We start from the raw sequence: 115,343 nt of genomic DNA on the forward strand, positions 1-115,343 counted from the left end.
TGGGCGCTCGCCCAGCCGGGACCCTCGAAGCCGTAGACGAAGCTGTTGCCCGTGCTGAGGTGGCACTGGATACCACCGCTGTGCCGGCCACACAGGTCCGCCTTCCCGTCACCGTTGACGTCCGGGAAGCGGATGGTGGAGTAGTGCTCCTGGGCCCCCCATCCCGATGCGTCCGTGTACGCCGGCCCGCTGAAGGCATACACGAAGCTGGTACCCGTGCTGCGCCAGCACTCGATGCCGCCACTGTGCCGGCCACAGATGTCCGCCTTCCCGTCGCCGTCGATGTCCGGATACTGGATGGTGGAGTTGTACTGGGGAGCCCACCAGCCGTGGGCGCTCGCCCAACGGGGACCCTCGAAGCCGTAGGTGAAGCCGGTGCCCGTGCCGAAGTGGCACTGGATGCCGCCGCTGTGCCGGCCACACAGGTCCGCCTTCCCGTCGCCGTTGATGTCCGGGTACTGGAGCGTGGAGTAGTGCTCCTGGACACCCCATCCCGAGGCATCCGAGTAGGCCGGGCCCTCGAATCCATACTGGAAGGCCACGGAACCGCCCGAGTAGCCGAAGCCGGTGGCCGGCAGGGCCGTGCCTCCCGTGATGGTGCCCGCCCCGTCGATGACCACGTCCCGGCCGTACTGCCGGACGCCCGTGAGCAGCGAGCGCCCGGTGCTCCCCGTCGCATACGTCAGCGCATGGGCCCGGATGGGAACCCCACCAGCGGCCGTGACGAGGATGCTCTTGAGCCGGTAGCGGGTAGCGCCCAGCGTGCTGGAGCCATTGGCGAAGGTGACCGGATCCGGCCTCGGCTCCCGGTACAGGCGCACCCCCGTGCCGTTGTAGCTGACGCTGTCCGGGTAGCAGTCCAGCGCCGGGCTGCCGTCACACCACCAACCGTAGCTGACGGTGTTGCCCGAGGTGTCCGTCACACTGCTCAGGCCCCAGCGGTACGTGCCCAGCCAGGCGCCTCCCTGCCAGGCCTCGAAGATGGGCGCGTAGTTCCTGCGCGTCCCCTCCTTGCTCCACGTCGTCCAGGTGTTGGCCGCGGCGTCGTACTTGATGCGCTGATAGTTCTCGATGCGCGCCGAGTGGGTGCCTCCCGTCGTGCAGCTCGGGCTGGTGCTCCCTCCGGCGCAGGGGACCAGCTCCTGCCCATCCAACAGGAAGAGATCCGCTCCGTCATAGCGGGGAGACCCCTTGCCGGGGCTGGCCCGGCCCACGGCGGAGAAGCCCTCCAGGCCCCAGCCGATGCCCGCGGCTCCACCTCCACCCGCCGAGCTGTAGGCGAGCCGCAGCGTCGGCTCCAACCCCCGGAAGGAGGGCACCGCGATGGGCTCCTCGGCGGAGAAGGCTCCGTAATAGGTATCCACCGTGGATGCGGAGCCCGCGAAGGCCTGTGACACCGACAGGCCTCCCATGAGCCACACGCCCAGCGCGAATGCGCCCTGGCTCCATACTCTTGGAAAACGATTCTTCATGACTTCTCCCACTATGAGTGAAGAGAAGCCTAGAATACTTTTCCCGGAGTGAACCAGGGGGGAGGACCCTGGAGGTGAGCCCCCCTCCAGGCTCGAGTGCGCCACCGGGCGGAGCCGGTCTACCGCCTCAGTAGTGCTCGAACCACCGGGCCTGGAACCGCTCCACCGCTTCACCTTCCGTGGGAATGGGCACCTGCAGGCTCCACAAGAAGCGGGCGAGCAGGGCGCGGACGGGTAAGCCCTCCACCGTTCCCCACAACTCCCGCACCGCACCGGAGAGGCCCGCGAGCCGCATCCCCGCTCCCCTTGGTGGTGGAGCCTCGGCGGAGTGAGCGTCCAGGTGGTCGCGGAGGGCGAGGAGCGCTTCCGGCAGGGTGCTCCGGGCATCGAAGCGGCGCGCATGCTCCAGCCCCCGCCGGGCCTTGTCCTCGCGCGGGGCCTCGTCACCGAGCGCCTCAAGCACCGCACGGGTGAAGCCCTCGACGTCCGGTGCCTTCTGGTGCCCCTGGCGAAGTGTCGGGACGAGGAAGCCACACGCGGAGGTGACGGCCTCCCGGAAGCCGTCGTAATCGGCGACGACGGGGGGCGTGCCGCAAGCCATGGCCTCGATGGGAGAGCGGCCGAAGGTCTCGAAGGTGCTCACCGCGGCCGTCACGAAGAGATCCGCGGCGTTGTAGTAGCGGCAGAGGATGCCGGGCGGAGGGTTGTGCACGAGCCGCACGTTGCCCATCCGCCGTGCACGTTCCTCGCACCGCCGGGCATACGCGGAATCATCATTCGCATGGCAGAGGACGAGCTCGACACGCCGGACCTGGCTCACGGCCTCGACGACGTCCAGGAGCTCCCAGACGCTCTTGTCGCGCGCGAGCCGCCCCGTGAAGAGCAGCGTCGCCGCTTCCGCCTCCAACCCGAGGGACGCCTTGAGCCGGGCCCGCGTCCCCGGCAGCTTCCGGAAGAGGCGCAGGTCCACGCCCATGGGGTAGGTGGGGAGGCACGTGTCCCCGAACCAGGAGCAGGGCCCGGCCGCCACCTGGGAGCCCGCGAAGAGCAGGTCTCCCGGAAGGCGGAACTGGGAGGACAACAGCATCGCGAAGGACGTCCCCACCCGGAAGTGATTGAAGTGGGGAATGAGCGCGAAGGGCTCCTCCCGCCCGGCCAGGCGGAAGACGGCGCGCCAGAGGAATCCACCCGTGGACTGCGCCAGGACGACGTCGTGGCCCTTCGGAGCGGCCTCCGCCATCCGCAGACAGTCCTCCAGCACCACGCCCGGCGACTCCGCGAGCAACAGGTGCTTCGCATCGGGAATGGGAAGGACGTCGACCGAGGCGTGCAGCCGCAAGCGCTGGAGCTCGCTGGACGTCTCCGCCCCGAGTTGGTGCGGGAGGAGGAGGATGCGCAACCGCTCCGTGGCGCCCGCCCTCCGCTTCCGAGTGCCCGCGACTTCCCCGGTGGCCGGAGGCGCGGAGGGCGCATACCTCTCACGAAGGAGCCCGCGCTGGCCGGGGGGCAGCCGCTCCAGATGCTGACGAAGGTGCTGGAGCAGCGAGGGACATGTCCCGCCAGCGGCCAACGGCTCGTGCAGCGACTGCTCGAAGCGAGGACCCACGCCGTGCACCTCGACGAAGAGGACGGACGGCGAGGGCCACGGCTCGAGCCCCAGCACCTCCCGCATCGCCGCGAGCAGGGGGTGCACGGCCACGCTCTCCCGACCCTCCAGCCAGAGGTCCGCCAGCTCACGCAAGGCGGCGGCGGTCTCCTCCTCCGAGAGCGCATGCTCCGAGGACTGTCCCTCCCCTGCCCCGGCCGTGAGCGGCTCGAGGTGCCAGCCGAGCCCCGCGCGCTCGAAGAACCGGTACAGCTTGCGCAGGTGGGGCCGCGTCTGGCGCGTCAGCCCGGCCACGCACTCGAAGGCGATGCCCTCGCGCGACAGGCGATCCATGTTCGCCAGGGTGATCTTCTGGGACTGTGCGCCCGAGCCGTCCACGCCCGGCCCGCCGAAGAGCTCGACGGAGACCCGGACCTCATCGAAGCCATGACGCAGCACCTCCAGCCGGGGCTCGTCGAGGACGGTGAGCGGAGTCCGGAGGATGTTGTGGCGCTCGCCCGCGCCGCCCAGCAGCGTGTGCTGATCCTCCAGCGTCCTCCAGTAGAACTCCGGCTCCAGCAGGAGCGGCTCCGCGCCGTCCCAGACGAGCTCGAGCCGCACGGGCTCTGGGGAGCGGGCGCACCACCCGGCCAGGGCGGCATAGACGCGCCGCAGCTCCTCCCGGGACATCGTTCGGCACCGCAGGTGACAGCGCAGCGAGCGCGGGGCTGGGCTCATGGAGGTGGACGAGGACTCAGTAGACCTCGCTCTGCTGCCGGCCCTCGCGCATGCCCAACCGCCGGGCCTGTTCCGCGCCGACGGCCAGACGCCCGGACTCGTCGACCAGACCCGCCTCGCGGATGCGCCGCTCGATGTGCCCGAAGAGCGACTTCTCCAACACACACACGCGGATGCCCTCCGGGGACACCTCGCGGCAATTCGAGTGGTCCTCGGCGATGGGGTAGCCGTCGCAGCTCCCGAAATACTTGCAGCGTGTGCAGTTGTAGGCCAGGCGTGCTTCCAGGGCGCGAATGGACTTCTCCGCGTTCTCACTGGTGAGGATGTCCCCCAGCGGGGTGGTGAAGATGTTCCCGAGACACCACGCGGGCTGTCCGTACGGGTCCCCGTAGTTGTAGCAGTCCCCGTTGGTGTTCACGAGCAGGGTGGGGGTCCACTCCCGCTTGTTGAAATACCTGGGCGGCGTGTTCTGGGCGAGGTAACCGAGGACGACCTGGATGTGATCCGAGATGGGGTTGGCGCCGACGAAGCCGTCGCTCTGCATCCACAGGTCCACGGCCGTCTGATAGGCCTCCAGGATTTCCTGGGTGGAGACATCATAGGCCTCGTGCTGGTCATCGAAGGCGCCGTCGAAGAGGGGCAGCAGCCGGAAGCCGAGGCCGGACTTCTCGTAGAAGCGGAAGATCTCCTTCACGCGGGACAGGTTCTTCTTCGTCAGCACGGTGATGCAGGCGAAGCGGACCCCGGCCTGGCGCAGCACCTCCATGTTCTCGAGAACCTTGGGCTGTGATTCCCTGCCACCGATGTTGACGCGCAGCCCACCGAAGAGGTCCACGGACACGCCCACCTGGCTGAATCCCTCCTTCAACAGGCGGATCCGCTCCTCGTCGAGCACCGTGAGGTTGGTCTGGACGATGTTGGCCAGACCCAGGCGATCTCCGAAGAGCTCCCGCTGGTCCTGGAAGGTCTGCCAATAGAAGGCGGGCTCGAGGAGCAGGGGCTCGCCGCCGTGCCAGATGAAACGGATTTCCGTGCGCTGCCCCTGCTCGCGATCCTTCTCCACGTAATAGTCGTGGATGTGCTGATACATCCGCAGGAGCTGTTCCCGAGACATGGCCTCCCGTCTGCCCAGCTCCTCGAATTCGTAACAATATTTGCAGCGGAGGTTGCAGAACTTGGAAACCTTGACGACGAATTGCACGAAGCGCGTCACGGCTCGGGTCATGACCAATCCAGGGCGGGAGGTTCCAGGAGGAAGACCCCGGCTCCAGGCAAGGCCACGAGGAGCGGGGTCCGTTACCACAGAGGGTTCACGCGGGACGCTCAGTCCTCGCGCGCGACCTCGTCGAGGAGATCCGCGAAGGAGCCCTCGGCCTGCTGCGCCACGAAGGTGCCCTTGGGCGGGAGGATGATCTGCGTCCAGGTGCTCTCCGGCCAGGCCTGGTAGGCCCAGGCCACGCCCTGGATACCGCCCGAGGTGTCACGGGAAGCGACCATGTCCGCGGCCGAGACGAGCTTCTCGGAAGCGGCGGACGAGAGCGCCAGGGTGTCCTCCTGGGTGCTCGCCACGGCCGTCGCCGGCATCGCCAGCGGAGAGAGGGAAACCGACAGCGCGGTCAGGTACTGGAGATACTGCTTCGCATCCTTTTTCATGTCTGCCTCCGGTGTGCTGCAAATGAATTGAAACATTGACAGTGAATGATTGTCAACGCCCGGTATGGTTGTCTTCAAGGCATCACCGATGACTGTCTTTGTTGCTTCCGAGGCAACAGCCGCGCGCACATGCCGGGCCCTCACGGCTTCACGCGCTTCGACTTGCCCCGGCGCTTGCGGCGCTCCAGCCGGCTCGAACCTTCGCTCGAGCAGCGAATACGCCTCCCCGATGGAGAGGGGGATTCAGAACTGGAACAACCCGCCACCGGCGGGGCGGTTGATGACGCCATCGCAGGTGCCACCGCAGACCTTGTTGGGGTCCAGGGGCTGCTGCGAGGTGGCCATCACCGTACCGACGGCGGCGGCGGTGACCACGGCGCCCACGCCGGCCCAGAAGTACCAGCGGCTGGTGAGCGGGCTCGCCGAGGCCACGGCCGGGGCCGGCTGCGGCGTGAGCGGCGAGGGCTCGGTGAGGGACGGCGTGAGGTTCGGCGCCTTCGGCTTGTCGGTCTGCGCGAGGGCATCCGGACGCAGGTTCACGTCGACCGTGTACTCCTTGCCGGCGCGGACGGCGATGCGCTGCGACTCGGACCGGAAACCCTCGCGCTGGACGACGATCTCGTAGGAGCCGGCCGGGAGCATGAGGTTCTCCAGCGGGGCCATGCCCTTGTCATCGCCGTTGATGAGCACGCGCGCGCCCTCGACATCGGCCTTCACGGAGACGAAGCCCGAGGTGGGCTCGAGCAGCACGCTCAGCTCGGTGAGCTCGCCCTCCTTGGCGGTGATGCGGCGGGAGAAGTCGCGGTAGCCGGACTTGCGCACGGCGACGACGTGGTCACCGGGGGCCACCTCGATGGGGCCCTTGGGCATCGCGCCCATCTCCTGCTCGTCCAGATAGAAGCGTGCCCCGCGCGAGGAGGTGCCCCCCAGCTTCACGAGCAGCTCGGTCTTCTTGACGAGGGGCGCGAGGAGATCAGCGCCCTCGGCCTGCTCCGGCTCCTGCTCCTCGGGCTCCGCGGCCTTGGCGCCCTTGCCCTTCTTGCCCTTGGCCCCCTTGCCGGCCTTGGTGGCCTTCGTGGGCTTCTTCTTGGCCTCCTTGGGCGGGCGGCGCTGGGTCGTCTTCCCCTTGCCCTTCTTCCCGGAGGAGGGCGCCAGGGGCGCGAGCAGATCATCCATCCCCTGCGCGTAGGAGGACGGCGCGGCGAGGCACAGGAGCAACGCGATCAGGAAGGCGCAGCGCAGGAGCATGGCGGGGACAAAGGTTAGAGAGTCACGACAAAGGGGTCAAACAGGAGTCCACCCCGGGGGCGGGTTGGGGGAAGATCCGCCCCCATGTCCCGAAAGATTCAATGGATCGCAGCGGGTGGCCTCGCGGCCGCCCTCACGGCCTGCCCGGCCCGGACCCCCGCCCCGCCCCCGGCGGCGCCCCCCATCCAGGTGCCCCCCGGGTGCGAGAAGAACCAGGCAGGCGAGTACCACCACGCGGAGAACCCCGCGTTCCGCTACCTGGGCGAGGATGACGGGAGCAAGTTGACGCTGACACTGGCGCGCACCCGGCCGGGCGCGGAGACCCACACGGATGGGGGCACCACGGTGAGCATCGTGCTGAACCGCACGCCGGACGGCTTCGTGGGCGAGACGCGCTCCACCACGTTCACCACCGGGGGCGTGGCCTGCCCGGTGCGCTTCCCGACGCGAGCCGTGGTGTGTGACGAGAAGGGCCTGACGCTGCGCTCCATCGCGTCCACGGCCATCGACGAGGACTGCCGCCCGGCGCCCAGCGGTCCGCAGCCGGTGTGGAAGGAGCAGCGGCTGCTGAGGAGCACACCCGATGCGGGAGTCCCCGACGCGGGCGGGGTGGACGCGGGCGTCCCGGACGCGGGGACCACGGCCGGAGACGGAGGAACGTCCGGGCGCTGAAACTCCCTCTCCCCCTGGGAGAGGGTCGGGGTGAGGGTCTTCCCCACCCCGGTTCCCACTACGCGGCGCGGCGCGTCTGCTCCTCGGACACCGCGACGGGCGCGGGAGCGGACTCGGAGACCTTCAGGCGGCCCTCCAGGAGGCTGGAGAGGCCGACGTACAGGAAGCCGGCGAGGAACAGGAAGATGAAGGGCACCGAGCCCCAGATGCGCTTGTCGATGGCGAACCAGAGCGCACCCATGAAGTAGGTGGCGAAGCCGAGCTCGATGAGCGGCAGCAGGGTCTTGCTGCCGCGGTAGCTCTTCTTGATGGCGGTGACCTTCTTGCCCTCGGCGCCGGTCTTCGGGGTACGAGCGAAGGCGGACTGCTGGCCCAGGAGCGCCTCGATCACGGCCTTGGCGTTGCTGATGGCCATGCCGATGCCCAGGCTCATGATGAAGGGCAGGTACTTGAAGCGGTCCCAGCCCTTGGCGCCCTGCTCGCGCTGGGCGGCCACGTAGAAGACGCAGACGCTGGCGGTGGCGCTGATGAAGAAGGGCAGGTCCAGGAAGAGCGTGCCGTACAGGCCGTGCTGGAAGCGCACCACCATGGACAGCGGCATGAGCGCGCTGAGCAGCACCATCAACAGGTAGGCCATGTTGTTGGTGAGGTGGAAGAAGGCCTCGCGCTTCACGGCGAAGGGCAGGTCGCTCTTGAGGATCATCGGCAGCAGCTTGCGCGCCGTCTGGATGGAGCCCTTGGCCCAGCGGTGCTGCTGGCTCTTGAAGGCGTTCATGTCCACCGGCAGCTCGGCCGGGGAGATGACCTCGGGCAGGAAGACGAACTGCCAGCCCTTCACCTGGGCGCGGTAGCTCAGGTCCAGGTCCTCGGTGAGCGTGTCGTGCTGCCAGCCGCCCGCGTCGGAGATGGTCACGCGCCGCCAGATGCCGGCCGTGCCGTTGAAGTTGAAGAAGCAGCCGGCGCGGTTGCGCGCGGTGTGCTCGATGATGAAGTGGCCGTCCAGGAAGATGCTCTGGGCCTGCGTGAGGATGGAGAACTCACGGTTGAGGTGGCCCCAGCGCACCTGCACCATGCCCACCTTGGCGTCGGCGAAGAAGGGCACCGTGCGCAGCAGGAAGTCCGGGCTGGGCACGAAGTCCGCGTCGAACACCGCGATGTACTCGCCCGTGGCCGTCTTCAGGCCGTTCTCCAGCGCGCCCGCCTTGAAGCCCGAGCGGTTCTCGCGGTGGATGTAGACGATGTCGTGGCCCTTCTGCCGGTGGCGCTCCACGCACGCGCGGGCGATGCCGCACGTCTCGTCCGTGGAGTCGTCCAGCACCTGGATCTCCAGCAGCTCGCGCGGGTAGTCGATGCGGCACACCGACTCCACCAGGCGCTCCACCACGTACATCTCGTTGAAGATGGGCAGCTGGATGGTGACCCGCGGCATGGCCGGCAACACGCCCTTGGGCGTGGGCAGGCGGAACTTGTGGCGGTAGTACAGATACGCCATCCGGTAGCGGTGCGATCCGTAGACCGCCAGCACGCACAGGACGCTGAAGTACACGCCCAAGAAGATGATCTCGACGGTGGTCATCTGACCTGGCCCCTCCCGCGGGTGAAGTCGCCGCGGTCCTTACCCTGCTCGGCGGAGTTTGAAAGACCGACCCTCGCAGACCGCCGCACTCGGTCCCTCGGGGCCCCCCGCCACGTATGTGCCCGGAAAGACAAGGGTTTGTCTTTACCGGGTCATAACGAGCGCCGGACAATAGGGACGCGTCAGGTGACTGTCAAATGGTTGTCCGAAGCAGCCCCCGCGGAGAGGCCTCAACTGGCGGCGCGCTGGGCCACCGCGACGGGCGCCGCGGAGGGCGGTTCCGGGGCCAGCGGCGCCTCGGACACGTCCACCTCGTCGCGCGTGGCGAGCGACAGGATGTGCTCCACCAGCGCGGGGAAGTCGAGCCCCTTTTGGGCCGCAATCTTCGGCAGCAGGCTGACGGGCGTCATGCCGGGCAGCGTGTTCACCTCGAGGATGACGTCATTCTCATCCTCCGAGCAGATGAGATCCACCCGGCCGTAGCCGCGGCAGCCCAGGGCGCGGTAGGCGGCGAGCGCGAGCGCCTCCACGTTGGCCACGCGCGTGGGGGACAGGCGCGCGGGGAGGAAGTAGCGCGAGCCGCCCTTGTACTTGGCGTCGTAGTCGAAGCCCTCGCGCGGGGTGGCGATCTCACAAGTGCCGAGCACCTCCTCGCCGAGGATGCCCACCGTCACCTCGCGGCCGCGCGCCATGCGCTCCACGAGGGCCTCGCCGCCGAAGCGGCAGGCCTGGGCCACGGCGGCGGCGAGCGCCTCGGGCTCGCGCACCACGGAGAGGCCCACCGAGGAGCCACCACACGCGGGCTTCACCACGCAGGGGAAGCCGAGGTCGCCGTGAATCTCCAGGGCGCGCGAAATGTCGGCGCGGCCGAGGCGGTAGCCCATGGGCGTGGGGAGGTTGTGCAGGCGGAAGAGCTTCTTGGCCATGGGCTTGTTCATGGCGAGCGCGGAGGCCAGCACGCCCGAGCCCGTGTACGGCAGCCCCATCAGCTCCAGGAGGCCCTGCACCTTGCCGTCCTCGCCCATGCGGCCGTGGAGCGCGAGGAAGGCCACGTCGAGCTCGGCCGAGCGCAGCGCGCGGTCCAGCCCGGGGCCGGCGAAGATGCGGCTCACCGTGTGGCCGCGGGACTCGAGGGCCGCCACCACCGCCTCACCCGTCTTCAACGAAATCTCCCGCTCCTCGCCCCAACCCCCCATCAGAACACCGACGCGCTTGCCCATGACCTTGGATTCCTCCTTGTCCAGGGACTAGAGCACACGGGATGCCAGCGGCCCGTGCGTGCCCGCGTGCTCGCCCGGCTGCTCGAAAGTGCCGTCTTCCCGGGCACTTCGAGACACGGAGAGCGGGAACACACACGGAGCGAGCGTGTCCGGAAGACCACGCCGTGGCCCTCGGACCACGCTCCTCTCCGCTGTTCACCCGAACCAGCGTCCCGACGTGGGGGCGAAGACGCGCAGCTTGTCGCGCAGGCTCTCGGGAGCACGCGCCTGAATCACGGCGTGCACCTCGTCGGGGCTGTAGGCCTGGCTGAAGTGCATCAGCACCAGGGCCTCGTTCTTGAAATCCTCCGCCCGCGCGAGAATCTCATCCAGGTGGATGTGCAGCCGCTCCTGCGCGTCCTGCACCGTGCGCTTCGCGTCGATGAACGTGCACTCCAGGATGAGCACCCGGCAGTCGAGCAGCGAGGGCGCGGTCTCCAGCACGTGCGAGAGCGTGTCGGTGGCATAGGCCAGCTCGAGACGGTCCACCTCGTCGAAGAGGGGCTCACCCGCCTGGCGCCGCCGGCCGATCTCCGCCGGGGGCAGGCCCTGGTACTCGGGCTTGAGCTTCGAGACGCGGCGGTAGAACTGGTAGCAGAGCGAGGGCACCATGTGATGCGTGCGGAAGGCGCGCACCCACAGCCCGTGCCCCAGGTGATGCGTGTCCCCCGGGTGCATCGGCACGGTCTCGATGTCGGTCTCGGTCCGGTGCAGCCGGCCCTGCACCGCGAGCGCCTCGCGCACGGGCGCTTCGATCTCCGCGGGCAGGAACACCTGCGGCGGCCCCTTGCCGATGAGCGTGCGGATGCCGAGCAGCGAGCCGAGCGCGCTCGCATGGTCCGAGTGGCCGTGGCTCAGGAAGATGCGGTCCGTGCCCGCGAAGGAACGGATGGGCACTCCGGCGTCGAGCACCACGCCAAGCTCCGGCACCTGCAGCGACGTGTACACGCCGCCGACCGAAATGCCTCGAACCGTATAGGGCCCCGCGCTGACCTCGGTGAGCATCCCGCGAGGCTAACCGGTGGCCCGCGCGGGCTCCAGCAACATGGGCAGCCCGCCCTTGGGCCGGAGCGCCACCAGTGGCTCCAGCTCGACAATCCGCCCGGGCACCAGCCTCGGCCGGAAGCGCCGCAACACCCCCGCGAGCACCAGCACCATCTCCATCATCGCGAAGTGGCTGCCGATGCAGTGGCGCTGGCCCGCGCCGAATGGCAGGTACACGAGCTTCGGCCGCTCCGCCACGCGCTCGGGGGAGAAGCGCTCCGGATCGAACCGCTCCGGCTCCGGCCAGAACCGGGGCTGGCGGTGAATCACATACGGTGACACGGCCACCATGAGGCGCGGATCCGCCGGGATGCGGATGCCATCCAGCACGTCGTCCTCCCGCGCCTGCCGCACGATGACCCAGGCCGGTGGATACAGGCGCATGCTCTCCTCGAGCACCTGCGCGAGGTAGCGCAGCTTCGGAATGTCCTCGGGCTCCGCCTCGCGCTCTCCGAGCACCCGGGCCACCTCGTCGCGCGCCCGCTCCTCCACCTCGGGATGCTGGGACAGCAGGTACCACGTCCACGTCAGCGTGTTGGCCGTCGTCTCGTAGCCCGCGATGAAGAGCGTCATCAGCTCGTCGCGCAGCTGCGCGTCCGTCATCCGCTCGCCCGTCTCCGCGTCCTGCGCCTCCATCAGCATCGCCAGCAAGTCCTGCCCCTCCGTCTCCCCCCGGCGGCGCCGCGCGATGATGCCGAAGATGACCGAGTCGAGCGTCTGGCGCGCCCGGAGGAACGCCCGGTTGGCCGGCGTGGGCAGGGAGAGCGGCAGCGGCAGCAGCGAGAGCACCCGCGCGTTCACCACCTGCTGCCCCACCGTCAGCGAGGGCAGGACACGGTCCGCCTCGCCCAGCACCTGCGTGGAGAAGAGCGCCCGGCTCGCGATGGAGAGCGTCGTCCTCGCCATCTCGTCCGCCATCTCCACCGGCGCGGAGGTGTCGGGCCGCGCGGTCCACCGCTCCACCATGCGCTCCACCTCCTCCGCCATCATCCCCACCATCCGCATCAACCGCTCGCGGTGGAAGGCGGGCTGCGCGAGCCGCCGCTGCCTCATCCAGAAGGGGCCCTCGCTCGTCAGCAGGCCGTTGCCCAGCATGGTGCTCAGCCGCTGCCCCCCGAAGCCCTTCCAGTACCGGCCCACGTTCTCCACGAGCACGTGCTTCACGTGCTCCGGGTTCACCAGCGACACCACCCGGTTCACCGGCCCCATCCTCCACTGCACCACGTCGCCGTACTCGCGGTGCATCCGCACGAGGAACCCGAGGGACTCGCCGCGCCGCTCACGCAGACTCCCCCAGAACCAGTGCCCCTTCGGCCCCGGGGCCTCTCGCGTTCCCGTCATCACGTGCGTCTCCCTCCGCGCGTACGCGCCGCGCGGCTTAACACGCCGCGCCATTCAAAGTTGAAGGTGATGTCATGTTCATTTCCACGGGATTTACCCGATAAGCGGATGCTACAAGAAGCGGCATGAGCACCGAGCAGCAGCCCCTGGAAGTCGAAGGAATCGCCATCGTCGGCATGGCCTGCCGTTTCCCCGGCGCCCCCACGGTGGAGCAGTTCTGGCACAACCTCCAGGAAGGCATCGAATCCATCTCCTTCTTCTCCGACGCGGAGCTGGAGCGCGCCGCCATCGACCCGGCGGAGCTGGGCGATTCACGCTACGTGAAGGCGCGGGGCGTGCTGGAGGGCATCGAGCGCTTCGACGCGCGCTTCTTCGGCTTCTCCCCGCGCGAGGCCGAGCTCACCGACCCGCAGCAGCGCGTGTTCCTGGAGTGCGCCTGGGAAGCCTTCGAGCGCGCCGGGTATGACCCCGCGGCCTACGCGGGCCCCATCGGCGTCTTCGCTGGCGCCGGAGCCAACAGCTACCTGCTCCACCACCTCGCCCCCGCCGGACGGCTGGTGGGCACGGCGAACGCGTTCCAGGCCATCCTCCACAACAAGAACGACCACCTGGCCACGCGCACCGCGTACAAGCTCGACCTCAAGGGCCCGAGCATCTCCGTGCAGACCGCGTGCTCCACGTCGCTCGTCTCCGTGGTGCTCGCCTGCCAGTCGCTGCTCAGCCACCAGTGCGACATGGCGCTGGCCGGTGGCGTCTCGCTCCCCCTCCCCCAGCGCACCGGCTACCTCTACAACGAGCGAGGCATCGGCTCTCCGGACGGACACTGCCGCGCCTTCGATGCCAGGGCGCAAGGCACCGTCCCCAGCAGCGGCGCGGGCGTGGTGCTGCTCAAGCGGCTCGCGGACGCGCTCGCCGATGGCGACACCATCCACGCCGTCATCCGCGGCGGCGCCCTCAACAACGATGGCGCCTCCAAGGTCGGCTACACCGCCCCGAGCGTCGAGGGCCAGGCCGAGGTCATCTCCATGGCCCAGGCCCTCGCGGGCGTGTCTCCCGACTCCATCTCCTATGTCGAGGCCCATGGCACGGGCACGCCGATTGGCGATCCCATCGAGGTCCAGGCGCTCACCCAGGCCTTCCGCCACCACACCCAGCGCCAGGGCTTCTGCGCGCTCGGCTCGGTGAAGACCAACCTCGGCCACCTGGACACCGCCGCTGGTGTCGCCGGGCTCATCAAGACCACCCTCGCGCTCCAGCACCGGCGCCTCCCGCCCAGCCTCCACTTCGAGGCTCCCAACCCGGAGCTCGGCCTCGACTCCAGCCCCTTCTACGTCAACGCGCGCCTGCGTGACTGGGATGCGCCCTCCCCCCGGCGCGCCGGTGTGAGCGCCTTCGGCCTCGGCGGCACCAACGCACACGTGGTCCTCGAGGAGGCTCCGGCGCATGCGGCTCCCGCGCCCTCGCGTCCCTTCCAGCTCCTCCAGTTGTCGGCCCGCTCGGACGTGGCCCTGGAGGCCATGACCGCCCGGCTCGCCTGGCACCTGAAGCAGAACCCCGGCCTGTCGCTCGCGGACGTGGCGTACACGCTCGCCGTGGGCCGGCGGACCTTCGACCACCGCCGGTTCGTGGTGTGCCGTGACGCCTCGGATGCCATCGCGGCGCTCGAGAGCCTCCATCCTGGACAGGTCCTCTCCCGCGTGCAGGAGCCCGTCCGCCGCTCGCTGGTGTTCATGTTCCCCGGCCAGGGCTCCCAGCATCTGGGGATGGCCGCGGACCTCCACGTCTCCGAGCCCGTCTTCCGCGAGACGCTGGACCGCTGCCTCGACTCCCTGCGCCGGCGCCATGACCTGGACCTGCGCCCGGTGCTCTTCCCCGCGGACCGGAACGACGCCCACGCGGCGAAGCGGCTGGAGCAGACCGCCCTCGCCCAACCGGCCCTCTTCGCCGTCGAGTACGCGCTGGCGAAGCTGCTCGAGTCGTGGGGCCTGCGGCCGGACGCGATGATCGGGCACAGCGTGGGCGAGCTCGTCGCCGCGTGCCTCGCTGGTGTGTTCTCGCTGGAGGACGCGCTGGACCTCGTCGCGCTCCGGGGCCGCCTGCTGCAGGCGTGTCCTCCGGGCGCCATGCTCTCCGTCCAGCTCCCCGAGCACGAGCTGTTGCCGCTGCTCGGCGCCGGGTTGGAGATCGCCGCGGTGAATGGCCCGTCCTCGTGCGTCGCCGCGGGCGCCATTGAGGCCATCGACGCGCTGGAGCGGCGGCTCTCGGAGCGCGCGGTGACGTGCCGGCGGCTGCATACGTCCCATGCCTTCCACTGCGCCCGGGTGGACTCCGCCGTGGCCCCCTTCCGCGAGGCCGTGGCACGGGTGAAGCGGAATGCGCCCACGCTCCGCTTCCTGTCCGGCACCACGGGCACGTGGCTCTCCGCCGAGCAGGCCATGGACCCGGGCTACTGGGCCGAGCACCTGCGCCGTCCCGTGCGCTTCGCCGATGGACTGGATGAGCTGCTGAAGGAGGACAAGGCCCTCCTGCTCGAGGTGGGTCCGGGGCGTGCGCTGCGCACGCTCGCTCGGTGGCACCCGCGCAAGAAGCCGGACACGGCGGTGCTCAGCTGCCTGCCGGCTCCCGATGAGCAGCGCACCTCGGACGTGGAGCACCTGCTGCGCACCGTGGGCCAGCTCTGGCTGCACGGCGTGGCCGCTCCGGGTCTCTTCTCCGCGGAGAAGCGCCAGCGCGTGCCGCTGCCCACCTACCCCTTCGAGCGCCAGCGCCACTGGGTCGAGCTCCGCGCCTCTCACTCCGCTCCGGTGGGTTCGCTCGAGAAGCGCACGGACCTGTCGAGCTGGTTCTACCTCCCGGTCTGGAAGGAGTCGGTGCCCCCGGCCACTCCGAAGCCCACGGCGGGCGCGAAGCCCACGGCCTGGCTGCTGCTCAAGGATGGAGCCGGGCTCGGTGCGCGCATCGCCGAACACCTGCGGAAACAGGGCGCGGAGGTCGTCGAGGCCCAGCTGGGACGTGCCTTCCGGCGCACGGGCGCGGACACCTTCGAGCTGGCCCCCACTCGCGAGGCCCATGCCGCCCTGCTCTCGGAGCTGCGCACCGAGGGTCGCGCCCCCGAGCGCATCCTCCACCTCTTCGGCCTCACGCCCGAGGCCACCGGCGTCTCCTCCGAGGACGTGCTCTCCCGCTCCTTCCACGGCCTGTTGATGCTGGCCCAGGCGCTCGGGAGCCAGGGCCTGGAGCGCCCGGTGCACCTGATGACCGTGACCAACGGCATGCAGGAGGTCACCGGGGGAGATCTCGTGTGGCCCGAGCAGGCCACGGTGCTCGGCCCCGTCCGCGTCATCCCCCGCGAATACCCCAGCCTCCGCTGCCGGAGCGTGGACGTCTCGCTGCCTCCCGCGGACAGCCTCCACTTCGCTCGGCTCGCCGGGTTGCTGGCGGCGGAGGCCTCCTCCGATTCCGAGGCGCCGGTGGTCGCCTGGCGCAACAACCGCCGGTGGGTGCAGGACTTCGAGCCGCTCCGCATCGACGCGGGAACACCGCCCCTGCGCGAGCGTGGCGTCTACCTCATCACCGGTGGCTTCGGCGGCATGGGGCTCTCGCTCGCCGAGGCGCTCGCCTCCAAGGTGAAGGCCCGGCTCGTGCTCACCAGCCGCACCGGGCTCCCTCCGCGCGAGGAGTGGCCCCGGCTCCTGGACGCTCCCGGCCAGGAGGAGACGCGCCGGAGGATCCGCGCCGTCCAGCGGCTCGAGGAGCTGGGCGCGGAGGTGCTCGTGTGCCGCGCGGACGTCACCGCTCTGGAGGCGATGCGCGGCGCCGTCGCGGCGGCCCGGGAGCGTTTCGGTGCGCTCCATGGCGTCATCCACGCGGCGGGCGTTCCGGGCGGAGGCCTCATCCAGCTCAAGACGCCCGAGGCCGCCGCCGCCGTGCTGGCCCCCAAGGTGAAGGGCACGCAGGTGCTCGCGGCCGCCATCGAGGGCCTCCAGCCCGACTTCCTCGTGGCCTGCTCCTCGCTGTCCTCCGTCGTCGGCCGGCTCGGGCAGGTGGACTACACGGCGGCCAACACCTTCCTGGATGCCTTCCTGCGCTCCTGGCACGCGCGCACCGGCATCCACGCGGTGGCGGTGAACTGGGGCGCCTGGGACGAGGTGGGCATGGCCGCGCGCAAGGGCTCCCGCGAGGACGAGCCGGTCCGCGTGCTCGACCATCCCCTCCTCCACCGCTGCCTCGTGGACACGCCGGAGCGCCTCGTCTTCGCCAGCGACATCGGCAATGGCCCCTCGCGCTGGGTCGTGGACGAGCACCGCATCGTCGGCGTCCCCACCGTCCCCGGCGTCGCCTGGTTCGAGCTGGTCCGCGCCGCGCTCGCGGAGAGGGCCCAAGGCAGGACGCTCGAGCTGGTGGACACCTTCTTCCTCTTCCCGCTGCGCGTACCGGACGGCGAGACGCGCGAGGTCCGGCTCGTCATCGACAAGGAGGGCGAGGACTACCGCTGGGTCGCGCGCTCGCAGCCGAAGGACGGCTCCGGCAAGGCCACCGCGCATGCCACCGGTCACGCCCGGTTCATCCAGGCTCCGGAGCCGCGGGTGCTCGACGTGGACGCCATCCGCCGCCGGTGCGGCCACACGCCCGCCTCCTTCGAGGCCGAGTACGAGGAGGACCTCGGGCCCCGGTGGCGCAGCGTCCGCCAGCTCCACGTGGGCCAGGGCGAGCTGCTCGTCACCCTGGAGCTCCAGCCGGAGTTCTCCGCCGACTTCGAGCGGATGCACTTCCACCCCTCGCTCATGGACCGGACCTCCGGCATGGCGAAGAGCTTCCTCGCCGAGCACGGCTTCTACCTGCCGTTCGGCTACGGACGCCTGCGCTTCCTCGGGCCCATTCCGCGGCGCATCCACGCCCACGCGCGCTTCCTGGAGCAGGCGGGCTCCGATGGCGAGACGCTCGTCTTCGAGGCCGTGCTCATGGACGAGCAAGGCCACGTGGTCGCCGAGGTGGAGCGGCTGACGCAGAAGCGGGTGAACGACCCCGCCGCGGAACTGCGGGCACTGGCCACCTCGGAGCAGGAGCCCGTGTCCGGCACGGGGCGGCCCGAGGGCGAGCGGCAGGAAATCCTCCCGCACGAAGGCGTGGCCGCGCTCGAGCGGCTGCTGGCGGCGCGGGTGATGCCGCAGGTGGTGGTCTCGGTGAGGGATCTGCGGGCCACCCAGGAGCGCACCGACGAGGTCGTCCGCGAGCGCATCGCCGAGGCCGTGGGCGGTTCACGCACGGAGAGCAGCGGGCTCCAGCCCCGGCCGGGCCTCAAGACGGCTTACGAGGCGCCTCGCAACGAGCTGGAGCAGAAGCTCGCCGCGGCGTGGCAGGAGGTGCTGGGCATCGAGGGCATCGGCGTCCACGATGACTTCTTCGAGCTCGGCGGCGACTCCGTCATGGCCATCCAGATCATGGCCCGGGGCAGCCGGCAGGGGCTCCAGCTCAACCCGGAGCAGTTCTTCCAGAGCTCGACCATCGCGCAGCTCGCCCGGGTGCTGGAGGGAATGCTGACGCTCCAGGGTCCCGTGGTGGGCCCCGTGCCCCTCACTCCCGCGCAGCACCGCCTCCTCGGAGAGGACCCGCCGCCGCCCGCCGGAGCGAGCCGGGTGCTGGGGCTCGACCTTCCGGGGAGCATCGAGATTCCCCGCCTGGAGAAGGCGCTCGCGGAGGTGCTCACGCAGCACGATGCGCTCCGCCACCGCTTCGTCCGCGAGGACTCGGGCTGGAAGCAGGAGGGCATGCCCCCGGGCACGGCCGTGCCGCTCCTGATGGGGGGTGACGAGACGAACCTCCAGACGCGGCTCGACCCGAATCAGGGAACGCTGCTGGTGGCGTCGCTCGCCCACCGCCCGGGGCGAGAGGACCGCCTCCTGCTGGCGGGCCACGCGCTCGTGCTCGACACGGCCTCGTGGCGCATCCTGTCCGAGGACCTGAAGGAAGCCCTGCGGCGCAAGGACGGCGAGAGCCCACGCCCGAAGACGGCCTCCTTCAAGCGCTGGGCGGAGCGTCTGGCCGAGACCGCCGCTTCCCGGAGCACCGAGGCCCCGTCCCGGGACAACCTCACGCGCCTCCCCGTGGAGCGCACCGCGCGAGGACCCCTGCGCGAGCACACGGTGTCCCTGTCCGTGGAGGAGACGCGAGCGCTCCGGGAGAAGCTCACGAGCGCCTGGCGCGCCGACCTCGGCGAGGCCCTGCTCATGGGACTGGCCCGGGCGCTCCCCGCATGGACGAAGGGACGCACGCACCTCGTCGACTTCACCCGTGACGGGCGCGGCGCGTTCGAGGGCATCGACTGCTCGCGCACCGTGGGCTGCTTCGACGTGAGCTGGCCGCTGCGGCTCGAGACGCCCGAGGGCGCTGACGAGGTCTCGCTCCTCAAGGCCATCAAGGAGCAGGTCCGCCAGCTCCCCGCGGGCGGGGCTCGCCCCCAGGCCGACGTGGAGCTCCGGCTGTCGGACGAGGAGCTTCCGGAAGGGCTCTCCAGCCAGCGACCACCGGATGACCACGCGCTGGTGCTCGAGGGCTCGCTGTCCGGTGGCCGGCTCCACCTGCACTGCACCTACGCGCAAGGCGCCTGCCGGGACGCGGACGTGGAGCGGCTCGCCACGGACGTGCTCGGTGCGCTGCGCGCGCTGTGCGCCGAGGACCCGAACACCCGCGCCGCCCTCACCGCCTCCGACTTCCCCCTGGCCCGGTTGGACGAGGCCCAGATGGACACCCTCGCCCTGCTGCTCGAGCAGGCCGACCAGTCCGGCGAGTGACCGCACCGCATCCCCGAGGACGCCATGAAGAACGTCGATGATGTCTACCGGCTCTCGCCGATGCAGCAGGGCATGCTGTTCCACAGTCTCTACTCGCCCCGGGGAGGCACCTACGTGGAGCAGGTGTACTGGCTGTGGCGCGGGCCGCTCGATGCCGCGCTGTTGCGCCAGTCCCTGCAACGGATGGTGGAGCGCCATGCCGTGCTGCGCACCGCCTTCTTCTGGGAGGGCCTCGCCGAACCCATCCAGGCCGTGCGCCGCGAGGTGAAGGTGCCCTGGGAGCAACAGGACTGGCAGGACCTGCCGGAGCGCGAGCAGGAGGCGAAGTGGAACGCCCTGCTCGCCACCGATCGCCAGAAGGGCTTCACCCTCACCGCGGCGCCGCTCATGCGCTTCGCCGTGCTGCGGCTCGGGCCGGAGCTGTACCGGTGCCTGTGGAGCTACCACCACCTGCTGCTCGACGGGTGGTCGCTGCCGCTGTGCCTGCGCGAGCTCGCCCAGCACTACGACGCGCTCTCACAGGGCCGCGAGCCGGAGCTGGAGCCGGTGCGCCCCTTCCGGGACTTCATTGCCTGGCAATCCAAGCGCGACCGCGCCGAGTCCGAGCAGTACTGGCGGCAGGCGCTCCAGGGCTTCACCGCGCCCACGCCCTTCTGGGTGGACCGGGGCGCCGAGCTGCCGAGCCAGGCGGACGCGACGTATGCCGCCCGCACCATCCGCCTGCCCGTGACCACGATGGAGCGGGTCGCGGCGCTCGCCCGCCAGCATCAGCTCACGCCGGGCACGCTCGTGCAGGGGGCCTGGGCCCTGCTGCTCTCCCGCTACAGCGGCGAGCGCGACGTGGCCTTCGGCAACGTGACGTCCAGCCGCTCTCCGTCCCTCCCCGGCTCCGAGACGATGCTGGGGCTCGTCATCAACACGCTGGTGCTGCGCACGGCGGTGCCCCCCGAGGCCCGGCTCGTCCCGTGGCTCAAGCAGCTCCAGGCGGAGCAGCTCGCCGCGCGCCGGCATGATCAGCTCTCGCTGGTGGAGGTGCAGGGGCTCGGGCAGGTGCCGCGAGGACAGCCGCTGTTCCAGAGCGTCATCGCCATCCACAGCGGGCCGATGCCGAAGCTTCCCCCCTTCGCCGGAGGCAAGGTAACGCTGGATGGCATCGGCTACGCGGACCCCCGGACGGGCCATCCCCTCACGCTCATGGCGGACCTGGCCGAGACGCTGGAGTTGCAGCTCGTCCACGACACGGGCCGCTTCGACACCGCCACCGTCGACCGGATGCTCGGGCACCTGCGCGTGCTCCTGGAGGGCATGGTCGCCCATCCGGAGCGGCGGCTGTGCGAACTGCCCCTGGTGACGGAGGAGGAGCGGCGCCATCTACTGGTGGAGTGGAACGACACCACGCGGCCCTTCCCGCGCGACGCCTGCCTGCACGAGGTCTTCGAGGCCCAGGTGGCGCGGACGCCCGAGGCCGTGGCGGTGGAAGCCGAAGACGCACGCCTGACGTACCGGGAGCTGGACCGGCGCGCCAACCAGCTCGCGTGGCACCTGCGCTCGCTCGGCGTGGGGCGGGGCGCCATCGTCGGACTGTGCCTGGAGCGCTCGGCGGAGACGGTGGTGGGCGTGCTCGGCATCCTCAAGGCGGGCGGAGCCTGGCTGCCCCTGGACCCGGCCTACCCGCGCGAGCGACTGGCCTTCATGCTGGACCAGGCCCGCGTCTCCGTGCTCGTCACCCAGCGCTCCCTGGCGGAGCTGCTGCCCTCGGGGAGCGAGCGGCGGGTGCTCATGGACGAGGACCGCGAGACGCTCGCCGCACTGCACGCGGAGCCACCGCCGTCCGTGGGCACCGGCCCCATGGACCTCGCGTACGTCATGTACACCTCGGGCTCGACGGGACGGCCCAAGGGCGTGTGCGTGCCCCACCGGGGAGTGATGCGCATGGCCATGGACACCGGCTACTTCGAGACCGGGCCCCAGGAGACCTTCCTCCTGCTGTCGCCCATCTCCTTCGACACCTCGGCCTTCGAGCTCTTCGGCGGCCTGCTGCACGGCGCGAAGCTCGCGGTGTGCCCTCCGCACATGCACTCGCTCGAGGAGCTGGGCGGAGTGCTGAAGCGCTACGCGGTGACGACGCTGTGGCTGACGGCGCCCCTCTTCGACCAGATGGTGGCGTACCACCCCGAGGCCCTGGACTCCGTGCGACAGGTGCTCGCCGGGGGTGACGTGATTCCTCCGGGCCGGGTGAGGGAGCGGCTCTCGCGCGGGGGCCTGGTCATCAACGGCTACGGGCCCACGGAGAGCGCCACCTTCACCACCTGCTACGTGATGAAGGAGCCGGGACAGGTGGAGCGCACCGTCTCCATCGGCCGGCCCATCGCCAACACCCAGGTGTACCTGCTGGACGGGCAGCTCCAGCCCGTGCCCATGGGCGTGCCCGGTGAGCTGTACATCGGCGGAGACGGGCTCGCGGTGGGCTACCTCCACCGGCCGGAGCTCACCGCGGAGCGCTTCCTCCCCAATCCCTTCGGCCGCGAGCCGGGCGAGCGCATGTACCGCACGGGCGACATCGCCCGCTACCTGCCGGATGGCCGCATCGAGTTCCTCGGCCGCGCCGACCACCAGGTGAAGATCCGCGGCTTCCGCATCGAGACGGGGGAGATCGAATCCCATCTCCTGGAGCACCCCACCGTGAAGGAGGCGGTGGTGGTGGCGCGCGAGGACGTCCCGGGAGACCGGCGGCTGGTGGCCTACGTGGTGCCGGGCGCGGGCCACTCGCCGGAGCCCGAGGTGCTGCGCGGCTTCCTCTCGGAGCGGCTGCCCACGCACATGGTGCCCTCGGCGGTGGTGGTGCTGGATGTCCTGCCGCTGTCTCCCAATGGCAAGGTGGACCGCAAGGCCCTGCCCGCGCCCGCGGGTACCGGCGCTCCCGAGACGCCTCCCATGGCCCCGCGTGACGCCGTGGAGCTGCGGCTCGTCGAGCTCTGGGAGGAGCTGTTGAACGTGCGGCCGGTGGGCATCGACCAGAGCTTCTTCGCGCTGGGCGGGCACTCGATCCTCGCGATGAGCCTGCTGTCCCAGGTGTCCAAGCGGCTGGGCCGCACGCTGCCCCTCTCCGTGCTCTTCACGCACCCCACCGTCGAGCGGCTCGCCGAGCTGCTGCGCCAGGAGCCCTCGGCCAGCACGGACTGGACGCCGCTCGTGCCCATCCAGACGAAGGGCAAGCGGCGGCCCCTCTTCTGTGTGCACCCCATTGGCGGCAGCGCGCTCTGTTACGTGCCGCTCTCCCGGCGGCTGGGGACGGAGCAGCCCCTCTACGGGCTCGAGGCCCCGGGGCTCGATGGCCACCGCGAGCCCTTCACCTCGCTCCAGGCCATGGCATCGGCCTACCTCGAGGTCCTGCGCAAGGTGCAACCCGAGGGCCCCTACTCCCTCGCGGGCTGGTCCATGGGCGGCCTCGTCGTCTTCGAGATGGCGCGTGAGCTGCTACGTCAGGGGCAGCGCGTGGAGCAGGTGGTGCTCATCGACAGCTGGGTGCCCAGGCTCCAGCCCGGAGCCGGACCCGCGCGACTCGATGACACGACGCTGCTGCCAGGCTTCGCGATGGAGCTGGGCCGCATCGCGGGACACGAGCTCACGCTGTCCGCCGAGGAGCTCGCGCCGCTCGATGCCGAGGCACGGCTCGCCCTGCTGGGAGAGCGGGCCCGGAGCGTGGGTGCGCTGCCTCCCGGCGTGGGCCCGGAGGTGCTGCGTGCGCGCTTCGGCGTCTACCGGGCCCATGCCCGCGCCTTCCAGGAGTACGTGCCCACCAGGGGCCACCCCGCGCCCATTCTCCTCATCCGCCCGGAGGACGGCGCGCTCGCGGCGGCCTCGGGACCGATGGGAGGCTGGGACACCTTGACGCAACAGCCGCCCCAGCTCGTCCAGATGCCGGGGGACCACTACTCCATCATGACCGAGCCCCTCGTGGCCGAGCTCGCCCGCCACCTGCAGGCCGCCCTCCCATGAAGAACGTCCAGGATGTCTACCGGCTCTCGCCCGTGCAGCGGGAGCTCCTCTCCCGGGCCTCGGCGTCCGAGGCCCGTCCCGCCCAGCTTCACTGGAGCTTCCGCCACGGGCTGGACGAGACGGCCCTCGCGTCCGCCCTGCGCCAGTTGCTCGTCCGCCACACCGCCCTGCGCACCGCCTTCTTCGCCCAGGGCATGAACGAGCCCGTGCAGGTGGTGCGCGAGAAGGTCGAGCCCCGCCTGGAGCAGCGGACGGGCCCGCTCGCGGCGTTCCTCGAGGAGGACCGGCGGCGGGACATGAATCCCGCGAACGCTCCCCTGCTCCGCGTCACGGTGCTGCGGGACACGCCCGGCATGGGCACGGTCGTCCTCACGTACCACCCGCTCGTGCTCGATGAGGACTCGGCGCGGGTGTGCCTCCACGAGCTGTTCCTGCTCTACCGCGCCGCCCGTGAGGGGAGTGAGCCGGTGCTCGGCAAGAGCCGGCCCCACCGCGACTTCATGGCGTGGTTCGAGCAACAGGACGCACAGGCAGCGGAACGGCGGGCCCGGGAGCCGCTCCAGGGTGCTCGGTGCTCGCGGATTCCCGAGGCCTGGCGGGTGACACGGCGGGAAGACCCTCACCCCGGCCCTCTCCCAGAGGGAGAGGGGTTGATGCAGAGGTTCCTCCTGAGTCCCACGGCCACCGCCCACGTGCAGGCGTTCCTGCGGCAGCACACGTTGGAGCTCTCCACGCTCCTCCAGGCCGCCTGGGCGGTGCTCCTTCAGCAGCAGGGCCAGAGGGATGATCTGCTCTTCGGCACCTTCACACACGGGCTCCCGGCCGCACTGACCGGCGGCGGTCCACTGGTGGGGCGCTTCTCCACGCTCGTTCCTCGGCGGATTCAGGTGCCCTCACGCGGCACGCTGCTGCGCTGGCTCCGGGGCCTCCAGGCCGAGCACGCCGAGCGGCACGCCTCCGATTACTTCGCGCCCTCCCAGTTCCAGAGCTGGCTCGAGGTCCCCCCGGAGGACCTGCCGCTCTTCGACAGCATCCTCACCACCGGCACCGAGGACGAAGCCCTGGGGCCCCTCGCCCGGAGCCTCGGCTTCCACGGCCTCACCCGGGAGATGACGGCCCTCCCCGCTCCGCTCGTCGTCCACGCCGAGCAGGGACCCCGGCTGGAGCTGCGGTTCCACTACGACCCCGGACAGCTCGCCTCCACGGCGGTGGCGCATGCCGCCGCGCACCTCGGGACGCTCCTGGAAGAGCTGGCGCTCCGGGCCGAGCAGGAGCCTTCCGCGCTCTCTCCGCCCCCGAAGATGCCGGAGAACCGCGTGGCGGGCGCCATCACGGGGGGCACCCGCTTCGGAGCGGCCGAGGTCCAGGCCGTACTCGCGAGGCACCCGGCGGTGGCGAGGGTGTCCGTGGTTCCCGATGCGAGCACGCCCGGCTCTGGCGCACTGGTGGCCCGCGTGGAGCCCGTGCGTCCGGCCACCGGAGCCCGGAAGAAACCCGGCTTCGGCCTCTTCTTCTTCGCCAACGAGGGCGCTGGCACGAGCGACAAGTACCGCCTCTACCTCGACGGAGCGCGGTTCGCGGACCGCAACGGCTTCACGGCCATCTGGACGCCCGAGCGCCACTTCGACGAGCACGGCGGGCTCTACCCGAACCCCTCGGTGCTGAGCGCCGCGCTGAGCACCCTCACCGAGCGCATCGGCCTGCGCTCGGGCAGCGTCGTGCTGCCGCTGCACAGTCCCTTCCGGGTGGCGGAGGAGTGGTCGGTCATCGACAACCTGTCGAAGGGCCGGGTGGGTCTGGCGGTGACGTCCGGCTGGATGCCCAACGACTTCGCGCTGGCCCCGGACCACTTCGAGGGCAAGCGCGAAGTGCTGTTCCGCTCGCTGGAACAGGTGCGGGAGCTCTGGCGCGGAGGCGCCGTGGCCACGCGGGACGGAGCGGGCAACGAGGTCCAGCTGCGCACCTTCCCCCGGCCGGTCCAGCCCGAGCTGCCCATCTGGCTCACCTGCCCCGGCAACCCGGAGCTCTTCGAGAAGGCGGGCGAGCTGGGCGTGAACGTGCTGACGTCACTGGCCTCGCAGCCGGTGGACGAGGTTCGGGAGAAGATCGCCCTCTACCGGGCGGCGCGGGCGAAAGCGGGACATGACCCGGCGGCGGGCACGGTGTCGGTGATGCTGCACACGTTCGTGGGGCGGGAGTCCGGCGAGGTGCTCGACCGGGTCCGAGGGCCGCTCACGCACTACCTGCGCACGCACCTGCGGCTCCAGCAGATGCGCGTGCGGAGCCTGGACATCCAGATGGACATCGATGATCCGAAGTGGCTGGACTCGCTGGCCACGTTCGCCTTCGAGCAGCACTACCGGATGAGCGCGCTGATTGGCACGCCCACCTCGTGCCTGCCAATGGTGGACCGGCTGATGGAGGCGGGAGCGGACGAGCTGGCGTGCTTCATCGACTTCGGCGTCGCCGAGGCCCATGCCATCGAGGGCCTGACGTACCTGGCGGAGCTGAAGGAGCTCGCCAACGACGAAGCCCTGCGCACCCGCCGCGTCCTGGCCGAGCACCTGGACGAACGGCTCCCCGGGAAGCCCCCGGTCACTTTCGAGATCCACTGAGAGGTTGAACACCATGGAAGCAAAGAACGCCGTGACGGCGATGCAGCTCCCCCTGAGCATGCGGCTGCTCAACCAGCTCGGCAGCGGTGTGGGCCGGAGGGCCTTCGAGCTGAACGCGGACCAGCTCATGGCGGAGGCACGCAAGCAGACGGGGCTGAACGACTTCGGTGGCGAGGCGTTCATCGAGCCCCTGCGCAGGCTGACGCGCGCCCTGGAGGAAGAGGGGAACCTGTCGCTGGTGGGACGGCTCTCCATCCGGAGGGGACTGCTGCGGTTGCTGGTGCAGCGGCTGCACATCGCCGCGGATCTCGCGCGCCACCCGGAGATCCGCCAGGTGCCCATCGAGCGGCCCGTGTTCATCCTCGGCTTCATGCGGACGGGCACGACGCTGCTCTTCAACCTGCTCGCGAAGATGCCGGGGGCCCGGGCGCCGAAGATGTGGGAGCTGCTGTGGCCCTCGCCGCCGCCGGACCCGGCGACGGAGGCCACGGATCCGCGCATCGAGCGGGCCCGCCTCTTCGCCGAGCAGGCGCACAAGGCACTTCCGGCGATGAAGGCCATCCACCCCTTCGAGCCCACCGCGCCCGAGGAGTGCCTCTTCCTGCTCGGGCTGAGCTTCACCGACTTCGCCGCGGAGAGCCGCGCGCACCTGCCGAGCTACATGAACTGGCTGATGAGCACGGACATGGTGCCGGCCTACCGCTACTACCGCGAGGTGCTCCAGTTGCTCACGTGGAAGTCCCGGGCCCACCACCTGGTGCTCAAGAGCCCCATCCACCTCTACAACCTGGACGCGCTGCTGAGCGTCTTCCCGGATGCGCGCATCATCCAGACGCACCGCGACCCGCGCGAGGTGGTGGCCTCGGGGTGCAGCATGTACGAGGCCTCGCGCATCCTGTCGATCCGCGGCCATGACCCGGTGGCGCTGGGGCAGCAGTGGCTCGACACGTGGGGCCAGGCGATGGACCGGGCAATGGCGGTGCGCGCGAAGGCCGCCCCCGAGCAATTCCTCGACGTGCACTATGACGAGCTGATGGCGGACCCCGCGGGCCAGGTGCGGCGCATCCACCGCTGGGCCGGACTGGGCAACGAGGAGGCAGCGGCCGGAGTCGTGCAGTCGTGGCTCGCGGAGAACCCGCGCCACAAGCACGGCGTGCACCAGTACACGCTGGAGCACTACGGGCTCGATGCCCGGCGGGTGGCGGAGCGCTTCCGGGACTACACCGGGCACTTCAACGTCCGCATGGCATAGCCCCCTCAGCCCTCCCGTCCCGGTTTTCTGATCGGGTACTCACCTGACGTCTTACCGTACCAGGCAGTTCGGCTTTGCCAGGAGGACGTGGACGCGGCCCCAGTTGGGGTCGTACTTGTAGAACAGGGCAATGTCGTCACGGCCATCGCCGTCATAGTCACCACTGACCATCCGGTCCGTGAAGGCATCCGCACTGTAGCCACCGCCGCTGTCCCACCAGCCGGCGTCTCCCTGGTACTGGAACGAGGAACCCGTCGAGAGCAGGACGTGGACGCGGCCCCAGTTGGGGTCGTACTTGTAGAACAGGGCAATGTCGTCACGGCCGTCGCCGTCATAGTCACCGCTGACCATCCGGCCCGTGAAGGCATCCGCGCTGTAGCCACCGCCACTGTCCCACCAGCCGAGGTCTCCCTGGTACCGGAACGAGGAACCCGTCGAGAGCAGGACATGGACGCGGCCCCAGGTGGAGGCGTACTTGTAGAACAGGGCGATGTCGTCACGGCCATCGCCGTCATAGTCACCGCTGACCATCCGGCCCGTGAAGGCATCCGCGCTGTAACCGCCGCCGCTGTCCCACCAGCCGAGGTCTCCCTGGTACTGGAACGAGGAACCCGTCGAGAGCAGGACGTGGAAGCGGCCCCAGTTGGAGGCGTACTTGTAGAACAAGGCGATGTCGTCACGGCCATCGCCGTCATAGTCACCGCTGACCATCCGGCCCGTGAAGGCATCCGCACTGTAACCGCCGCCGCTGTCCCACCAGCCGAGGTCTCCCTGGTACTGCAGCCGAGTGCCTGCCAGGCCCCAGGGTGCATTCGTCTGGAGGGCATCCAAATAGACCCAGCCTTCTTCCTCCATTGTCTCGGAGCGAACCTCGTTAGTGCTCACTGCCAGCGAACGCGCTCGACTGTCTTCGGACGAACCTCCATTACAAGCTGCGAGCGATAGAGCCGCTACGGTCCACAAGTGTATTGCGTTGCGCATGAAGTGACTCCCGCCGGAATGAGCCATCCTGATATTGAGGTTGGTCATTCTTCATGGAAGGTCACATGAAGCCAGAGTGAATCCGCGCGCCGGAGTTGCATGCGTTCACTCCGATGAATGGGTTGAAAGGCTGCTCGGATTCCAGGCATTTGGAATGCCTTATGGTTAGCCCACATGAGCGGCAGTGAGGTACCGGCCTGGCACTCCCGGCTGTCGTGCTGAGTACAGCGGGACAGGAAGGGGGCCGATTTGGTAGAGGAGGAGCCATGTCCAACGTCTACCCTCTGTCGCTGCGCTGGGAAGGCACCACCACCGATCACGCCGCGGGCGAGCACAGCCGCGCCGCGGTCGCCTCCGTACCGGGCAAGCCGGACATCGCGGTGAGCGCCGCGGGGCCCTACGGCGGAGACGACACGCGGTGGAACCCGGAGGACATGCTCGGCGCCTCGCTCGCGACCTGCCACATGCTCACCTTCCTGTCGCTCGCCAGGAAGGTGCGCCTGGACGTCCGTGGCTACGTGGACGACGTGCAGGTGGTGCTCGGCACCGAGGGCAAGGTGACGCGCATCACCGAAATCCGCCTCGCGCCCACCATCCGCGTGGCCCCCGGGACGGACGTGGCCAAGGTGCGCGAGATGTTCGAGAAGGCCCACAAGTACTGCTTCATTGGCCTGTCCCTCAACTCCACCGTGCGCATGGAGCCGCGCGTCGAGGAAGTGCTCCCATAGAGCGGGAGTGGACATCGAACCGGCTCTCACATGTGACTGGCGAGGCTCGCTGCCACCGGCCCGCGAGCCCTCTCCGGCCGTGCGAAGTGCAGCTCCTCTCCGTCTCCGGGAATGAGCACCTTCTCGAGCAGTCCCTCGGCCTTCATCCGTTCGCGCAGCCCTTCGCGCGTGGTCGGGCAGTGGTCGAGCGCTTCCAGGTGATTCAGCACCACCCGTCCGGGTGCCCGCCTGACGAGCGTCACGAGCTCATCGACGGAGAACAGGATGTCGCCGCCCACCCCGAAGTTCGCCGAGCCCGCCGGAGCGATGATGACATCGGGCTGGAGGCGCTCCACGGCCTCCAGGAGATCCTCGGTGAGCACCGCGTCCGACGTGATGTACACGCTCGGCTCGTCCGGGTGCGCCAGGTAGTAGCTCGAGACGCGGCCCAGCAGCCATGCGAGCAGCCCGCGGCCGTGCCGGACCGGGATGCGCTCCACCCCCATCCCGAGCGCACCGTCGGCGAGCTCCCGGACATCGAGTCCCCTCTTCTTGAGGCCCGGCGCGTCCAACCGGCTCGTCCATACGGGTAGCTGGCGCTTCTGGATCCATCGGACGCCCGCCGTATCCAGATGATCCGGGTGGGGGTGGGTGACGAGCACGCCCGTCGCCTCCTCCAGCCACGAGAACGTGTCGGGCGGCAGGGGGACCAGGGGATTGGGGCGGCGGCCGCCTCCAAAGAACTTGAAGCCCGGAATCGAGCCCGGTCTGGCGAGCATCGGATCAATCAGCAGACGGTGCTCTCCCAGCGTCAGCAGGGTGGTGGCATTGCGCAGGTGGTGGATCTTCATGCCCCACAAACTAGGGGCCGCACGAATGGATGGAAACCGCTAGATTCGGAAGCCAGGCATCCATTTTCGCATGGGGGTCCGGATGGAGTGGGAGCTGTTGCGCACGTTCGAGACGGTCGCGCGCCTCGGGAGTCTGACGGCCGCGTCGAAAGCCCTGGGCGTGAGCCAGTCGACCGTCAGCAGACACCTGGCGCGGCTGGAGGAGAGCGCCGGTTCCCCGTTGCTGCTGCGCGAGGCGCCGCTGCGGCTGACGGAGCGCGGGTCCTCGTTGCTGGCGGCGGTGCAGCCCATGGTGGTGGCCGCGCTGGCGGCGCGGTCCGCGCTGGAAGACACACTGGAGCTTCGCGGCGAGCTCACGCTGACCACCGTCGGCGAGATGGTGCGCTGGAAGCTGACGCCCCGCCTGCCCGAGTTCTACCGGGCCTTTCCCCACCTGCGCCTGCGCATCCTGGCGGACAACCGGATCAACAGCCTCGCCGCCGGAGAAGCCGACGTGGCGCTCCGGATGATACGCCCCGAGCGGGGCGAGCTCGTCGCGAAGAAGGTGGGCACGGCCTCCTATGCCTTCTTCGCGGCCTCCTCATTGGAGCTCCACGCCGAGCTCCCCTGGATGGGTCTGACGGGCTCGGTCGCCGGCATCCCCGAACAGCGCCACGCCGAGCGGGCCTTCGCCACCCGCCCCCCACGGCTGCTCGTCGAGGACCTGGAGTCCCTGGGGCTCGCGGTGGAAGCAGGGCTCGGCGTGGCCTTGCTGCCCCGGGTTCTCGCCGCGAGGCTCCACGGTGTCGTGGAGGTGGCGCCGCGGCGGATTGGAGCCCGGAGCAGCGAGCGGCTGCCCTCGCGCGACATCTGGATGGTCGTCCACCGCTCGAAGCAGCACGTGCCCAAGGTGCGGGCATTGATGGGATGGCTCGGAAGCGTCATGAGCGACGAGCGCCCATGAGTGACAACGTCTGAGCATCCAGGGGCCCGGCCCTTCATGTCCATTGTATCCGAGGCCGGCAAGGTCTCCGGCCCTGGTGGTGACGGACACGGCGCGGGGGTTGGACGGGCTGTCAGCGCCCGCGAGCCACCACTGACAGGTTGTCGCACCCGGGGTGTGCGGCACACGGGGAAGAGCCCCGCTCTTCCCTCTGGAGAGGCGCGTGGCGGGGCCGTTGGTCCCGGCCTTGCTCTGGGGGAGTGCATCCACGCTCCCGTCAGGAGGCCACCGATGTCCACGCTCATCCGCCCCGCGTTTCATGCACTCACCCTGCTCTGCATCACGTGCACATGCCTGGTGGCCGCGTACTCCGTGAACTCGGTGGTGGATGCCTCGCTCCAGCCCCTCCCCTCCCTCGAGGATCCACCCAGGAAGGCACGCGCCCAGGAGGAATTGGCGCTCCCCCTCGCCCTGGGACCGCTCGCCCGCCTCCTGGGCCTTCCGGACAAGGTGCGTGAGGAGGTCATCGCCGCACCGGGAGACGAAAGCGACGAGGCGGTGCCGAACACGCTGGGCCTGAAGCTGCTGGGCACGATGGTGGGGGCGAATCCCTCCAACACCTTCGCCTCCGTGTACGAGGGCACCACGCGCCGCACGCGCTCGGTGTGGATGGGAGGTGACATCCTGGGCGCACAGGTGGTGGCCATCGAGCGCACGCGGGTGCTGCTGATGAACTCGGGGCGGCTGGAGTACGTCAGCCCCACGGCGACGGACGCGCTTCCTCCGCCCGTGGAGCCGCGTGCCGCCGCGGCGCCAGCGGCGACGGAGGCGAAGTCTTCCGTCGATGTCCGGCAAGTGGGTCCGCAGAGCTACGAGGTCTCGCGCAAGGACCTGGACGTGGTGCTCGCCAATCCCAGCGAACTGCTGATGCAGGCGCGCGTCATCCCCGCCATGCGCAACGGGGAGTCACAGGGCTTCAAGCTGTTCTCCATCCGGTCCGGCTCGCTCTACAGCCGCATCGGTCTGCAGAACGGGGACATCCTGCAGCGCATCAACGGGCTCTCCATCGCCAGCGCGGATCGTGGGCTCGAGGCCTTCCAGAAGCTGCGCGAGTCCTCGCACATCGAGGTGGAGGTGGAGCGCAACGGCCAGCCGATGCGCCTGACGTACTCGATGCGCTGAGCCCGCCGAAGCAGTCCAGCAGGTCCGCGAAGCCATTCCCCCTCCGCGACCATTTCCCCTCTGCGACCATTTCCCCTCTCCCGGGGGGAGAGGGAGTCTCAGCGCTTCGCGGCGGTCTTGTTCCCGGGCCACACGGAGCGGAGCGTGCCCGCGAGCGCCCGGAGCGCATCGGCGCGGGGAAAACCCGGGCGCCACACCAGGGCGAGCGTACGGCTCGGCGACGGGTCCGCGAAGGGCCGCACCACGAGCTGGCCCAGCCGGTTCTCGATGGGCACCGAGAGCGCGGGCAGCAGCGTGACGCCCCCCGCGCCCGACATCACCATCTGCGCCAGTGTCGTCAGGCTCGTGGCCCGGAAGTCCACCTCGCGCGCCCCGATGCGCGTGCACAGCGCGAGCGCCTGTCCCCGGAAGCAGTGGCCGTCCTCCAACAGCAGCACGTTCTCCTCGTCCAGATCCCGGAACTGCACCTGCTTCTTCTTCTCCAGCGGGTGCCCCGGTGGCGCCGCGACGACGAACGGATCCTCCGAGATGATCGCGTGCTCCACGTCCCCCACCTCGGGCACGAGCGCCAGCAGGGCCGTGTCCAGGCGTCCCTCCTCCAGGTCGCGCACGAGCACCTCCGTCTTGTCCTCGCGCAGGCGAATCTGGAGCCGGGGGTACTGCTTCACCAGCGCGGGGATGACCTCGGGCAGCACGTAGGGCGCGATGGTGGGGATGACGCCCAGGTTCAGCGGCCCCGCGAACGGATCCGACAACCGTGACGCGGCGGACAGGATGTCCCCGGCCTCGGTGAGCACCTTGCGAGCCCGCGCCACCAGCTCCTCCCTGGCGGGGGTCAGCATCACCCGGCGCTTGTCCCGCTCGAAGAGCTTCACCCCCAACACGTCCTCGAGCTGCTGAATCTGCGCGCTCAAGGCGGGCTGGGAGACGTGGCACCGCTCGGCCGCTCGCCGGAAGCCGAGCAGGTCCGCGACGGCGACGAGATACTCCAACTGCCTCAGGGAGATGTCGTTCAGGGAGGGCATGGGCTCTGGAACAACTGATAGCCTCACCCTATCAATCCCATCGGAACGATGTCTTGGGCAACTCAGCGCGAACTCTCTACTTTCCTCCACGTCACGAACGCACTGACGCCACTCGCAGGAGAAATCGCGTGTCCCATCGTCCCCGCTTGACCACCGAGGCCGGAGCTCCGGTCGCCGACAACCAGCACTCCCAGACCGCCGGCGCCACGGGCCCGGTGCTCCTGCAGGACCACCACCTGCTGGAGAAGCTCGCCCGCTTCAACCGCGAGCGCATCCCCGAGCGCGTGGTGCACGCGGTGGGTTCGGGCGCCTACGGCTACTTCGAGGTCACCCACCCCAACATCTCCCATTACACCCTGATGAAGCTCTTCGACACGAAGGGCAAGCGCACCGAGGTCTTCCTGCGCTTCTCCACCGTGGCCGGCTCCAAGGGCGCCCCCGACACCGCTCGCGACCCGCGTGGCTTCGCGGTCCGCTTCTACACCGAGGACGGCAACTGGGACGTGGTGGGCAACAACACGCCCGTCTTCTTCCTGCGCGACGGCATCAAGTTCCCGGACTTCATCCACTCGCAGAAGTACGACCCCTTCACCAACTGCCAGGAGCCCGACAACCAGTGGGACTTCTTCTCCCACTCGCCCGAGGCCACGCACCAGTTCACCTGGCTCTTCGGTGACCGGGGCATCCCCGCCACGCTGCGGCACATGGACGGCTTTGGCTCGCACACCTTCCAGTGGGTGAACGCCAAGGGCGAGCGCTTCTGGGTGAAGTTCCACTTCAAGACCGACCAGGGCATCCGCACGCTCTCCAGCGAGGAGGCGGCGGCCATCGGCGGGAAGGATCCGCAGTACCACCAGCGCGACCTCTACGCGGCCCTGGAGCGCGGCGAGTTCCCCTCGTGGACGCTCAAGGTGCAGGTGATGCCCGAGGCGGACGCATCCACCTACCGCTTCAACCCGTTCGACCTCACCAAGGTGTGGCCGTACAAGGACTACCCGCTCATCGAGGTGGGCAAGCTGGTGCTCGACCGGGCGCCGGACAACTACTTCGCGGACGTGGAGCAGGCCGCGCTCGACCCGAGCAACTTCGTGCCCGGCATCGGCCCCTCGCCGGACCGCATGCTCCAGGCACGCCTCTTCGCGTACGGCGATGCGCACCGCTACCGGCTGGGCATCAACCACACCCGGCTGCCGGTGAACTCGCCCAAGGGCGTGCAGGGCGGCGCGCGCAACTACGGCCGTGACGGCGCCATGGCCTTCGACGGCAACGGCGGCCGGAGCAAGAACTACGAGCCGAACAGCTACGACGGCCCCGCGCAGACGGGCGAGGCCACCGGGCTCGGCGTCTCCGTCACCGGCCTCACGGGCACCTACGTCCCGGTGCGGCACGCCGAGGACAACGACTTCGTCCAGGCCGGCAACCTCTACCGGGTGATGACCGAGCCGGAGCGCCAGCGCCTCGTGGAGAACATCGCGGGCAGCCTGTCTCAGGTGAGCCGCGAGGACGTCATCACGCGCGCCATCTCCCACTTCCGCAACGCCGACGAGGAGTACGGCGCGCGCGTGGCCAAGGCCGTCCACGACAAGCGCCGCTCGCGCTGAGCCCTCCTCTTCCCCTTCCTCCTGCTCGAGGCACTCCCCATGAAGAACCAGACTCCTGATTCGCAGTCGACGGTGACGGACAACGACGTGATGGCCCTGGCGCGGACGGCGTTCCAGCACGCGAGGGCCGGGGAGACGGCCAACCTGGCGTGGCTCGTCGACTCGGGGCTGCCCGTCAACCTCAGCAACGAGAAGGGGGACACCCTGCTGATGCTCGCGAGCTACCTCGGCCAGGAGGGCGCTGCCCGGGCCCTCCTGGAGCGGGGCGCCGACCCCGAGCGCGCCAACGACCGTGGCCAGACGCCCCTGGCCGGGGTCGCCTTCAAGGGGAACACCGCCATGGCCCGGCTGCTGCTGGACCACGGCGCCAGGGTGGATGGCTCGGGACCGGACGGCAAGACGCCGCTCATGTTCGCGGCGATGTTCGACCAGGTGGAGGTGCTCGAGCTGTTGCTCGCGCGCGGCGCCTCGCCGGAGCACAAGGACGCCGAGGGCCGCACGGCGCTCGACTACGCCCGCGCCATGGGAGCCCGCCGCACGCCGGAGCGGCTCACGGAGTGGCTCGCGGCTCGCGTGTGACGCGCGAAGAGCACGGCGGCCGGACAGTCTCTGCTCTACCGGCTCATCGAGAGCCGCGTCCGGCAGCAGATGCAACGCGAGGGCTACAGCGAGGTGAGAACCCCCCAAATCCTCGCGCAACCCATCTGGGAGCGCAGCGGCCACTGGGGCAAACTTCCGCGAGAACATGTTCCAGTTCGCCGGCGAGGGCGAGCGGCACCTCGCGGTGAAGCCGGTGAACAGCCCCGGCCACATCCAGCTGGTGCACCGCATGGCGCCCAGCTACCGCGACCTGCCCAGAGGGAGAGGGAGCATGCGCAACCCGGGCGGATGTGCTTGGCTGCGCCGACTATGGCCGAGCACGTGAACAAGATCGCAATCATCGGAGCCGGCGCCGTGGGCGCCACCATCGCCTATGCCACCATGATCCGGGGAGTGGCCAAGCAGCTCGCCCTCTATGACATCAACCGGGCCAAGGTGGACGCGGAGGTGCTGGACCTCAACCACGGGTTGCAGTTCGTCCCCATGGCCACGCTGGTGGGCTCGGACGACATCGGCGTGTGCGCGGGCGCGGACGTGGTGGTCATCACCGCGGGCGCCAAGCAGAAGCAGGGGCAGACGCGCATGGAGCTGGCGGGCGCGAACGTGGAGATGTGCCGCTCGCTCGTGCCCCGGTTGCTGAAGGTGGCCCCGGACGCGCTGCTGCTGGTGGTGACCAACCCGGTGGACGTGCTCACGTACGTGGTGCAGAAGCTGAGCGGCCTGCCGTCGCGGCGGGTGTTCGGCAGCGGAACGGTGCTGGACTCCTCGCGCTTCCGCTTCCTCATCGCCCGCCACCTGAACGTCGCCGTGCAGAACGTGCATGCCTTCATCGCGGGCGAGCACGGGGACTCGGAGCTTCCCCTGTGGAGCTCGGCGACGGTGGGCGCCGTCCCGCTGAAGCAGTGGTCCGCGCCGGGACACTCGCGGCTGACGGACGAGGACCGCACCCGCATCTTCGACGACGTGCGCAACGCCGCCTATCAGATCATCCGCGGCAAGGGCGCCACCAACTACGCCATCGGCCTGGCCACGGCGCAGATCCTCGAGGCCGTGCTGTACGACGAGAACCGGGTGCTGCCCGTGAGCTCGCGGCTGGACGGCTACCTGGGCATCGGTGACGTGTGCATGAGCGTGCCGAGCATCGTCAACCGCTCGGGCGTGGAGACGGTGCTGGAAGTCCCCCTCGACGACACCGAGCGCGAGGGCCTGCGCCGCAGCGCGGATACGATCCGCCAGGCCATCCGCACGCTCGGCTTCTGAAGAAGCCCGTCCGCCTCCTCCCTCCAGGAGCCCTTCATCGTGACTTCCCGACGTTCCTCCCTCGCGTGGCTCTCCCCCCTCGTGCTGCTCACCGCGCTGGCCTGCCGCAATGAGCGCTCCCCCGCGCCCCCCCCCACGCCCACGGCGAGCACGCCCGTGTTCGGGTTCGATGTCGTCCAGAGCTGGCCGCATGACCCCAACGCCTTTACCCAGGGGCTCGTCTACCGCGACGGCAAGCTGTACGAGGGCACGGGCCTCAATGGTCTGTCGAGCCTGCGCGAGGTGGAGCTCGAGACGGGCGCCGTGCTGCGCCGGCGCGAGCTGGAGCGCCAGTACTTCGGCGAGGGCATCGCGCTCTTCAAGGGCCGCATCTACCAGCTCACCTGGCGCTCGCACGTGGGCTTCATCTACGACGCCGCCACGTTCCAGCAGGTGGGCCGCTTCGAGTACCCCACCGAGGGCTGGGGGCTCACCGACGATGGCACCTCGCTCATCATGAGTGATGGCTCCAGCACCGTGCGCTTCCTCGACCCCGCCACGCTCGCGGTGCAGCGCTCCATCCGGGTGACCGACAACGGCCGGGAGATCTCCCAGCTCAACGAGCTGGAGTTCATCAAGGGCGAGCTCTACGCGAACGTGTACCTGACGAACGACATCGTCCGCATCGACCCGGCCACGGGAAAGGTGACGGGGTGGCTCAACCTCACCGGGCTCCTCCCGCCCCAGGACCGGACCGGGACCGAGGACGTGCTCAACGGCATCGCCTACGACGCGGCCCGGGACCGGCTGCTCGTCACCGGCAAGCGCTGGCCCCGGCTCTTCCACATCCGCCTCGTGCCCAGGTAGTCCACTCCCTCACGATTTCCCACTTTTTCCTTCACAGTTTTATTGAAAAATTCTGCATTGACAGGAGAACTGATTTTATTGGAAAGTGAGGAAGTGCTCGACACAACCGTCGAGCCGGAGGAACCGTCATGCGCACTCGCCGTCTGGTTTCCATCCTCCCCCTCATGCTCCTCGGGAGCGCCTGCAGCGTCGACAGCACCGGGGTCGACACCCAGGCCACCCAGGGGACCCAGAGCAGCAACCTGTCCACCAAGGCCGAGGGCCGGGGTCTGGAGCAGCTGAAGGCGCAGCGTCCGGAGTTCTTCCAGGGCGCCGGTGACGTGTCCCTCAAGCGCAGCCTGCGTGACGAGAAGGGCCTGACCCACGAGCGCGTGTCCCAGAGCTTCCGGGGCGTGCCCGTCTTCGGCGCCGAGGCCATCCTCCACCTCGACGCGAACGGCTCCGTCGCCTCCATCACGGACCGTCTCAAGCGCGACCTCAAGGTGGACACTACCCCCGGCCTCCGCGCCGAGGAGGCCATCCAGATCGCCGTGGCCCAGGTGGGCGGCTCCCGCGCGCTGACGGCCGACCCCAAGGCGGACCTGCAGATCCTCACCGACGACATCGGCAACGGCGCCCGCCTCACCTACCGGGTGCAGCTGCAGAGCGTCACGGACAAGGGCGCGCCCGCGATGCCCAACCTCTTCATCGACGCGAAGACGGGTGAGCTCGTCATGCAGTTCGACAACCTGAAGACGAGCCGCAACCGCAACACCTACGACGCCGGCACCCGCACCACGCTCCCCGGCACGCTGGTGCGCAACGAGACCTCGGGCCCCTCGAGCGACGCGGTGCTCAACCAGGCGCACGACAACGCGGGCTTCACCTACGACTTCTACTTCACCAAGTTCGGCCGTGACAGCTACAACGGCACCGGTGGCACGCTCACCTCGTCCGTCCACTACAGCCGCAACTACGTGAACGCGTACTGGGACGGCACGCAGATGGTGTACGGCGATGGCGATGGCAGCCAGTCCGGCCCGCTGACCGTGCTGGACGTGGTGGGCCACGAGCTCACCCACGCCGTGACCGACACCTCCTCCGACCTCATCTACGCCAACGAGTCGGGCGCCCTCAACGAGGCCATGTCCGACGTCTTCGGCGCCTCCATCGAGGCCTACCGGGATGGTGCCGTCAGCGGCAACACCTGGAAGATCGGCGAGGAGTGCTGGACCCCGGCCACCGCGGGTGACGCGCTTCGCTACATGAATGACCCGGCCCTGGCGGGTGACTACGACTACTACCCCACGCGTTACACCGGCACCTCCGACAACGGCGGCGTGCACTGGAACTCGGGTATCGCCAACCTGGCCTTCAAGCTCATGGTCACCGGAGGAACCCACCCGCGCGGCAAGACGAGCAACGTGGTGCCGGCGCTCGACGCCAACGCGTACACCAGCATCCAGAAGGGCGCGGCCATCTTCTACCGCGCCAACACGGTGTACCTGACGCCGGGCAGCACCTTCTCCGAGGCGCGTGGCGCCACGGCGCAGGCCGCCACCGACCTGTACGGCGCGACCGCCGCCGCCGCGGTGAACGAGGCGTGGGCCGCGGTGGGCGTGGCCGCTCCCCCAGCCTGGACGGTCATCCAGACGGTGAGCAACCTGTCCGGCGCCCGCAACAGCAACACGAACTACACCTACGTCACGCCGGCCAGCGCGACGGCGATGAAGTTCGAGACGATCGGCGGCACCGGTGACGCGGACCTGTACGTGAAGTTCGGCAGCGCGCCCACCACCACCACCTACGACTGCCGCTCCGCGGGTTCGACCGCCGCCGAGTCCTGCACCATCAACGGCGCGAAGCAGGGCACGTACTACGTCCTCATCAAGGGCTACACGGCCTACTCCGGCGTCACCTACAAGGCGAGCTCCGGCCAGTAATCCCTGGCAGCACTGAAGTCCTCACGCCGGCGCGGCTCCTCCTCCTGGGGGCCGCGCCGGTTGTCTTTCGTGGGGCCGGTGCGCGCTACCGGGCGGCCTCGCAGCCGCAGCCGCACTCGTCGAAGAAAGGCTGGAAGCCCTCGATGCAGAGGAAGGTGATGGCGGCGCACGCGTCCGGGTCCCGCGAGACGTAGGAGCGATTCGGGTCGTTGTAGTCGCAGGCCTTCTGCTGTTTCTGGCAGCCGCAACCGCACTCGTTGAAGAACGGGGCGAAGCCCTCCTTGCAGGTGAAGCGGATGGCGGCGCACTGGGCGGGGTCTCGGGAGACGTATTTCATGCCCCGTTCATGGCCCGTGCAGGCAACGGGGTTCATCCTCCGGCAGATACCGCCACAATCCGCGCCGCCCCGGTCCGGGTCACAGTCGTCGCGGGGGTCGTCGACGCAGGCGTACCCCTCGGCGCAGGGGATGCCGGCGATGCCGCCGCAGAAGTCGCCCTGGACCTCCCCGGCCTGGAGCCCGGCCTCCTGCCCGGCATCGGCGGTGGAAGTGCAGGCCGCGCCACCGAGCGCCGCGCCGATGATGAGTACGCCGCACCACATCAAACGAATCGACATCCGGGACCCCCTCCGTTGGGTTGCAGGAGAGGAATGAGGTGGAGGGCGCCGGAAGCAGAGCAGGAAGCAGGCAAGGGCTCCCGCTCCCGGGTCTGACCGAGGGGCCGCCTCTGTGTTCACCCGGATGACGCAGGGCGCCAGCACGAGAGGCGCGACAGCCCACGCCCGCGGCTGGCACTCTCGCGCCCCCATGAGGAAGCCCGTCCATGTCGAGGAGTCCCCGGTGAGCAAGCCGCTCGAGCTGGTGACGATCCCCGCCCCTCCGTCCGAGTTCCACGTCCGCCGCGATGCACGCTTCGCCGCGCCCGGCGAGAAGCGCACGCGCTATCACCTGCCCGAGTCGCTCGACTCGTCCTCGCCCGTCGGCTACCGCACGCGCGTCTCGCTCTCGCGGGAGGAGGCCGGCACGCTGCTGTCGCTGCTCTCGCTGCCGAGGCCCTCGCGCTTCGTCCCGGGCCCCGCCCCCACCGAGCGCGAGCTCTTCGAGGAGTGCTCGCTCGGCGTGCTCTCCGCGAGGCAGTCCACCAACTTCCGCGGGCAGCGCGAGGTGTTGCTGGGCCCCCAGGACTCCGGGCAGGCTGCCGCGCTGTTGCGGCGCATGGGCCGCAAGGAGGCGCCCGTGCTGGATGGTGCCGCCTGCACCCATGTGGTGCTCGCGCGCCCGTACCGGACGCCCTTCACCTTCCTGCTCACCTTCGTGGGCCACAAGCCGGTGACCAGCCTGCTCACCGTGCCGCTGCGCGCCTGGGCCAAGCGCTTCCGCCACGCGGATGACATCCCCACCATCGGCTACCTGAAGGAGCTGCACCTCGGCGTCCTCGCGGATGCCATGGAGCGCGCGACGGTGATTGCCTCGGCGGGCACGCGGCGGGCCCAGGTGTTCCTGGAGCCCTTCGAGCAGCCCGCGGACGCGGCGGCCCTGCGCGAGCTGGAGGCACTGGTGGGCCTCACCCCGGCCGAGCGCGCGGCGGGCTGGCGCATCTCGCTGGTGGCCCAGGTGGGGTACGTGCCCGAGGAGGAGCGCATCCCCATGGAGCGCACCACGGCCCGGCGCCTGGGCGCGGCGCTGCTCGCCCTGCGCAGCGAGCGCATCCAGCCCGGCGTCAACGCCGAGCCGAGCGCCCCTCCGGCCTACCAGACGCGCCAGCCCATGGATGTGCCCGAGGAGCTGACGGTGCAGGCGGGCCGCGCGGCCTACAACGCCTTCGCCCGGTTCACCGGTGTGTCCCGCGAGCGCGCCAAGGAGCTGGTGCTGCTCGAGCGCATCGACGTGCTCACGCCCCATGGCAAGGAGCGGCTGCGCGCGGTCCGCGAGGAGCTGGAGCAGGTCACCGACAAGATCATCGCCCGGCTGCCGCTGTGGGCGGACCTGGCGCTCGGGCGGGCGCTCTCGCGCAACAGTGCACGGGGGCGCAAGGCCTTCGCGCTCGCGGGGCAGCGCATCTATGTGGGCGGATTGTCCCGCCGCGAGGTGGAGCAGTCCGGGTTGTCCTTCGCCCACGCGGTGCGGGCCTTCGGCGCGGCGGCGGCTCGCGGCGCGCTCGTCGCCGAGGTGGCGGGGACCACCGAGATTCCCGAGGGGTGTGACCTCCGCGGCGGCGTGTGCCTGATGGCCGGGCCGGTGAACCAGAACGACATCGGCAAGCAGTTCTTCGGCGGCAAGGACCTGCTCGAGCAGGCCTTCTCCGGGCGGGAGCCCACGAGCCTGCTGGTGTGGACGTTCAAGGCCAAGACGGTGGCCGATCCCATCGGCAACGAGCAGCAGTTGCTGGATGCCGCTCGCAAGGGCGCGCTCGTGGATTTGAGGCCAGGGCCGCACGAGGTCGTCGCCGTGCGGCAGGGCACGGCGATCGGGCCCATGCGTCTGAGTGGCGGCCGGGTGAATGCCGAGCGGGCCTTCGGCGACGTGGGGAACTTCGTCACGGACCCCGAGGGCAAGGAGATTCCGGGCAACCGGGGCACGGCGTGGCCCTCGGCTCAGGCGGATTCGCCCTTGTGGCCTGGGTGAAGCACCCGGGTGACGCACCCGGATGACCCACACATGGAGTGACAGTCCGGCCGGGCACGTTTAACCTGAAAGGCCTGCCCCCCAGTCCTCGGAGGACGGCCCATGTCCCGTGCCCCATCCGCACTCGTCACACTCATCCTCGTCAGCCTCGTCTCCGCCAGCCCACGCACCGCGGAGGCGGGCAACGTCGAACCTTTCTACGGCGCCTTCAGCACCCAGGTCCCCATCGAGCTCCCCGCGTTCCACGCCCTGGAGCCGAACCTGACGCTGACGTACAGCTCGGGCGGGCAGAATGGCTGGCTCGGCGTGGGCTGGTCGGTCTCGGGCGTCTCCTTCATCGAGCGCGCCTCGCGCGGCAAGGGCGCTCCCCGCTACGACGCCAGTGACATGTTCCTGCTCGACGGGCAGGAGCTGGTCGCGGACGCCTCGCTCGGGGGGACGCACTCGACGCGCATCCAGGGCTACATGCGCATCGTGCAGGACAGCGCCAACAACCGCTGGACCGTGTACCGCAAGGATGGAACCCGGCTCAGCTACGAGCCTGTCTTCGCGGTCTCCCGGGGCACGTTCCGGTGGGCGCTCAAGACGGCGCAGGACACGCACGGCAACACGGTGAGCTACGGCTACTGGTGCGACTCCGGCGCGGACTGCTACCTGGACGCGATCGCCTACAACGGGACGACGATCAAGTTCTACTCCGAGGCCCGTCCGGATCCCATCTCCTATGCGACGGGCGCGGGCCTGGCGCGCACGAACTACCGGCTCAAGAGCATCCTGGTCTCGGCCCCTGGTCCGGCCCCCATCCGGGCCTACAAGCTGGCCTATGCCTCGAGCGGCGGCTCCGGGCGCTCCCTGCTGGTGAGCGTCCAGCAGTATGGCCGGGACGTGCTCATCGACGCGGCCGGCACCATCACGGGCGGCACGGCGCTGCCCCCCATGACGCTGGGGTGGTCCGGTGCTTCCGCCAACAAGCAGCTCCAGTACTCCGGCAGCTCCTCCACCTCCACCGAGACGTACTGGACCAGCGTCGTGGACCACCCCAGCTATCACGGGAAGACCGTCTCCCTGGACATCAACGGGGATGGGCGGGACGACCTGGCGATGGTCTACCAGGACGTCAACAACCGCGTCACCCTGGCCCAGCACTGGATCTCCGATGGCGGCAAGCTCCAGTACGCGGGCAGCTCCTCCACCTCCACCGAGACGTACTGGACCAGCGTGGTGGACAGCTCCACCTATCGCGGCAAGGTCTTCCCCATGGACGTGAACGGGGATGGGCGGGGGGACCTGGTGATGATCTACCAGGACGTCAACAACCGCGTGACCCTGGCCCAGCACTGGATCTCCGACGGCAACAAGCTGCAGTACGCGGGCAGTTCCTCCACCTCCACCGAGACGTACTGGACCAGCGTCGTGGACAGCGGCACCTACCACGGCAAGGTCTTCCCCATGGACGTCAACGGGGATGGGCGCGGCGACCTGGTGATGATCTACCAGGACGTCAACAACCGCGTGACCCTCACCCAGCACTGGATCTCCGACGGCAGCAAGCTGCAGTACGCGGGCAGCTCCTCCACCTCCAATGAGACGTACTGGACCAGCGTGGTGGACAGCTCCACCTACCGCGGGCAGGTGCTTCCCATGGACGTGAACGGGGATGGCCGGGGAGACCTGGTGATGGTCTACCAGGACGTCAACAACCGCGTGACCCTGGCCCAGCACTGGATCTCCGACGGCGGCAAGCTCCAGTACGCGGGCAGCTCCTCCACCTCCAATGAGACGTACTGGACCAGCGTGGTGGACAGCTCCACCTACCGCGGCAAGGTCCTCGCCATGGACGTGAACGGGGATGGGCGCGGAGACCTGGTGATGATCTACCAGGACGTCAACAACCGCGTCACCCTGGCCCAGCACTGGCTGTCCGACGGCAACAAGCTCCAGTACGAGGGCAGCTCGTCCACCTCCAACGAGACGTACTGGACCAGCGTCGTGGACAGCGGCACCTACCACGGCAAGGTCTTCACCTCGGACATCAACGGAGATGGGCGGAGCGACCTGGCGATGGTCTACCAGGACGTCAACAACCGCGTCACCCTGTCCCAGCATTGGATCTCCGACGGCGGCAGGCTCCAGTACGCGGGCAGCTCGTCCACCTCCAACGAGACGTACTGGACCAGCGTCGTGGACAGCGGCACCTACCGCGGGCGGGTCCTCCCCATGGACGTGAACGGAGATGGGCGGGGGGACCTGGTGATGATCTACCAGGACGTCAACAACCGCGTCACCCTGGCCCAGCACTGGCTGGCGGCGGGGACTTCACCGGATCTGCTGACCTCGGTGTCCAATGGCCTGGGCGGCACGACGACGGTGCAGTACACGCCCTCCTCCGCCTGGCAGAACACCTCGCTGCCCGCCGGCATGGTCTTCCAGACGGTCTCGTCGGTGACGACCACCGACGGGCGGGGCAGCAGCTCCACCACGAACTACTCCTACCAGGGCGGCCTCTGGTCCCACTCCGAGCGCCGCTTCCTCGGCTTCCGCAAGGTGACCGGTGTGCTGGATGCCGCCGGCAACTACACCGAGACCTACTACCACCAGCACGTCGGCTGCGTCTCCAAGCCCGAGGCCACCTACTTCCGCGATGCGGCCGGGAGGATCTACAGCTACTCGAAGTACACGTACCAGGAGAACAGCGCCCCGCCGTACACCTCGCTGCTCACGGAGCGCTGGGACTACGAATGCAACCAGGGCGCCACCTGCCAGCGGGTCGTCAACCAGCTCGGCTATGACGTCTACGGCAACGTGGTGCGCACCCTCGAGTACGGCAACTACGACGCCTCCGGCGACGAGCGCACCACGGTCCGCGGGTTCTACCCGAACACCACCCGGTACATCGTCGCCAAGGCGGCCTACGAGAACGTCTACGCGGGAATCGGCACGGCGGGGCGGCTGATGCGCCAGACGCTCCACGCCTACGACGGCGCCACCACGTACGCCTCGGCGCCCGTGTATGGCGACCTCACCTCGCGCAAGCGCTGGAACGACCAGAGCGGCGGCTATGTGACGGAGGCATTCACCTACGACGCCTCCGGAAACCTGGCCTCACGCACGGACGAGCGAGGCCATACCCGGACGACGGCCTACGACACCACCTTCCGCCTCTACCCGGTGCGGGAGTGCGATGCGCTCGGCCACTGCAAGGGCACCACGTATGACCTGACCCTCGGCAAGGTCACCTCCGAGACCGATGCCAACGGACTGACGCACACGCGCGGCTACGACGCCCTCGGGCGGCTGGTGCGCGAGACCCGGCCCGATGGCGGCTGGGTGGAGCGGCAATACCTCTCGTGGGGGAGCGCGAGCGGCCAGCGGGTGCGCCTCGTCCAATCGGATGGCACGGCGGACGGGCTCTGGGTGGACGAGTACTTCGATGGCATGCGGCGCGTCTACAAGCGCGTGCGCGAGAACGGTGCCACGCATCTCGTCCTGTACTCCGATGGCTCCGAGCGCGTGTGGAAGGAGTCGCTCTGGTACGACCCGGCCACGGAGACGCCCCGCTACCAGGTCTTCGCCTATGACGGCGCGGGGCGCGTGCGTACCGTCACCAGCCCGGACGGCAGCTTCGCGGAGAATGTCTATCAAATCTGCCACAACCCGTCCGACCCCGACTTCGCCGCGCCGCGCTCGTGCATCACGCACTACGACGAGCTCCGGCACGCCACGCGCAAGGCCGCCGACGGCCTGGGCAACGTGGTGGCCGTCTCGGAGTGGAGCGGCGGCGTGGAGAGCCGGACCCGCTACCAGCGGGACGTCCTGGGGCGGCTCGCGCGGGTGACGGACGCCGCGGGCAACGTGTCCACCAAGACGTGGGACTCGCTCGGCAACAAGCTCGCGGAGTGCGACCCGGATCTGGGCTGCTGGAGCTACGGGTACGATGCGGCGGGCAACCGCACCTCGGAGACCGATGCCAGGGGACAGACGACCCGGGTGACGTATGACGCCCTGGGGCGCCGGGTGTCCAAGGCGCTGCCCGGCGGCGGACTCGCGGCGTGGCGCTACGACGAGGCCGGACACGGGGCGGCGGTGGGGGACAGGCCCACGAGCCTCACCTGGGACGAGGGCTCCGAGAACCTCTCGTACGACTTCGCGGGACGGGTGACGAGCTCCACGCGGTGCATCCTCGGGGTGTGCGCCACGACGCGCTGGGCGTATGACCAGCTCGGACGGCTGGCGAGCGTGACGTACGGCGATGGGGAGTCCGTCAGCCACGCGTATGACAGCGCGGGGCGGCTGGCGAGCGTGGGCGGCTACGTCAACGCGCTCGCGTACAACGCCCGGGGGCAGATCACCCGGGTGTCGCTCGCCAACGGCGTCACCCAGTCCTACACCTACGACGCGGGCCGTCAGTGGCTCTCTTCCTCCCAGGTGCTGCGCGGCACGACGACGCTCTACTCGGCCAACTACGCGTATGACGCCGCCGCCCGCGTCACCTCCCAGTCCTCCTCCACGGATCCACTGCTCAACGTGAACTACGGCTACGACGAGCGCAACCGGCTCGTCTCCGTCTCCGGCGCCCAGTCCCAGTTCTTCACCTACGACGCGCTCGGCAACCTCACCTACAACTCCGCGGTCGGCGCCTACGGCTACGGCAGCGCCACCCCAAGGCACGCCTCGACGGTGGCCGGCGCGAGCAGCTACACCTACGACGCCAATGGCAACATGACCGGTGGCGCCGGGCGCGAGCTGCGCTGGGATGACGAGAACCGGCTCGCCTCGGTGACCCGGAGCGGCCAGACGACGACGTTCTTCCATGATCCGGACGGCGGGCGGATCTCCAAGACGACGGCGGGCAACACCACCCGCTACTTCGGCAAGCTCTTCGAGATCGGCCCCGGCGGCGCCTACCTCAAGCACGTGTACGCGGGGGCGCTGCTGGTGGCCAGCAAGGGCCCGGCGGGAACGAGCTTCATGCACCAGGACCACCTGGGCTCGGTGCAACTGATGACCAACGCCACGGGGGCGGTGGTCCACAGCTACGACTACGCCGCCTATGGCAAGACGCTCGCCGACTCCGGCGGCGTGGCCAATACCCGCGGCTTCGGCGGACACGAGACGGACGGGGAGACGGGCCTCGTCTACATGAACGCCCGCTACTTCGATCCGGAGCTCGGACGCTTCATCTCCCCGGACTCCATGGTGCCGGATCTGGAGAACCCCCAGGCGCTCAACCGCTACGCCTTCGGCTACAACAACCCCATCTCCAACGTCGATCCCACGGGCCATGCGCCGGTGGTGGCGGCCGTGGTGGCGGTGGTCTCGGTGGCCGCCTCGACTGCCCCGGTCTGGGTGACGGCCGTGGCGGCGGTGGGAGCGGCGGCCACGGTGGCCGGCTATGTGCTCAAGGATCCCTTCCTGATGACCCTCGGCGGCATCGCCCTGGGCTTCGCCACCGGGTACATGGGGCCGCTGCTGGGAGGCGGCCTCGCGGGAGGACTCATGGGCGCGTCGGTGGCGGCGCTCACCTCACCGCTGAGCCCACTGGAACCCGGGCTGAAACAGGCCATCGGCTGGGCGTACACCGCCGCGAGCTTCGTCGCCGGGCAGATGAAGTCCAGTGAGACGCTGGAGCAGCTCGAGCAGCAGGCGCAGCAGCAGGCGGCCCGGGAGGGAGTGGACATGGCCAGGGTGAGGGCGAACTTCGAGGATCCCCAGCGCGCCCTGAGCTCGGCGTACGTCGCCGCCCAGGAGACACACACCTCGCTGCAGCATGTGCTGGAGACCGCCATGCGCGCGGGGGAGAAAGGCTTCGGAATGGTGGGGCCCGGCAGCGGGATGACCACCACGGTGCTCGAGAAGCTCGTCGGGTGGATTCCCTCCGTCCGGCTCCACGGCGTCGTCCATGACGCCTACGGCTTCGCCTTCAACACCTGGCAGATCGGCCCCGGCTATACCTATGCGGGCCAGCTCCTGCTCTCGCAGGACATGCCGGTCGCCGGCCAGGTCACCGGGGTCTTCCGCAACAGCTTCCTCACCCCCTACGGCCTGAGCGACATCCAGAACTCCGCCATGCGGAGCGGGCGCCAGCTCGAGTTGATGGTCATCTCCTCGACCCGGGGATGAGCCGGTCTCACGGTGCGTTGCCCGGCGCGAGCCCGGTGACGCACCGTGGGCCCTCACGGTTCGACCCGAGGCCCTCGAGGGGAAGTGGGGTCAGGGGGCCTCCGTGCTCGCCTTCGGGGCCGGGCGAGGGGGGCCGTTGGCCACGCTGTTCAGGTAGTTCAGCGACATCTTCAGCTGGTAGTCCGTCAGCTTCGCCGGCACGTCCCAGTCCCGCACGCTCTCGGGCAGGTTCTTCGGCTTCGCCACCGCGTCGGACTCGCTCGACACCACCGGCTCCGCCTTGAAGTGCCGGTCCAGGTCCTTCTCCCGCGGCTGGTCCCTCGCGCCCTTCCCTCCCGGCGCCTCCGGCACCTGGTAGTCCGGCGTGATGCCCTTCTCCTGGATGCTCCGTCCCTTCGGCGTGTAGTAGCGGGCAATCGTCAGCTTCAGCCCCGAGCCATCCTCCAGCTCGATGACCGTCTGCACGCTGCCCTTGCCGAAGGTCTGCGTGCCCAGGATGGTCGCGCGTCCGTGGTCCTGCAGCGCTCCCGCGACGATCTCCGACGCCGAGGCGCTCCCCGCGTTCACCAGCACCACCAGCGGGTAGTCCGGCTCCGTGTCCCGGTCCTTGCTCAGCTCCTCGGTCACGCGGCCGCCCTTGCGCCCCCGCGTGCTCACGATGGGCAGGTTCCCCGGCAGCCACAGGTCGCTCACCGCCACCGCCTGGTCCAACAGCCCTCCCGGGTTGTTGCGCAGATCCAACACCACCCCGCGCAGCGGCTTGCCCCCGTTCTTCTCCCGCAGCCGGTCCAGCTCCTTGCGCAGGTACAGCGCCGTGCGGTCCTGGAAGTTCTTCACCTTCAGGTGCGCGATGCCCCCGTACAGCTCGCCCTCCACCGAGATGATGCGGATGTGGTCCCGGATGATGGCCAGCTCGCGCGGCGCGTTGAAGCCCTCGCGCATGATGGTCAGCAGCACCCGCTTGCCCGCGGGGCCCCGCATGCGCTGCAGCACCTCCGGCACGGGCATGCCCTGGATGGTCTCCCCGTCGATGGCGAGCAGCTCGTCACCGGCCCGGATGCCCGCTCGCGCCGCCGGGGTGTCGTCGATGGGCGCCACCACCACGATGCCCTCGCCCTTGCGCGCCACCTCGATGCCCAGCCCTCCGAACTCGCCGGAGGTGTCGATCTTCATCTCCTTGAAGACCTCGGGCGGCATGAAGATCGTGTGCGGATCCAACGTCTCCAGCATTCCCTGGATGGCGCCGTACATGAGCTTCTTGTCATCCACCGGCTCCACGTAGTTGTTCTCCACGTAGGAGAGCACCCGGGCGAACACCTCGAGCTGCTCGTACGTGGAGGTGTTGGGAGGGGGCGGGGGAGCCTGGAGCAACAGGCCCGCGGCGAGTGCCGCGCGCCAGGAGTGCAGGGAGCGCATGAGCCCCGAGTCTAGCACCCGGCCCGCGCCCCGGCCCTCCTACAGCCCCGCGGTGTCCGCGAACTGCACCAACTCCGACACCAGCTCGTTCGGCCGCTCTACCTGCGGGATATGGCCGAACTCCTCCACCACCCTCACCCGCGAGTGCGGCGGCAGGTGCGAGCGGAAGAAGTCCAGGCTCTGCCGGGGCAGCAATTTCTCACTCCCACCCCACACGCACAGCACCGGCATGGCGAGCGACTGGAGCAGCTCGGGCTTGAGGTACTCGCGCGTGGCCAGCGCATCCGCGCTCAGCTCCCTCACCGCGGGCGTCGAGTAGATGCCCCGCACCATGTCGGCCATCAGCATCATCAGCATGGGCGGACGGTGGAAGAGGCGCCGGGTGAGCGCGCGGGACTGCTCGGCCGTGCGCACGTCCATGGACTGGAGCACCTCCACGAAGAGCTCGTGCCCCACGTCCGCGCCCGCGGGCGCCACCAGCCCCAGGGCCTTCACCAGCTCGGGGTGCTCGGCCGCCAGCTGCACGGACAGGGCGCCACCCAGCGAGTTGCCCACCACGAAGGCCGGGCCCCCCACCACCTTCCGGTGGTACTCCACCAGCATGTTGTACTGGCCCCGCACGCACGTGGGCCCGAGGCAGTACTCCGGCGAGAAGCCGTGCCCCGGCAGGTCCACCGCCAGCACCCGCTCGAAGCGCCGGGCCAGCCCGAAGAAGATGCGCGCGAAGCCGTTGGCCGTCCCGCCCAGCCCGTGCACCAGCAGCACCGGCGGCCCCTTGCCCTTCCCCTTCAGCTCGTAGTGGTGCAGCCGCTGCCCGGCCACGTCCACCATGCTCGACCGCACCCCGCGCGCCACCAACATGCGCCGGGTGACTTCCTGGAGTCCTGAGATGAGATCCACGGCCGGAAGCTAATCCCCTCCATGCCGCACCGCATCATTTCCGTGCCGCATCCTTCCACGAGTGGACGCCCGGTGCCCGGCCCGGGGCGAGCGGTCAACGCGCCAGCCAGGGAGCGGGATCCACCGCCTGCCCGGCGCGGCGGATCTCGAAATACAGGTAGGCGCCCTTGAGCGAGCCGGTGTCACCGACCTCGCCCACGACGTCACCGGCGGCCACCTGGGCGCCCACCTCCTGGGCCACGGAGGCCAGGTGCGCCACCAGCGTGTGGTAGCCGCCCCCATGGTCGAGGATGAGCAGGTTGCCGTAGCCGCGCATCCATCCCGCGTAGGCCACGGTGCCCTCGGCCACGGCCTTCACCGGCGAGCCCGCGGGCGCGCGGATGTCCACGCCCTTCTGCACGGTGACGGTGTTGAAGCGCGGGTTCACCACCTTGCCGAAGCCCACCTCGATGAGGCCCGGCGCGGGGAAGGGCAGCTTGCCCTTGAGCGCGCCGAAGCCGGACGTGGCCGGGCCCTCGTTGAGGTCCTGGATGACGCGGGTGAGGTCCGCGTCCGCCTGCTCCAGCTCGCGCACCATGCGCCGCGCCAGCTCCGCCTCGCCCTTGATGGCGCCCACGATCTCCTCGAGCGCCGCCTGCTGGGCCCGAGCCAGCGCCGCCTGCTCGCGCAGGAAACCCAGGCGCACGTCCAGCGAACCCTGCAACCGGCGCAGCTCGGCGGCCGACTGGCGCCGCAACCGGGCCACGCGCTGCACCGTGCGCAGCAGCCGCAGGTCCTCCTCGAGCGTGGCCCGCAGCGCGCGCGAGCGCCACACCATGGCGGAGAAGTCCCTCGCGCTCAGCAGCACCTCGAGGGGCCGGCGGCGCATCAGCCGGTACATGCCCCAGAGCCGGGGGGAGAGCCGGCGCATCTGCCCGCGCAACATCTCCTGCGTCAGGGAGTCCTCCTGCTCGGCCACGGCGAGCCGCTTGCGGAAGACGGACAGGTCGCGCTCCAGCGCCTTCACGCGCTGCGAGCTGGTGGCCGCCCGCTGCTCCACCATCTCCAGCACCTCGAGCGCGGACACCTTGCGAGACTCGATGAGCGCGAGCGCCGCCCGCTGCGTGGCGAGCTTCTCGCGCACGGCCTCCCGCTCGGCCGCCTCGTCCAGCACGGGAGCGGACGCGGGGGGAGCCGCGTCCTCCTGGGCGAGGGCGGCACCACCCCACAGCAGCAGCGAGAGGAGGACGAGCCGGCTCATACCCTCAGGAAGCGCCCCACCGCGATGAAGCTGCCCCCGAGCCCCAGCCCGCAACCCGCCGCGAGCAGCTCGAGGGCGATGCCGGGCTCCAGCAGCGGCACCATGCCGCTGGGGCCCACGAGGAAGGAGAAGAGCGAGGCCAGGCCGGGCCCCGCGAGCCGCTCGAAGGCGAACAGTCCGGCCAGCGCCACGCCAGCGCCGAGCAGCCCTTGCAGGAAGCCCTCGATGAGGAAGGGCGCCTTGACGAAGCGGTCCGTCGCGCCGACCAGCTTCTGGATTTCGATCTCGCCGCGGCGCGCGTAGATGGCGAGCTGCAGCGTCGCGGACACGATGACGACGGTGGCGAGCAGCACCACGGCGAAGGCCACCCACCCGCCATAGCGCAGCGCCTTGGAGATGGCCGAGAGCCGCTCCACGGCCTCCTCGCCGTAGTCCACGCCGGTGACGCCGGGCAGGGCGCGCAGCTGCTGCGCGAGCGCCTTGAGCGCGCCCGGGGTACGCCGCTCCTGGGGGACCTCCAGTTCCAGCGAGGGCGGCAGGGGATTCTCCGGCAGCTGGGCGAGCGCCTCGCCGAGGTCACCCAGCTCGGTCGCGAGACGCTCGAGCGCGGCCCGAGGGGGAACCAGATAGGCGCGGCCCCCACTGAGGGCCACCATGCGATCTCGCAGGACGGTGGCGCCCTCTTCGTCGAGCTCGGGGGAGAGGTACACCGTCACCTGGACCTCGCCGCCGAGGGAGCCGATGAGGGCCTCGACCATGCGGCCGGTGGCCTGGGCGAGGCCGGCGGAGAAGATGGCGATGGCGATGGTGGTGACGGCGACGAAGTGGATGAAGGGCGCATGGCGGAGGCCCGAGGCCGCCGAGCGCCAGAAGTAGGCCGCCTTCGCGAGGACGCTCATCCCGCCGCCATCCGCCGGGCGGCCTTGACGCCGTCCTCGTCCGACACGATGAAGCCGTTCTCCAGACGCAGGGTGCGCTTCTGGTAGCGGGTGATGAGGCTGTGGTCGTGGGTGGCCACCATCACCGTGGTGCCCCGGGCGTTGACGTCCATCAGGAGGTCCATGATCTCCAGGGTGAGCGCGGGGTCGAGGTTGCCGGTGGGCTCGTCGGCCAGGAGGATGGTGGGGTCATTGACGAGCGCCCGGGCGATGACGACGCGCTGCTGCTCACCACCGGAGAGCTTGAGGGGCATGGAGCTGGCCTTGTGCTGCAGGCCCACGAGCTTGAGCATGCGCAGGACGCGCTCGCGAGCCACGGCGCGAGGGACGCCGAGGACATCGAGGGCGAAGGCGACGTTGTCCTCGACGGTGCGGTGGGGGAGGAGCTTGAAGTCCTGGAAGACGACGCCGATGTTGCGCCGCAGGTAGGGGACGGCCGACTCGCGGATGCGGGCGATGTTGCGGCCGCCCACGAGGATCTGCCCCTTGGTGGCCTTCTCGCCGCAGAAGATGAGCTTCATGAGGGTCGTCTTCCCGGCGCCCGAGGGCCCGGTGAGGAAGACGAACTCGCCCTTCTGCACGTGAAGGTTGATGTCCGAGAGGACGGGCGGATCGCCAGGATACGCCTTGTAGACGTGGAACATCTGGATCATCGGCGGGACCGATTATGGCCTCGTGGAGGCCACCTCGCCACGTTGCGGACGTGGCTTCCCGCTGGACCCGGAGTGCGACCCACATCCCGGCTCCAGGTGAGCCTCGGTTGCCTGCTCGCCAAGCGACCTGCTGCCCTGCTCATCATGCGCGCCATTGGCCCCCCTTCAGTGGAGTTCCAACACCGCCACCGCAGTGATGACGGCCCCTATCGGTATGGCCCTCATCGCCCAACGTGAGGCCAGTGAACGCCGACGGTTGGAGCACTTCGGAACCGCGCTCATGCTGGGCGTGGCCTACGCCGCCAACGTGGAGGCACCGACACGAAGCACATGTTTTCTTCGGAACAAACTCCTTGGATTGCTGACTTCCTCCCGTCCGCCGTCCGTATCATGGAGATTGTTGAGCGTGAGTGTCAGGAAGAACGGATGAGCAGGAGACGAACAAAGAGATGAGATTGATTCCGGCGCACTGATTCTGGCTCCTCTTGCCCTCTAACCTGGTGCACTCATGACCTATCATTCAAACTTCGATGTCGACGCCGTCATGAAGACGCTCGGAACGGTGGGCGCGAAGTACCCGGAGGGCACGCCGGAAGACGAGGCGCTCCGAATCGCCTCGGTAGCGTTGCTTTATCTCCGCGACACCCAGACGCTGGATGAATACCGCGATTATTTTCGGAGATTCTTCACCTATAAGCCGGTGACCCTTGCTCAAACGTTCGCGACGAAAGAGGAAGCGGACAAATGGCTCGCCAGTGGAAATGCCAAGGATGGCGATCTCGTCAAAATCGTTGAACAGGGTTTTGTCGTGTATGACATGCCGAAGGGATTGAAGTTCGTCCCGAGGCCCCTGCCGGATGAACTGGGACCTCCAGATTCGAAGTAGGCCCGCCAACAGGAACCAACCCCGGCCCATGGCCACATTCGTTCCACCTGTGGCAGGGTGGAAACGTGGCTTCCCGCTCGACCCGGAGTGCGACCTCCACCTCGCTGTCCCGTGTGCGCCTGATTGGCCTGCTCGCCGGGCCGCTCGCCGCCGGGGCCCTCCTGCTCATTCCTTCGGGCCTCCACGCTGTCCCCGGCATGGGCCACCGCCCGGCCGCCGCCGCCGCCGTGGCCGCCTGGATGGCCCTCTGGTGGTTCACCGAGGCCGTCCCCATGGCCTGGACCGCCCTCCTCCCCCTCGTCCTCTTCCCCGCGTTGGGCGTCTTCGGCACCAGCGGCCTCCCCGCCTCCCTGGGCCGCTCCGCCCTGCCCTACATGGACCCCTACATCTTCCTCTTCCTCGGGGGCATGGCCCTGGGCGCCGCGCTCGAGCAGTGGCACCTGCACCGGCGCATCGCCCTGCTCATCATGCGCGCCATCGGCACCGCTCCCCAGCGCCTGCTGCTCGGCATGCTCGTGGCCACCGCCTCCGTCTCCCTGTGGATCTCCAACACCGCCACCGCCGTGATGATGGTGCCCATCGGCATGGCCCTCATCGCCCAGCTCGAGGCCGGCGAGGGCCGCCGGCTGGAGCACTTCGGCGCCGCGCTCATGCTCGGCGTGGCCTACGCCGCCAACGTCGGCGGCATCGGCACCAAGATCGGCAGCCCCACCAACTCCGTCTTCGCGGGCGTGGCCTCGCGACGGCTCGGCACCGACGTGGGATTCCTCGAGTACATGGCCGCCGCCCTGCCCTTCGTCCTCCTCTTCGTGCCGCTCATCTGGTGGGTGCTGTGGCGCAAGGGCCGCCGGGACGCGCTCGGCCCCGGCAAGGGCGTGGACGTCATCCAGCGGGAGCTGTCCGCGCTCGGGCCCCCCTCCGCGGGCGAGAAGGTGGTGGGCACCGTCTTCCTCATCGCCGCGCTGCTGTGGATGGGCGGGGACTTCCTGCGGCCCATGCTCGCGCCCTGGGTGGCCTCGGCCTTCGGGGGCTTCAAGCTGCTCGGCAAGCACTACGAGGCGGGCGTGGCGCTGCTCTCCGCCGGGACGCTCGTGCTGCTGGGCCGGCTGTCTCTCCGGGCCCTCGCCCGCGTCCCCTGGGACACGCTGCTTCTCCTGGGAGGCGGCTTCGCGCTCGCCGCGGGCATCGAGGGCGGCGGGCTGTCCACGTACATGGCCGCGCGCCTGACCCACCTCGAGTCCCTGGGCCCCACCGCCCAGTACGGCGCCGTGGCCCTCACCACCGTGCTCCTGTCCGCCGTGGCCTCCAACACCGCCACCGTGAACGTGCTCCTCAACGTGCTCCCCGGCTCGCTGCCCCTGCTCGCGGTGAGCACCTTCGCCGCCTCGTGCGACTTCGCCCTGCCCGCGGGCACTCCGCCCAACGCCATCGTCTTCGGCAGCGGCTACGTCCGCCTGCCCACGATGATGAAGGTGGGGCTGCCGCTGGACCTGCTGTCCGCCGCGCTCCTCACCCTCTACGGGCTCGTCTGGGTGCGCTTCGTGCTCGGCTGAGCACGGCGCCGGGGGCCTACTGGTTGTTGTCCTCGCCCGCCAGGTAGCTGAGGATCACCTCGTCCAGGCTCTTCTCCGAGATGAGGTCCTCTCCGAAGAGCGTCTCCACCCCCACCTCGTTGATCTTCGGCGCCACCTTCAGGGCTCGCGCCGCGGCGATCTCCGGAGGCACGAACGCCGCCACGGGCACCGCCGGCTGCGGGGCCTTGGCCGCCGGGGCCACCTGCCGGGCCTGCGCGGCGTCCTCCGCCGTGCCCAGCTGCCCCGGCTGGTAGTGCCGCACGCCCGACGTGTCGAAGCCGTCGTACACCCCGTTGATGAGGTTGCGCAGCATCTCCTTGTGCTGCTCCTCCATCAACTCGCGGACCACCTCGCCCAGGTTCTCGGCGTTGAGGATGTCCGCGTACGACGTCTTCTTGGACGCGAGGATGTTACCGCCCACGAACAGGTGGGTGATGATGTGGGGGTTGTTGACGCCCGAGTCCTCGGTCTGGACGTGGTAGACCTTCCCCTTGTACTTGATGTTGTGGTTGAAGCCGGTGACGGCTTTTTCGAAGGTTTTCGCCATGCCCGAGGCCGCGGAACGTACCAGCGCCTACCAGGGGACACAAGGAACGCGTCGGCTCTTCCTCCTCGGATGCTCGCTGGCCTCCCGGCTGGAAGACCGGACGCCTGCATCGTTCACCCCATGACTTCGTCCAGGATCCGACTCCTTGTAGAGTCTCCCCTGGACGTGGTCGGCGGACCCCGCTCGACCCCCCTGAGCACCCCGGGACTCATGACGAAGAAGAACGAGCTCAAGAACCACCTGCGCCAGCAGGACGCCACGGCTCTGGCCCAGGGCTACTCGCCCGCCATCCGCGCCATGGAGATCGCCAGCATCGTCTCCTTCGTCGCCCTCGAGTCCGCCCTCGTCTGGCGCCTGGCCGGCAACCCCCACACCGGCCCCTGGCTCCTGCTCAGCGCCGTCCTGCTGGGCTACCTGGCCGCCGACTTCGTCTCCGGCTTCGTCCACTGGATGGGCGACACCTGGGGCTCCACCGACATGCCCGTGCTCGGCAAGGCCTTCATCCGCCCCTTCCGCGAGCACCACGTCGACGAGAAGGCCATCACCCGCCATGACTTCGTGGAGACCAACGGCAACAACTGCCTCGTCTCCCTCCCCGTCGCCCTCCTCGCCGTCCTCCTCCCCCACTCCAGCTCCGGCCAGGTCTTCGTCTCCGCCTTCCTCGGCGCGATGATCTTCTGGGTGATGGCCACCAACCAGTTCCACAAGTGGTCCCACATGGACCACCCCCCCGCGCTCATCGGCTTCCTCCAGCGCGTCCACCTCATCCTCCCCCCCGAACACCACCGCATCCACCACACCGCCCCCTTCAACAAGTACTACTGCATCACCGTCGGCTGGATGAACAAGCCGCTCCTGATGATCGGCTTCTTCCCCACCCTCGAGCGGCTCATCACCCGCGTCACCGGGCTGATTCCGCGCAAGGACGACATCGGCACCGAGGCCGCCCTCGAGCTCTTCGCGGTCACCTCCACCGCCACGCCTCCCGTCGTCCAGGCCGCCAAGGAGCTCCTCGAGGCCGCTCCGGAGGAGACTCCCTCCGTGTCCTCGGCCCGGCCTTCCTGATTCGCGGGTCCGTGCTGTGGTCTGGGGCTCTGGGGGGAACCCGGGGCCCGGATACCCTCACCCCGTCCCTCTCCCGGGGGGAGAGGGGAAATTGGACTCAGAAGGACAGGTCCACCTGCTCCGCGGACTGGATGGGCCTCCCGAGGAACCTCGCCCCCACCTCCACGAAACGCTCCGGTACGTCCGTCACGAAGTAGTGGTGCGCCGGCGTTCCTCCCCCGGTCGCCAGCAGTCGCTGCTCCTCCAGCAGCGACGCCACCACCTCCGCCGTCGCCTCCGCCGAGTCCACCAGTTCCACCCGCGGCCCCACCGCCTCGGCGATGACGTCCTTCAGCAGCGGATAGTGCGTGCACCCCAACACCAGCGTGTCCACCCCGCTCCGCGCGAAGTCCGCCAGGTACTCGCGGGCCACCAGCCGCGGTACGTCTCCTCCCAGCCACCCCTCCTCCGCCAACGGCACGAAGAGCGGGCACGCCCTCGCCTTCACCTTCACCCCCTCCGCCCCCGCCGCCGCCTCCAACTCCCGCTGGTACGCCCCTGAACGGATGGTCCCCGGTGTCCCGATGACGCCCACCCCTCCGCCCCGCGTCCTCCTCAGCGCCGCCCTCGCCCCAGGCGCAATCACCCCCACCACCGGCACCGGCAGCGCCGCCGACAGCGCCGGCAACGCCACCGCCGAGGCCGTGTTGCACGCCACCACCAGCAGCTTGATGCCCCGCTCCAGCAGGAACTCCGCGTTCTTCAGCGAATAGCGCGTCACCACCTCGCCCGACTTCGTGCCGTAGGGCACCCGCGCCGTGTCTCCCAGGTAGAGCGTGCTCTCGTGGGGAAGGTGGGACATCAGTGCCTTGAGGACCGTCAGTCCTCCGACACCCGAATCGAAAACCCCGATGGGACCGTGGCTGCCTTGCCGCATACCCGGCTTCCCTATCACGTTTGATGCCAACCCCAGGCGCCCGCCCGCGAAGCAAGGAGGGCCGAGGCGGTTGCCCCGGCCCTCCGGACTCCAGTCAGGCGGCCTGCTGGTTAGAACTCGCGGACCAGAGCCACCGTGTACGCCGTATCCGAGACCGTCTTCTGCTCGAAGGCCCTCACCGTCAGCACGTCCGGCAGGTCCTCGTTGCTGTAGGCGATGACCGAGCCCTTCATGCCGCGGATGTACACCTCGTACCGGCCCGGCTTCAGGTACTGGTAGAGGATGGGCGCGCCCGTGCAGGACTGGGGATCACCCGCCGAGCCGTAGACCATCTCCCCGGTCTCCAGGTTCTTCATGTTGATGAGCATCCCCGTCAGGCCCGCCTCGGCGCAGGTCCGGCGCGTGGTGCTGCTGTCCCACAGCTCCCAGCGCAGCGACATGCCACCCACCGCGAAGAACCGGAAGGACTCGGACCGGGGGCTGCCCGCGCTCGTCGTGAACGTGCCGGAGGTGTTGTACAGCGGCATCCCATCCCGGCCCGCCAGATCCCGTCCATAGGCCACCATCTGGATGGTGTGCACCCCGTCCGCCAGCCACGGCGTCTCCACGCCCCCGTTGCTCATGCCGTCCGCGCAGTTCAGGCTCACCCACTCGCCCCCGTCGATCTGCGCCTTGATGGAGGTCACGCCGGCCTGCGAGCAGGACGGGTTGTTGCTGTACGTGTTGGGCGGGAAGTACCAGGACACCAGCGCGTAGGACATCCCGTTGGGCGTCAGGTCGATGTTCACCCGCACATCCCCGTTCACGAGGAAGGTGCCCCGGCCCTCGAAGAGCGTGGCCCCGTCATAGCCGATGGCCCGGATGGTGTAGGGGTAGCTGCCGGGCGCGAAGTCGTGCAGGACGATTCCATCCACTCCCGCGGTGTTGCAGGCGTAGACGCCGCCGTTGTGCAGCGCCTCGCCGGGGATGGAGATCTGGATGTTCTTCACGTCCGGCACATCCGAGCACCGGCCATTGGGCGCGAACGTCCACAGGAAGGTGACGTCGCCCGCGCGGCCCTGCTGGGAGCCACCACCATCGCCGTCGATGATGATGCAGCCCGTGCTGGCGGCCGTGAGACAGAGGAATGCGGCGAGGATTCTGGCGTTCATGGGACGTCCTCGATTCTTGGATCGATGGAGGGGAGGGGGCGGGCATGCGGCCCGTCACACACCCCCTCGGACGCCCCCTCGGGGAATTTATTCAAAGCCCAGCAACTATCTCCCGCCAGCCCCTCCCCCCCGCCGGGTTTGTTTGACCACCCCGGACACGGATGTTACGGCCTGCCCCCCATGATGCTGCCCCATCTCCCCCCGGCGCTCGGCGCCATGAACTACCTGCAGATCCTCCGTGACGCCTCCCTCCTGGAGCTGGGCGTGCTGGGCCTGCTGATGGCCGTCTCGGTGGCCTCCTGGGCACTCATCGCACTCAAGCACACCCAGTTGTCGCGCGCCCGGAGCCAGTCCCTCAGCTTCCTGGACTCCTTCTGGAAGGCCTCCCGGCTGGAGACCATCTACCAGGACGCCCAGAAGCTGGACGGCTCGCCGCTGTCCAAGGTGTTCTGCGCTGGATACGAGGAGCTGAGCAAGCTGGCCCAGCACAAGGAGGGCGCGGAAGGTGCCATGGCCGAGCGGCTGGGCGGCATCGAGAACGTGGAGCGGGCACTCAACCGGGCCTCCACCAACCAGCTCACCGAGTTGGAGCACCGGGTGTCCTTCCTGGGCACGGTGGGCGCGGCCTCGCCCTTCGTGGGGCTGTTCGGCACGGTCATCGGCATCCTGAATGCCTTCAACTCGATCGCCGAGCAGGGCAACGCGACGCTGGCCACGGTGGCGGCGCCGGTGGGCAACGCGCTGTTCGCCACGGCGGCCGGCCTGTTCGCGGCCATCCCCGCGGTGGTGGCGTACAACTCGTTCGTCAGCCGCATCAAGGTGTTCGACACGGAGATGGCCAACTTCTCCGCGGACTTCCTCAACATCATCAAGCGGCACTTCTTCCGCTAGGAGACACGCGCCATGGGCATGGGCTCCAATCGCGGAAGCGGCGGCCGGGTCACCATGAGCGAGATCAACGTCACGCCCATGGTGGACGTGATGTTGGTGCTGCTCATCATCTTCATGGTGACGGCGCCCCTCATCCAGCAGGGCGTCAAGGTGAACCTCCCGGAGGCGAAGGCCGCCCCGGTGGAGGCCGCCGAGAAGAAGCTGGTGCTGTCCATCGACGCGCAGCGGCGCATCTACATCGGCGAGGCCGAGGTGGCGGTGGACGAGCTGGAGAAGAAGCTGGCCACCAACGCCAAGGCGCAGGCGGACAAGGAGCTGTACCTGCACGCGGACCGGGACGTGCCGTACGGCGTGGTGGTGGACGTCATGGCCGCCGCCCAGCGCGCCGGCATCACCAACGTGGGGATGATCACGGACCCCACGGCCGGGGGCCGGGCGTCCAACAAGGGCAAGAAGGAAGCGAAGGAAGCAAGGCGCTAGCCCATGCACCCGGCCGTCAACCACAGTCTGCTCGCCCCGAGGAGCTCCCGCCTGGGGCGCTTCCTCACGGTGTCCCTGGTGGGGCACGCGCTCATCCTGCTCGCCGTGGGGCTGTACAACGCCTTCGTCGAGAGCCCCCAGGTGAACCTGGACCAGAAGCCCATCCGCGCCACGCTGGTGCGCCTGGGCAAGCCCCGGGACGAGAAGCTGCTGCCGCGCAAGGAGCAGCCGCCCCCGCCTCCGCCCAAGAAGGTGGAGGCCCCGCCCACTCCCACGCCCCCCGCGCCCGAGCCGGCCAAGGTGGCCGTGCCCATCCCCGGCGTGAAGCCGGAGCCCGCCCCCGCCCCCACGCCCCAGAAGGGCGAGGCCAAGGGCGAGGACCGGCGCAACAAGCTCTTCGGCGCCTTCGACAAGCTGTCCAAGAACTCGAAGCCCGACGAGGAGCTGGACGGCGCCGAGGACGGCGACCCCAATGGCGACTCCGCCACCGCCGAGGGCGAGCGTTACTTCGGCCTGCTCTCCTCGCAGGTGCGCCGCCACTACAACGTCGCGGACACCATCCCCGACACCGAGCGGATGTACCTGAAGGCCCAGGTGGCCATGCGCCTCAACCGCACCGGTGAGGTCATCGAGGCGCGACTGGCCAAGGCCAGTGGCAATGGCCTCTTCGACTCGGCCGTGCTGGCCGCGGTGAAGAAGGCCTCTCCCTTCTCCCCTCCCCCCGACCATCTGCGGGACACGCTGCAGAAGAGCGGCATCGTCCTGGAGTTCAGCCCGTGAACGCGAAAGCCCTTCTCCTCTCGCTCCTCCTGTTGCCCGTGGCGGCGCTCGCCCAGGCGCCCGTCATTCAAATCTCCGGTGCCAACTTCCGGCCCCTGCCCCTGGCCGCCACCGCCCCCCTGCTCCAGGGCGAGGAGGCCAAGGCGTCCGCCCAGGAGGTGGACGAGGCCTTCATGTATGACCTGACCGCCTCCGGCATCTTCCAGGTGCTGGACCGGAAGAGCTTCCTGGCGGACCCCAAGGAGGGCATGGCCGCGGGCAGCATCAACTTCTCGCGCTGGGCGGACGTGGGCGCCGAGTCGCTGGTGAAGTACTCGCTGGCCCAGGAGGGCGGAGAGCTGAAGGCCGAGGCGCGCGTGTTCAACGTGGGCACCGGCCGCGAGGACTTCAAGACGACGCAGAGCGCCCCCGCCGCCGAGCCGCGCCAGGTGGCCCACAAGCTCGCCGACGCCATCTACCGCCACTTCACCCGCGAGCCGAGCCCCTTCCTCTCGCGCATCACCTACGTGCGCAAGACGGGCAACAACCGCGACGTGTGGACGGCGGACTGGGACGGCCGCAACGCGAAGCAGGTGACCCGCGGCGGCATCAACCTGCTGCCCTCGCTCGGGCCGGATGGCGCGGTGGGCTACACCTCGTACCAGCAGGGCGAGCCGGAGCTCTACGTCCGCAAGCCGGACGGCGGCACGGCGCGCCTCAAGACGGCCGAGGGGCAGATGGCCACCGGCATCGCCTTCTCGCCGGATGGCAAGCGCATCGCGTACTCGCTCGCCTCGGGCGAGAGCACGCAGATCTGGGTGGCCGAGGCGGATGGCGACAAGCCCAAGCAGCTCACGGATACGCGCTTCGGCATCAACACGAGCCCCTCGTGGTCGCCGGATGGCAAGCGCATCGCGTTCGTGTCCAACCGGGGCGGCTCGCCGCAGGTGTACGTGATGAACGCGGATGGCTCGGGCGTGCGCCGGCTCACCTTCCAGGGCAACTACAACCAGACGCCCGACTGGTCTCCCCGGGGAGACCTCATCGCCTTCACCGCTCGCGACGAGCGCAACGCGTTCGATCTCTTCACCATCAACGTGGACAACGGCAAGGTGACGCGCCTCACGCAGGACCAGGCGAACAACGAGGAGCCCTCCTTCTCGCCCAACGGCCGCCTGATTCTCTTCACCTCCACGCGCAACGGCGGGTCTCAGCTCTTCGTGATGACGGCGGATGGCAACAACCAGGTCGCGCTGCCGGGTCAGGAGAAGGCCACGCTGCTGACGCCCGACTGGGGCCGTTGAGCCCCTTCTGGAATGCCCGCGATAGGGTCCATGGGTTGAAGAACAGGGACAGATACCCTCACCCTGACCCTCTCCCGAGGGGAGAGGGGATATCCGCGGGCCCTCGGGACAGCGTCGCCAGACTCTGGTCCCTCTGCGACGTCCTCCGGGACGACGGCACCTCGTTCCACCACTACGTCACCGAGCTCACCCAGCTCCTCTTCCTCAAGATGGCCAAGGAGGCCGGCCAGGAAGACGCCCTCCCCAAGGGCCAACGCTGGGATGACCTCAAGGCCCGGAGCGGCGCCGCCCGGTATGACTTCTACCAGCAGCTGCTCCTCGAGCTCGGACGCGCTCCCCACCGGCGCGTGAGCGCCATCTACGCGAGCGCGCGCACCGCGCTGCGCCAGCCCCGGCACCTCGAGCAGCTCGTGGACGGCATCGACGCGCTCGACTGGTTCAGCGCGCGCGAGGACGGCCTGGGCAACCTCTACGAGGGTCTGCTCGAGAAGAACGCGACCGACATCAAGAGCGGCGCGGGCCAGTACTTCACGCCTCGCGCGCTCATCAACACCCTGGTGGCGCTCGTGCAGCCCCAGCCCGGAGAGCGCATCCAGGATCCGGCGGCTGGAACGGGCGGTTTCCTCGTCGCGGCGCACGAGCACATCAAGGCCAGGACGCGGAACCTCCAGGACCTCGGGGAGAAGGAGGCCACCTGGCAGGTGGAGCAGGCGTACACCGGCGTGGAGCTGGTGCCCGAGACGCAGCGGCTCGCGCTGATGAACTGCCTGCTGCACGGCATCGAGGGTCCACGCGGCGGTGAGGGCGCCATCCAGCTCGGGGACTCGCTGTCGGGCCTCGGCGCGAGCCTGCCCCGGGCCCACGTCATCCTCACCAATCCCCCGTTCGGAACGAAGAAGGGCGGCGGGCGGCCCACCCGGGAGGACCTGACGTACTCCACGAGCAACAAGCAGCTCGTCTTCCTGCAACACATCTACCGGGGCCTGGCGCCGGGGGGCCGCGCGGCGGTCGTGCTGCCCGACAACGTCCTCTTCGAGGATGGCGTGGGACAGAAGGTGCGCACCGAGCTGATGGACCTGTGCGAGCTGCACACGCTCCTGCGGCTGCCCACGGGCCTCTTCTATGCCCAGGGCGTGAAGACGAACGTCCTCTTCTTCACCCGGGGCCAGAAGGACACGGGCAACACGAAGGCGGTGTGGGTCTACGACCTGCGCGCGAACATGCCGAACTTCGGCAAGCGCACCCCCTTCACGTCCGACACGCTGAAACCCTTCGTGCACGCCTACGGCACGGACCCGCACGGCAGGAGCCCTCGCACGGACGAGGGGGAGACCGGACGGTTCCGCAAGTTCACGCGCGAGGAGCTCGCCAGGCGCCACGACAACCTCGACATCGCGTGGCTCAAGGACGACAGCCAGCATGCCCCCGAGGACCTGCCCGACCCGGAGCTGCTCTCCGCGGAGATCGAGGCCGAGCTCCAGAGCGCGCTGCGGGACATCCAGGCGCTCACGAAGCTCCTCACGGGTGCACCGGCGGAGGACGACGAGGAGGCGGCATGAGCCCGCTCCCGAAAGGATGGGCAACGGCCCGCCTCGGTGACGTCGTCGAGGTGGTTCGCGGGGCCTCGCCGCGCCCCAAGGGCGACCCCCGGTATTTCGGCGGTCCCATCCCGTGGATCTCCATCGGAGACCTCGGCCGCGAGCCGGCCCGGACCCTGTCGAAGACGGCGGAAGGAGTGACCACCGCAGGAGCCCAGAAGAGCCGCCTGCTCCCCGCGGGCACCCTCATCCTGTCCAACAGCGCCACGGTCGGCATCCCGAAGATCCTCTCCGTGGAGGGCTGCATCCATGACGGCTTCGTGGCCTTTCCGAACCTCGACCCGCGCCTGTTCGTGGCGGAGTTCCTCTACGAGTTCTTCCGCCACATCCGCACCCGGCTGCTCGACGCGAACCGCCGGGGCATGACGCAGGTCAATCTCAACACCGCAATCGTCCGGAACATCGAGGTCGTCATCCCCCCGCTCGCCGAGCAACGGCGCATCGTGGCCCGGCTCGACATGCTCCTCGCCCACAGCGGCGCGGCCAGAGCGTCGCTCGAGCGCGTGCACGAGATGCTCGGGCAGCTGAGACAGGCCACCCTGGCGTCGGCGTTCCGGGGAGACCTGACGGCGGACTGGCGCGCGAAGCGTGGGCAGGACTCCCTCTGGGATGCCGCTCAAGCCGCCGCGCTCGCGAGTCCGGGGAGCCGCTCACCCCAGCTCGAGAAGCCCGCGGAGGACGGCGTCGAGCAGGCCCGGTGGCCACACCGGCGGCTCCCGGATCGCTGGTGTTGGGTGCCCTTCGAGCTCGTGTTCTCGGACGAGACGAGCGGCGACAAGAAGCTCAAGCGGGAGGACTACCTGGAGCACGGCGAGTTCCCCGTGGTCGATCAGGGCGTCGCCGAGGTGGGCGGCTACTCGAACGATCCAACGCTCGTCTACGACGGAGAGCTGCCGGTCGTGCTCTTCGGCGACCACACCCGGTGCGTGAAGCTCCTCTCGCGCCCGTTCATCCAGGGCGCGGAGGGCGTGAAGGTGCTCCGGCCCTCACCCCTCGTCGAGCCGGGTTACGCCTTCTTCCTGCTGCGAGCCCTCTCCATCCCGGAACGGAGCTACGGCCGCCACTTCAAGTTCGTGAAACCCGCGTGGTTTCCCCTGGCCCCCAGAGCCGAGCAGCTCGAAATCGTGTCCCGGCTCCAAGCGGCCCGGGCCCACGAGGACACGCTCGTGGCCCGAGCAGGGAGACAGCGGGACAACCTCTCCCTGCTCGAACGAGCGCTCCTCGCGCGGGCCTTCCGCGGCGAGCTCGTTCCCCAGGACCCGAACGACCCGCCCGTCTCCGAGCTGCTGGAGCGCCTTCGCGCGGAGCGCTCCCCATGACCCGGAGATTTCCGCTGCCATCACCCGGGATGGAAGCCCGCCGCGCCGCGCGTTGACTTGGCCAGGGGGCCGGGCATTGTCCCCCTCCGCCATGGACGCGTCCCCCTTCCGCTCGAACTGGTCGCTCGATCCCGAGGTGACCTTCCTCAACCACGGCTCCTTCGGAGCCTGCCCCACGCGCGTGCTCGAGGAGCAGTCCCGGCTGCGCGCCCGCCTGGAGGCCGAGCCCGTCCGCTTCCTCCACCGCGAGCTCGAGCCCCTCGCCGATGCGGCCCGCGCCGCGCTCGGGGACTTCCTGGACGTCAACCCGGACGACCTCGCCTTCGTCAACAACGCCACCACCGGCGTCAACACCGTGCTGCGCTCGCTGCGCTTCTCCCCCGGTGACGAGCTGCTCACCACCGACCACGAGTACAACGCCTCCCGCAACGCGCTCGACTTCGTGGCCAGCCAGTGGGGCGTGAAGGTGGTGGTGGCCAAGCTGCCCTGGCCCGCGCCCTCGCCCCAGGCCATGGTGGACGCGGTGCTCTCCCACGTCACCCTCGACACCAAGCTGCTGCTCATCGACCACATCTCCAGCCAGACGGCGCTGGTGATGCCGGTGGCCAGCCTCATCCGCGCCCTGCGCGAGCGGGGGATCGAAACGCTCGTGGACGGCGCCCACGGGCCCGGGCAGGTGCCCCTGTCCCTGCACCGGCTCGGCGCCGGGTACTACACCGGCAACTGCCACAAGTGGCTGTGCGCCCCCAAGGGTGCCGCCTTCCTCTACGTGCGCAGGGACCTCCAGCCCGGCATCCGCCCCCTCGTCATCAGCCACGGGTACAACTCGCGGCGCACGGACCGCTCGCGCTTCCGCCTGGAGTTCGACTGGCTCGGGACGAACGACCCCACCCCCTTCCTCTGCATCCCCAAGGCGCTGGAGGTCATGGGCGGCATGCTCCCCGGCGGCTGGCCCGAGGTGATGGCCAGCAACCGCGCCAAGGCGCTGGCGGCGCGCACCTTCCTGTGCCAGCGGCTCAAGGTGGCCCCCCGCTGCCCCGAGGACATGGTGGGCTCCATGGCCACCGTGCCCCTCCCGGACGGCTTCCCGGCGGAGCCCTCGGTGCTGGGGTTGGACCCGCTCCAGGACCGGCTCCTCTCCGAGTACCGCATCGAGGTGCCCATCGTCCCCTGGCCCAAGGCCCCCCACCGCCACGTCCGCCTGTCCGCCCAGCTCTACAACACGCACGCGGAGTACCAGCGGCTCGCCGAGGCTTTGGAGGCGCTGGTGCGCTGAGTAAGCTCCGCGCCCATGCCTCGTTACGCCACCATCGATGTGGGGACCAACTCGGTCCTCCTGCTCGTCGCCGACCGCCTGCCGGATGGCCGCTTCCAGGCCGTGCAGGAGCGCGCGGAAATCACCCGCCTGGGCCGGGGCGTGGACAAGAGCCGCCGCCTCTCGCCCGAGGGCCTGGAGGCCACCCTCCAGGTGCTCTCCGACTTCGCCAGCGAGGCCCGCCGGCTGGGCGCCGAGGCCATCGCCGTGTCCGCCACCAGCGCCGCCCGCGACGCGGAGAACGGCGCCGAGTTCCTCGCCAAGGCCCGCGAGCGCGCCGGAGTGACGGTGGACATCATCTCCGGCGAGCTGGAGGCGCAGCTCTCCTTCACCTCGGCCCACGCGGACTTCGGGCGCGAGTCCCCGGCCCCTCTGGTGGTCATCGACATCGGCGGCGGCTCCACCGAGTTCATCTACGGCGACGCGCAGGGCCGCATGGCCTTCCGGCACAGCTTCGACGTGGGCTCGGTGCGCATGACGGAGCGCTACGTGCACTCGGACCCGATGTCCGCCGCGGACCGGGCCCGTGTGGAGTCGCACCTGCGCGAGACGTTCTCCCAGCTGCCCCCCTGCCCCCGGAACGCGGTGCTGGTAGGCATCGCCGGCACGGTGACGACGCTCTTCACCGTGCGGCACGCCATCGAGCCGTATGACGCCGCGCGCGTCCAGGGCGGCACCCTCACGCTCGCCGAGCTGGAGGCGCTGGCGGACCAGATGTGCCGGCTGCCGCTCGCCGAGCGCCAGAAGCTGCCGGGCCTGCAGCCCAAGCGCGCGGATGTGATTCCCGCCGGAGCCCTCATCCTGCTCGAGAGCCTGCGGGCGCTCGGGCTCGAGCGCTGCCGGGTGAGCGACCGGGGCCTGCGTTGGGGCCTGCTCGCGTACCGTTTCGGAGCCCCCCAGTCATGAGTACCACCACCGCCGTGGCCACCCCCACCGCTCCCGCCGTCTCCTCCACGCGCACCAGCTACTACGCGCTGCTCATCCTCTCCCTCATCAACCTGGTCAACTACCTCGACCGGTACATCGTCACGGTCGCCCTGCCCTACATCAAGCAGGACTTCCAGCTCACCAACACCCAGGCGGGCTACCTGGGCAGCTTCTTCATGCTGGTGTTCATGCTGGCCTCTCCCGTGAGTGGCTTCCTCGGGGACCGGCTGCCGCGGCGCTACCTGGTGGCCACGGGCGTGCTGCTGTGGAGCCTGGCGACGGGGGCCTCGGGGCTGGCGAAGACCTTCGCGGTGCTGATGGTGGCGCGGGCCTGCGTGGGCATCGGCGAGGCGGGGTATGGCGCGGTGGCCCCGTCCATCATCTCCGACCTCTTCCCGCGCGAGCAGCGCACGCGCGTGCTGTCCTTCTTCTACATCGCCATCCCCGTGGGAGCGGCGGCCGGCTACGGGCTGGGCGGGTGGCTGAGCGAAGCGTACTCGTGGCACATGGCCTTCTTCGTGGGCGGCGCCCCGGGCCTGGTGCTGGGCGTCATGGCCTTCTTCATGCCCGAGCCCCAGCGCGGAGCCATGGACGGGCCCGAGGCCCAGACGAAGCTGCCCTTCCTCGTGGGCCTCAAGGGACTGGCGAACAACCCGTCCTTCTGGTGGACCACGGCGGGCTACACGCTGATGACGTTCTCCATTGGAGGCCTCGGGTACTGGCTGCCCACCTTCCTCGTCAGCGAGCGCGGCATGTCGCCGGGGACCGCGGGCTTCAGTTCCGGCGCCGTCACCGCCGTCGCGGGTCTGGTGGGCACGCTGGCCGGAGGCCTGCTGGGCGACAAGATGGACCGGCGCATGGAGGGCGGTGGCCTGCGCATGTCCGGCGTGGGACTGCTGATCGCCGCCCCCCTCATGTTCCTCGCGATGAAGGTGGACTCGCACGCGCCGATGTTCGCCATCATCTTCCTGGCGCAGTTCTTCATCTTCCTCAACAGCGGCCCCATCAACGCGGCCATCGTCAACGGCGTGCCTCCGGCGTTCCGCGCCTTCGCCATGGGGTTGAACGTGCTGTTCATCCACATGCTGGGCGATGCCATCTCGCCCACCGCCATCGGCAAGGTGGCGGACCTGAGCAGCCTGAGCTTCGCCATCGAGCTCAATGCCCTGCCGGTGCTGCTGGGCGGACTCTCGCTGTTGATGGCGGGCAAGCTCTTCAGGCACGTCTCGGCCTGAGGTCCAGCATCCTGGAGGCTCCATGGGCAGTGTGTTGTTCACCCCGCTGACGCTGCGCGGGCTCACCCTCGAGAATCGCATCGTCGTCTCGCCCATGTGCCAGTACTCGAGCGAGGACGGCTTCGCGAACGACTGGCACCTCGTCCACCTGGGCTCCCGGGCCGTGGGGGGCGCGGGGTTGATCATCCTCGAGGCCACCGCCGTCGAGGCCATCGGGCGCATCTCGCCGCAGGACCTGGGCATCTGGAAGGACGAGCACGTCGCGCCCCTGGCGCGCATCACGCGCTTCCTCCACGAGCAGGGCTCGGTGGCGGGCATCCAGCTGGCGCACGCGGGGCGCAAGGCGTCCACGGCGCAGCCCTGGAAGGGCGGCGGCCCCATTCCTCTCAGCGACAAGCAGGGCTGGAAGCCCGTGGGGCCGAGCGCCGTGCCCTTCGACGCGGACCACACGGTGCCGGAGGCGCTCGATGAGGCGGGCATCCAACGCGTGGTGAGGGCCTTCGTCGAGGCCACCGAGCGCGCGAAGGCCGCGGGGTTCCAACTCGTGGAGCTCCACGCCGCGCACGGCTACCTGCTCCACGAGTTCCTCTCACCGCTGTCCAATCAGCGTACGGACCGGTATGGCGGCTCGTTCGAGAACCGCGTGCGGCTCACCCGCGAGGTGGTGCAGGCGGTGCGCAAGCGCTGGCCCGAGGAGCTGCCCCTCTTCGTGCGCATCTCCGCCTCGGACTGGACCGAGGGCGGATGGAACCTCGACGAGTCGGTGGCGCTCGCGAAGCTGCTGAAGCAGGACGGGGCGGACCTCATCGATTGCTCCTCCGGAGGCGCGGTGCCGGGGGTGAAGATTCCCGCCGGGCCCGGCTACCAGACGCACTTCGCCGAGCGCATCCGCAGGGAGGCAGGCATCGCCACGGGCGCGGTGGGCTTCATCCGCTCCGCCTTCCAGGCCGACCACATCGTGCGCACGGAGCAGGCGGACGTGGTCATCCTCGCCCGCGAGCTGCTGCGCAACCCCTACTGGCCCCTGCACGCGGCGCGCGAGCTCCACGCCACGGTGCCCTGGCCGCCCCAGTACGAGCGCGCCCAGGATTGAGCCACGCTCCGTTCCTCACGGAGCCCCGACGAGGGCTCCGCGAGGGATTCCGAAGTGCTCCAGCAGGGCCCGCTCGAGCTCCTCCGCCGTGGTGAGCGGCTGTTCCACGCGCCGGCCCTGCTCCGTGACGATGAGCCGGTTCCCACTGAGCGTCACCCGCCCCGTGGGCGTCTTGCGGGAGCAGAGCGTGTTCTTGAGGAAGAACGAGTCGGGCGAGGTCTGGTGATACCGGCACATCTCCGAGAACTCCTCCAGCCGCCTCGGCACGCGCGAGAACACATAGAGGAGCCGCCTCGCACCGCCCGGCATCTCCACGAAGAGCGACCAGTCCTCCCCGAGCCGCTCCAGGGGGAAGCGCTGCCCTCCCGATTCCCACGTTCCCGCGGCGAGCGGGAGCGGCTCGGAGAAGCTCTCCCCGAAGCCCACGTCCACGAGCCAGCAGGCGCCCTCCAGGGACACCTCCAGCACGAGGTGATCGAACTCGGGGCCGGAGGGATGAACGCCATCCGGTGACACCCGCCCGGACAGGTACGTCACCTGGAAGCCCAGGGCGCGCAGGAGCACGGCGAACAGGCCGTTCAGCTCGTAGCAGAACCCACCGCGGTTTCGCCGGACGACCTTGTCGAAGAAGGCCGCCTCGTCGAGGACGATGGGGCGCCGGCTGTGGATGTCGAGGTTCTCGAAGGGGATGGTCTCGAGGTGCCGCCGGTGCAACGCACGCAGGGTCTCCAGCGTGGGCTCCCGCGGCCCCTCGTATCCCAGCCTCCGCAAGTACTGACCGATGTCCATGGCTCCCCCGTCCGCGGCCCGAAAGCGCGCCTCGCGCACTATAGGTCAGCCGGAGGAGGGGGTGAGGCCCGCCAGGCCAGGGCGAGCCTCGGACCGGACATCAGTAGTAGGCCACGCAGGAGTAGGACTTGCTGCTGACGTTCGACCAGTTCCCGTTGCTGTCCTGCACCTTGAAGCTGAAGGTGACCGTCTGCAGGGGCCAGTACTTGTTTTCATAGGTTCGCGCCTCGCAGCCGAAGCTCTGGGTGAGCGTGCCCTGGAACCAGGGGTTCGCCTCGCCCAGCACGGAGTCCTGCCAGTAGGCGGTGTGCGTCCCGGTGCCCAGGCTGACGCTGCCCGTGCACCTGACCTCGTAGTTCGAGGGCCGCGTGCAGGAGAGGGAGGTGGTGGGGGCGCAGTACTGGCTGAAGGACGCGGTGACCGACCGGGGACTGTCGTAGCAGGTGGTGCGCGTGCCAGCGCTGTCCACGACCATGGGGAAGGCCTTCACCGTCAGGGTGTGCCCGCCGCACGTCGTCCCCCCGGCGCTGAAGTTCCAGCCACCGGAGGTGCCGAGGTACTCGGTGGCGCTCTTCAGCACGCCATCCACGTAGTACTCCGTCCGCACCCCGTTGGCGCCGCTGGATACCGCCCAGCTTCCAGCGCCGGCCGCCACCCCCTCGTACGAGCTGACGCCGTCGATGTTCAGCCCGGAGACCGTCAGGCCGACGCACAGCGCCGACTCCCGCGTGCCCAGCTGCTCCTCGGCCGGAGCCAGCGCGTCTTCCGCGGCCCCACCGCAAGCGGCCAACAGCAGCCCGGACATCAGCGAACAGGTGAGGGAACGAATCGTTTTTTGCGGTTTCAAGGGATTCCTCCGTTACGACGGAATACCATGAATTTCTAACATAACGGAATAATCCACTCAAGCTGATAGTTCCCTCCAGATGACAAGGCCCGGGACAGGTCGAGACGCCCCGGTGCCCCTCCGCCACCACTCGACCCGCACGAGCGGCGCATGTCCGCCAACGACGGGTGACTCCGGACTCCGCTCCGTCCCGGGTGGCTTCCGGGAGAACATGGCGCCCCGCCCTCTCTCCCGGGAGCCACCATGAACCCCGCAGATCCCCGCATCACCCTCGAAGTCCGTGGACCGCTCGCGCTGATCGGCATCAACCGCCCCGACAAGCGCAACGCCTTCGACGTCACGATGCTCCGGGCCTTCGGCGCGGCGATGACCGAGGCGGACCGGCATCCCGACGTGCGCTGCATGGTCGTCCTCGCGGAGGGAGATCACTTCTCGGCGGGGTTGGACCTGGCCAGCGTGGGGCCCGCCCTCGCCAGCGGGGAGCGGCTCTTTCCAGAGGGCATCATCGACCCGTGGGCCATCCAGGGAGAGGTGCGGACGAAGCCGCTCATCGTCGCGGTGCAGGGCCTGTGCTTCACGCTGGGCATCGAGCTCATCCTGGCGGCGGACATCGCCGTGGCCGCGGAGAGCACGCGCTTCGCGCAGATTGAAATCAAGCGCGGCATCTTCCCGTTCGGCGGAGCCACGCTGCGCTTCCCGCAGGTGGCCGGCTGGGGCAACGCCATGCGCTGGCTGCTCACGGGTGACGAGTTCGACGCGAAGGAGGCCCACCGCATCGGGCTCGTGCAGGAGGTGGTCGAGCACGGCCGGCAGCGCGAGCGTGCCCTGGCGCTCGCGGAGACGGTGGCGAAGCAGGCCCCGCTGGGCGTGAGGGCCACGCTCGCCTCGGCGCGGCAGACCCTGGCCGAGGGGCCCGACGCCGCCCGGCGCGCCCTGCTGCCGAAGCTGCTCGAGCTGTCCGCCAGCGAGGATGCACGCGAGGGCGTCCAATCCTTCATCGAGCGCCGCGAGGCCCGCTTCACGGGGCGCTGAGCTGTTTCATGCGCGGGCGGCTTCGGGGGCGGTGCGCTCCCGCCCGGGCAGCCCAGGGCCCGCCGACGTATTCACCCGCGCACATCTCGACAAGCCCCGAGGGTCCCTGGCGCGAGCCCGCCCCCATCCCCACTCCTCCAACGCCATGTGTCCGAAGCGGGCCAGCGGGTGGTGGGCGGGGGTGGCACTGCTCTCGGTGCTGGGGGCTTGTACCCGGGTACACGAGACTCCACCGGACGCCCGGAGGCCGGAGCACATCCAAGGTGCGGCCGCGCCATTTCCGCACCGTGAGCTTCCGCACGACTGGCACGCCTTCGACACCCGCTTCCTCCACTACGTCTCCATCCAGGTGGCTCCCGAGCACCTCGACGCCCTGGAGCACGACCACGAGCAGCGCATCCCCTGTGACATCACCCTCAACGGGGTTTCACTCCACAACGTGGGCATCCGCCAGAAGGGAAGCCTGGGCTCGGGCTCCACCCTGGCGGACAAGCCCGGCTGGAGCTTGAAGTTCGACGAGTTCGTCAAGGGCCAGCGCTACCAGGGGCTGGACAAGCTGCTGCTGAACAACGCCCACCAGGACCGCAGCCTGCTCAACGAACACCTCGCCTACGAGCTGTATCGCCGGGCGGGGCTCGCCGCGCCACGCACCGCGCATGCGCTGGTGGTGCTCAACGGCAGGATCTACGGCTTCTACGTGGTGCGCGAGGCCTACGACAAACGCGCCTTGCGCGGCATGTTCGGCAACGGCAACGGCAACCTCTACGAGGGTTCCTGCTGCGTGGACTTCGCCGCTCCGCTGGGGAGCCCCGCCCTGCTGGACCTCAAGGACGAGCAGGAGGAAGGACGCACGCGCGAGGACCTCCAGGTGCTGGCCGACATCGTCGAGACGGCTCCGGATGACACGCTGGAGCAGCAACTGGAAGCGGTGCTCGACGTGGACGCCTGGCTCACCAGCTACGCGCTGGAGGTGGCGCTCGCGCACTGGGATGGCTACGCGCTCAACCTCAACAACTATTACCTCTACCACCGGCCGGGCGATGGCCGTTTCGTCTTCCTGCCGCAGGGGATGGACCAGCTGGTGGATCAGCCGGAGCTCGACCCGTTCCAGGTGCCCCAGTCCCGTCTGGCCCAGCGGGTGCTGGAGCACCCCTCCTTGAAGGCACGATTCCTCGCGCGCCTGCACACGGTGGTCCGCGAGGTCTGGAGCGATGAAGCGATGCAGGCCCGCGCCGAGGCGGTGCACACCGTCATCGAGTCCGTGCCGTATGACGACGCACGGGTCCGTGAGGAGCTGGAGGACTTCCAGGCGCGCTTCCCCCTCCAGCTCGAGCTGTTCCGCGGCCGCCGCATCCTCCTCGAAGGGCTCCTGCCCCCCTCCGGGCCGTGACGTGACGCGAGCCCCTCACTGCCCGCGCTTGCGCACGGAGATCTCCACGATGAAGTCCGGGCTCCGCTCCGCGCCGGGCTCGGTCCGCGCCAGCACCGCGGGCCGGTCGTCGCCCGTCCACAGGCCCAGCAAGTCGTAGGTCATCCACTGCGCCAGCGAGCGCGCCACCCGCTGCGCTCCCTCGCGGGACACCGTCGAGAGCGAGCCCTGTGCATCCATCAGCCCTCGCACCAGCCGCGCCGGCACCATCCAGCACTCGGCGCGCAACGAGGGCGGCACCAGGAACAGGCAGAACGAAGCCTCCGTCTGTCCCAACAGCCCGTCCACCTGCTCGCGCCCGAGCCGCAGGTTCGGCGCCCACTCGCCCCGGTGCTCCAGCTTCCTCGCCAGCACCAGCACCGCCCGCTTCGTCGTCAGGAAGGAGTCCACCTCCACCTTCAGCACGAACGCCAGCTCCACTCCCGCCGGCCGCGCGTTCTCCGGCGCCGGCTCGCCCTCCACCGGCTCCCGCGTCCTGCGGTACTGGAGCTCCAACTCCAGCGGCACCGGCTGCCCCTGCGAGAGCAGAATCGAGAGGTCCGAGCGGATGCTCTCGAACTCGTGCCGCAGGTCCTCGAGCAGCCGCGTCACCAGCCGCGCCTCGTCCTCGCGGAAGTGCTCCGGGTAGCGCGCCGAGAAATCCCGCTCCACGCGGCTGAACGCGCCCAGCAGCAACTCCTCCAGGTCCCGGTCCTTCAGCCACGTCCTGCCCCCGCCGAGCGTCATCGCCCCAGAGGCCCTCAGGTGGCGCAGCGCCCCCGTCAACGTCGCGGGCGTCGCCGGCTCGGGCGCGGACTCGGCCCCGTGCGCCAGCCACGCGTTGATGGCCCGCACGCGGAAGCGCACGCGCGTGGACGGGTGCTCGCCCAGCTTGCGCAGCAGCCGCCGGTCCGTCCCCGTCTTCACCAGCGACAGCGTCACCAGCTCGGCCTCCGAGGCCGCCGCGTCCGGCGCGCACCACAGGAAGAACTCGATGGCCGCCTTGCGCAGCACCGGCTTCTTCACGAACCGCCGCGTCACCTCCTGCCTCCACGCCGCCAGCTCGTCCGCTCCGGGCCGCCGCTCCGACTCCACCCGCGGCCACAGGTCCGCGCACTCCTCCGCCAGCCAGTACAGCGCCTCCGCCACCGGCAGCTCGCGCACCCGCTCCCGCGCCTGGTTCCGCCGCTCGAAGGCGTCCTCCGCGCCCTGCCGCAGCGCCACCCGGAAGATGCGCTCCTCCAGCCACAGCAGCACCAGCGCCAGCCCCGGCTCGGCCTTGGGCTTCAGGTGCTCCCAGCACTTGTCCGCCACCACCCGGTGCCGCTCGAGCTCCTTGTCCTCGTGGATGCTGGCCACCAGCGCCTGCAGGGCGCCTCTCAGGCCCTCCACCGGCGCCTCGAAGTACACCAGCAACTCACTCAGGTTCTCGATGACCGCCAACGCGCCTCCCTCTTCGAGGTTCCTGGTCAGCAGCAGGCTCGCCCGGGTGCACCAGCGCGCCTCGCCCTTCCCGCTCGCGTAGCTCCCCAGGAAGCCGCGCAGCTCGCTCCGGCCCTCGGGCGACGCCACCATCTGGAAGAGCTTCTCCTCCAGCACGTCCCGGCACTCGCGCCACGGAATCCGCGCCGCCCGCTCCCGGATGAAGGCCACCAGCTTGTCCCGGCCCTCGCGCAGGTGCGGCAGCAGCGCCCGGAGCTGATCCAACCGCCCGATGACCCGCTTCTCCGAGCCCAGCAGGAACTTCAGGTCCAGTTCCACCGTGTCGTGGAAGCGCAGCACCCGGCCGTCGAAGGTGCAGCGCACGCCGCTCACCAACTCCGTCAGCGCCTCGGGGTGGCGCTTGAGGTAGCGCGTCAGCACCTTGGAGACCTCGGCCCCCACCTGCTCCATGAGCGGCCCCACGGCCTCGGCCTGGCCCTGCACGTTCAGCGCCAGCAGGAGCTGCTCCCGGCGGGAGATGAGCCGCTGCAGCAGCTCCCTCGGGGGCGCCGTGTAGGGCCACAGCAGCTCGCCGCCGTGGGCCAGCAGGAACAACAGCTCGCCCGGAGAGCGCTCGCCGGAGTCCAGCCGGGACCAGGCGGCCGTCTGCGCCATCTCGCGCTCGTCCAGGGTGGCGTTGCGCACCCACTCGGTGAGCTGCTCCGACCACTGAGGACGCGACGACAGCACGGCGTCGGGACTGGCCCCCGTCACCTGCTCATAGAGCGCCTGGATGGACTCAGGCCACTTGTCGTCACCCGGTTGCATGGTCGAGCACGGAAGCTCACCGCCCTGCTACCACAGCTAATGGCGCTCCGCCCGGGTCCAGTCGCGGCTGGTACTCCCCGGCCAGTTGCTCCACCTCGGCCGCCAGGCGCTCGCCCTCGGTGAGCAGCCGCGCCTTGAGCCGTCCCCGGCTGCCCAGCGTGAAGAACACGGCCACGTCATGGAGCAACACCTGCCAGCGCTCGGAGAAGTACAGCGTGAAGAGCGCCAGCGGCGGCACGCCCAGCAGCACCGGCAGCCCCAGCGGCGCCCCGCGCCACAGCCACGCCCCCACCGTCAGCGCCCCCCACCACGCCAGCGACACCACCAGCGCCACGAGGAACTTCACCGTCGCCTGGACGTCCAGCTCGGCCTTGCGGCTGGCCCACCTCGGCACCAGGTACGGCACGTAGAAGAGCCCCAGCCCCAGGGCGAACAGCGGCAGGCCGAACGCCAGCAGCAGCAGGTTCTTCACCACGAAGCGCGCCACCGGGCCCGTCCGGTACTCCAGCGCCAGGTCCGTGGGGTCCGCCCGCACCAGCTCCAGCCGGCGCAGGAAGGACACCATCTCTCCCCGCACCCGCTCGAAGCGCTCGGGCTGCTCGGAGCGGAAGAGCTGCAGGCCCCGCGCCCAGTTGCGCAGCCGCTCGGGATCCTGCGCCTCCTTCTTCCGGAAGGCGAAGAGCTGCTCGGAGAGCTGGATGAGCGGCAGCTCCTCCCACTGGTCCAGGTTGAGCGTGACGGCGCGGAGCCCCTCGGCGATGCGCTCGGTGAGCCGGCGCACGGACTCGCCCTCGGCCGCCGCGTCCGCCGGCAGGAAGTCCGTCACCTCGATGGGGGTGCCCATCTCGATGAGCACCTCGCTGTGGAACAGGTGCTTGTCCGCGTACGTGAGGCCCACCGGGACGATGCGCACCGGCGCGCCCTGCTTCGCCGCCCCGAGCGCGATGCGCGCCGCGCCCGTCTTCAGCTCCGCCAGCGAGGGCTCCGAGTGACTCTTGCCCTCGGGGAAGAGGGTGATGGCCCGGCCCGCCACCAGCGCCCCGCGCGCCGCGTCCAGCGTCCCCTCGTTCTTGCCCATCTGCGAGGGGTCATCCTGCTTGCGGTACACCGGCAATGCCCCGAGCCCCTTGAGCAGCCAGCCGATGATGGGAAGGCGGAAGAGCGGCTCCTTGGCCAGGAACGTCACGTGCCGGCGCGTGAGGATGAAGACGAGGGCCGGGTCGATGAGCCCATTGGGGTGGTTGCCCACGAACATGACCGGGCCCTCGGGCTCGGCCGGGGGCGCATTCACCTTCACCCGGTAGAAGAGCCGCAGCGCCAGGGCCACCACCGCACGCACGATGCCGTAGAACACGGCGCGCAGTGTACACCGGACGCTCGCGTCCCGGGCACGGCCCAGGACCCGCCCGGCCCGGCGCCTCCGCACGCTGCGTGCGTGGACACCAACACGCGCATGAACTGGAGCGCCCCCCTCCTCTATTGCCATTGGATGGATTGCTCGTCCACTGGGACGCAATCCCAGGGTACGTGGCTCATCGTCGGCGCGGCCTCAATCGAGGGTCTTGAATCGAATCTTCGAGATGAACTCGGAGAAGGTCAGCGCGATGAACCCAAGGTTGTGGAAGAACTCCTCCCCCAGTTTGCCGGCGTCGAACCAGTCGTGGGCCCAGAACCAGACGGAGCCAGGCCGTTTTCCGCTCACGTCGAGCAGAAACAGGTGGCCTCCGGGGTCGGACCCCATGGGAATGAACCCAGGTGCAATGCGTGGCTCCTCCTGGACGAACTCCCGATAGGCACCCGATAGCGTCAGGCTTTCACTCCTTTGATCTTCGTAGATGCCCGCCCAGTCCTCGGCGTTGAAGAGGTAGTCCACGATCACTTCATCCAGGACGCCCTTGGGCGGACGGCCCTGCCATTCCACCGTGACTACGGGGTACTCGTCCGGATGGGGTGCTTGAGGGTGAACGGGCCTGCCGCCATTCACGTCCAGGAGGAACTGGTGATGATCGGCCGGCAGGCGAATTCCGATGAGCTGCTCGAACTGCTGGATTCGCGATAGCTGACCGGGCCGTGTGGCCAGGGACTCGAACTTCATCTGCTCCCAGGGATTCATCAGAACTCCAGAACCTCCTCCAGTGCCAGAGCACGGGAGCGGAAGGGAAGCAAAGCCGCAGGAAGCGCACGCGCGGACTGAGCCCCGCTTCCACCCGGCTCCTCCAGTTCCGGGATGCTATACCCGGAGCGCTCATGGCCTCTCCCGCCCTCCGGCCGTTGAACCGCCTCGCCGCGCCTGGACTGCTGCTGCTCGCGTCTCTCGCCCTCTACGGTGGGGGGCTGCTGCCCGGCCGCGCGTTCTTCTACCGCGACGTGATGCACTACTACTGGCCCACCCAGGCCACGCGCTTCGCACTCGGCGGCCTGCCGCACTGGAATCCCTTCCACCAGGGTGGGCTCCCCTTCCTCGCGGACATCCACGCCGGCGTCTTCTACCCGCCCAACCTCCTCTTCGCCGTCTTCTCCTTCCCCACCGCCTACGCGCTCCTCCTGGTCCTCCACCACTTCCTGGGCCAGCTCGGGCTCTTCGTCTTCCTGCGGCGCCAGGCGTTCGAGGTGCTTCCCGCCCTCACCGGCACGCTCGCCCTCGGGCTCACCGGCTACATGGCCGGACTGGGCAACTTCGGACCGCTCGTCTCCGGCTGGACCTGGACGCCCTGGCTGCTCGTCGTCCTCCAATCCCAGCTCCTCCCCCTGCGCAGGCTGGCCGTCCTCTCGCTCCTCATCGCCGCGCAGCTCGTCTCGGGAGATCCCCAATCCGCGCTCTACTCGGCGCTGGTGGCCGCGACGTACGTGGCGTGGTTCCCCGGCCGCAAGGAGCGGCTGGTGGCGCTCGCGGGCGCCGGTGCGCTCGGGCTGCTGCTCGCCGGGGTGCAGGTGTTCCCCGCCCTCGAGCTGCTGGCGGAGTCCACCCGCGGCGGCTCCGGGGTCGGCTACCTCGCGAGCTGGAACCTGCACCCGGTGCGGATGCTGGAGTTCCTCTTCCCCTACCCCTTCGGCGAGTACCTCGGCGTGCCGCAGTTCTGGGCCTGGTTCATGGTGAAGGGACCGGGCGCGATTCCCTTCGCCCTCAGCATCTACCTGGGGGCCACGGTGCTCGTGCTCGCCGTGCTGGGCGCGAGGAAGGACCGGCTCACCGGCTTCGCGCTCAGCCTGTGCGCGCTGGGCCTCCTGCTGGCCCTGGGTGAACGCTCCCCGGTGTCCTTCCTGCTCGAGCAGCCCCCGTTCCGGTTCTTCCGCTACCCGGAGAAGTACGTCGTCCTGCTCGTGCTCGGGTGCGCGGTGCTGGCCGCGTCCGGCGCGAGGGCGCTCGTCACCGGCCCCTCGCGCGGGCGGTTGATTCCCCTGGGCGTGGCCGCGGGCCTCATGGGGGTGGCCCTCCTGTTCACCGGAGTCGCGACGGAGACGGCCCGCGAGCTCTTCGCCTCCCTCCTCCAGGCGGCCAGCACCCGGGCGGATCCGAGCGGCCCCCTGGAGAACGCGGCGCGCTCGGTGGGCACCGCGCTGTGCTTCACGGCGCTGATGCTGGGACTCGCGGCGCTGGCGCTCCGGAAGCCCGGCAGCCGCGCGGTGGCCGTGGGCGTGCTCGCGCTGGTGGCGGTGGATCTGCTGTGGACGGCGCGCAAGACGGTGTGGCTCGGGCCGGCCTCCCTCTACCAGGAGCCCGCGCTGGCGGCCCGGCTCCGGGAACTGGCGGGCTCACCGCCGACGCGCTTGTTCCGCATGGACAGGGCGCTCAAGGCCTCGGCGCCTCCGAGCAGGGACCTCGAGGGGCTCATCCGTCTGCGCGAGTGGGAGCACGAGACGCTCAAGAGCAACCTCTCCGGCGTCTTCGGGCTCGAGGAGGTCACCAGCTACAGCGCGGTGGACCTGCGGCGCTGGACGGGCCTGATGGGGGTGTTCGCACGGCGGCCGCAGGGGGTGGCGGAGCTCTACGCGGGCTGTCTGCTGTTGACGTCGGCCCAGGCGGCGCAGGCCGTGGGCCCGGGCGAGCAGGTGCTCCTGACCGAGCCCGCCCTGGGGCTCGCGGTGACGAAGCTCCCCGACTGCCCCCAGCGCCTGCGGACGGTGACGCGGACCACCGCGGTGGCCAGCCTGGAGGACGCCCTCGCGCGCCTGGGCTCCGGGAAGGTCGACCCGCGCCAGGAAGCGCTCGTGGAGGAAGGCACGACGAGGACCTACGGGCCCGCCGAGGTGACGGGCGTGGAGCTCGGTCCCCGGAGCGCCCGGGCGCGGGTGGTGGCGTCGGCGGGAGGCACCTTCCTCGTCTTCGCCACCAGCGCCTACCCGGGCTGGACGGCGGCCGTGGATGGCAACGAGGTGCCCGTGCGCATCGTCAACGGCGCGCTCATGGGCCTCGAGGTGCCGGAGGGCTCGCACCAGGTGGAGCTCTCCTTCACGGATCCGGGCTTCCACTCGGGACTCCAGGCGACGCTCGCGGGCGTGCTGGTGCTCGTGCTCCTGGCGCTCGTCTCGAGGCGCGGCCAGGACGCCCGCCCGGAGGCGCCCGCTCCGGCCTGACCGGGCACGTCACCGGTGCGGCGTCGCGGAGGCGGACAGCGGACCGCCGGGGGTCCCAGCCGCGCCGCTCCAGCTCGTCCACCCCTCCGAGATCATGCGTTCACGCTTCCGCTCGCATTGCTCGTGCCGCGTCCGGGCCACACCCCTGCGCTCCTTGAGATAGGCCCGCCGCTGGAAGACGGTGAGACAGTCCTGGTTGTCCTTCTCGAGCGCCTCCGCGAGCTGGGCGGTCGCGAGCCGGGTCGAAGGCAGGAACCAGACCCTCGCCGTCTTGTCCCAGGAGCCCGTGACGACGGACTGGCCATCCGGGCTGAACAGGGCGGACTGGACCGGTCCCTGGTGCCCCTTCAGCACGAGGAGCATCTTGCCGTCCGCCGCCCGCCACACCCGCGCCGTCCCATCCGCGGAGGCCGTGGCGATGAGCACTCCGTCAGGGCTGAACGTGGCGGATTGGACCGCGCCCAGGTGCTCCTTCAATACGAAGAGCTCCTTGCCATCCGCCACCCGCCACACCCGCGCCGTCCCATCCGCGGAGGCCGTGACGAGGTACCGGCCATTCCGGCTGAACGCGGCGGAGAGGACGGCGCTCTCGTGTCCCTTCAACTCGCGGACCAGCGTGCCGTCCCCGCTCCGCCACAGCCGTGCCGTCTTGTCTCTCGAGGCCGTGACGAGGAGCTGCCCATCCGGGCTGAACGCGACGGATTGAACCGCCCCCAGGTGTCCCTCGAGCAGGGCGATCCGCGCGCCATCCGCCACCCGCCACACCCGCGCCGTCTTGTCCCTCGAGGCCGTGGCGATGAGCTGGCCGTCCGGGCTGAACGCGATGGCGGTGACCGGCCGCTTGTGCTCCAGCTCCCTCACGAGGACCCCACCCGAGCCATCGGACCTTCCCACCCGGAGGAGGCCATCCCAGGAGGTCGTGGCGACGCGCTCACCATCCGCGCTCACCGCGACGGAGGAGGGCCGATCTCCGAGCCCCGTCAGCAGCAGGGGCTCCACCTGGCCGCTGGACCGCCACACGCGCACGGGCTCGTCCCGGGTGAACGTGACGAGGTGCTCATGGCTGAAGCCGGCGAGCTGCACCGGTCCCCCGTGTCCCCGCAGGACCAGGGGCTGCTTCGCATCGAGGCCCTGGGCCCTCCACACCCGCGCGGTTCCGTCCCAGGACGCCGTGACGATGAGCGTCCCATCCTGACTGAACCTGGCGGACTGGACCGGGCCCTCATGCCCCTTCAGCACGAGGAGCTCCTTGCCATCCTCGATGCGCCAGACCCGTGCCGTCCCATCCATGGAGGCCGTGACGAGGAGCGCTCCATCCGGGCTGAACGCGGCGGACTGGACGGGCCCCTCGTGCCCCTCCAGCAGCAGCACCTGGGTGCCATCCCCGGCCCGCCACAGGCGCACCGTCCCGTCCGAGGAGGCCGTGACGAGGAACCGGCCATCCCGGCTGAACCTGGCGGACTGGACCGTCCCCGTGTGCCCATGCAGGGTGAACAGGGGCATGCCGTCCCTGGCCCGCCACACCCGCGGGGTCTTGTCCCAGGCCGTGGTGACGAGGAGCTCCCCATCCGGGCTGAGCGCGGCGGACGACAACGTCTTGCCGTTTCCCCGGGGTACGCGGAGGGCGCCCGCGCCATCGGGGTACCTCACCGTCATGTCCCCATCGCGGGAGAGCTTCCACACGCGCAGCGGCGCACCGTCCGCGGCCCGCCACTCCCGGATCGTCCCATCCGAGGAGACCGTGAGGATGCGCTCCCCATCCGGGCTGAACGCGGCGCTCCGGACATCATCCTCGTGCGCAAGGGGCGCGAGGAGCTCCCGCCCATCCGAGACCCGCCACACCCGCGCCGTCCCATCCGCGGAGGCCGTGACGAGGCGCTCGCCCTCCGGGCTGAAGGCGGCCGTGCGGACCTCGTCCTTGTGTCCCTCCAACACGACGGGCTCGCCCAGGCCGGTGACCCGCCACAACCGCGCCTTCCCGTCCGAGGAGGCCGTGACGATGAGCGTCCCATCCGGGCTGAAGGCGGCCGCGTTGAGCGGCAACCCGCTGCCCGGGAGCGTCACCCTCAGGTGGTTGGCGTCCAGCGCCTCCAGGGCGAGTGGATCCCACTCCGGCACCTTCTCCGGCTCGCGCACCTCGAGCAGCAGCTTCCCGGCCATGGCGGGCTGGCCGCGCTCCAACAACTCCCGCGCTCCCGTCAGCAGGGATTGATTGAGGGCCTCGTGCCGGGCGTTCACGGCCAGGAACAGCAGGAGGAGCAGCACCGCCACCACCACGCCGGCCACCGACGCGGTGACGAGCAGCCTGCGCCGCATGGCCCTCACGCGCCGCGCCTCGTGGTGCGCCTCCTCGAGCCGCAGCCGCTCCTGCTTGAGCTCGAGCACCTTGCGCGCCAGCCAGTCGTGCCCCAGCTCGAAGTACCGGCTGCCCTGGTGCTGCTCCGCATGCAGCACCGCCGCCCCTTCCAGGCTGGCCAGCACCTTCCCCCCTTCCCCCGGTGGGAGCGCGGCCAGCGCCTGGTGCTCCATCAGCAGCGTCCGGCTCCCATCCGCCGCCACCAGGTGCTCCTCCAGCAGCGTCATGGCCGCGCCGTGCAGGGGCCCCAACGCGTCCAGCGTCGCGTCCAGGTACCGGTGAAGGATGGGCTCGGCCTCCACCTTCCCGGCCGGGCCGCTTCCCGCCACGCGCTCCTCCCAGAGCGCCCGGCAGACGATCTGCGCGAAGGCCGCCTGGACCTCGGCCTCGTCCGACTCGCTCTGCCCGGGCGTGCGCACCTGGAGCATCAGCGCGCGCATCTCCTCCTCGCGCCAGTGCTGGGCCGGCGTCCCCGTGGCGGCCACCCGGCAGGCCACCCGCGCCATCTCGCCCACCGTGAGCGGCCCCAGCCGGAAGCCCTGGTCCAGCACGAAGCGCAGCGCACGGGCCCGGTCCCGGAAACGGCCCAGGTAGTCCTCCCGCAGCGACAGCACCACCTGCAGCCCCCGGATGGGCATGGACGCGAGCGCCTCCAGGCCCTCGAGCAGTCCGCCCGTCTCCACCGGAGAACGCCCCGGGAGCAGGAGCTGCTCGAGCTGATCCAGGTAGATGAGGATCGGCCGCTCCGAGCGCTGCTCCGCCATCCGGAGCGCCTCCTCGAGGGCCTCGCGCGCGCCCAGTCCACCGGGCCGTTCGCCCAGGTCGAGCTCCGAGAACATCGCCTGTGCCAGCCGCTCCAGGGGCGGCTCCTCTCGCAGCCAGGCATCGACGCGGACGATGCGGAAGCCCTGCTCCTCCACCAGCACGGGGATGACGCCCGCCTGCATCAGCGAGGACTTGCCCGCGCCCGAGGGACCGAAGAGCGTGACGCACGGGTGGGCGAGGATGCGGTTCACCAGCTTGCGGATGTGCGGCTCCCGGCCGAGGAAGCGCTCCCGGTCCGCGCACCGGTAGGGCTGGGGACCGGGGAACGGATTGACATGCACGCCACCGCTCATCGGGCGCCCTCCTGGGCAGGCGGCTCCTGGAAGTAGGCCATCAGCTCGGCCGTGCTCATCTCGAGCACCTGGACGCCTTCCCTCCCCGGCAGGCTCTGCCCGCGCAGCCACATCGCGCGCTCGGCATCATCCGGCTCGAGCATCACCAGGCTGCCGAGGGGCAGCGGCCGCTTGCCGAAGAGCCGGTAGAGCAACATCCGGTGGTGCCAGGTCCAGATGGACAGGCCCAGCAGGAAGGCGGGCCGGGTGTTCAACACGCTCAGCAGCTCGTCGGCGAGATCCGGCGAGGAGAGGATGTCCTTCAGCCCGCCGATGCCCAGCAGGTAGTCGTCCTCGGTGAGCATGGGCTTGTTGAAGAGGTTGGGCGGCAGGTAGCCCCGGTAGAGCCGGAGCACGAAGATCTCCCGCTGCGCATCGAACGACTCGGGGACCTCCATGACCTGGGTCCACCGCTGCTCACCGGGCTCATGCCGCATCACGGTGGGCACGTCTCCGCCCCCCGGCCCCGAGGGCTGGATGACGTGGATGCGCCGCTGCGGCTGACTGTCGGCGAGGGCGATCTCCAACAGGGGGAAGCGCAGCAGCGTGATGTGGACGCCGGGGGGAACCTCGCGCGCCATGGCCCGGACGAAGGACAGCGATTCGGCGGCATGGCCGAACATCTTCTGGAACTCGAAGAAGAGGTTCTCCTCGCCGAAGCACAGCGCGTAACGCTGGGCGAGGGCGCTCATGGAGAGGCCGGGGGGCACGGCGCCCACGTTCTGCTCGAGCTTCTCGCGGAGCAGCGTGCGGAAGTCCTCCAGCAGGGAGCTCTGCTCGCGCAGGCGGTCGCCCAGCAACAGGGTGAAGGGCCGCTCCAGCAGACGGGACAGGGCGGGAGGCGCGGGCTCGTGCGGCCGGACGGGCGGGGGCGTGGTACGCGGAGGCACCACCCTGCGGCGCTGGAAGTCGAACAAGGTGGTGTCCTGGCCTCGCAGGTAGAGCACCGGGGAGAAGGCCTCGGCGCTGCCATGGAAGGCGCCGAGCACCGTGTGCCGCGCGTGCTGGAGGCTGCTGGCCACATCGCCTCGCGAGGAGGAGGCGCTCGTGAGGGCCCGGTAGAAGGACCTCGAGCACAGCCGGGCGAGGTCCGCCTTGACCGGCCACAGGTGGGCGACGACGGCGTCGGCACCCGAGTGCGCGAAACACTCCGCCGCGCTGGCCAGGGCCCCGGGTCTGGCCCCCCTCACAGGCGTCGAGCACGATCAACCGCAGGTCCCTGCGGAAGTCCGTCCGCAGCTGCTGGGCCAGCCATTCCACCTCCACCCCGCGCTCCTGGCCCTCGTCATCCTCGAACAGGAGGCGGGGGACGCCCTTCTCGTCGACACTCCCGTGCCCGATGAAGTGGAGGATGTGGGGCGTGCGCCCGCGCTTCAGCCAGTCGGAGAGGTAGGGCAGCCGGGCCCGGGCGCCCACGAGCGGATCCAACCATTCGATCTCCCCGGACTCGATGCTGTCGTGGAGCGCGGCCCGGAGCCCCGTGAGGGCCGACTCGTCCGAGGGGGCGATCGCCAGGACCCGCACCGCGCCCTCCACCTCGCGGGGTTGCCAGGGATCCGTCGAGCTCACGCCGCGGGCCAGGAGCAGCTCCGGCGAGTTGCCCAGGAAGGACAGGGTCGTCTCCGGCTCGCAGAGCGCCTCCCAGGGGAAGGCCTGGAGCGCGGCATCGTGAATCATCAACCGCACGAGGACCTGCTCGTCGCCCGAGGCCTCACGCAATCGCACCAGCACCTCCTCGAGGCCCTTCTGGAAGAGGGCCTGGTAGAAGGTCTGCGCCTGCTTCAGGTTCTCCCCCAGGGGCTCGGCGCGAGCGGCGGCCTTCTCGGTGTTCCGGGCGAAAAGGCTCAATTGCTCCAGGGTGACGGCCGGGAGCGTATGGGGAACGGGGTGCTCACCCCGGCAGCCCATCGCGGCGGCGCGGATGCCCCCCTCGACACGCTCGAGATCGATCTCCAGCCATTTCCTGGACAACACCGCCCACCCTCCCGAGTCAGGATGCTCCCCGGAGTAGAGTGTCCACCGGCGCCCTGTGAGCCATGGGACCCTCCGGGAGGAGCCAGGGAGGCGGCCCCCGACGCCCCTGCCAGGCCCTGTGGCCTGAAGAGCTCAGAAGCAGGCTCAGAAGGTGCCGATGCTGAAGTGGAACTGCATGAGCGGCTCGTTGAGCGTCTCGTCGGGGTCCAGGTTGACGCCCACGTCGAAGGACAGCGGGCCCACCGGCGTCTGGTAGCGGGCGCCGATGCCCGTCGAGTAGCGCAACGCGGCGAACTGGTACTGCTCCAGGTCTTCCCAGAGGTTGCCCGCCTCGAGGAACAGGCCCACGTCGAAGGAGGAGCCCACGGGAATGCGCAGCTCGCCCTTGGCGAGGGTGAACAGCTGCCCGCCTTCGCTGGTGGGCGGCTGGCCGGCGAGGATGGTCAGCAGTTCCGTGGAGCATCCCGCCGGGTGCACCAGGGAGCGGCAGTCGGCCAGCTGCCGCCGCAGCGACGTACGCCGGTCCTCGCCAAGGATGCCGTCCTCGCGGAAGCCTCGCAGGCTGGAGGAGCCGCCCAGGTAGAAGCGTTTGGAGCCGATGACCCAGGAGTCCTGCTCCAGGGGCACGATGGTGCCGCCGCGCACGGACAGGGCCAGCACCGTACGGGACGGCAGGGGCACGTAGCCGCTCACGTTCCCCATCAGCTTCACGCCGTTGATGGGCTGGGCCTCCGTGGGCTCGCCGCTGGCGTTCGTCGGCAGCGAGCGGATGTCGCGCATCAGCTCGGCGCTGGTGGACACCACCAGGCCCCTGCGCGGGTTGGCCGGGTCATCCCGCAGGTCCACCGCGCCCGAGGCGCGCAGCGAGTTCAGGATGAAGAAGCCGGTGGGGAAGCGCAGACGCTCCTGGTCCGCGCGGCTCGGCGCGGTGAGCTGGCGCTCTCCCCGCTCCAGCAGGTTGCCTTCCAACTCGTACTGCAACCCGAAGCTCAGCCAACGCGTCGCGGACCAGTCCAGGCCCGCCACCGCGGCGGCTCGGGTGGACAGGTACGAGGGCCGGTGCACGCGCTCGCCGATGAGATCGAAGCGGGCGCCCACTTCCAGGGGCAGCAGGCCGTAGAGCCGCGGCTGGGCGGCGGACAGCACGACGCGGCCACCGAAGTCACTCACCCAGGCATACGGCTCGGGCGCCTTGCACTCCTCGGGCACCGCGGTGCAGCGGGCGCGGGCGATGGCGGCCTTCTCCCAGCCCTGCGCGCTCCAGCCGATGTAGTTGAGCTTCAACCGGCCGGACAGGTTGAGCCCGCGCCCATCCACGTTGGAGCGAGACACGTCCAGGCCCAGACGGGGACCTTCCGCCAGGAAGTAGCCACCGGCGACCTCGCCCTCCCAGCGCGGACGCTCGCGCACCTCCACCACCACGTCCTTGCTGGCCTCGGGCACGTCCGGCTTCTCCAGCCGCACCGTGGCCTGCCGGAAGATGTTGAGGAGCGTGAGCCGGCGCTGGCTCTCGAAGAGCTTGTCCGGGCTGAGCACCTCGTCCTCCTTGAGGCGCACCGTGGCGCGGACCACCTCCTCGTTGGTGCGCGAGGTGCCGCGCACGAGGATGCGGCCCACCGTCACCTGGGGACCCGGCTCCAGGCGGTAGAGGACGCTCACGCCGCCGGCCGCGAGGTTCGGCGCCGCATCCGCGCGGGCGAAGAGGTAGCCCTTGCGCGCCAGCTCGGTGACGAGCGCCTGCTGCCCGCGCTCCACCGCGTCGTTGCTCATGGGCTCGCCCACCTCGAGGGGCACCAGCTTGCGTCCGTCGAAGCCCGGGGGCCCGCCCTCGATGCGCATCTCGGACACGCGCATCTGCGGCCCCTCGACCACGTCGAACCAGCCCACCGCCGAGCGCCGGCCCACCGCCAGCTCCATCTTGGTGAAGCGCACCCGGGCCTGGAGGAAGCCGCGCTCGCGGTAGGCCTCCGTCATCACCTCCGCCGCGTCCCGCCACGCCTCCTCGACGAAGACGGTGGCCGGGTTGTGCACCCACTCGGGAGGCCCCAGGTGGCGCTTGCCGGGCCCCATCTCCACCGCGTCCGACAGCAGCGGCCCCGAGGCCGGCTGGGGCTCGTTGGAGCGCACGTGCTCGGTGAGCATCTCGCGCAGGGTCTCGTTGGAGAGGACCTTGTTGCCGCGGAAGATGACGCGCCGCACGCGCAGCGGGTGGCCCTCCTCGATGTCGAAGGCGAGCACCGCCGCCTCGCCATCCGGGCGGTGCACCTCGCGCGTCTCCACGTGCACGTCGTTGAAGCCGCGGTAGCGGTAGAAGGACTCCAACCGCCGCGCCAGCCGCGCCACCGTCTGCGAGTCCAGCGGCTCCGAGCCGTCGTAGGAGAGCATCCGCGCCAGCACGGTGTCCGGGAAGCGGTGGTTGCCGTGGAAGTGGAAGGTGAAGCGGGGCCCGGCGGAGATGGGCACCACCACCGTCGCCGCGTCGCCCGCGCCCTGCTGTTTGGGCTGGCCCACCGTGGCGCGCCAGTAGCCGCGCGAGCGCAGCAGCGTCCGCAGCCGCTCCAGTCCGGACTCCAGGCCACCGCGGTCCAGCACGCCGCCCACGCGCAGGCCCAGCGTGGCGAGCAGCTCGGACAAGGGAAGGCCGGGGCTGCCCGTCACCGAGACGGCCGCCACCCGCGTGGGGCTGCCCTCGAAGACGGTGAAGACGAGCGCCACGCCTCCGGCCACGGTCTCGCGCGTGAGCTGGACGCGCGCGTCGTTGTAGCCCTGGCGCTCGTACGCGCGGGACAGGCCCTTCAAGGCCGTCCTCAGCACGTCCTCGTCGAGCAGCTTGTCCTGCTCGATGCCGTCCACCTTCAGCGCCGCCCGGAGCGCCGCGTCGGAGAGGACGACGTTGCCCTCCACGTCGATGCGGCGGATGCGCGCCATGGAGGTGAGCTCGAAGACGACGCGCACGCCCTCGGGCACGTCCACGGTGCGCACGACGACGTCGGAGAAGCGCCCGCTGGACCACAGCCGCTCCACCGAGCGGCGCACCGCGCGGGCCGACAGCGCCTGTCCCTTGCGCACCGCCACCAGCTCCGCCAGCCCCGCCGAGTCCTCCTCCGCGGGCAGGTGCAGCTCCACCGCCACCACCGTGGGACCGGCCGGCAGCACCGGCTCCGGGCGCACGGGGAGCGGCGCCGTCTCCGAGGCCTGTGCCCCGGCGGCCTTCGCTGGCTCCACCTCCTTCGCCGGCTGCGCCATCGCGGCGCTGGCCAGCAGCAGGCAGAGCACGAGCGTTACTGGGACTCCCAGCTCAACTTGAGCTCGATCCCAGGGTTGCCGAAGGCAGTCTCGCTGTTCTCGTTGTCCCACTGGCCCCGGAGGGAGAAGCGATTGTCGAAAAGGTACTCGGCGCGAGCGCGAGTTCCACGCCCACTGACGGGCTGCGTCAAGCCAATCTTAAGCTGCTCCGTGAGGAACTTCGACTCCAAGCGGGCGGTTGGCTCGGCCTGCTGGGTGGCGTCGTTGTAGGTGGTGGAGATCTGCAGGGACAGGCCGCGCAGGACGGGGTTGGAGGGCAGGAAGCGCTGCACCTGCCGGTCCAGGCCGGAGATGTTGAAGAAGGCCTCGGCGGCGAGGCCCGCGCTGGCCGAGGCGGCCGTCTCCTTGTCGGTGCTGGTGAGACCCAGGGTGAGGAGCGACAGCACATCGCCCTCGGTGAGGCTCGGCTCCGAGGTGAGGAGCAGCTGGGGAGCGGCCGGGCGGCCGAAGGCATGGAGTTTCACCTGGTACTCGCGCACCTGGGCCTGGGCGCGCAGGTCGAACATGGGGTCGATGCTGTAGCGGTCCTGGAACTCGATCTGCCCGCGGTCGATGGTGAACTGGTTGTTGCGGAAGAAGGCCTGGCTGCCCTCGGCGGTCTCCACCACGCCGAGGACACCCGGGCGCACGTTGGTGCCGGTGAGCTTGAGCGAGCCGAGCAGCCGTGCGCGGGCGAGGTTGTTGTCCACCCACACGTCGGTGAGGAGCAGGCCCACGTCGAAGGTGAGGTACTCGCGGGGCTTCTCCGCGGGGGAGGCCAGCACGCTGCGCCGGGAGAAGCGCTTGAGGATGTCATCCAGCTCCAGGCCGCGGCGGTAGCGCAGGTTGCGGATGTCCATGACGCCGCCCAGGCGCATGGCGTCCAGGGTGCCGGTGAGCCACAACCGGCCGCTGGTGGTGAAGGGCAGGTCCTCGTGGAAGCGCGTGGCCACGTCGGTGAGGGCCACGTTCATCATCAGCTCCGAGGGGCGGAAGTCGGCCAGGGAGACCTCGCCGCTGCCCTGCATGCGGCCCTCGTTGAGGAAGCCCTCGAGGGACTCCAGGAGGATGCGCTGGCCGGTGAAGGCGACGCGGCCCTTCACGTCGCGCACGGACAGCGGCTGGTCGCGCAGGGACAGCTTGGCGTCGGAGATGAGGGCCGAGCCCGCCACCTTGGGCGTGCGCGGGCTGCCCGTGGCCACGGCGCTGAGCTCCACACGGCCGCCGGTGCGCACCAGCATGGGTGAGACGGACTCGAGCAGGCCCAGGTTCATGCCGCCGCGCAGGTAGAAGTCCATTTGCTCGGAGCTGATCCACCCGGCCGCGGACAGCTCGGTGTCTGGCCCGCGGAAGGAGAAGGAGGGCACGTCCAGGCGCCCGTTGGCGAAGCGCAGGGAGATGGGGCCCTCGTTGGCGCCGGAGAACGCGCCGCGGGCCAGGGTGAGCCGCTCCACGGTGGCGTCCATCTGGATGGCCTGGGCGTTCTTCAACGCGCCCTGCGCCCGCACCACCGCCTTGACGGAGCCGGACAGGCCGTGGGTGAAGTCGTTGACGGGCAACAGCGGCCGGATTTCGGGCAGCTCCAGCGTCACCGCGGCCTCGAAGGGATAGGGCTCCTTCACGCGCATCCACAGGATGCCGGAGGTGTCGCGGGAGGGACGGCCGGCGAGCTGCAGCTCCCGCCCTTCCATGCGGGCCTCGAAGCCCATGTTGCCGAGGTTGCGGCCGCCGAAGATGACCTGCGGGCCGGACACGTGGGCCGTGGTCACCGGCACGTCCGTGTTGCCGGAGACGGTGCCTTCCAGGGCCAGCGTGGCGCTCAGGCCCATGCGCTCGGCGGTCTCCTGGCCGGCGAGCTCCGCGAGGGACAGGTTGTCGCCGCCGAAGCGGTAGTCCAGCACGCCCTTCTGGGGCCCGGAGAAGAAGAAGCTCCCATCCACCCAGGTGCGGCCCAGCCGGCCCTCCAGCACCGTGCGCTCGAGCACCATGGCCTCGCCATTGTCGAAGCGCAGCCGGGCCGAGCCTTTGCCCATGTGCCGCCCGTAGTAGGTGGTGTCCTTGAAGTCCAGGGCCACCAGACCGGAGAACTGGTCCATCGGGCTGTCGATCTCCACCCGGCCCGAGACCTCGCCCTGCATGGGCCCCTGCATGACGGAGATGGTGGAGTGCAGCGGGGCGATGATGTCGATCAGATCCTCGGTGCGGCCGCGCGGCACCTGCACCTCGGCGCGCGTGTGCAGCGAGCGCCCGAAGGTGAGCTCCGCCTTGCCGAAGTACTGGGTGCGCCCCTTCTGGCCGGAGAGGGTCGGGAAGCCCAGCACCTTGTCCGCGTAGGTGATCTTCCCCTGCACCACGCCCAGGTCGAAGTCCCAGAACATGAAGTCGCGCAGGGACAGGGTGGCGCCGATCTTCACCTGCGAGTACGGGCCCTCGACGGTGGTGCTCACCGCGCCATGTCCGGCCCACGGCAGCTGGGCGATGTGGCCGAAGTCGGAGAGGTCCGCGTCGCCGTGCGCGTTGACGAGGAGGCCCTTCTGCGAGTCGTAGAAGAGCGTCACGTCGCCGCCGATGCGCGAGCGGCCCGAGTCGATCTCGATACCGGAGAAGGTGACGCGGTCGGGCAGGAGCGACACCTGCGTGCGCACGTGGCCGCCCGCGTAGGTGAGGAGGGTGCGCCCGGAGTCCACGGGCGCATCGAAGGCGCGCGAGGCGAGGATGAAGCGGCCGTGGCGCAGATCCAGGTCGCCCGACAGGTTGGGCCTGGGCAGCAGCGTGCCGGACAGGTGGGCCCTGGCGTTGGCCGGGAAGTCCACCCAGGAGCCCGTCAGGCCGGCCTTCTCGAGGATGCGGCCGAACTGCGCCTCATGCGTCTCCAGGTCCACCTCGACGGGCAGCCCCGGACGGAGCGCGAGCGTGCCGGTGATGCGCGCGTTGCCGCCCGAGCCGATGGGGACGAGCAGCTCCTCCACCGTCACCAGCTCACCGGCGTACGCCAGCCGCGCGGTGAAGGAGCCCGGGGAGTACTGCGCATAGGAGATGCCGCTGCCCGACACCTCCACGGACACGCTGGGCGCCGTGGGGCGGCCGTTGGCCGTGAGCCGCGTCCAGAGGTGGCCCTCCGCGGGCTTCTTCAGCACTCCCAAGCGCGACAGCGTGCGCAGCGGGAGGAACACCTGGGCATCCAGCGCGAGCATGGGCTCGCACAGCTGCTCCACGCGGCCGGAGATGTTCACCGTCAGCTCGTCCAGCGACGCCTCGGCGCGGTCCAGCTCCAGCAGCTCCTCGTCCACGTCCAGCGCGCCCGAGAGCGCGAGCCGTCCGAGGGTGAGCTCCTGTCCCGGAGCCAGGTGGACCAGGCCGCGCCGGGCCTCCACCTCGAACTCCTCCTCGCCCCAGCGCTCGCGCAGGCTGACGTCCAGCTCGGACAGCTCCACGTGCCGATCGCCGGGCAGCGCCAGCCGCACCTCCGCGCCGGTGATGGCCACGCGCGCCAGCCGCAAGCGCCGCAGTGGCTTGAGCAGACACTCGCCGGGCTCACCCGCGGGAGCCCTGGGACGGGTCAGGTCCAGCGACACGCGCGGCCGGTGCACCTTCACCAGGTCGATGGCGAGCTGACCGGAGAACGGGTTGGGCAGGCCGAGCTGCACCTCGGCCGAGTCCGCGGCGAACAGGGGCGTGTCCGCGCCCTTCTCGAAGACGGACAGGCCGCGGAGGATGAGGCGCTGGCCGAGTGGATCCACCTCGCACTCGCCGACGCCCACTTCCATCCCCAGCAACGTGGGCAGCTGGCGCCGGGCCTGCGTGCACAGTTGGTCCCAGGCGGTGCGCGTACGAAGGACCAGCACCGTCCCCAGCACGAGCGTGAGGACGATGAGCCACAGCGGCGGCCTGCGCGCGCCCTGCTGCCTGTTCCGGGGAGCCAAAACGGCTACAGCTTACCCAACCCCTCAAGGTAACGGTCGATCTCCGCGAGATCGATCTTCGAGTTGCCGCTTGCCCGACTGCTCGGGCCAGCGGCGGGGGCGGACTTCTGTTGCCCTTCCGGCAGAGCCGAACCCTGGAGTCCCAGGTTGTCGGCGATGCGGTGGATGAGCTTGTCGGTGATGGTCTGCTCGCGGGCGAGGAAGGCCTCGAAGAGGGCGTTGTCGCAGATGCTGTTGATGACGCGCGGGGTGCCGCCCGAGCGCTGGTGCACGGCGACCAGGGCCTCGTTGGTGAACGGCATGCGCGGGCAGCTGGCCAACCGGAGGCGGTGCTTGATGTAGGCCTCGGTGGACTCGGCGGTGAAGGGCTCCAGCTTGTAGCGGAGCGACACGCGCTGGGCGAGCGGCGGGTCCAGCTTGAGGTTCTTCTCGATCTCCGGCAGCCCGAAGAAGACGAAGGAGATGAGCTTGCGCTCGGGGACCTCCAGGTTGAGCAGCCCCCGGAACTCCTCCATGAGCTCGCGCGTCTCCAGCATCTGGGCCTCGTCGATGAGGACGACGGCCTTCTTGCCGGACTCGTAGATTTGCAGCAGGCGCTGGTAGAGCTGGGACAGGAGGGCCAGCTTCTCCTGGGCGGGGTTCTCCACGCCCAGCTGCAGGGCGATGCGGCGCAGCAGCCAGTTGGCGGTGATGCCCGAGTGGATGATGACGAGCAGCGCGGCCTCGTACTCGGACTCGGGGAGCGAGTCGAGCATGCGGCGCGCGAGCGTCGTCTTGCCGGCCCCGATGTCGCCGATGAGGATCGACAGACCCTTCATGTAGCTGACCGAGTGCATGAGCCGGGTCAGCGCCTGGGAGTGCTGGGCCGAGTTGTAATAGAAGCGGCTCACCGGAGCGTTGGAGAAGGGCTCCTGGGTGAGCTCGAAATAGTCGAGGTAGGTGGACATGGGCTCGGCGAACCTCGGACTGCGCTAGACGTAGCCTACCTTACGCGGCCGGGCGGCTCCGGCGGCCGCGGGCATGGCACCGGGGGGAGGAGCGGTGGGCGCCTTCGGTGGCAGGGGATCCGGCACCGGAGACGTGGTGGCGGCCAGCCGCTGCACGTGGCCGGAGACCTCCCGGAAATTCGGGTCGAGCGCCGCCACGCGCTGGTAGTGGTAGAGGGCCTTGCCCTCCTCGCCGATGGCCTGGTAGGCCAGACCCAGCTCGAAGCCGATGGCCTTGGCGACCTCGCCGGTGGCGTGCTCGCTGGCGAGCGCCTGCTTGAAGGTGCCCACGGACGCGCCGGCATCGCCCTTCTGGGCCTGCAGCAGGCCGATCATCGTGAGGCAATCCACCTCACGCTTCTTGCCCATGCAGCCCTCGCGGGCCACGGCGAACTCGTTGAGGGCGTCGTCGATGAGGCCCATCTCGCGGTAGGCGATGCCCAGGTCGTAGTGGGTGTCCACGTCCTCGGGCTTGACGACCTTGGCGAGGCCCTTCTTGAACTCGGCGAAGACCTCCTCCACCGAGTACTGGAAGTCCTCCTCGACGGCGGACGCCGCGGGCTGCTCTCCGCCCAGGTCGCCGAACTCGCCGGCCAGCTCCGCCGCCAGGTCGAACGCATCGCGCTCGGCGGGGGACTCGCCCAGGGCGGGCACGGCGGGCACCGAGAGGGCCTCGGCCGTCTCCTCGGGCTCCTCGGCGGCCGGAGCGCCACCGGACTCAAGCGCCTCGAGCCGGGCCATGAGCTCTTCCGCGCGCGCGTGGCCCGGGAAGGCGATCTGCACCGTCTCGAGGATCTCCCGAGCCTCCTCGTAGAGGCCCTGGTCCAGGAAGAAGCTGGCCTCGTCGCACTCCTCGCCAGCGGGCTCCTCGGCGGGCTCCTCGACCTGGGCGACGACGGGCTGCGGCTTGGGCGCGGGCTGGGCCTTGGCGGGCGGAGCGGCGGCCACGGCGGGCTTCGCGGCGGGCGCGGGCTGGGCCTTGGCGGGCGGAGCGGCGGCCGCGGCAGGCTTCGCGGCGGGCGCGGGCTGGGCCTTGGCGGGCGGAGCGGCGGCCGCGGCCGGAGCCTTGGGCGCGGGAACCGGGGCCCTGGGCGCGGGAGGCTTGGGCGCGGCCACCACGGGGGCGGGCTCGGGCTCGAGCTCGGGCTCCTCGAGCTCGTAGGAGCCGACGAGGGCCGGCGTGTCCACCGGAGTGCCCTCGTCCTCGAAGGTCAGCGCGGGAGCGCCAGAAGAGGTCGGCTCGTCCAGCTCCGCCGGGCGCATGGCCACGCGCGTGGGCTCCGCCTCGGAGAAGCCGTCGTCCTCGAAGGAGTTCTGGAGCAGATCGGCCGAGGGCGCGGCCACCTGCGTGGGCTGCGGCTCGTCGTCGCCGAGCGCCAGGGGCTCCCCATCCGCCACCAGCGGCTCGTCCTCGAAGGGGGCGGCCAGGGCGTCGTCCTCACCGGCCGGCTCCATGAAGACGGTCGTCGCCTCCTCGGGCTCGTCACCGGCGCCGAAGAGGGGCTCGTCGCCCGACACCTCCGCGCCGGGCTCGTCCGCGAGCACCACGCCCTCCTCGGCGTCCACGGGGATGCCGAACTCGCCGGAGAGGATCTGCCCTTCCTCCTCCTCGGAGCTGCTCGCGGAGACCAGGGCCAGCTCATCGCCCGGCGGATGCTCCAGGGCATCCGGGGGCGCGTCGGCGACGACGATCTCCTCGTCGCTGGAGTCCACGAGGATGGCGTCCTCGCCCACGGACTCCACGTGCGCGGCCTCGACGGGCGCCGTCTCATCCGACTGCAGCACGGACAGGAAGGCGGGCACCTCGGGGTGGCCGGGGTTCTGCTCGAGGATGATGGCCAGGTACGGCTGGGCGCGCTGCACGTCCGCGCGGCGCGTGCACAGGCGCAGCACGTTGAGCAGCTGCTCCCCGGCCTGGGCCGTGTTGCCGGAGGCGACGTAGATGTGGAAGGCCTTCTCGTGCGCGTCGAGGTTCTCCGGATCCACCGCGAAGATCTTCCGCAGGTGCTCGAGCGCTTTGTCGTGCAGGCCGTATTTGACGTAGACGTCCGTCTCCGTCAGCAGCTTGGAGAACTGCTCCTTGCCGGGCTGGGCCGGAGCGGCGGGCGTGGGCGCCGGAGCAGTGGCCTGGGCGGGCGCGGGCGCCGGAGTTGGCTGGGGCGCGGGCGCCGGAGTCGGCTGGGGCGCGGGCGCCGGAGCCGCCTGGGCCTTGGCGGGAGCAGGCTGCGGAACCGGAGCGGGTGCGGGGGCGGGCGCGGGGGCCGGAGCCGAACTGGCGCTCTCGGCCTTGTACGCCTCGTAGTCGGGATCAGCCGGATCCAGCTCGGCGACCTGGTTCCAGATGTTCTTGGCGTCCTGGTGGCGGCCGCGCTCCTGGTAGACCTTGGCGAGCTCCTTGTAGACGGAGATCGTCTTGGCCGTCTGGCCGAGCCCGTGGAAGGCCTGGGCCAGCATGTTGAGCGTCTCGACGTCGCGCCCGTCCGCCTTGAAGCACACCTGGAGCCGGGCCAGCGCGCGCTTCTGATCTCCGCGCGACAGGTACTGCTGGGCCAGATCCTTGGCCAGCGCCACGTTGTCCGGATCCAGGGTGGACAGGCGCTCCGCGACGCGGAACCAGTCATCCATCCGGTTGTTGCGCTTGAGGTACTCGGCGGCCTTCTTGAACTCCTGGGTGGCCTCGCGCGGCATGTTCTCGCGCGCGTACAGCTCGGCCAGCTTGATCTTCGACGCCACGTTCTCGGGGTCGAGATCCACCATCTTCTTGAGCGTATCCAGGGAGTTCTTGACGTCGCCGGCCTTGTCGTAGTGGTTGGCGACGATCTGGAAATACGCCATGGCCTCGGACATCAGTCCGAGCTGCTGGTGGAGCTCCGCCAGCTTGAGATTGACGTCCAGCAGGTTGGGGTTGAGCTTGAGGACCTGCTTGTAGAGCGCAACGGCCTTGAGGAAGAAGCCGTCGGTCGAGTAGCCCTCGGCGACCTTGGTGAAGTAGTGGGCCGCCTGAACGTTGTCGTTCTTCTTCTGGTACAGCTCCCCCATCTTCTGGAGGACGCGGCCGTCCTTGGGGTCTACTTCCAGGACCTTCTGGTACTCCTTGATGGCCTTGTCGTAGGCGCCCTTCGCGACGAGCTTGGCGGCGGCTTCGATGATCTTGTTCTTGTCCATCGAGCGTGGGCTTCCGGCCGAGCGAAACCCGAGGAAAATCCGGGGTTTCTGCTTCCTTCAAGGAGACAGCGAGGGAGGCCCGAGGCTAACGGAATCCTCCCTCGCGGGTCAAGGAATCCACCCACCCCAACCCCCAGGAGGATCAGGGGGTTGCGCGATGAGCAGGCGAGCAGGCGAGCAGGCCCGGCCTAGGGGGTCTCCTCGATGGCCTTGCGCAGCCGGTGGGTGCCCGTCTCGGACGCCAGCAGCCGCTCCACGAAGCGCGTGTCGTAGTTGCCCTCGACGAAGGCGTCCTCCGCCATGGCCGCCCGGTGGAACGGGATGTTGGTGCGGATGCCCTGCACCACGTACTCGCCCAGCGCCCGCTGCATGCGCCGGATCGCCGTGGGCCGGTCCTCCGCGTACACGATCAGCTTGGCCAGCAGGCTGTCGTAGTACGGCAGCACCGTGTAGTTCTCGTACGCACTGGAGTCCACACGCACGCCATAGCCGCCGGGCGCGCTGTAGGCGGTGATCTTCCCCGGCCAGGGGACGAAGGTGACGGGGTCCTCGGCGTTGACGCGGCATTCGATCGCGTGGCCGCGCATCTGGATGTCCTCCTGCTTGCGCTGGAGGGGCTCGCCGGAGGAGAGCTTGATCTGCTCGCGCACCAGGTCGATGCCGGTGACGAGCTCGGTCACCGGGTGCTCCACCTGGATACGGGTGTTCATCTCCATGAAGTAGAAGCGCCCGTTCTCGTCGAGCAGGTACTCGATGGTGCCCACGTTGTTGTAGCCGAGCTTCTCCATGGCGCGGATGGAGACCTCGCCCATCTGCTGGCGCAGCTCGGGGGTGAGGGCCGGGGACGGGCTCTCTTCGATCAACTTCTGGTGGCGGCGCTGCACGGAGCACTCGCGCTCACCCAGGTGGATGATGCGGCCGTGCTCGTCGGCCACGACTTGGATTTCGATGTGGCGGGGCTTCTCCACGTACCGCTCGATGTAGAGGTCGCCGTTGCCGAAGGAGGCCACGGCCTCGGCCGCCGCCGTGGCGAAGGCCTGGGCCAGCGCGTGCGGCTCGCGGACGATCTTCATGCCCTTGCCGCCACCGCCGGCCGCCGCCTTGAGGATGACCGGGAAGCCGATCTCCCGGGCGAAGGCCTCGGCCTCCTTGGGATCCTTCACCGTGCCGATGCTGCCGGGCAGCAGGGGCAGGCCGGCCTCGCGCGCGGCGTTGCGGGCGCGGACCTTGTTGCCCATCAGCGAGATCATCTCCGGCCGGGGGCCGATGAAGTGGATCTTGCAGTCCCGGCACACCTTGGCGAACTCGGAGTTCTCCGAGAGGAAGCCGTAGCCGGGGTGGATGGCGTCCGCACGGGTGATCTCCGCCGCGGAGAGCAGCTGCGGGATGTTGAGGTAGCTCTCCTTGGACGGGGGAGGACCGATGCACACCGACTCATCGGCGAACCGCACGTGCAGGGCGTTGGCGTCCGCCGTGGAGTGCACCGCCACGGTGGCGATGCCCAGCTCACGGCAAGCACGGATGACCCGCAGGGCAATCTCCCCGCGGTTGGCGATCAGCACCTTCTTGAACACGATGTCGTGCCTCCGCGGGGCGCTGGGCGCCCGCTATGTCAGACCGGCTCGATGCGGAAGAGCGCCTGGCCAAACTCCACCGGCTGCCCGTTCTCCACGAGGATCTCCGCCACGCGGCCCGCCACGTCGGCTTCGATCTCGTTCATCAGCTTCATGGCCTCGATGATGCAGAGCACCTGGCCCTTCTTCACCACCGTGCCCACCTCGACGAAAGCGGGCTGATCCGGGGCGGGCGTCCGGTAGAACGTCCCCACGAACGGGCTGGTGACGGCGTGACCGGGCTTCTCCGCCGCCGGAGCCGCGGCAGCCGGAGCCGGCGCGGCCGGAGCATGGTGCACGGCGGGAGCAGGCGCGGCCATCACCGGCGCGGCGGCCATCACCGGCGCGGGGCTCACCGAGGGCGACACCGGAGCGGCGTGCACGATGGTGGGCGCCGGCACGGGGCCACGGCGGATGAACAGCTTCTCCTCACCCCGCTGCCAGACGAGCCGCGTCACCTCGGAGGCCTCGAGGATCTCCACGATCTGCCGGAGCGCCTCCACGTCCAGGGACGTGGTGTTGCCCTCGATCCGGGCGCTCCCCGGCTGCACGGTGGCCACGGGCTCCGTTCGCACTGCCTTGCGCTTGGTTGCCAATTCCGTCCCCTCCCTGAACCGCAGTGGGCTCTTAGCCCGCGGTGGCCACGCGCGTGAGGTACTTGCCGTCGCGCGTGTCGATCTTGAGGATGTCACCCTCGTTGATGAAGAGCGGCACGTTGACGGTGTAGCCCGTCTCCATGGTGGCCGGCTTCAGCGCGCCGGACACGGTGTCGCCGCGCACGCCCGGATCGCACTTGGTGACCTTCAGGTCCACCGAGTTCGGCAGCGTCACGCCGATGGCCTTGCCGTTGTAGAACAGGATGGCCGCGTTGATGTTCTCCTTCAGGAAGTTCTTGGACTCCCCGAGGACCTCGGCGCTGATGAAGGTCTGCTCGTAGTTGCGGGTGTCCATGAAGTAGAAGTCGCCGCCCTGCTCGTACAGGAACTGCATGTCCTTCTCTTCGATGTCGGGCTTGGCCACCTTCTCGCCGGACTTGAGGGTCGGCTGGAGCACACGCCCGGTCAGCAGGCTGCGGATGGACGTACGCACGAAGGCCGAGCCCTTGCCCGGCTTGACGTGCTGGAACTCGACGATCTCGAACGGCTCACCGTCGATTTCGATCTTCATGCCCTTGCGGAACTCGGACGTATCAATGACACCAGCCATGGACAGGCTCCTTCGGACAGCTTGAAAAGTCCGGGGTGTCTAGCCGAGGCGCCGCGCCTTGCAAAGGGGAAAGGCGCGGCGCGCTGCGCCGTCCGCTCGGCGGCCTACAACTCGGCGCGAATCTTGGGGGCGATCACCCGGAGGACGTACCTGCCCTTTCCATAGTTACCGTCCGCCCGGAGCGCCAGCACCAGGAAGTATTCCGGGGAGATGAGGCGCATCAGCGTGAGCACCCGCTCGCTGTTCACGCTGACCTCCTGGACCTCCCCCGTCTTGAGCGTCTCGGCGGCCTGGCGGAGCTGACCGAGCAGGTTGGCGTACTCCACCCAGGCTCCGTTCAGCTCCAGCTCGGCCGCGTCTTCCTTCTGATGGGTGTCCACGGAGATCCCGTCGAAACCCATCACACTGCAGGCCAGGGCCCCGTCTACCTGGTTGACCACCGACTCGAGGTGCGTGCGGAAGGACATGGCGTCTGGCTTGTAGGAGGCGCGGGGAAGTGGGTCAAGCGCTAGGTGGCATCAACGCAGCCGTTGGAGCCACTGGGGACGAGGACATCCTGCCCCCTTACGCAAGTGCCGGCAGGCTTTGTATCCGGATCCGTGCAGTCGTAGGTTGCACCACTTGTATACACGGTCACCGGGAAGGTGAACTTGTTGCTCTCCACCGTCTGACCGCTGCTCAGCCGTCCCCGGGCCTTGATGGTGGCGAACACGGTCCCAGCCCCCTTGCCGGGCAGTGCCGCGACCGCCTTGGGGCCGAACGCGTTCATGAAGACGTAGCTCTCCTCCGCGCTGGTCCCAGGACGCAAGACGCGGTAGATGGCACTGGTCTCCTCTTCGGTGTCGATCAGATTCGTGGCATCGGTACCGCCTTGCGGCATGAACTTGTAGGAGTAGACGATCTCGTTGAGGGTGATGTCGCTGAGCCCCTGGCCCGAGAACTCCTCCTGGTTGACGGTGATGGACTGGACGGAGTTGTTCGTCTCGACGCTCATCGCCAGCAGGTAGTTCAGACTACCGGACAGGTCGAGAAGGCCCGAGCCGATCACGAAGTCATCGGCGGGCGTGCAGCCCACGCCCTCCTCGAACGTCAGCGCCCGGGCATCGAGGAACCGCACGGCCGCATCACCCTGGTTGGCCACACAACCCGCCTGCGCCAACGCCAGTGCCGCAATCGCCATCAATCGCTTCATGAATCGACTCCTTGGACCGTAGGGCAGAGAGACCGGCTACAGGGACTGGGAAATCGTCTGCCGGTTGAGGATGCGCGGCGTGATGAAGATGAGCAGCTCCTGGCGATCATCACGCTCGCGGAAGTTCTTGAACAGCAGCCCCAGCACCGGAATCTTCGAGAGGAAGGGGACCGAGTTGCTCTGGGTGCTGCCGCGGCGCACGTAGATACCGCCGATGACGGTGGTATCGCCGTCCTTCACCAGCACCTGGGTGTTGGCCTCCTTGCGCTGGATGGCGGGCTGGCCGTTGGCGCCCGTCTGCGAAGGATCCGGCTGGTTGTTGGCCGCGTTGATGGTCAGCATGATGCTGCCATCCTGGGTGACGTGGGGCGTCACCTCGAGCGACAGACGCGCCTCGACGAAGGTGGTGTTGGCACCGGAGGCGGACACCTGGCTGAACGGGATGGACACACCCTGGCTGATGCGGGCGGTGTTGTTGTCCAGCGTCGTCACCTTCGGGGCGGAGATGGTCTTCACGACACCCTCGTTCTCCGCCGCGGACAGGCGCAGGTTGAGGGCGAGCGCACCACCGGCCGAGCCGAACACGAAGCCCAGCGCACCACCGGTGCCCAGACCGGCGCCCACCGGCAGGTTGACGGCGAAGTTGGGGATGTCGGAGACGCCCGGCGACGTGCCTTCGATGCCACCCGTCACCACCGCGGTGTTGGGGAAGATGAGGCCGGTGGCATTGCCCGTGGCGGGCGCGGCCGAGGCCTGACCACCCCACTGCACACCGAGCTCGCGGCTGAACGAGGTGTTGGCCTCGACGATGCGGCTCTCGATGAGCACCTGCGGCGTCTGCGTGTCCAGGTTGCGCACCAGGGCCCGCGCCTTCTCCACGTTGGCGCGCACGTCCTTGACGATGAGCACGTTGGTGCGCAGATCCACCGTCACCGTGCCGCGCTCGCTCAGCACGTCCCGGACGCGGCTCGACATGTCGTTGGCCGACGCGTAGTTCACCGGGATGAGGTTCACCAGCAGCTCCTCCTGGGCCACCAGCGACTTCTTGCGCTCCTGGCGCAGCCGGGCCTCCTCCTCCAGCGTCTTGAGCGGAGCCACGCGCACGATGTTGCCGATCTCCTCCTTGCCCAGCGACTTGGTGCGCAGGATGAGATCCAACGCCTGATCCCAGGGCACGTTGCGCAGGCGGATCGTCACCTTGCCGTTCACGTCATCGGCCACGACGATGTTCTTCTTGGAGATCTCCGCGATGACGCGCAGCAGGTTCTGGATGTCGATGTCCTTGAACTCGAAGGACACCTTCTTGCCGCGGTAGCGGGCCTGCTGGGGCGCGCCCTCGGAGGCATAGGTGGGCGCCTCGGCGGTGAAGCCGGCGGTGCGCTGGGTGACGGTCACCTGCTCCGTCTTCACGCCCTTGACGCTCAGCCGCCAGGACAGGCCACCGGCCACCTGGCTCACGTTCTCCTCGATGGCGCCATCCGCGGCCACCACCACGCGCACCCGGTTGCCCTCGCCGGGCACCGCGAAGGCGCTGATCATCTTCACCGGCGTCTCCAGCGCGCTGGTGTCCAGGCTGCGCTCCAGGCGCCGCGGCAGCCGGGCGTTCTCGATGGACAGCACCGCGCTGCGCGGATCCGGCCGCTCCACCTTCCAGGCCACCGCGCCCGACAGCTTCAGGTTCACCCGGCCACCGGACTCGTTCTCGTCGAAGGTCAGGTCCTTCACCTCGACGGCGGCCAGCTGGGCGTCCACGGGCTTGACGCGCACGGGCTCGTTCTCGGCGACGACCTTCTCGGGCGTGTCGGCCGGCTTGCGGGCCACCTTGCCACCGAGCACCACCTCCAGGCCGCGGCCGGTGCGCTCCACCTCGTAGCCGGGCATCTGCCCGCGCACGTCGAGCACCAGCCGGACCTTGTCCGAGTGGGCGCCCACGCGCACGTCCTTCAGCACGCCCGAGCGGACGCGCGGAGCGCGCGCCGACAGGCCCACGCCGTACACGTCCACCGCGAGCCGGGGGGGATCCGCCAGCTCCAGCACCTCGTAGCGGGCGACCTCGCCGTCCGCGCGGATGCTCAGGGTGTCACGGGCGAAGGACAGGCCGGTGATGCGGCGGGCCGGGTGGGCCACCTCGCGCTCGTCCGCCTCGGCGGCCACCACGTTCTCGGGCAGCGCGGCGGACTTCTTCTCCTGCGGCTCGGCCGCGGCCGGCCGCGGCGCGGGGGCCACCTGCGGAGCGGGCGCGGCGCTGGCGACGGCGGCGGGCTTCGGCTCGGGCGCGGCCGGCGTCACCGGCTCCGCCCTGGCCTCGGGCGCCTTCGCCTCGGCGACCTTCGCCTCGGCCACCGCTCCGTCCACGGAGATGATGACCTTGTTGCCGTCCGCGCGCACGTCGTACTGCGCGGCCTGGTGCAGGGCCACCAGCACCCGGCCCACGCTCGCGCGCTCGTCCGAGAACTGGGAGGCCACCACTCCGGCCACCGGTCCCTGTCCGTTGTGGTGTCCCTTGATGCCCGTGGCGTCCGCCGACGAGAGGTCCACCACCAGCCGCTCCGGACCGCTCAGCCGGAAGACGGTGAAGGTAGGAGCCCGCGTGCCGGCCACCACCACCTGGGCGCCCGAACCCGTCTGCACGACCTTCAGGTCGCGCAACGTATTGAGCTCGGCGGCCTCGGCCCCGACACCCACGATGGCAACCGCCAGGGCGGCCACCACGCTCATCAACTTGCCCCTCGTCACAGCGCTCTCCTCGAGCATGCTTCCCCTCAACAAGTTGCAATGGGCCCTGGGCGCCGCACTTCCCGGCGCCCAGGTCACCGGGCCCCTACGGCTCCCAGTTCTTGCCCGTCATCAGGTCGTAGGCGGGGTCCACCCGGCCCTCACGCTGCTTCAGCTCCAGCTTCACCGGGTTGTAGACCACCCGGTCCGCCGTGGTGGTCGTCTCCGTGACGATGACCTCCTCACGGAGGATCTGCGTCACCTTGCCACCCTGGCGGCCCATCCGGGTGTTGCGGCGCACGATGTGGCCGCGGCCCATCGGGTCCTCCACCATGGCCATGGGGTTGGCGTCACCGGTGACCACCGCCACCAGCTTGAGCTGATCGATGTCCCACTGGCACAGCGGCTCGGTGCAGGCCGACACCTGGGCACCGGGCTGCGGATTCTCGCGCACCATGTCCTCGATGGGACTGCGGAACGGATCCCGCCGGCCCATGGGATTGTAGCTGTAGACGTACCCCGGCGCGGCCGTCACCGTCGTCACCGGCGCCGCGGCCTTTTCCTTCTGGGCCTCGGCCTTCGGCTTGGACGCGGCCGCGGCAGGCGGAGGCGCTTCCTCGCCGCAACCGGCGAGGGCGAGGGCCAATGCCCCCGAAATCAACATGGAGTGGAACGTCTTCATCCGCGGGTCCCCTTGTCGCCCCATTTCCAGGACCGATCAAGTTTCTGCTACTTCTTCTTCTTCTTGCCTTCACCCGCGTTCGCCGTGTTGACGAAGCGGAAGGTGGTGGCGAGGAAGGAGCTGTTGAGCATCACCTTCTCGCTCTTCACCTTGGCGCCATCGAGCTTGATGTTGTTGACGTTGACGATGCGCCGCATGGTCGAGACCTCCTGCAGGAACATCGCGATCTCGTGGTAGTTGCCGCTCACCACCACCTTGATGGGGATGCGGGCGAAGAAATCACCACCGCCCACCGTCTCCGGACCCGGCTCCACGCGGGCGATCTCCAGCCCGGACTTCTTGCCGATGTCGTTGATCTGCGCGAGCAGCTCCTCGATGTCCTTGTTCTCGGGCAGCTCGGTGAGGGCCTCGGCGAGCCGCTGCTCCAGCACGTCCATCTCGCGCCGGCGCTCGTTGAGGTTCTGGGCGATCTCGCTCTTCTCCGCCAGCTCCAGGTCCAGCTTGCGCTGCTCGGCCTGCTGCCGCTCCATCTGCACTTCCAGCGGCTGGATGCCGAAGAAGAAGTTGGCGGCGGTCAGCAGCACCACCAGGGCCGCCAGTCCGCCGAAGCGGACCGCGGGGGGGGCCTTGGCGAGCCTCTCGAGGTATTTGTCCATGGCTCCAGGTCCTCTCAGATGGCGTAGTTGGCGTTGAGGGAGATGTCGAAGACCACCGTGCTCACCTCACCGGCCTTGGCGGCGCCCTGCTGGGTGCTCTTCAACTCCACGTTGGAGAAGAAGGACTTGACGTCCGTCACGGGGAACTCCTCGATGGCGGCCTCGGCCGCCACCAGCTCCACGCGGGAGGTCTTGGCATCGCGGCGCTGCTCCACCAGGCGGCCAATGCCCTTGGGCGTCCACACCATGCTGTTGAGGTTGCGCATCAGCTCGGCCACGTCGTCATGGCTGACGGCGGAACCGGCCAGCTTCACGTTGCCGCGCTCCTCGGTGAAGACGCGCAGCCACACCTTCTTGGGCAGCGCGGTGGACAGCGCGTCCAGCATGCGCACCGGACCGGAGCGGCCGCGGCGCAGCTCGTCCAGGACGGCGAGCTTCTTCTCCACCTCGGTCTTGCGGGTGTTGATGTTCTTCACCTCGCCGATCGTCTTGTCGAGATCGGCGATGCGGCGCTTGGTGTTGGACAGGCCCTCGGCCTGCTTGTCCACCACGCCGGCGCGATCGGCGTACCACATGTAGTTGCCCACGCAGGCGCCCACGAGCACGAAGGCGAGGAGCGCCAGGACTTGGCGTCCGGCGTTCGGCCTGACCTTGGCCCGGACTGGCAGCAGGTTGATACGAATCATCATGTGCGTCGGTCCTTCGAAGACGAAGAAGCTGGGGAGGGATCAGCCGAGCTTGTCGCCAGGCTTGCGCAATGCGAGACCCACGGCCACCGCGGCCATCGGCGCCACCTCCATGATGAAGGCGGGGTCGAACTTGCGGTTGTCCACGTCGATCTTCCGGAACGGGTTGAGGATCTCCACCGGCACGCCCACGCGCGACTCGATGGTCTTGAACAACGCCGGAATCTTGGCGGTTCCACCGGAGAGGTAGACCTTGGTGAAGTTGGCGTCCACGGCGGTGCCCGCGTAGAAGTCCAGCGAGCGCTGGATTTCACCGGCCACCTGCTCGGCCACGCCCAGCAGCACCCGCTCCACCTCCTGGGGAACCACGGCGTCCGAGTCCCCGCGCGTGCCGCCGATCTTCAGCGCCTCGGCCTCCTCGTAGGAGACGTTGAGCTGCTTCTGGATCTCCTCGGTGAACTGGTTGCCACCGATGGTGACGTCACGGGTGAAGACGGTGATGCCGTTGGAGATGATGTTGATGTTCACCACCGAGGCGCCCGCGTTGATGAGCACCACCGTCTCCTTGTCGGGGACGTCGTAGTTGGAGGCGAACATGTTCTGGACGGCGAAGGCGTCCACGTCCACCACCACCGGCTGCAGCCCCGACTCGGAGACCACGGTGGTGTAGTCGTTGATCATGTCCTTCTTGGCCGCGACCAGCAGCACGTCCATCTGGCCGGTGGCGTCATTGCCGCCCGCGTCCAGAATCTGCGTGTCGATGTTCACGTCCTTCACGTCGAAGGGGATGTACTGCTCCGCCTCCCACTGGATGCTCTCCTCGAGCTCCTCCTGGCTCATCCGGGGCATCTGGATCTTCTTGATGATGACCGAGTGGCCGGAGACGCCGATGGCGACCTCCTTGTTCTTGATCTTCAGCTCGGTCATGAGCTCCTGCAGCGCCTGGACGATGGCGGTGGAGTTCATGAGCGCGCCGTCGACGATGGCCTCGGGAGGCAACGGCTTCATGCCGAAGCTCTGCAGCGCGTAGCTCACCTGGCCGCGCTTGCGCTGCTCCTTGAGGAGGATCATCTTCACCGAGGTCGATCCGATATCGAGACCGAGAGCCAGCTTTCCCTTCGCCATACAGTCATTGCTCCTGAGGGGCCGCCAGCGTAGCACCGGCTCGCGAGCCCTCCTAAAAAGTGCTCCGCGCCTGCCCGGACAGCAGACGGCCAATTCGTCCCCCGGAATCCCACGGCGGTGCACCCACGCCGCTCTTGTAGGGCCGATTTTCCGGCTTCGGACGCGTTCCGTCAAATCTCACCGGTTCACGCTCCGTCCTCTACCGGGCAGCCAGTCAGCCTCGCTCCCCCTCTGCGTCCGCGTCGATTCCGTACTCCTTGATTTTGTACAGCAGGGCCCGATGACTGATCTCCAGGACCTCGGCGGCGCGGGTGCGGTTGCCCCGGGTGCGGCGCAGGGCGGCGCGGATGTAGGACTCCTCCAGGTCGCGGATGGCCTGCTTGAGGGAGAGGTTGGCCTCGGAGGAGGGACGCGTGGGGGTGAGCGCGGGCGCGCTGGCCGGGGGAGGCGTGGCCCAGAGCCGCTCTGGCAGGTTCTCCGGGAGGATCAGCTCTCCCTCGGCCAGCAGCACGGCGCGCTCCATGGCGTTCTCCAGCTCGCGCACGTTGCCGGGCCACGCATAGGAGGACAGGAGGGCCTCGGCCTCGGGGCTGAAGCCGCGCACGGGGGGCTCGCGGTTGAGCTCGCGGTTGAAGCGCAGGAGGAAGGCGCGGGCCAGCACGAGGATGTCCGCGTGACGCTCGCGCAGCGGGGGCACGCGCACGTTCACCACGTTGAGCCGGTAATAGAGGTCCTCGCGGAACTCGCCCCGCTCCACCAGCCGGCCCAGGTCGCGCAGCGTGGCGGCCAGGACGCGCACGTCCACCTTCTCCGCGCGGTTCTCCCCCACCGGGCGCAGCTCGCCCTCCTGGAGCACGCGCAACAGCTTCACCTGGGCGGGCGGGGGCAGCTCCCCCACCTCGTCGAGGAAGAGCGTGCCGCCGTCGGCCTCGCTGAAGAGGCCGCGCCGGGCGGTGCGCGCGTCGGTGAAGGCGCCCCGCGCATGGCCGAAGAGCTCGCTCTCGATGAGGCCCGTGGGGATGGCGCCGCAGTTGACGGCGACGAAGGGCATGGCGGCCCGGGGAGAGCGCGCATGCAGCGCCCGGGCGATGAGCTCCTTGCCCGTCCCGCTCTCGCCGGTGATGAGGACGGTGGTGCCCACCGGCGCGAGCCGCTCCACCTGCCGCATCACCACGCGCATGGGCTCGCTCTCGCCGAGGATGCCGTCGCCGGGCGAGACGCCACCGGAGGCCTGCAGGCGCCGGTTCTCCCGCAGCAGCCGCTCGCGCTCCTCCGCCTTGCGCAGGACGAAGACGATCTCCTCGGGCTTGAAGGGCTTGCGCACGTAGTCGTACGCGCCGGCCCCCACCGCCTCGAGCGCCTGCTCCTGCGAGCCGTAGGCACTCATCACCACCACCGTCAGCCCCGGGTGCTCGGCGAGCGCCTGGCGCAGCACGGACAGGCCGTCGCGCCTGGGCATGCGCACGTCGCACAGGAGCACGTCGTAGCCGCGCGCGGACAGCTCCCGCAGCGCTTCCTCCCCATCGGCCACGGCGCGCACCTCGTAACCCAACCCCGAGAGCACCAGGGTGAGCACGTGGCGGACGGAGGGCTCGTCATCGGCGACGAGGATGCTGCGGAAGAGGGCCATGGGACCCTTCAGAACTAGCCCACTCCGGGGTGCGCGGCCAGATTCCGCCTCAGATGGCTGGCAGCCGGACGGAGAAGCGAGCACCCCCGCCCGGCACATTCTCCGCCGTGAGCCGCCCGCCCATGCCCTCCGTCAGATGGAGCGAGACGGCCAGTCCCAGTCCCGTGCCCTGACCGGGCTCCTTGGTGGTGAAGAAGGGCTCGAAGAGGCGCGGCATCACCTCCGCCGGGATGCCCGGCCCCGTGTCCTCCACCCCCAGCACCACCTCCCCCGCCTCGCTCCACGTGGAGAGCCGGACGAGCCCCTGCCCTCCCATGGCCTGCACCGCGTTGAGCAACAGGTTGATGACGATCTGTGACAGCGGCCCCGAATCCGCCCGCGCGAGCAGTCCGGGCGTGAGGGCGAGCTCCAGCCGCACCTGCGAGAAATCCCGGCCCACCTTCACCAGCTGCACGCACGTCTCCACCACGTGCCCCACCTCCACCGGCCCCAGCCGCTCGCGCGAGGGGCGGCCGATCTCCAGCAGCCCCCGGACGATGCCGTCGATGCGCTGCACCTCCTGATCGATGCGTCCGAGGTACTCCTGCACCTCCGGATCCTTCACGCGGGCCCCGGCCAGCGACAGGTAGCCGAGGATGCCCGCCAGCGGATTGCCCACCTCGTGGGCCACGCCCGCGGCGAGCCGGCCCACGGTGGCCAGCCGCTCCGCCGAGACGAGCTCCGTCTGCGCCCGGGCCAGGCGCGCGTTGGCGGCCCGCAGCGCCTCCACCTGCCGCCGCGTGGTCTCCTGCTCCTCCTGGAGCGCCGCCGCCATCCGCGAGAGCGCCCGCTGGATGCGCGAGAGCAGCGGCCCCGGACTCTCCGGGACCGAGACGTCCAGCTCCAGCCGGCCGAGCTGCTCCACCACCACCTCGGTCCGCCTCAGCGGCCGGCCCACCATGAAGTCCAGCACCCCGTACGCCAGGACGGTGAGCAGCAGCAGATCCAACACCAGGAGGAAGGGCAGCGAGCCCAGCGTCCGCGACAACACCACCGCCTCCTGCGAGCCGTGCACCGAGCCGTGCCGCGCCACCTCCAGCAGCGCCAGCAACGGCCGCTGCAGGGTGAGCCAGGTGAGGCCCGTGCCCACCACGCTGAGCAGGAAGGCGACGCTGGCGATCCGCCACTTCATCCGCGTCCGCCCTCCCTCACCGCGCTCCCGCGAACAGCATGTCCAGCGGCACCGGCAGCACCTCGCGCAACAAGGGACCGAGCAACATCACCTCGAGCGCCGCCAGCGACAGCCAGGGGCCGAAGGGGATGCTGGTGGGGCCCGGCTCCCAGTCGTCCTCCTCCTCCTCCTCGTCCTCCGCCTTCTTCTCTTCACCCCCGGTGTCCACCGGCTCCGGGCCCACCGGCGGCGCGGGGGTGGACTCCGGCCCGGGCTCGGGGTCCGGCGCCGGTCCCGCACGCCCACGCACGAGCAGCAGCAGCGAGCCCACCACCGCGCCCTGCAACGAGGAGAGAAAGATGACGGCGAGCAGCGGCTTCCACGTGAGGAAGGCGCCAATGAGCGCGAGCAGATCCTTGTCTCCCGCGCCCAGCGCCTCCTTCTTGAAGATCTTCTCCCCCAACCACTCCATCCCCCAGAACACGAGGAAGCCCACCACCGCGCCGATGATGGCGTCCTGCACCCTCCCCCACCCCATCGGCCAGGACAACACCACTCCGGCGGCGATGCCCGGCCACGTCAGCTCATGCGGGAGGATCCAATGCTCCAGATCAATGAAGGAGAGCGGCACCAGCAACAGCACCAGCACCAGGGCGGCCACCAGCTCGGGGGTCCAACCAAAACGGCGCTGGCACGCCAGGAAGAGCAGCGCGGTGAGCAGCTCGATGAGCGGATAGCGCCAGGAGATGGGCAGACCGCAGGAGCTGCAACGAGCGCGCAGCGCGAGCCACGACAGGACTGGAATGTTCTCGTACCATGCGAGTTGATGCCCGCAACGGGGACAGCGCGAGCGGGGATGCACGATGCTCTCGCCCGCGGGCACGCGAGCGATCACGACATTCAAGAAACTGCCGAAGAGCAGGCCCATGACGAAAACCAACGTCACGGCCGCGCCTTCCACCGCCTGAGGAGTCACGTTCCGCGTCCCTTCGTTCCGCAAACATCTCCGGATGGCGGAGCATAGGGCCCAAGCGCGTCACCGGGGCAGACGTTTCCTGTCACCCGGTGACAAAAATTGGCACCCGAAAACCGTCACCCGCGCCGTGCGCCAGAGCCAAGATCCTGGATCAGCGTGGAGGCTGCGAGGGTTTGACCCTGGCACCGTTCGTGCTATTCCTCACGACGGCTTCGGCCGCAACCCCTCCTTCACCCGAAGGGAAATTCAAATGACCCGTCTGTTCGCCCGCAAGAACCGCGGCTTCACGCTCATCGAGCTCATGATCGTGGTGGCCATCATCGGCATCCTCGCCGCCATCGCCATCCCGAACTTCATCAAGTTCCAGGCTCGCTCCAAGCAGGGCGAGGCCAAGGCCAACCTGAAGGCCTGGTTCACCACGCAGCGCGCCTTCCTGCAGGAGAAGGACCGCTACGAGCAGGACATCAAGATCATCGGTTACGCCCCCGAGCGCGGCAACCGCTACGCCTACTACTTCGTGAAGGACCCGACCTGGGAGCTGCGTGAGGGCGCGGCCCTGAAGGCCGACCAGACGTCCGCCACCGGCATCACGGTGGACGCCGGTAAGTTCAAGGGCGCCACCACCAACCCGAAGTTCGTCGACATCGGCGTGTCCCACGCCGGCACGGGCGGCGCGCCCCTGAAGCCCGGCATCTCCGGCACCTGCCCTGGCTGCAACATCGACGCGATCGCCGCCGGTAACATCGACAACGAGACCGACGGTATCGACACCTGGTACATCTCCACGGGTGACTCCACGGGCGCCGCCAACTGCGGCAACGGTGACGAGACCATGGCCGTGGCCGGTACGCCGTTCATGAACTTCAACGACGTGGACTGCGACGCCACCAAGTAGTCGCTCCGTCGCCGGGCAGGCTCCCTGAGCCTCCGTCGAGAATGAAAGGACACTCGGGCATAAACCCGGGTGTCCTTTCTGTTTTAATGCCGCCCATGAGGTCGCGAACTTCCCTGCCTGCCCTGCTGGTCGGCGCCTTCTGCCTGACCGCTCTCGTCCTGCTCGCGGCGCCGCCTCGTCAGCAACCCCGAGGTCCCCACCAGGAGCCCCTGCTCCCTCGCCAGGAGCTGCTGCGCCTGGCCGGGCGTGGCTACCTGGAGCTGGTCGCCGACTATTTCTGGCTTCAGACCATCCAGGCCACCGGCCGCGCCTTCGTCGCCGAGGAGTACGGGGACATCTACCCGTATGCGGATCTCACCACGGACCTGGATCCGAAATTTGGCCTCGTCTACGTGTTCGCCGGCAGCGCGCTGCCCACCAACACGGGGCGGGAGATCTGGGCCAACACGGATGAGTCCACACGTCTTCTGCGCAAGGGCCTGAAGATGTTCCCGGACGATCTCAAGATGCACATCCTGCTGGCCTACAACCTGAGCGCCTTCCACAAGCAGTACCAGGAGGCCGCCCAGCTGCTGGAGCGGGCCTCGAAGCTGCCGGGTGCGCCCTCGTACCTGCCGGCCCTGGCCACCCGCCTGTATGCCCAATCCGGGAGCGTGGACGCGGGCCTCGCGCTGGCCCGGACCCTCGCGAGCTCCGCGGAGGACGAGGAGACGCGGGAGATCTTCAAGCAGCGTGTGCGGGACCTGGAGATGGAAGCCGAGCTGCGGCACGTGGAGGACTCCATCGCCCGCTTCCGCCAGCAGTTCGGCGTGGCCCCACCGGATGTGGACACGCTGCTGTGGCTGGGCTTCCTGGACAGGCCTCCGTACGACCCCAAGGGCGGCGGGTTCTTCATCGGAGCCGATGATCGCGCCTATTCCGTCACCCAGCAGCGGCGGCTCGAGATCTTCACCCCCGACAACCGTGGCTACCAATGGGCCATGCCCATGGAGCAGTGAACCCATGGACTCTCCCTCTCCCATCGAAATCCGAAACCTGTCCAAGACGTACCGGCTCGGGTTCCTCATGAACCGGCAGGTGCGCGCCCTGCAGTCGTTGGATCTCTCGCTGATGCCGGGCCAGGTGTATGGACTGCTCGGGCCCAATGGCGCCGGCAAGTCCACCACCATCAAGATCCTCCTCAACCTGGTGCAGCCCTCGGGAGGCGAGGCGCGGCTGTTCGGCCTGCCCCCGTCCGAGCGCGAGGCGCGCCGCCGGGTGGGCTATGTGCCGGAGAACCCCGCGCCCTACGAGTACCTCACGGGCCGCGAGTTCGTCACGCTGTCGGGACGGCTCAATGGCCTGAGCGGCAAGGAGCTGGATGACCGGGTCTCCGAGGTGCTGGGCATGGTGCAGATGACCCGCGCCGCCAACCTGCAGATCCGCCGCTACAGCAAGGGCATGGTGCAGCGCGTGGCGCTGGCGCAGGCCCTGGTGTCCAAGCCCGCCCTGCTCATCCTGGACGAGCCCACCTCGGGGTTGGATCCCGTGGGCCGCCGGCAGATCCGCGACCTCATCCTCGAGGAGCGCCACCGCGGGACCACGGTGCTCTTCTGCACGCACATCATCCCGGACGTGGAGGCGCTCTGTGATCGGGTGGCCGTGCTGGTGGGTGGCCGGCGCGTGCGCGAGGGCAGCGTGGCGGAGCTGGTGAGCTCGCAGGCCACGCACGTGGAGATGACGGTGGAGGGGCTGCCCCTGGAGCGCATCCAGGCCCTGGGCATTGCCCTGGAGCTGGCCCGTCCCCTGGAGAACCGCGTGCTGCTGCACGTGCGCGAGTCGGATTCACAGCCGATGCTCAAGCGTGTGCTGGAGCAGGGGGGGCGGGTCACCCAGCTGCAGCCCGCCCGCTTCTCGTTGGAAGAACTGTTCCTGCGTGCCCTGGAAGAGGCGAAGCAGGGTCCCGTGGGAGGAGAGATCTCGTGATGGGTCCGTTCATCGCCCTGGCGCTCAATGGCTTCCGGGAGGCCCGGCGCAACCGGGTCACCCTGCTGGTGGCCATCTTCGCGTTGGCCATGCTCCTGTCCACCACGCTCGTGCTGGAGGTCACCGTCGGCACGTTCGATCGCGTCATCACCGACGTGGGCCTGGGGGCCATGAGCCTGATGCTGGTGCTGCTCACCATCTTCCTCTCCAGCGGGCTCATCTCGCGGGAGATCGAGAGGCGCACCATCTTCCTCATGGTGTCCAAGCCGCTGTCGCGTGGCGCGTTCCTGGTGGGCCGGCTGGCGGGCAACATGCTCACCGTGACGGTGCTGCAGCTGCTCATGGCCGCGCTCTTCTTCGCGATGATGTTCTTCTACCAGAGCCCCATCAGCCCGGCGCACCTGGCGGCGGTGGGCATGCTGTGGTTCGAGCTGTGGGTGCTCAGCGCCGTGGGCTTCCTGATGTCCAGCTTCTCCAGCCAGATGGTGTCGGCCTTCGTCACGGTGAGCGTCTACTTCGCCGGCCACCTGTCGTCGGACATCTACGCGCTGGCCTCCAAGTCCCAGAGCGGCGCCATCCAGGTGGTGGGCAAGGCCGTGTACTACGTGCTGCCGGACCTCTCCCGCTTCAACTACCGGCCGCACGCGACGTACTACGCCCCCATCGCCTCCAGCGAGCTGCTGTCGGCCGCCACGTACGGCGTGGCCTTCACCGGCGTGCTGGTAGCGCTGGCCATCATCCTCTTCAACCGGCGCGACTTCCGCTGAGGCCCGGGGAGGCGGGGCTCAGGCCTCGTCCTCCCGGTCCGACAGTCCGTGCTTGGCCAGGCGGTAGCGGAAGGAGCGGAACGTCAGCCCGAGCAGCTCCGCCGCGCGGATCTTCACCCCGCCCGCCTGGGAGAGGGCGGCCAGCAGGTAGCGCCGCTCGGCGTCGTCCAGGTGGTGCTCCAGCGAGAAGCCGGGGCCGAGCTGCACCTCCGCCGAGGGAGCCGCCGCCACCGGCGACGCAGCCG

General features: G+C 69.6%; 82 protein-coding genes and 1 pseudogene (1 of these 83 running past the window's edge). 36 read left to right on the forward strand and 47 right to left on the reverse strand.

Annotation, left to right across the window (positions count from 1 at the left end):
- The 5 genes from AC16DP_RS17690 to AC16DP_RS17710 all read right to left on the reverse strand — a co-directional run.
- Window positions 1–1,472, reverse strand: a 1,472-nt coding sequence (locus AC16DP_RS17690; protein WP_483956808.1) for an FG-GAP repeat domain-containing protein, incomplete at its 3' end; no start/stop codon positions are given.
- A gap of 127 nt (window positions 1,473–1,599) precedes the next feature.
- Entirely contained in the window at window positions 1,600–3,747 is a 2,148-nt protein-coding gene (locus AC16DP_RS17695) for a glycosyltransferase (RefSeq protein WP_329729303.1), read from the reverse strand.
- 64 nt (window positions 3,748–3,811) lie between these two features.
- Window positions 3,812–5,020, reverse strand: coding sequence for a radical SAM protein (locus AC16DP_RS17700; RefSeq protein WP_329729304.1), 1,209 nt, complete (start codon window positions 5,018–5,020; stop codon window positions 3,812–3,814).
- A gap of 98 nt (window positions 5,021–5,118) precedes the next feature.
- Window positions 5,119–5,448: a hypothetical protein gene (locus AC16DP_RS17705; RefSeq protein WP_329729305.1), complete on the reverse strand. Its 330-nt coding sequence runs from the start codon at window positions 5,446–5,448 to the stop codon at window positions 5,119–5,121.
- Window positions 5,449–5,691: 243 nt separating this feature from the next.
- Window positions 5,692–6,696 (reverse strand): PEGA domain-containing protein, encoded by a 1,005-nt coding sequence (locus AC16DP_RS17710; protein WP_329729306.1) that lies wholly within the window; start codon window positions 6,694–6,696, stop codon window positions 5,692–5,694.
- A gap of 84 nt (window positions 6,697–6,780) precedes the next feature.
- On the opposite strand from AC16DP_RS17710, the gene AC16DP_RS17715 reads away from it, so the two are divergent.
- A complete protein-coding gene (locus tag AC16DP_RS17715) occupies window positions 6,781–7,368 on the forward strand; it encodes a hypothetical protein (RefSeq protein WP_329729307.1) in 588 nt (195 codons plus the stop codon).
- A 58-nt stretch (window positions 7,369–7,426) separates the two neighbouring features.
- Here AC16DP_RS17715 and AC16DP_RS17720 read toward each other — a convergent pair whose 3' ends face one another.
- From AC16DP_RS17720 to AC16DP_RS17735, 4 genes are all read right to left on the reverse strand, one after another.
- Window positions 7,427–8,944, reverse strand: a complete 1,518-nt coding sequence (locus AC16DP_RS17720) for a cellulose synthase family protein (protein ID WP_329729308.1) — start codon at window positions 8,942–8,944, stop codon at window positions 7,427–7,429.
- Between the two features lie 230 nt (window positions 8,945–9,174).
- The gene (locus tag AC16DP_RS17725; RefSeq protein ID WP_329729309.1) at window positions 9,175–10,164 is read right to left on the reverse strand and encodes a D-alanine--D-alanine ligase; all 990 of its coding nucleotides are present in this window, start codon (window positions 10,162–10,164) and stop codon (window positions 9,175–9,177) included.
- Window positions 10,165–10,359: 195 nt separating this feature from the next.
- A complete protein-coding gene (locus AC16DP_RS17730; RefSeq protein WP_329729310.1) occupies window positions 10,360–11,208 on the reverse strand; it encodes an MBL fold metallo-hydrolase in 849 nt (282 codons plus the stop codon).
- Window positions 11,209–11,217: 9 nt separating this feature from the next.
- Window positions 11,218–12,588, reverse strand: a complete 1,371-nt coding sequence (locus AC16DP_RS17735; protein ID WP_329729311.1) for a cytochrome P450 — start codon at window positions 12,586–12,588, stop codon at window positions 11,218–11,220.
- A 125-nt stretch (window positions 12,589–12,713) separates the two neighbouring features.
- On the opposite strand from AC16DP_RS17735, the gene AC16DP_RS17740 reads away from it, so the two are divergent.
- The 4 genes from AC16DP_RS17740 to AC16DP_RS17755 are packed head-to-tail and all read left to right on the forward strand — an operon-like array spanning window position 12,714 to window position 27,245.
- Entirely contained in the window at window positions 12,714–19,379 is a 6,666-nt protein-coding gene (locus tag AC16DP_RS17740) for a type I polyketide synthase (RefSeq protein ID WP_329729312.1), read from the forward strand.
- Between the two features lie 24 nt (window positions 19,380–19,403).
- Window positions 19,404–23,378 carry a non-ribosomal peptide synthetase gene (locus AC16DP_RS17745; protein WP_329729313.1) on the forward strand — a complete coding sequence of 1,325 codons (3,975 nt, stop codon included), beginning with the start codon at window positions 19,404–19,406 and terminating at the stop codon, window positions 23,376–23,378.
- On the forward strand, window positions 23,375–25,993 hold the full coding sequence (locus tag AC16DP_RS17750; protein ID WP_329729314.1) for a MupA/Atu3671 family FMN-dependent luciferase-like monooxygenase: 2,619 nt from the start codon (window positions 23,375–23,377) through the stop codon (window positions 25,991–25,993). Before AC16DP_RS17745 ends, AC16DP_RS17750 begins: the two co-directional genes overlap by 4 nt.
- A 13-nt stretch (window positions 25,994–26,006) precedes the next feature.
- Window positions 26,007–27,245 carry a sulfotransferase family protein gene (locus AC16DP_RS17755; RefSeq protein WP_329729315.1) on the forward strand — a complete coding sequence of 413 codons (1,239 nt, stop codon included), beginning with the start codon at window positions 26,007–26,009 and terminating at the stop codon, window positions 27,243–27,245.
- A 51-nt stretch (window positions 27,246–27,296) separates the two neighbouring features.
- Here AC16DP_RS17755 and AC16DP_RS17760 read toward each other — a convergent pair whose 3' ends face one another.
- Window positions 27,297–28,100: a hypothetical protein gene (locus tag AC16DP_RS17760; protein WP_483956809.1), complete on the reverse strand. Its 804-nt coding sequence runs from the start codon at window positions 28,098–28,100 to the stop codon at window positions 27,297–27,299.
- A 392-nt stretch (window positions 28,101–28,492) separates the two neighbouring features.
- Here AC16DP_RS17760 and AC16DP_RS17765 point away from each other — a divergent pair, with 392 nt between their 5' ends.
- Window positions 28,493–28,954, forward strand: a complete 462-nt coding sequence (locus AC16DP_RS17765; RefSeq protein WP_329729317.1) for an OsmC family protein — start codon at window positions 28,493–28,495, stop codon at window positions 28,952–28,954.
- Window positions 28,955–28,980: 26 nt separating this feature from the next.
- On the opposite strand, the gene AC16DP_RS17770 is transcribed toward AC16DP_RS17765, so the two are convergent.
- Complete coding sequence (locus AC16DP_RS17770; RefSeq protein WP_329729318.1) at window positions 28,981–29,784, reverse strand: MBL fold metallo-hydrolase; 804 nt, start codon at window positions 29,782–29,784, stop codon at window positions 28,981–28,983.
- 97 nt (window positions 29,785–29,881) lie between these two features.
- Between AC16DP_RS17770 and AC16DP_RS17775 the strand changes: the two genes are divergently transcribed.
- The gene (locus AC16DP_RS17775; protein ID WP_329729319.1) at window positions 29,882–30,727 is read left to right on the forward strand and encodes a LysR family transcriptional regulator; all 846 of its coding nucleotides are present in this window, start codon (window positions 29,882–29,884) and stop codon (window positions 30,725–30,727) included.
- Between the two features lie 270 nt (window positions 30,728–30,997).
- Window positions 30,998–31,888, forward strand: a complete 891-nt coding sequence (gspC, locus tag AC16DP_RS17780) for a type II secretion system protein GspC (RefSeq protein ID WP_329729320.1) — start codon at window positions 30,998–31,000, stop codon at window positions 31,886–31,888.
- A 98-nt stretch (window positions 31,889–31,986) separates the two neighbouring features.
- Here gspC and AC16DP_RS17785 read toward each other — a convergent pair whose 3' ends face one another.
- A complete protein-coding gene (locus AC16DP_RS17785; protein WP_329729321.1) occupies window positions 31,987–32,913 on the reverse strand; it encodes a LysR substrate-binding domain-containing protein in 927 nt (308 codons plus the stop codon).
- A gap of 128 nt (window positions 32,914–33,041) precedes the next feature.
- Between AC16DP_RS17785 and AC16DP_RS17790 the strand changes: the two genes are divergently transcribed.
- The 6 genes from AC16DP_RS17790 (at window position 33,042) to AC16DP_RS17815 (ending at window position 39,142) form a co-directional block, all read left to right on the forward strand.
- Window positions 33,042–34,514, forward strand: a complete 1,473-nt coding sequence (locus AC16DP_RS17790; protein WP_329729322.1) for a catalase — start codon at window positions 33,042–33,044, stop codon at window positions 34,512–34,514.
- Window positions 34,515–34,553: 39 nt separating this feature from the next.
- Entirely contained in the window at window positions 34,554–35,093 is a 540-nt protein-coding gene (locus AC16DP_RS17795; RefSeq protein WP_329729323.1) for an ankyrin repeat domain-containing protein, read from the forward strand.
- Window positions 35,094–35,259: 166 nt separating this feature from the next.
- On the forward strand, window positions 35,260–35,439 hold the full coding sequence (locus AC16DP_RS17800) for a hypothetical protein (RefSeq protein WP_329729324.1): 180 nt from the start codon (window positions 35,260–35,262) through the stop codon (window positions 35,437–35,439).
- Complete coding sequence (locus tag AC16DP_RS17805) at window positions 35,436–36,374, forward strand: L-lactate dehydrogenase (RefSeq protein WP_329729325.1); 939 nt, start codon at window positions 35,436–35,438, stop codon at window positions 36,372–36,374. Before AC16DP_RS17800 ends, AC16DP_RS17805 begins: the two co-directional genes overlap by 4 nt.
- Window positions 36,375–36,413: 39 nt before the next feature.
- Window positions 36,414–37,220, forward strand: coding sequence for a glutaminyl-peptide cyclotransferase (locus AC16DP_RS17810; protein WP_329729326.1), 807 nt, complete (start codon window positions 36,414–36,416; stop codon window positions 37,218–37,220).
- A 128-nt stretch (window positions 37,221–37,348) separates the two neighbouring features.
- The gene (locus AC16DP_RS17815) at window positions 37,349–39,142 is read left to right on the forward strand and encodes a M4 family metallopeptidase (protein WP_329729327.1); all 1,794 of its coding nucleotides are present in this window, start codon (window positions 37,349–37,351) and stop codon (window positions 39,140–39,142) included.
- Window positions 39,143–39,227: 85 nt separating this feature from the next.
- On the opposite strand, the gene AC16DP_RS17820 is transcribed toward AC16DP_RS17815, so the two are convergent.
- Entirely contained in the window at window positions 39,228–39,758 is a 531-nt protein-coding gene (locus AC16DP_RS17820; RefSeq protein ID WP_329729328.1) for a hypothetical protein, read from the reverse strand.
- Between the two features lie 223 nt (window positions 39,759–39,981).
- Between AC16DP_RS17820 and AC16DP_RS17825 the strand changes: the two genes are divergently transcribed.
- Complete coding sequence (locus AC16DP_RS17825) at window positions 39,982–41,766, forward strand: hypothetical protein (protein ID WP_329729329.1); 1,785 nt, start codon at window positions 39,982–39,984, stop codon at window positions 41,764–41,766.
- 102 nt (window positions 41,767–41,868) lie between these two features.
- Window positions 41,869–47,886, forward strand: coding sequence for an RHS repeat-associated core domain-containing protein (locus AC16DP_RS17830; protein WP_483956810.1), 6,018 nt, complete (start codon window positions 41,869–41,871; stop codon window positions 47,884–47,886).
- A gap of 90 nt (window positions 47,887–47,976) precedes the next feature.
- Here the strand turns inward: AC16DP_RS17830 and AC16DP_RS17835 are convergent, their stop codons facing one another.
- The 5 genes from AC16DP_RS17835 to ftsE form a co-directional block, all read right to left on the reverse strand.
- A complete protein-coding gene (locus AC16DP_RS17835; protein WP_329729331.1) occupies window positions 47,977–49,302 on the reverse strand; it encodes a S41 family peptidase in 1,326 nt (441 codons plus the stop codon).
- A gap of 39 nt (window positions 49,303–49,341) precedes the next feature.
- Window positions 49,342–50,202, reverse strand: a complete 861-nt coding sequence (locus tag AC16DP_RS17840) for an alpha/beta fold hydrolase (protein ID WP_329729332.1) — start codon at window positions 50,200–50,202, stop codon at window positions 49,342–49,344.
- 94 nt (window positions 50,203–50,296) lie between these two features.
- Window positions 50,297–51,442 (reverse strand): murein hydrolase activator EnvC family protein, encoded by a 1,146-nt coding sequence (locus tag AC16DP_RS17845; protein WP_329729333.1) that lies wholly within the window; start codon window positions 51,440–51,442, stop codon window positions 50,297–50,299.
- Window positions 51,439–52,341, reverse strand: a complete 903-nt coding sequence (locus AC16DP_RS17850; RefSeq protein ID WP_329729334.1) for a cell division protein FtsX — start codon at window positions 52,339–52,341, stop codon at window positions 51,439–51,441. Before AC16DP_RS17850 ends, AC16DP_RS17845 begins: the two co-directional genes overlap by 4 nt.
- Window positions 52,338–53,033: a cell division ATP-binding protein FtsE gene (ftsE, locus tag AC16DP_RS17855; RefSeq protein ID WP_329729335.1), complete on the reverse strand. Its 696-nt coding sequence runs from the start codon at window positions 53,031–53,033 to the stop codon at window positions 52,338–52,340. The genes AC16DP_RS17850 and ftsE overlap by 4 nt, the downstream gene beginning before the upstream one ends.
- A 508-nt stretch (window positions 53,034–53,541) precedes the next feature.
- Between ftsE and AC16DP_RS17860 the strand changes: the two genes are divergently transcribed.
- Together AC16DP_RS17860 and AC16DP_RS17865 are read left to right on the forward strand one after the other, a co-directional pair.
- Window positions 53,542–53,919 carry a hypothetical protein gene (locus AC16DP_RS17860; RefSeq protein ID WP_329729336.1) on the forward strand — a complete coding sequence of 126 codons (378 nt, stop codon included), beginning with the start codon at window positions 53,542–53,544 and terminating at the stop codon, window positions 53,917–53,919.
- Window positions 53,920–53,984: 65 nt separating this feature from the next.
- Window positions 53,985–55,472 carry an SLC13 family permease gene (locus tag AC16DP_RS17865; protein WP_329729337.1) on the forward strand — a complete coding sequence of 496 codons (1,488 nt, stop codon included), beginning with the start codon at window positions 53,985–53,987 and terminating at the stop codon, window positions 55,470–55,472.
- Between the two features lie 16 nt (window positions 55,473–55,488).
- Here the strand turns inward: AC16DP_RS17865 and AC16DP_RS17870 are convergent, their stop codons facing one another.
- Window positions 55,489–56,040, reverse strand: coding sequence for a RomY N-terminal domain-containing regulatory protein (locus AC16DP_RS17870; RefSeq protein WP_329729338.1), 552 nt, complete (start codon window positions 56,038–56,040; stop codon window positions 55,489–55,491).
- Between the two features lie 210 nt (window positions 56,041–56,250).
- Between AC16DP_RS17870 and carF the strand changes: the two genes are divergently transcribed.
- Window positions 56,251–57,105, forward strand: a complete 855-nt coding sequence (gene carF, locus AC16DP_RS17875; protein ID WP_329729339.1) for a plasmanylethanolamine desaturase — start codon at window positions 56,251–56,253, stop codon at window positions 57,103–57,105.
- 97 nt (window positions 57,106–57,202) lie between these two features.
- Here carF and murI read toward each other — a convergent pair whose 3' ends face one another.
- Both murI and AC16DP_RS17885 read right to left on the reverse strand, forming a co-directional pair.
- On the reverse strand, window positions 57,203–58,021 hold the full coding sequence (gene murI / locus AC16DP_RS17880; RefSeq protein WP_329729340.1) for a glutamate racemase: 819 nt from the start codon (window positions 58,019–58,021) through the stop codon (window positions 57,203–57,205).
- A gap of 110 nt (window positions 58,022–58,131) precedes the next feature.
- Entirely contained in the window at window positions 58,132–59,172 is a 1,041-nt protein-coding gene (locus tag AC16DP_RS17885) for a hypothetical protein (RefSeq protein ID WP_329729341.1), read from the reverse strand.
- Between the two features lie 183 nt (window positions 59,173–59,355).
- On the opposite strand from AC16DP_RS17885, the gene AC16DP_RS17890 reads away from it, so the two are divergent.
- From AC16DP_RS17890 to AC16DP_RS17935, 10 genes are all read left to right on the forward strand, one after another.
- Complete coding sequence (locus tag AC16DP_RS17890; RefSeq protein WP_329729403.1) at window positions 59,356–60,063, forward strand: MotA/TolQ/ExbB proton channel family protein; 708 nt, start codon at window positions 59,356–59,358, stop codon at window positions 60,061–60,063.
- A gap of 12 nt (window positions 60,064–60,075) precedes the next feature.
- Window positions 60,076–60,543: a protein TolR gene (tolR, locus tag AC16DP_RS17895; RefSeq protein ID WP_329729342.1), complete on the forward strand. Its 468-nt coding sequence runs from the start codon at window positions 60,076–60,078 to the stop codon at window positions 60,541–60,543.
- Window positions 60,544–60,546: 3 nt separating this feature from the next.
- Window positions 60,547–61,323 (forward strand): energy transducer TonB, encoded by a 777-nt coding sequence (locus AC16DP_RS17900; RefSeq protein WP_329729343.1) that lies wholly within the window; start codon window positions 60,547–60,549, stop codon window positions 61,321–61,323.
- On the forward strand, window positions 61,320–62,606 hold the full coding sequence (gene tolB, locus AC16DP_RS17905; protein ID WP_329729344.1) for a Tol-Pal system beta propeller repeat protein TolB: 1,287 nt from the start codon (window positions 61,320–61,322) through the stop codon (window positions 62,604–62,606). Before AC16DP_RS17900 ends, tolB begins: the two co-directional genes overlap by 4 nt.
- A gap of 35 nt (window positions 62,607–62,641) precedes the next feature.
- The gene (locus AC16DP_RS17910) at window positions 62,642–64,165 is read left to right on the forward strand and encodes an HsdM family class I SAM-dependent methyltransferase (protein WP_329729345.1); all 1,524 of its coding nucleotides are present in this window, start codon (window positions 62,642–62,644) and stop codon (window positions 64,163–64,165) included.
- Window positions 64,162–65,523, forward strand: coding sequence for a restriction endonuclease subunit S (locus AC16DP_RS17915; RefSeq protein WP_329729346.1), 1,362 nt, complete (start codon window positions 64,162–64,164; stop codon window positions 65,521–65,523). Before AC16DP_RS17910 ends, AC16DP_RS17915 begins: the two co-directional genes overlap by 4 nt.
- 91 nt (window positions 65,524–65,614) lie before the next feature.
- Window positions 65,615–66,799, forward strand: coding sequence for an aminotransferase class V-fold PLP-dependent enzyme (locus AC16DP_RS17920; protein ID WP_329729347.1), 1,185 nt, complete (start codon window positions 65,615–65,617; stop codon window positions 66,797–66,799).
- Between the two features lie 15 nt (window positions 66,800–66,814).
- Complete coding sequence (locus AC16DP_RS17925; protein ID WP_329729348.1) at window positions 66,815–67,744, forward strand: Ppx/GppA phosphatase family protein; 930 nt, start codon at window positions 66,815–66,817, stop codon at window positions 67,742–67,744.
- On the forward strand, window positions 67,741–69,000 hold the full coding sequence (locus AC16DP_RS17930; RefSeq protein ID WP_329729349.1) for a spinster family MFS transporter: 1,260 nt from the start codon (window positions 67,741–67,743) through the stop codon (window positions 68,998–69,000). Before AC16DP_RS17925 ends, AC16DP_RS17930 begins: the two co-directional genes overlap by 4 nt.
- Window positions 69,001–69,022: 22 nt before the next feature.
- Complete coding sequence (locus tag AC16DP_RS17935) at window positions 69,023–70,093, forward strand: NADH:flavin oxidoreductase/NADH oxidase (RefSeq protein ID WP_329729350.1); 1,071 nt, start codon at window positions 69,023–69,025, stop codon at window positions 70,091–70,093.
- 15 nt (window positions 70,094–70,108) lie between these two features.
- On the opposite strand, the gene AC16DP_RS17940 is transcribed toward AC16DP_RS17935, so the two are convergent.
- Window positions 70,109–70,882: an arylamine N-acetyltransferase family protein gene (locus tag AC16DP_RS17940; protein ID WP_329729351.1), complete on the reverse strand. Its 774-nt coding sequence runs from the start codon at window positions 70,880–70,882 to the stop codon at window positions 70,109–70,111.
- Window positions 70,883–70,982: 100 nt separating this feature from the next.
- Window positions 70,983–71,729, reverse strand: a complete 747-nt coding sequence (locus AC16DP_RS17945) for a hypothetical protein (RefSeq protein WP_329729352.1) — start codon at window positions 71,727–71,729, stop codon at window positions 70,983–70,985.
- 243 nt (window positions 71,730–71,972) lie between these two features.
- On the opposite strand from AC16DP_RS17945, the gene AC16DP_RS17950 reads away from it, so the two are divergent.
- Together AC16DP_RS17950 and AC16DP_RS17955 are read left to right on the forward strand one after the other, a co-directional pair.
- Entirely contained in the window at window positions 71,973–72,761 is a 789-nt protein-coding gene (locus AC16DP_RS17950) for a crotonase/enoyl-CoA hydratase family protein (protein ID WP_329729353.1), read from the forward strand.
- Between the two features lie 181 nt (window positions 72,762–72,942).
- Complete coding sequence (locus AC16DP_RS17955) at window positions 72,943–74,151, forward strand: CotH kinase family protein (protein ID WP_329729354.1); 1,209 nt, start codon at window positions 72,943–72,945, stop codon at window positions 74,149–74,151.
- A gap of 15 nt (window positions 74,152–74,166) precedes the next feature.
- On the opposite strand, the gene AC16DP_RS17960 is transcribed toward AC16DP_RS17955, so the two are convergent.
- From AC16DP_RS17960 to AC16DP_RS17970, 3 genes are all read right to left on the reverse strand, one after another.
- Complete coding sequence (locus tag AC16DP_RS17960; protein ID WP_329729355.1) at window positions 74,167–76,419, reverse strand: hypothetical protein; 2,253 nt, start codon at window positions 76,417–76,419, stop codon at window positions 74,167–74,169.
- A 16-nt stretch (window positions 76,420–76,435) separates the two neighbouring features.
- Window positions 76,436–77,773, reverse strand: a complete 1,338-nt coding sequence (locus tag AC16DP_RS17965; protein ID WP_329729356.1) for a lysophospholipid acyltransferase family protein — start codon at window positions 77,771–77,773, stop codon at window positions 76,436–76,438.
- 195 nt (window positions 77,774–77,968) lie between these two features.
- On the reverse strand, window positions 77,969–78,532 hold the full coding sequence (locus AC16DP_RS17970; RefSeq protein WP_329729357.1) for an SMI1/KNR4 family protein: 564 nt from the start codon (window positions 78,530–78,532) through the stop codon (window positions 77,969–77,971).
- A 134-nt stretch (window positions 78,533–78,666) separates the two neighbouring features.
- Between AC16DP_RS17970 and AC16DP_RS17975 the strand changes: the two genes are divergently transcribed.
- Window positions 78,667–80,994 carry a YfhO family protein gene (locus tag AC16DP_RS17975; RefSeq protein WP_329729358.1) on the forward strand — a complete coding sequence of 776 codons (2,328 nt, stop codon included), beginning with the start codon at window positions 78,667–78,669 and terminating at the stop codon, window positions 80,992–80,994.
- Window positions 80,995–81,003: 9 nt separating this feature from the next.
- Here the strand turns inward: AC16DP_RS17975 and AC16DP_RS17980 are convergent, their stop codons facing one another.
- The 20 genes and pseudogenes from AC16DP_RS17980 to AC16DP_RS18075 all read right to left on the reverse strand — a co-directional run bounded on the left by AC16DP_RS17980 (window position 81,004) and on the right by AC16DP_RS18075 (window position 111,423).
- Window positions 81,004–84,468: a WD40 domain-containing protein gene (locus AC16DP_RS17980; RefSeq protein WP_329729359.1), complete on the reverse strand. Its 3,465-nt coding sequence runs from the start codon at window positions 84,466–84,468 to the stop codon at window positions 81,004–81,006.
- Window positions 84,465–85,697 (reverse strand): CHAT domain-containing protein, encoded by a 1,233-nt coding sequence (locus tag AC16DP_RS17985; RefSeq protein ID WP_329729360.1) that lies wholly within the window; start codon window positions 85,695–85,697, stop codon window positions 84,465–84,467. Before AC16DP_RS17985 ends, AC16DP_RS17980 begins: the two co-directional genes overlap by 4 nt.
- A 49-nt stretch (window positions 85,698–85,746) precedes the next feature.
- Window positions 85,747–86,415 (reverse strand): annotated as a pseudogene (locus tag AC16DP_RS17990) (CHAT domain-containing protein); the annotation flags it as partial.
- Window positions 86,416–86,625: 210 nt separating this feature from the next.
- Window positions 86,626–89,757, reverse strand: a complete 3,132-nt coding sequence (locus AC16DP_RS17995) for a POTRA domain-containing protein (RefSeq protein WP_329729361.1) — start codon at window positions 89,755–89,757, stop codon at window positions 86,626–86,628.
- 5 nt (window positions 89,758–89,762) lie between these two features.
- Window positions 89,763–93,689: a translocation/assembly module TamB domain-containing protein gene (locus tag AC16DP_RS18000; RefSeq protein WP_329729362.1), complete on the reverse strand. Its 3,927-nt coding sequence runs from the start codon at window positions 93,687–93,689 to the stop codon at window positions 89,763–89,765.
- 5 nt (window positions 93,690–93,694) lie between these two features.
- A complete protein-coding gene (locus tag AC16DP_RS18005; protein ID WP_329729363.1) occupies window positions 93,695–94,636 on the reverse strand; it encodes an ExeA family protein in 942 nt (313 codons plus the stop codon).
- Window positions 94,637–94,660: 24 nt separating this feature from the next.
- Window positions 94,661–97,840: a tetratricopeptide repeat protein gene (locus tag AC16DP_RS18010; RefSeq protein ID WP_329729364.1), complete on the reverse strand. Its 3,180-nt coding sequence runs from the start codon at window positions 97,838–97,840 to the stop codon at window positions 94,661–94,663.
- A 188-nt stretch (window positions 97,841–98,028) separates the two neighbouring features.
- On the reverse strand, window positions 98,029–99,414 hold the full coding sequence (accC, locus tag AC16DP_RS18015) for an acetyl-CoA carboxylase biotin carboxylase subunit (protein ID WP_329729365.1): 1,386 nt from the start codon (window positions 99,412–99,414) through the stop codon (window positions 98,029–98,031).
- A gap of 38 nt (window positions 99,415–99,452) precedes the next feature.
- The gene (accB, locus tag AC16DP_RS18020) at window positions 99,453–100,049 is read right to left on the reverse strand and encodes an acetyl-CoA carboxylase biotin carboxyl carrier protein (protein WP_414640723.1); all 597 of its coding nucleotides are present in this window, start codon (window positions 100,047–100,049) and stop codon (window positions 99,453–99,455) included.
- 31 nt (window positions 100,050–100,080) lie between these two features.
- Entirely contained in the window at window positions 100,081–100,659 is a 579-nt protein-coding gene (gene efp / locus AC16DP_RS18025) for an elongation factor P (protein WP_329729366.1), read from the reverse strand.
- Between the two features lie 104 nt (window positions 100,660–100,763).
- Window positions 100,764–101,126, reverse strand: a complete 363-nt coding sequence (locus AC16DP_RS18030) for a roadblock/LC7 domain-containing protein (RefSeq protein WP_267539747.1) — start codon at window positions 101,124–101,126, stop codon at window positions 100,764–100,766.
- Window positions 101,127–101,167: 41 nt separating this feature from the next.
- The gene (locus AC16DP_RS18035) at window positions 101,168–101,851 is read right to left on the reverse strand and encodes a hypothetical protein (protein ID WP_329729367.1); all 684 of its coding nucleotides are present in this window, start codon (window positions 101,849–101,851) and stop codon (window positions 101,168–101,170) included.
- A 36-nt stretch (window positions 101,852–101,887) separates the two neighbouring features.
- On the reverse strand, window positions 101,888–104,605 hold the full coding sequence (locus tag AC16DP_RS18040) for a type IV pilus secretin PilQ (protein ID WP_329729368.1): 2,718 nt from the start codon (window positions 104,603–104,605) through the stop codon (window positions 101,888–101,890).
- 67 nt (window positions 104,606–104,672) lie between these two features.
- Entirely contained in the window at window positions 104,673–105,248 is a 576-nt protein-coding gene (locus tag AC16DP_RS18045; RefSeq protein ID WP_329729369.1) for a pilus assembly protein PilP, read from the reverse strand.
- 47 nt (window positions 105,249–105,295) lie between these two features.
- Window positions 105,296–105,904 carry a type IV pilus inner membrane component PilO gene (locus AC16DP_RS18050; protein WP_329729370.1) on the reverse strand — a complete coding sequence of 203 codons (609 nt, stop codon included), beginning with the start codon at window positions 105,902–105,904 and terminating at the stop codon, window positions 105,296–105,298.
- Window positions 105,905–105,918: 14 nt separating this feature from the next.
- Window positions 105,919–106,593, reverse strand: a complete 675-nt coding sequence (locus tag AC16DP_RS18055; protein ID WP_329729371.1) for a PilN domain-containing protein — start codon at window positions 106,591–106,593, stop codon at window positions 105,919–105,921.
- Between the two features lie 39 nt (window positions 106,594–106,632).
- Window positions 106,633–107,715, reverse strand: coding sequence for a type IV pilus assembly protein PilM (pilM, locus tag AC16DP_RS18060; protein ID WP_329729372.1), 1,083 nt, complete (start codon window positions 107,713–107,715; stop codon window positions 106,633–106,635).
- A 214-nt stretch (window positions 107,716–107,929) separates the two neighbouring features.
- Window positions 107,930–109,345, reverse strand: a complete 1,416-nt coding sequence (locus tag AC16DP_RS18065; protein ID WP_329729373.1) for a sigma-54-dependent transcriptional regulator — start codon at window positions 109,343–109,345, stop codon at window positions 107,930–107,932.
- 49 nt (window positions 109,346–109,394) lie between these two features.
- Window positions 109,395–110,516: a sensor histidine kinase gene (locus AC16DP_RS18070; RefSeq protein WP_329729374.1), complete on the reverse strand. Its 1,122-nt coding sequence runs from the start codon at window positions 110,514–110,516 to the stop codon at window positions 109,395–109,397.
- A 16-nt stretch (window positions 110,517–110,532) separates the two neighbouring features.
- Complete coding sequence (locus AC16DP_RS18075; protein WP_329729405.1) at window positions 110,533–111,423, reverse strand: prepilin peptidase; 891 nt, start codon at window positions 111,421–111,423, stop codon at window positions 110,533–110,535.
- A 298-nt stretch (window positions 111,424–111,721) separates the two neighbouring features.
- Here AC16DP_RS18075 and AC16DP_RS18080 point away from each other — a divergent pair, with 298 nt between their 5' ends.
- From AC16DP_RS18080 to AC16DP_RS18095, 4 genes are all read left to right on the forward strand, one after another.
- A complete protein-coding gene (locus tag AC16DP_RS18080) occupies window positions 111,722–112,366 on the forward strand; it encodes a prepilin-type N-terminal cleavage/methylation domain-containing protein (protein WP_329729375.1) in 645 nt (214 codons plus the stop codon).
- Between the two features lie 95 nt (window positions 112,367–112,461).
- Entirely contained in the window at window positions 112,462–113,364 is a 903-nt protein-coding gene (locus AC16DP_RS18085; RefSeq protein ID WP_329729376.1) for a hypothetical protein, read from the forward strand.
- A 4-nt stretch (window positions 113,365–113,368) separates the two neighbouring features.
- Window positions 113,369–114,331 (forward strand): ABC transporter ATP-binding protein, encoded by a 963-nt coding sequence (locus AC16DP_RS18090; protein ID WP_329729377.1) that lies wholly within the window; start codon window positions 113,369–113,371, stop codon window positions 114,329–114,331.
- Window positions 114,331–115,098, forward strand: a complete 768-nt coding sequence (locus tag AC16DP_RS18095) for an ABC transporter permease (RefSeq protein ID WP_329729406.1) — start codon at window positions 114,331–114,333, stop codon at window positions 115,096–115,098. The genes AC16DP_RS18090 and AC16DP_RS18095 overlap by 1 nt, the downstream gene beginning before the upstream one ends.
- 18 nt (window positions 115,099–115,116) lie before the next feature.
- On the opposite strand, the gene AC16DP_RS18100 is transcribed toward AC16DP_RS18095, so the two are convergent.
- On the reverse strand, window positions 115,117–115,343 hold the final stretch of the coding sequence (locus AC16DP_RS18100; protein WP_329729407.1) for a sigma-54-dependent transcriptional regulator. 1,168 nt of this gene lie beyond the right edge of the window; the window shows 227 of its 1,395 coding nt (coding positions 1,169–1,395); the start codon falls outside the window, past its right edge; the stop codon is at window positions 115,117–115,119.

This window comes from Archangium sp., assembly GCF_057119385.1.

Coding starts and splice junctions, on each gene's coding strand:
- AC16DP_RS18090 (WP_329729377.1), top strand. CDS start 113,369: ATGGACTCTCCCTCTCCCATCGAAATCCGAAACCTGTCCAAGACGTAC.
- AC16DP_RS17980 (WP_329729359.1), bottom strand. CDS start 84,468: ATGAGCGGTGGCGTGCATGTCAATCCGTTCCCCGGTCCCCAGCCCTAC.
- AC16DP_RS17795 (WP_329729323.1), top strand. CDS start 34,554: ATGAAGAACCAGACTCCTGATTCGCAGTCGACGGTGACGGACAACGAC.
- AC16DP_RS17915 (WP_329729346.1), top strand. CDS start 64,162: ATGAGCCCGCTCCCGAAAGGATGGGCAACGGCCCGCCTCGGTGACGTC.
- AC16DP_RS17705 (WP_329729305.1), bottom strand. CDS start 5,448: ATGAAAAAGGATGCGAAGCAGTATCTCCAGTACCTGACCGCGCTGTCG.
- AC16DP_RS17935 (WP_329729350.1), top strand. CDS start 69,023: ATGGGCAGTGTGTTGTTCACCCCGCTGACGCTGCGCGGGCTCACCCTC.
- AC16DP_RS17870 (WP_329729338.1), bottom strand. CDS start 56,040: ATGGCGAAAACCTTCGAAAAAGCCGTCACCGGCTTCAACCACAACATC.
- AC16DP_RS17970 (WP_329729357.1), bottom strand. CDS start 78,532: ATGAATCCCTGGGAGCAGATGAAGTTCGAGTCCCTGGCCACACGGCCC.
- AC16DP_RS17720 (WP_329729308.1), bottom strand. CDS start 8,944: ATGACCACCGTCGAGATCATCTTCTTGGGCGTGTACTTCAGCGTCCTG.
- AC16DP_RS17900 (WP_329729343.1), top strand. CDS start 60,547: ATGCACCCGGCCGTCAACCACAGTCTGCTCGCCCCGAGGAGCTCCCGC.
- AC16DP_RS18010 (WP_329729364.1), bottom strand. CDS start 97,840: ATGGACAAGAACAAGATCATCGAAGCCGCCGCCAAGCTCGTCGCGAAG.
- gspC (WP_329729320.1), top strand. CDS start 30,998: ATGTCCACGCTCATCCGCCCCGCGTTTCATGCACTCACCCTGCTCTGC.
- AC16DP_RS17760 (WP_483956809.1), bottom strand. CDS start 28,100: ATGGAGGAAGAAGGCTGGGTCTATTTGGATGCCCTCCAGACGAATGCA.
- AC16DP_RS17830 (WP_483956810.1), top strand. CDS start 41,869: ATGTCCCGTGCCCCATCCGCACTCGTCACACTCATCCTCGTCAGCCTC.
- AC16DP_RS17860 (WP_329729336.1), top strand. CDS start 53,542: ATGACCTATCATTCAAACTTCGATGTCGACGCCGTCATGAAGACGCTC.
- efp (WP_329729366.1), bottom strand. CDS start 100,659: ATGGCTGGTGTCATTGATACGTCCGAGTTCCGCAAGGGCATGAAGATC.
- ftsE (WP_329729335.1), bottom strand. CDS start 53,033: ATGATCCAGATGTTCCACGTCTACAAGGCGTATCCTGGCGATCCGCCC.
- AC16DP_RS17785 (WP_329729321.1), bottom strand. CDS start 32,913: ATGCCCTCCCTGAACGACATCTCCCTGAGGCAGTTGGAGTATCTCGTC.
- carF (WP_329729339.1), top strand. CDS start 56,251: ATGACGAAGAAGAACGAGCTCAAGAACCACCTGCGCCAGCAGGACGCC.
- AC16DP_RS18030 (WP_267539747.1), bottom strand. CDS start 101,126: ATGTCCTTCCGCACGCACCTCGAGTCGGTGGTCAACCAGGTAGACGGG.
- AC16DP_RS18005 (WP_329729363.1), bottom strand. CDS start 94,636: ATGTCCACCTACCTCGACTATTTCGAGCTCACCCAGGAGCCCTTCTCC.
- AC16DP_RS17845 (WP_329729333.1), bottom strand. CDS start 51,442: ATGAGCCGGCTCGTCCTCCTCTCGCTGCTGCTGTGGGGTGGTGCCGCC.
- AC16DP_RS18085 (WP_329729376.1), top strand. CDS start 112,462: ATGAGGTCGCGAACTTCCCTGCCTGCCCTGCTGGTCGGCGCCTTCTGC.
- AC16DP_RS18070 (WP_329729374.1), bottom strand. CDS start 110,516: ATGAAGTGGCGGATCGCCAGCGTCGCCTTCCTGCTCAGCGTGGTGGGC.
- AC16DP_RS17930 (WP_329729349.1), top strand. CDS start 67,741: ATGAGTACCACCACCGCCGTGGCCACCCCCACCGCTCCCGCCGTCTCC.
- AC16DP_RS17815 (WP_329729327.1), top strand. CDS start 37,349: ATGCGCACTCGCCGTCTGGTTTCCATCCTCCCCCTCATGCTCCTCGGG.
- AC16DP_RS17960 (WP_329729355.1), bottom strand. CDS start 76,419: ATGCAACCGGGTGACGACAAGTGGCCTGAGTCCATCCAGGCGCTCTAT.
- AC16DP_RS17850 (WP_329729334.1), bottom strand. CDS start 52,341: ATGAGCGTCCTCGCGAAGGCGGCCTACTTCTGGCGCTCGGCGGCCTCG.
- AC16DP_RS17710 (WP_329729306.1), bottom strand. CDS start 6,696: ATGCTCCTGCGCTGCGCCTTCCTGATCGCGTTGCTCCTGTGCCTCGCC.
- AC16DP_RS17820 (WP_329729328.1), bottom strand. CDS start 39,758: ATGTCGATTCGTTTGATGTGGTGCGGCGTACTCATCATCGGCGCGGCG.
- AC16DP_RS17695 (WP_329729303.1), bottom strand. CDS start 3,747: ATGTCCCGGGAGGAGCTGCGGCGCGTCTATGCCGCCCTGGCCGGGTGG.
- AC16DP_RS17750 (WP_329729314.1), top strand. CDS start 23,375: ATGAAGAACGTCCAGGATGTCTACCGGCTCTCGCCCGTGCAGCGGGAG.
- AC16DP_RS17715 (WP_329729307.1), top strand. CDS start 6,781: ATGTCCCGAAAGATTCAATGGATCGCAGCGGGTGGCCTCGCGGCCGCC.
- AC16DP_RS18065 (WP_329729373.1), bottom strand. CDS start 109,345: ATGGCCCTCTTCCGCAGCATCCTCGTCGCCGATGACGAGCCCTCCGTC.
- AC16DP_RS17725 (WP_329729309.1), bottom strand. CDS start 10,164: ATGGGCAAGCGCGTCGGTGTTCTGATGGGGGGTTGGGGCGAGGAGCGG.
- AC16DP_RS17800 (WP_329729324.1), top strand. CDS start 35,260: ATGTTCCAGTTCGCCGGCGAGGGCGAGCGGCACCTCGCGGTGAAGCCG.
- AC16DP_RS18095 (WP_329729406.1), top strand. CDS start 114,331: ATGGGTCCGTTCATCGCCCTGGCGCTCAATGGCTTCCGGGAGGCCCGG.
- AC16DP_RS17755 (WP_329729315.1), top strand. CDS start 26,007: ATGGAAGCAAAGAACGCCGTGACGGCGATGCAGCTCCCCCTGAGCATG.
- AC16DP_RS18045 (WP_329729369.1), bottom strand. CDS start 105,248: ATGAAGACGTTCCACTCCATGTTGATTTCGGGGGCATTGGCCCTCGCC.
- pilM (WP_329729372.1), bottom strand. CDS start 107,715: ATGGCGAAGGGAAAGCTGGCTCTCGGTCTCGATATCGGATCGACCTCG.
- AC16DP_RS17770 (WP_329729318.1), bottom strand. CDS start 29,784: ATGAAGATCCACCACCTGCGCAATGCCACCACCCTGCTGACGCTGGGA.
- murI (WP_329729340.1), bottom strand. CDS start 58,021: ATGCGGCAAGGCAGCCACGGTCCCATCGGGGTTTTCGATTCGGGTGTC.
- AC16DP_RS17740 (WP_329729312.1), top strand. CDS start 12,714: ATGAGCACCGAGCAGCAGCCCCTGGAAGTCGAAGGAATCGCCATCGTC.
- AC16DP_RS18050 (WP_329729370.1), bottom strand. CDS start 105,904: ATGGACAAATACCTCGAGAGGCTCGCCAAGGCCCCCCCCGCGGTCCGC.
- AC16DP_RS17730 (WP_329729310.1), bottom strand. CDS start 11,208: ATGCTCACCGAGGTCAGCGCGGGGCCCTATACGGTTCGAGGCATTTCG.
- AC16DP_RS17950 (WP_329729353.1), top strand. CDS start 71,973: ATGAACCCCGCAGATCCCCGCATCACCCTCGAAGTCCGTGGACCGCTC.
- tolR (WP_329729342.1), top strand. CDS start 60,076: ATGGGCATGGGCTCCAATCGCGGAAGCGGCGGCCGGGTCACCATGAGC.
- AC16DP_RS18040 (WP_329729368.1), bottom strand. CDS start 104,605: ATGCTCGAGGAGAGCGCTGTGACGAGGGGCAAGTTGATGAGCGTGGTG.
- AC16DP_RS18080 (WP_329729375.1), top strand. CDS start 111,722: ATGACCCGTCTGTTCGCCCGCAAGAACCGCGGCTTCACGCTCATCGAG.
- AC16DP_RS17920 (WP_329729347.1), top strand. CDS start 65,615: ATGGACGCGTCCCCCTTCCGCTCGAACTGGTCGCTCGATCCCGAGGTG.
- AC16DP_RS17765 (WP_329729317.1), top strand. CDS start 28,493: ATGTCCAACGTCTACCCTCTGTCGCTGCGCTGGGAAGGCACCACCACC.
- AC16DP_RS17925 (WP_329729348.1), top strand. CDS start 66,815: ATGCCTCGTTACGCCACCATCGATGTGGGGACCAACTCGGTCCTCCTG.
- AC16DP_RS17940 (WP_329729351.1), bottom strand. CDS start 70,882: ATGGACATCGGTCAGTACTTGCGGAGGCTGGGATACGAGGGGCCGCGG.
- AC16DP_RS18035 (WP_329729367.1), bottom strand. CDS start 101,851: ATGAAGCGATTGATGGCGATTGCGGCACTGGCGTTGGCGCAGGCGGGT.
- AC16DP_RS17745 (WP_329729313.1), top strand. CDS start 19,404: ATGAAGAACGTCGATGATGTCTACCGGCTCTCGCCGATGCAGCAGGGC.
- AC16DP_RS18075 (WP_329729405.1), bottom strand. CDS start 111,423: ATGGGCCTGCTCTTCGGCAGTTTCTTGAATGTCGTGATCGCTCGCGTG.
- AC16DP_RS17735 (WP_329729311.1), bottom strand. CDS start 12,588: ATGACGGGAACGCGAGAGGCCCCGGGGCCGAAGGGGCACTGGTTCTGG.
- AC16DP_RS17835 (WP_329729331.1), bottom strand. CDS start 49,302: ATGCGCTCCCTGCACTCCTGGCGCGCGGCACTCGCCGCGGGCCTGTTG.
- AC16DP_RS17890 (WP_329729403.1), top strand. CDS start 59,356: ATGCTGCCCCATCTCCCCCCGGCGCTCGGCGCCATGAACTACCTGCAG.
- AC16DP_RS17700 (WP_329729304.1), bottom strand. CDS start 5,020: ATGACCCGAGCCGTGACGCGCTTCGTGCAATTCGTCGTCAAGGTTTCC.
- AC16DP_RS18055 (WP_329729371.1), bottom strand. CDS start 106,593: ATGATGATTCGTATCAACCTGCTGCCAGTCCGGGCCAAGGTCAGGCCG.
- AC16DP_RS17885 (WP_329729341.1), bottom strand. CDS start 59,172: ATGAACGCCAGAATCCTCGCCGCATTCCTCTGTCTCACGGCCGCCAGC.
- AC16DP_RS17975 (WP_329729358.1), top strand. CDS start 78,667: ATGGCCTCTCCCGCCCTCCGGCCGTTGAACCGCCTCGCCGCGCCTGGA.